Origin of the sequence: Candidatus Vicinibacter proximus, from assembly GCA_016713905.1 — a bacterium.
GTDB lineage: Bacteria > Bacteroidota > Bacteroidia > Chitinophagales > Saprospiraceae > Vicinibacter > Vicinibacter proximus.
Window position 1 is genome coordinate 1,552,400 of the sequence record JADJOE010000001.1, and the last position, 92,707, is coordinate 1,645,106.

Annotated in this window: 89 protein-coding genes and 3 pseudogenes (1 of these 92 only partly in view); 76 read left to right on the top strand and 16 right to left on the bottom strand. The window is 36.2% G+C overall.

Annotated elements, in window-relative coordinates; translation table 11 throughout:
* Positions 1-132, top strand: partial view of an N-acetylmuramoyl-L-alanine amidase gene (locus IPJ83_06025; GenBank protein ID MBK7880102.1) — the final stretch only. 705 nt of this gene lie to the left of the window's left edge; the window shows 132 of its 837 coding nt (coding positions 706-837); its start codon lies beyond the left edge, outside the window; the stop codon is at positions 130-132.
* Positions 133-233: 101 nt separating this feature from the next.
* Complete coding sequence (locus IPJ83_06030; protein MBK7880103.1) at positions 234-1,256, top strand: MCE family protein; 1,023 nt, start codon at positions 234-236, stop codon at positions 1,254-1,256.
* 78 nt (positions 1,257-1,334) lie between these two features.
* Here the strand turns inward: IPJ83_06030 and IPJ83_06035 are convergent, their stop codons facing one another.
* The gene (locus IPJ83_06035) at positions 1,335-2,534 is read right to left on the bottom strand and encodes a homogentisate 1,2-dioxygenase (protein MBK7880104.1); all 1,200 of its coding nucleotides are present in this window, start codon (positions 2,532-2,534) and stop codon (positions 1,335-1,337) included.
* A gap of 149 nt (positions 2,535-2,683) precedes the next feature.
* On the opposite strand from IPJ83_06035, the gene IPJ83_06040 reads away from it, so the two are divergent.
* The 3 genes from IPJ83_06040 (at position 2,684) to IPJ83_06050 (ending at position 5,943) form a co-directional block, all read left to right on the top strand.
* Positions 2,684-4,321 carry a DNA polymerase/3'-5' exonuclease PolX gene (locus IPJ83_06040; protein MBK7880105.1) on the top strand — a complete coding sequence of 546 codons (1,638 nt, stop codon included), beginning with the start codon at positions 2,684-2,686 and terminating at the stop codon, positions 4,319-4,321.
* A gap of 105 nt (positions 4,322-4,426) precedes the next feature.
* Positions 4,427-4,978 carry a DUF1573 domain-containing protein gene (locus IPJ83_06045; GenBank protein MBK7880106.1) on the top strand — a complete coding sequence of 184 codons (552 nt, stop codon included), beginning with the start codon at positions 4,427-4,429 and terminating at the stop codon, positions 4,976-4,978.
* 101 nt (positions 4,979-5,079) lie between these two features.
* Positions 5,080-5,943, top strand: a complete 864-nt coding sequence (locus IPJ83_06050) for a UbiA family prenyltransferase (GenBank protein MBK7880107.1) — start codon at positions 5,080-5,082, stop codon at positions 5,941-5,943.
* Here IPJ83_06050 and rdgB read toward each other — a convergent pair.
* Both rdgB and IPJ83_06060 read right to left on the bottom strand, forming a co-directional pair.
* Complete coding sequence (gene rdgB / locus IPJ83_06055) at positions 5,937-6,515, bottom strand: RdgB/HAM1 family non-canonical purine NTP pyrophosphatase (GenBank protein ID MBK7880108.1); 579 nt, start codon at positions 6,513-6,515, stop codon at positions 5,937-5,939. The genes IPJ83_06050 and rdgB overlap by 7 nt on opposite strands.
* Positions 6,512-6,949 carry a hypothetical protein gene (locus tag IPJ83_06060; GenBank protein MBK7880109.1) on the bottom strand — a complete coding sequence of 146 codons (438 nt, stop codon included), beginning with the start codon at positions 6,947-6,949 and terminating at the stop codon, positions 6,512-6,514. The genes rdgB and IPJ83_06060 overlap by 4 nt, the downstream gene beginning before the upstream one ends.
* 78 nt (positions 6,950-7,027) lie before the next feature.
* Here IPJ83_06060 and IPJ83_06065 point away from each other — a divergent pair, with 78 nt between their 5' ends.
* From IPJ83_06065 to IPJ83_06075, 3 genes are read left to right on the top strand one after another with little or no spacing between them, the layout of a single operon-like run.
* Positions 7,028-8,104, top strand: coding sequence for a branched-chain amino acid aminotransferase (locus IPJ83_06065; GenBank protein ID MBK7880110.1), 1,077 nt, complete (start codon positions 7,028-7,030; stop codon positions 8,102-8,104).
* A gap of 60 nt (positions 8,105-8,164) precedes the next feature.
* Positions 8,165-9,286: an AI-2E family transporter gene (locus IPJ83_06070; protein MBK7880111.1), complete on the top strand. Its 1,122-nt coding sequence runs from the start codon at positions 8,165-8,167 to the stop codon at positions 9,284-9,286.
* Positions 9,287-9,328: 42 nt separating this feature from the next.
* Positions 9,329-10,018: a hypothetical protein gene (locus IPJ83_06075; protein ID MBK7880112.1), complete on the top strand. Its 690-nt coding sequence runs from the start codon at positions 9,329-9,331 to the stop codon at positions 10,016-10,018.
* A 26-nt stretch (positions 10,019-10,044) separates the two neighbouring features.
* On the opposite strand, the gene IPJ83_06080 is transcribed toward IPJ83_06075, so the two are convergent.
* Complete coding sequence (locus tag IPJ83_06080) at positions 10,045-10,428, bottom strand: DUF2237 domain-containing protein (GenBank protein MBK7880113.1); 384 nt, start codon at positions 10,426-10,428, stop codon at positions 10,045-10,047.
* 92 nt (positions 10,429-10,520) lie between these two features.
* Between IPJ83_06080 and IPJ83_06085 the strand changes: the two genes are divergently transcribed.
* Positions 10,521-11,414, top strand: a complete 894-nt coding sequence (locus tag IPJ83_06085; protein ID MBK7880114.1) for an OmpA family protein — start codon at positions 10,521-10,523, stop codon at positions 11,412-11,414.
* Between the two features lie 34 nt (positions 11,415-11,448).
* Here the strand turns inward: IPJ83_06085 and IPJ83_06090 are convergent, their stop codons facing one another.
* From IPJ83_06090 to IPJ83_06115, 6 genes are all read right to left on the bottom strand, one after another.
* Positions 11,449-12,459 (bottom strand): c-type cytochrome, encoded by a 1,011-nt coding sequence (locus tag IPJ83_06090; protein ID MBK7880115.1) that lies wholly within the window; start codon positions 12,457-12,459, stop codon positions 11,449-11,451.
* Positions 12,460-12,529: 70 nt separating this feature from the next.
* The gene (locus IPJ83_06095; protein MBK7880116.1) at positions 12,530-13,354 is read right to left on the bottom strand and encodes a hypothetical protein; all 825 of its coding nucleotides are present in this window, start codon (positions 13,352-13,354) and stop codon (positions 12,530-12,532) included.
* A gap of 18 nt (positions 13,355-13,372) precedes the next feature.
* Positions 13,373-14,263, bottom strand: a complete 891-nt coding sequence (locus IPJ83_06100; GenBank protein ID MBK7880117.1) for a hypothetical protein — start codon at positions 14,261-14,263, stop codon at positions 13,373-13,375.
* A gap of 126 nt (positions 14,264-14,389) precedes the next feature.
* Complete coding sequence (locus IPJ83_06105) at positions 14,390-14,785, bottom strand: hypothetical protein (GenBank protein ID MBK7880118.1); 396 nt, start codon at positions 14,783-14,785, stop codon at positions 14,390-14,392.
* Between the two features lie 127 nt (positions 14,786-14,912).
* On the bottom strand, positions 14,913-15,362 hold the full coding sequence (locus tag IPJ83_06110; protein ID MBK7880119.1) for a GNAT family N-acetyltransferase: 450 nt from the start codon (positions 15,360-15,362) through the stop codon (positions 14,913-14,915).
* A 231-nt stretch (positions 15,363-15,593) separates the two neighbouring features.
* Entirely contained in the window at positions 15,594-18,875 is a 3,282-nt protein-coding gene (locus IPJ83_06115) for a PD40 domain-containing protein (protein MBK7880120.1), read from the bottom strand.
* Between the two features lie 389 nt (positions 18,876-19,264).
* Between IPJ83_06115 and IPJ83_06120 the strand changes: the two genes are divergently transcribed.
* The 3 genes from IPJ83_06120 to IPJ83_06130 all read left to right on the top strand — a co-directional run bounded on the left by IPJ83_06120 (position 19,265) and on the right by IPJ83_06130 (position 20,262).
* The gene (locus IPJ83_06120; protein MBK7880121.1) at positions 19,265-19,582 is read left to right on the top strand and encodes a hypothetical protein; all 318 of its coding nucleotides are present in this window, start codon (positions 19,265-19,267) and stop codon (positions 19,580-19,582) included.
* A gap of 71 nt (positions 19,583-19,653) precedes the next feature.
* The gene (locus IPJ83_06125; GenBank protein ID MBK7880122.1) at positions 19,654-19,968 is read left to right on the top strand and encodes a hypothetical protein; all 315 of its coding nucleotides are present in this window, start codon (positions 19,654-19,656) and stop codon (positions 19,966-19,968) included.
* A gap of 69 nt (positions 19,969-20,037) precedes the next feature.
* Positions 20,038-20,262: a hypothetical protein gene (locus tag IPJ83_06130; protein MBK7880123.1), complete on the top strand. Its 225-nt coding sequence runs from the start codon at positions 20,038-20,040 to the stop codon at positions 20,260-20,262.
* A 248-nt stretch (positions 20,263-20,510) separates the two neighbouring features.
* Here IPJ83_06130 and IPJ83_06135 read toward each other — a convergent pair whose 3' ends face one another.
* Positions 20,511-22,634, bottom strand: a complete 2,124-nt coding sequence (locus IPJ83_06135) for a M3 family metallopeptidase (protein ID MBK7880124.1) — start codon at positions 22,632-22,634, stop codon at positions 20,511-20,513.
* Between the two features lie 384 nt (positions 22,635-23,018).
* Positions 23,019-24,833, bottom strand: a complete 1,815-nt coding sequence (locus IPJ83_06140; protein MBK7880125.1) for an ABC transporter ATP-binding protein — start codon at positions 24,831-24,833, stop codon at positions 23,019-23,021.
* 772 nt (positions 24,834-25,605) lie between these two features.
* Here IPJ83_06140 and IPJ83_06145 point away from each other — a divergent pair.
* The 7 genes from IPJ83_06145 (at position 25,606) to IPJ83_06175 (ending at position 30,175) form a co-directional block, all read left to right on the top strand.
* Entirely contained in the window at positions 25,606-25,956 is a 351-nt protein-coding gene (locus IPJ83_06145) for a single-stranded DNA-binding protein (protein ID MBK7880126.1), read from the top strand.
* A gap of 45 nt (positions 25,957-26,001) precedes the next feature.
* Complete coding sequence (locus IPJ83_06150) at positions 26,002-26,346, top strand: single-stranded DNA-binding protein (GenBank protein ID MBK7880127.1); 345 nt, start codon at positions 26,002-26,004, stop codon at positions 26,344-26,346.
* Between the two features lie 589 nt (positions 26,347-26,935).
* A complete protein-coding gene (locus IPJ83_06155; GenBank protein MBK7880128.1) occupies positions 26,936-27,709 on the top strand; it encodes a hypothetical protein in 774 nt (257 codons plus the stop codon).
* An 11-nt stretch (positions 27,710-27,720) separates the two neighbouring features.
* Positions 27,721-28,374, top strand: coding sequence for a hypothetical protein (locus tag IPJ83_06160; protein MBK7880129.1), 654 nt, complete (start codon positions 27,721-27,723; stop codon positions 28,372-28,374).
* Positions 28,371-28,931, top strand: coding sequence for a hypothetical protein (locus IPJ83_06165; GenBank protein MBK7880130.1), 561 nt, complete (start codon positions 28,371-28,373; stop codon positions 28,929-28,931). The genes IPJ83_06160 and IPJ83_06165 overlap by 4 nt, the downstream gene beginning before the upstream one ends.
* 503 nt (positions 28,932-29,434) lie before the next feature.
* A complete protein-coding gene (locus tag IPJ83_06170; protein ID MBK7880131.1) occupies positions 29,435-29,785 on the top strand; it encodes a single-stranded DNA-binding protein in 351 nt (116 codons plus the stop codon).
* 45 nt (positions 29,786-29,830) lie between these two features.
* Entirely contained in the window at positions 29,831-30,175 is a 345-nt protein-coding gene (locus tag IPJ83_06175; protein MBK7880132.1) for a single-stranded DNA-binding protein, read from the top strand.
* Positions 30,176-30,245: 70 nt separating this feature from the next.
* Here IPJ83_06175 and IPJ83_06180 read toward each other — a convergent pair whose 3' ends face one another.
* Complete coding sequence (locus tag IPJ83_06180; GenBank protein ID MBK7880133.1) at positions 30,246-31,016, bottom strand: hypothetical protein; 771 nt, start codon at positions 31,014-31,016, stop codon at positions 30,246-30,248.
* Between the two features lie 16 nt (positions 31,017-31,032).
* Between IPJ83_06180 and IPJ83_06185 the strand changes: the two genes are divergently transcribed.
* On the top strand, positions 31,033-33,399 hold the full coding sequence (locus IPJ83_06185; protein ID MBK7880134.1) for a TonB-dependent receptor: 2,367 nt from the start codon (positions 31,033-31,035) through the stop codon (positions 33,397-33,399).
* A 109-nt stretch (positions 33,400-33,508) separates the two neighbouring features.
* Here the strand turns inward: IPJ83_06185 and IPJ83_06190 are convergent, their stop codons facing one another.
* Positions 33,509-36,349 carry a leucine--tRNA ligase gene (locus IPJ83_06190; GenBank protein MBK7880135.1) on the bottom strand — a complete coding sequence of 947 codons (2,841 nt, stop codon included), beginning with the start codon at positions 36,347-36,349 and terminating at the stop codon, positions 33,509-33,511.
* A gap of 839 nt (positions 36,350-37,188) precedes the next feature.
* Between IPJ83_06190 and IPJ83_06195 the strand changes: the two genes are divergently transcribed.
* Positions 37,189-39,570, top strand: a complete 2,382-nt coding sequence (locus IPJ83_06195) for a cbb3-type cytochrome c oxidase subunit I (protein ID MBK7880136.1) — start codon at positions 37,189-37,191, stop codon at positions 39,568-39,570.
* An 81-nt stretch (positions 39,571-39,651) separates the two neighbouring features.
* Here IPJ83_06195 and IPJ83_06200 read toward each other — a convergent pair whose 3' ends face one another.
* Both IPJ83_06200 and IPJ83_06205 read right to left on the bottom strand, forming a co-directional pair.
* Entirely contained in the window at positions 39,652-40,083 is a 432-nt protein-coding gene (locus IPJ83_06200) for an Rrf2 family transcriptional regulator (GenBank protein MBK7880137.1), read from the bottom strand.
* A 2,007-nt stretch (positions 40,084-42,090) separates the two neighbouring features.
* Positions 42,091-43,164, bottom strand: coding sequence for an IS110 family transposase (locus IPJ83_06205; GenBank protein MBK7880138.1), 1,074 nt, complete (start codon positions 43,162-43,164; stop codon positions 42,091-42,093).
* Positions 43,165-43,418: 254 nt separating this feature from the next.
* On the opposite strand from IPJ83_06205, the gene IPJ83_06210 reads away from it, so the two are divergent.
* The 55 genes and pseudogenes from IPJ83_06210 (at position 43,419) to IPJ83_06480 (ending at position 92,114) form a co-directional block, all read left to right on the top strand.
* The gene (locus IPJ83_06210) at positions 43,419-43,910 is read left to right on the top strand and encodes a UpxY family transcription antiterminator (protein ID MBK7880139.1); all 492 of its coding nucleotides are present in this window, start codon (positions 43,419-43,421) and stop codon (positions 43,908-43,910) included.
* Between the two features lie 196 nt (positions 43,911-44,106).
* Entirely contained in the window at positions 44,107-45,204 is a 1,098-nt protein-coding gene (locus tag IPJ83_06215) for a site-specific integrase (GenBank protein MBK7880140.1), read from the top strand.
* Positions 45,205-45,341: 137 nt separating this feature from the next.
* A complete protein-coding gene (locus IPJ83_06220; protein ID MBK7880141.1) occupies positions 45,342-45,896 on the top strand; it encodes a sigma-70 family RNA polymerase sigma factor in 555 nt (184 codons plus the stop codon).
* Positions 45,897-45,934: 38 nt separating this feature from the next.
* Positions 45,935-46,528: a mercuric transport protein MerTP gene (gene merTP, locus IPJ83_06225; GenBank protein ID MBK7880142.1), complete on the top strand. Its 594-nt coding sequence runs from the start codon at positions 45,935-45,937 to the stop codon at positions 46,526-46,528.
* A gap of 4 nt (positions 46,529-46,532) precedes the next feature.
* On the top strand, positions 46,533-46,745 hold the full coding sequence (locus tag IPJ83_06230; GenBank protein ID MBK7880143.1) for a hypothetical protein: 213 nt from the start codon (positions 46,533-46,535) through the stop codon (positions 46,743-46,745).
* A gap of 183 nt (positions 46,746-46,928) precedes the next feature.
* A complete protein-coding gene (locus tag IPJ83_06235; GenBank protein MBK7880144.1) occupies positions 46,929-47,447 on the top strand; it encodes a polyisoprenoid-binding protein in 519 nt (172 codons plus the stop codon).
* Positions 47,447-47,893 carry a thioredoxin family protein gene (locus IPJ83_06240; GenBank protein ID MBK7880145.1) on the top strand — a complete coding sequence of 149 codons (447 nt, stop codon included), beginning with the start codon at positions 47,447-47,449 and terminating at the stop codon, positions 47,891-47,893. Before IPJ83_06235 ends, IPJ83_06240 begins: the two co-directional genes overlap by 1 nt.
* Positions 47,894-47,903: 10 nt before the next feature.
* Entirely contained in the window at positions 47,904-48,353 is a 450-nt protein-coding gene (locus IPJ83_06245) for a hypothetical protein (GenBank protein ID MBK7880146.1), read from the top strand.
* A gap of 331 nt (positions 48,354-48,684) precedes the next feature.
* On the top strand, positions 48,685-49,167 hold the full coding sequence (locus IPJ83_06250; protein ID MBK7880147.1) for an MCE family protein: 483 nt from the start codon (positions 48,685-48,687) through the stop codon (positions 49,165-49,167).
* A 172-nt stretch (positions 49,168-49,339) separates the two neighbouring features.
* Positions 49,340-49,612 carry a hypothetical protein gene (locus tag IPJ83_06255; protein ID MBK7880148.1) on the top strand — a complete coding sequence of 91 codons (273 nt, stop codon included), beginning with the start codon at positions 49,340-49,342 and terminating at the stop codon, positions 49,610-49,612.
* A 3-nt stretch (positions 49,613-49,615) separates the two neighbouring features.
* On the top strand, positions 49,616-52,699 hold the full coding sequence (locus IPJ83_06260; GenBank protein ID MBK7880149.1) for a type I restriction endonuclease subunit R: 3,084 nt from the start codon (positions 49,616-49,618) through the stop codon (positions 52,697-52,699).
* The gene (locus tag IPJ83_06265; GenBank protein ID MBK7880150.1) at positions 52,693-54,318 is read left to right on the top strand and encodes an SAM-dependent DNA methyltransferase; all 1,626 of its coding nucleotides are present in this window, start codon (positions 52,693-52,695) and stop codon (positions 54,316-54,318) included. The genes IPJ83_06260 and IPJ83_06265 overlap by 7 nt, the downstream gene beginning before the upstream one ends.
* 4 nt (positions 54,319-54,322) lie before the next feature.
* Entirely contained in the window at positions 54,323-55,501 is a 1,179-nt protein-coding gene (locus IPJ83_06270; GenBank protein MBK7880151.1) for a restriction endonuclease subunit S, read from the top strand.
* A 1-nt stretch (position 55,502) separates the two neighbouring features.
* Positions 55,503-55,826, top strand: a complete 324-nt coding sequence (locus tag IPJ83_06275; GenBank protein ID MBK7880152.1) for a DUF4357 domain-containing protein — start codon at positions 55,503-55,505, stop codon at positions 55,824-55,826.
* Between the two features lie 87 nt (positions 55,827-55,913).
* Positions 55,914-56,336, top strand: a complete 423-nt coding sequence (locus tag IPJ83_06280; GenBank protein ID MBK7880153.1) for a hypothetical protein — start codon at positions 55,914-55,916, stop codon at positions 56,334-56,336.
* Positions 56,337-56,349: 13 nt separating this feature from the next.
* A complete protein-coding gene (locus IPJ83_06285) occupies positions 56,350-56,829 on the top strand; it encodes a TIR domain-containing protein (protein MBK7880154.1) in 480 nt (159 codons plus the stop codon).
* Between the two features lie 134 nt (positions 56,830-56,963).
* Positions 56,964-57,146, top strand: coding sequence for a hypothetical protein (locus IPJ83_06290; protein MBK7880155.1), 183 nt, complete (start codon positions 56,964-56,966; stop codon positions 57,144-57,146).
* Between the two features lie 10 nt (positions 57,147-57,156).
* Positions 57,157-57,828 (top strand): hypothetical protein, encoded by a 672-nt coding sequence (locus IPJ83_06295; protein ID MBK7880156.1) that lies wholly within the window; start codon positions 57,157-57,159, stop codon positions 57,826-57,828.
* Positions 57,829-57,873: 45 nt separating this feature from the next.
* Complete coding sequence (locus tag IPJ83_06300) at positions 57,874-58,344, top strand: hypothetical protein (GenBank protein MBK7880157.1); 471 nt, start codon at positions 57,874-57,876, stop codon at positions 58,342-58,344.
* 4 nt (positions 58,345-58,348) lie between these two features.
* A complete protein-coding gene (locus tag IPJ83_06305; GenBank protein ID MBK7880158.1) occupies positions 58,349-58,645 on the top strand; it encodes a hypothetical protein in 297 nt (98 codons plus the stop codon).
* Between the two features lie 199 nt (positions 58,646-58,844).
* Entirely contained in the window at positions 58,845-59,117 is a 273-nt protein-coding gene (locus IPJ83_06310) for a hypothetical protein (protein MBK7880159.1), read from the top strand.
* Positions 59,118-59,120: 3 nt separating this feature from the next.
* Positions 59,121-60,122, top strand: coding sequence for a nucleotidyltransferase (locus IPJ83_06315; protein MBK7880160.1), 1,002 nt, complete (start codon positions 59,121-59,123; stop codon positions 60,120-60,122).
* Entirely contained in the window at positions 60,115-61,023 is a 909-nt protein-coding gene (locus IPJ83_06320; GenBank protein ID MBK7880161.1) for a hypothetical protein, read from the top strand. Before IPJ83_06315 ends, IPJ83_06320 begins: the two co-directional genes overlap by 8 nt.
* A gap of 14 nt (positions 61,024-61,037) precedes the next feature.
* A pseudogene (locus tag IPJ83_06325) lies at positions 61,038-63,516 on the top strand (N-6 DNA methylase).
* On the top strand, positions 63,507-64,778 hold the full coding sequence (locus tag IPJ83_06330) for a restriction endonuclease subunit S (protein MBK7880162.1): 1,272 nt from the start codon (positions 63,507-63,509) through the stop codon (positions 64,776-64,778). Before IPJ83_06325 ends, IPJ83_06330 begins: the two are co-directional and overlap by 10 nt.
* A 1,393-nt stretch (positions 64,779-66,171) precedes the next feature.
* Positions 66,172-66,906: an AAA family ATPase gene (locus IPJ83_06335; protein ID MBK7880163.1), complete on the top strand. Its 735-nt coding sequence runs from the start codon at positions 66,172-66,174 to the stop codon at positions 66,904-66,906.
* Between the two features lie 2 nt (positions 66,907-66,908).
* Positions 66,909-68,201, top strand: coding sequence for a hypothetical protein (locus IPJ83_06340; GenBank protein MBK7880164.1), 1,293 nt, complete (start codon positions 66,909-66,911; stop codon positions 68,199-68,201).
* 8 nt (positions 68,202-68,209) lie between these two features.
* Positions 68,210-71,332 carry a type I restriction endonuclease subunit R gene (locus IPJ83_06345; GenBank protein MBK7880165.1) on the top strand — a complete coding sequence of 1,041 codons (3,123 nt, stop codon included), beginning with the start codon at positions 68,210-68,212 and terminating at the stop codon, positions 71,330-71,332.
* A 2-nt stretch (positions 71,333-71,334) separates the two neighbouring features.
* Positions 71,335-72,063 (top strand): M48 family metallopeptidase, encoded by a 729-nt coding sequence (locus IPJ83_06350; GenBank protein MBK7880166.1) that lies wholly within the window; start codon positions 71,335-71,337, stop codon positions 72,061-72,063.
* A gap of 500 nt (positions 72,064-72,563) precedes the next feature.
* Positions 72,564-73,865, top strand: a complete 1,302-nt coding sequence (locus IPJ83_06355) for a T9SS type A sorting domain-containing protein (GenBank protein ID MBK7880167.1) — start codon at positions 72,564-72,566, stop codon at positions 73,863-73,865.
* A gap of 164 nt (positions 73,866-74,029) precedes the next feature.
* A complete protein-coding gene (locus IPJ83_06360; protein MBK7880168.1) occupies positions 74,030-74,233 on the top strand; it encodes a hypothetical protein in 204 nt (67 codons plus the stop codon).
* Positions 74,234-74,262: 29 nt separating this feature from the next.
* Positions 74,263-75,003, top strand: coding sequence for an SRPBCC family protein (locus tag IPJ83_06365; protein MBK7880169.1), 741 nt, complete (start codon positions 74,263-74,265; stop codon positions 75,001-75,003).
* A gap of 166 nt (positions 75,004-75,169) precedes the next feature.
* Positions 75,170-75,400, top strand: coding sequence for a hypothetical protein (locus tag IPJ83_06370; GenBank protein ID MBK7880170.1), 231 nt, complete (start codon positions 75,170-75,172; stop codon positions 75,398-75,400).
* Between the two features lie 2 nt (positions 75,401-75,402).
* A complete protein-coding gene (locus tag IPJ83_06375) occupies positions 75,403-75,945 on the top strand; it encodes an SH3 domain-containing protein (GenBank protein ID MBK7880171.1) in 543 nt (180 codons plus the stop codon).
* 28 nt (positions 75,946-75,973) lie between these two features.
* Positions 75,974-76,351, top strand: coding sequence for a hypothetical protein (locus IPJ83_06380; protein MBK7880172.1), 378 nt, complete (start codon positions 75,974-75,976; stop codon positions 76,349-76,351).
* An 11-nt stretch (positions 76,352-76,362) separates the two neighbouring features.
* Positions 76,363-77,616 carry a hypothetical protein gene (locus IPJ83_06385; GenBank protein MBK7880173.1) on the top strand — a complete coding sequence of 418 codons (1,254 nt, stop codon included), beginning with the start codon at positions 76,363-76,365 and terminating at the stop codon, positions 77,614-77,616.
* Complete coding sequence (locus tag IPJ83_06390; GenBank protein ID MBK7880174.1) at positions 77,616-78,536, top strand: hypothetical protein; 921 nt, start codon at positions 77,616-77,618, stop codon at positions 78,534-78,536. The genes IPJ83_06385 and IPJ83_06390 overlap by 1 nt, the downstream gene beginning before the upstream one ends.
* A 12-nt stretch (positions 78,537-78,548) precedes the next feature.
* Positions 78,549-81,064, top strand: a pseudogene (locus tag IPJ83_06395) (Hsp70 family protein).
* A 3-nt stretch (positions 81,065-81,067) separates the two neighbouring features.
* Positions 81,068-82,846, top strand: a complete 1,779-nt coding sequence (locus IPJ83_06400; protein ID MBK7880175.1) for an AAA family ATPase — start codon at positions 81,068-81,070, stop codon at positions 82,844-82,846.
* A 17-nt stretch (positions 82,847-82,863) separates the two neighbouring features.
* The gene (locus IPJ83_06405; protein MBK7880176.1) at positions 82,864-83,394 is read left to right on the top strand and encodes a TerB family tellurite resistance protein; all 531 of its coding nucleotides are present in this window, start codon (positions 82,864-82,866) and stop codon (positions 83,392-83,394) included.
* Positions 83,387-83,686: a hypothetical protein gene (locus tag IPJ83_06410; GenBank protein MBK7880177.1), complete on the top strand. Its 300-nt coding sequence runs from the start codon at positions 83,387-83,389 to the stop codon at positions 83,684-83,686. Before IPJ83_06405 ends, IPJ83_06410 begins: the two co-directional genes overlap by 8 nt.
* A 12-nt stretch (positions 83,687-83,698) precedes the next feature.
* On the top strand, positions 83,699-84,034 hold the full coding sequence (locus IPJ83_06415; GenBank protein MBK7880178.1) for a hypothetical protein: 336 nt from the start codon (positions 83,699-83,701) through the stop codon (positions 84,032-84,034).
* A 57-nt stretch (positions 84,035-84,091) separates the two neighbouring features.
* Positions 84,092-85,231 carry a beta-lactamase family protein gene (locus IPJ83_06420; protein MBK7880179.1) on the top strand — a complete coding sequence of 380 codons (1,140 nt, stop codon included), beginning with the start codon at positions 84,092-84,094 and terminating at the stop codon, positions 85,229-85,231.
* A gap of 14 nt (positions 85,232-85,245) precedes the next feature.
* Complete coding sequence (locus tag IPJ83_06425; GenBank protein MBK7880180.1) at positions 85,246-85,425, top strand: hypothetical protein; 180 nt, start codon at positions 85,246-85,248, stop codon at positions 85,423-85,425.
* A gap of 49 nt (positions 85,426-85,474) precedes the next feature.
* On the top strand, positions 85,475-86,308 hold the full coding sequence (locus tag IPJ83_06430; protein ID MBK7880181.1) for a restriction endonuclease: 834 nt from the start codon (positions 85,475-85,477) through the stop codon (positions 86,306-86,308).
* A 13-nt stretch (positions 86,309-86,321) separates the two neighbouring features.
* The gene (locus IPJ83_06435; GenBank protein MBK7880182.1) at positions 86,322-87,374 is read left to right on the top strand and encodes an adenine-specific methyltransferase EcoRI family protein; all 1,053 of its coding nucleotides are present in this window, start codon (positions 86,322-86,324) and stop codon (positions 87,372-87,374) included.
* Between the two features lie 203 nt (positions 87,375-87,577).
* A complete protein-coding gene (locus IPJ83_06440; protein ID MBK7880183.1) occupies positions 87,578-87,880 on the top strand; it encodes a hypothetical protein in 303 nt (100 codons plus the stop codon).
* A gap of 163 nt (positions 87,881-88,043) precedes the next feature.
* Entirely contained in the window at positions 88,044-88,727 is a 684-nt protein-coding gene (locus tag IPJ83_06445; GenBank protein MBK7880184.1) for a YafY family transcriptional regulator, read from the top strand.
* 90 nt (positions 88,728-88,817) lie between these two features.
* Positions 88,818-89,147, top strand: a complete 330-nt coding sequence (locus tag IPJ83_06450; protein MBK7880185.1) for a hypothetical protein — start codon at positions 88,818-88,820, stop codon at positions 89,145-89,147.
* Positions 89,148-89,166: 19 nt separating this feature from the next.
* A pseudogene (locus tag IPJ83_06455) lies at positions 89,167-89,652 on the top strand (DUF1905 domain-containing protein).
* A 217-nt stretch (positions 89,653-89,869) separates the two neighbouring features.
* Positions 89,870-90,340, top strand: a complete 471-nt coding sequence (locus tag IPJ83_06460; protein ID MBK7880186.1) for a transposase — start codon at positions 89,870-89,872, stop codon at positions 90,338-90,340.
* Positions 90,341-90,432: 92 nt separating this feature from the next.
* Positions 90,433-90,663 (top strand): hypothetical protein, encoded by a 231-nt coding sequence (locus tag IPJ83_06465; GenBank protein MBK7880187.1) that lies wholly within the window; start codon positions 90,433-90,435, stop codon positions 90,661-90,663.
* 10 nt (positions 90,664-90,673) lie between these two features.
* Positions 90,674-90,982, top strand: a complete 309-nt coding sequence (locus tag IPJ83_06470; protein MBK7880188.1) for a hypothetical protein — start codon at positions 90,674-90,676, stop codon at positions 90,980-90,982.
* Between the two features lie 17 nt (positions 90,983-90,999).
* A complete protein-coding gene (locus tag IPJ83_06475; protein MBK7880189.1) occupies positions 91,000-91,203 on the top strand; it encodes a hypothetical protein in 204 nt (67 codons plus the stop codon).
* Between the two features lie 530 nt (positions 91,204-91,733).
* Complete coding sequence (locus IPJ83_06480) at positions 91,734-92,114, top strand: DUF2199 domain-containing protein (GenBank protein ID MBK7880190.1); 381 nt, start codon at positions 91,734-91,736, stop codon at positions 92,112-92,114.
* Positions 92,115-92,707 lie beyond the last annotated feature (593 nt).

Consider the following 92,707-nt stretch of genomic DNA (forward strand, 5'->3'; position numbering starts at 1 on the left):
GCGTACCTGGTTTCTGAAAGTGGTCAAAATGAATTAGCTGAAATGATTGCGGATGGGATCCTGGCCTATTTCATGCAACTTGATGAACCAAAGTTGTTGACTGCTGAAAGCAATTCCATGCCAAAAAAATAAATTTGCATATTGAATATCAGCAAGGAATTCGTCAAGGTTTACGAAAATTAGGTGTAAGCTTCAAAATTGGATTATTTTTGAGTTTTTAAACTGCTTTAGCTTTGAAAATTTCATCCGAAACTAAGATTGGTCTACTTACCGCAGTGACTTTGGCAATATTGATCATTGGTTACAGATTTTTAAAAGGAAGCAATCTTTTTGATCGGTCCAAAATTTATTATGCTGTATTTAAGGATGTCCAGATGCTGGATGCCTCGGCACCGGTGTTGGCACGAGGAATTAAAGTTGGAACGGTTATAAAAGTTGAATTAAAATCTGAGAATCCTGATTCTGTTGTGGTCACATTGGATGTTAAGTCCAAAATAAAATTGCCTCAAAGTTGTAAAGCAGTTCTGATTTCTACCGGCATCATTGGAGGCAAGGCAATAGAATTAAGATTTGATCATCATTGTTTGGACGACTGTGTACCAAATAAGTCCTATTTAAACACAGAGGTTCAATCCTTGCTGAGCGGAATGTTTCCTAAGAATGAATTTGAAGAATATACCAAGTTGCTGAGTGCTTCATTAGATACCTTATTCAACTCTACCGGAGTTAAAACGGAATTCAATGTTGCGGCACAGGATGTCAAAGCAACATTACATAATCTTGCCAAGATTTCAGCGCAACTTGAAGCAGTCTTGAGTGCGTCTTCCAATCATATCCAAAAATCTTTAAAAAACGTAGATGCATTGACTACCTCATTGGCATCCGATTCCAAAGCCATATCACAGAGTTTGGAGAATATTTCCGTAATCACAAAACAGGTAAAAGAATCTGATCCCGGTAAATTGGTTAAGGATGTCAATACAACGATCAATCATTTGGATCAAACATTAGCCGAGGGTAAGAAATCTATAACACAGTTGAATCAAGTCCTGTCACAAATTGAACAAGGAAAGGGCAGTTTGGGAAAATTGATCAATGATCCAACATTATACAAGAATCTTGAAAAAACCAGCAAAAACCTTGAGTATTTGTTGCAAGACATGAGGTTAAATCCAAACCGGTATATTCATATTTCGGTTTTTGGTTCTAAAAACAAACCTTATGAAAATCCTGTCGCAGATCCAGTAGATAAATAACGACGAAAAGGCATCGTTAAAAATCCTCTAAAAAATTTCCTGAGGTCAAATTTTAAATTCCTGTGGGCTTAAATTAGATCAGGATGTTATGTTATTCAATTTAATGCCACCATTACCTTCCTCATTGGTAAGCCAGCTTAAGTAGTAATCAGGATCTTCAATCCCAACTGCAAATTCAGTCATTAAAAGGGGTTTGAAAGTATCGACCATTACGGCCAATTCTTTTGTTTCTTTAGCACCAATACTTTTTTCTACCGTACCGGGATGTGGACCATGAGGTATGCCGCCCGGATGCAGAGTGATCATTCCGCGTTCAACATGTTTACGGCTCATAAAATCGCCATCCACGTAATAGAGAACTTCATCGCTGTCTATATTGCTGTGGTTGTAAGGTGCAGGAATAGAAAGTGGGTGATAATCATAGAGGCGTGGGACAAAGGAGCAAATGACGAAATTCCGCCCATCAAAAGTCTGATGTACCGGTGGGGGTTGGTGTACCCTCCCAGTAATGGGTTCAAAGTCATGAATGGACAAGGCAAACGGGTAAACAAATCCATCCCAACCTACCACATCAAACGGGTGACCAAGATAGTGGTATGGATATATGTTGTCTTGTTTTTTTATGTATAAAAGAAAATTTCCTTTTTCGTCATGCGTTTCCAGATCGACAGGTTTGCGAATGTCTCTTTCACAAAAAGGAGAATGTTCTAAAAGTTGACCAAAACTGTTCCTGTAACGTGTTGGAAAAGTTATTGGGCCTGCAGATTCTACTATCAATAGACGATTATCAGCATCATCGAAATGAAATTGATAAATGGTGCCTCTGGGGATTACCAGATAATCGCCATAAGAAAAGCGAATTTGGCCATAAATTGATTTCAGTACGCCATTGCCCTGATGAATAAAAACCACTTCATCTGCATCGGCATTTTTAAAAAAATAACTATTCATGCTTTGAGACGGGGCAGCAAGACTAATCTTACAATCCTCATTGACCAAAACGGGTTTTCTGCTTTTTAAATAATCAGCTTCGGGAGTAATGTTAAATCCCTTAAGACATCTGTGTTTAAGTTGTTTGTCGTGAATAGTTTTTGGTGCAAAAGAGAACGGTTCATCCACCTGGACTATTTGTGTTGGGGGATTATGATGATAGAGAATTGAATACAGGTCAGAAAACCCTTCGGTTGAAAAAAGTTGTTCACTGAAGAGGCCGCCATCTTTTTTTCTAAATTGGGTATGTCTTTTGTGCGGAATTTCTCCAAGCGTATGATAATGCATAAAGTTTATTTTACCATGCAAAAGTAGCAATTAATCCTCCAAGTTAGTATCCAAACGAAGGATTGACTTTATGTAGCGAACTGATTTTTTGTTATTGGTGCTGGCTGAGATACAGTATCTTATCTTTGGGAAACAATTAAGAGACAATCATGGAAAATAAGGAATTAGCTTCTCTGTTTAATGAAATGGCCGGACTTATGGAGTTGCATGGTGAAAACGAATTTCGTATCAGGACATATGCCAATGCTTATTTGAATTTAAGAAAGCTGGATGTTGATCTTTCCGAAAAGACATTGGCAGAACTCATGGAAATCCAAGGAATTGGAAAAACCATTGGTGAAAAAATACTCGAAATAAATTCAAAAGGGAGTTTTGACGCACTTGAACAATTGAGGGCTAAAACTCCGGAGGGAGTAAGAGAAATGATGAGCATAAAAGGAATCGGACCCAAGAAGCTCAAGGCAATATGGAGGGAGATGGAAATTGAGAATCCGGGAGAATTGCTATATGCATGTAAAGAGAACAGATTAGTACAATACAAGGGCTTTGGTATAAAGATACAAGAAGACTTAATAAAAAGTCTTGAATACTTTAAGTCAAATCAGAATTCATTCTTGGGATCTTATGCCTTAAGTGAGGCTGATAAAATGGAAAAAATTTTGCGAGCAATGAATCCACAGTTAAAAATCATATTGGTGGGTGAACTTGCAAGAGCTCATGAGATCGTCCAAAAAATTAGTTGGTTGATCGATCAGGAAATACAAATGTGTCCGGAGGAGTTATCCATTATTTCAAAAGACCAGAATGAAATAAATGGATTATGGAATGGAATTTTGCCGGTACAGTTTATCCTATATAAAGAGCCTTTAGACGCCTATGCACTATTGTCTCATACCGGAGGATCGGCAGCATTTTATTCTTACCTTGAGTTAAAGCCCAGCCATTCTACAATTTTTGATGAACGAGAATATTTCAGAAGCATCAATAAATCCTATATACCTGCTGAATGCAGAGATCTTGATGATTTCAGCTTATTTAAAGAGGAGGAACTCATTGAGGAAGGGGACATTAAAGGGGTAATTCATAATCACAGCACATACAGCGATGGATTATACAGCATTGCGGAAATGGCGAAAGAGTGCATTAAGTTAGGTTATTCCTATTTAGTAGTTTCCGATCATTCCAAATCTGCAGGTTATGCGAATGGTTTGTCCATCGAACGGGTGGAGATGCAGTGGCGTGAGATTGACCAATTGAACATTCAGTTGGCACCATTTAAAATTTACAAATCCATAGAATCAGACATACTTTCAGATGGTTCCTTAGATTATGATGCTGATTTATTGGCGGGATTTGATTTGGTAATTGCCTCTATACACAGTAATCTAAAGATGAATGAAGACAAGGCAATGCTAAGACTAATAAGAGCCATTGAGAATCCGTATACAAGAATACTTGGCCATCCAACAGGAAGATTGTTATTGTCCAGACCGGGATATCCTGTTGATTATAAGAAGATGATAGATGCATGTATCTCCAATGATGTGGTGATTGAGTTGAATGCCAATCCCATGAGGCTGGATTTAGACTGGCGCTGGATTCCTTATGCCCAGGATAGGGGAGCCATCATTTCGATCAACCCGGATGCGCACAATTTAAAGGGTATAAGAGACATAAGATTTGGTGTGCAAGCGGCAAGGAAAGGTGGGTTAAAAAAAATAAATTGTTTGAATTTCAAGGATTTAGCCGAATTTGATCGGTGGGTTTTGGCAAAATCACAGAATTAAAAAAACATTAACATACCGTTTGGTAAAGGATAAATTTCATTTGATGGAGTCATGATAATTTTACATCCGAATTATAAAATGATCATAATTAAAATTTAATAGAACATGAAAAATCAGAATTTTTTGAGTTTGGCATTTTTTGCGATACTCCTTTCCGTTGTTGCATGCAAGAATGATGGTGCATCAAACCAAAGTGCGACTACAGATCCTGCTGTTGCCGGAACAGTAGCAAATCCAGGTGATGTTGCCAATCCTGCGGGCGAAGCTACACCAGCTGCTCCAACTGGTCCAACTACCACAGTTGAATATGAGACTATGGTATATGATTTTGGTGAAGTTAAAGAAGGAGAGCATGTAAAATATGCATTCAAATTTAAAAACACAGGTAGCGAGCCATTGGTAATATCCGATGCAAAAGGAAGCTGTGGGTGTACTGTTCCTGATTGGCCAAGAGAGCCTATTGCACCTGGTGCTTCTGCAGAAATTAAAATTGATTTTGATTCTAAAGGAAAAGGTTCTGATGATGGATCAAAGCAAACCAAGAGAGTTACAGTTACAGCTAACACGAATCCTGCTCAAACTTACCTGACTATTTCAGGTGTTGTTAAGAAGGATCCAAACGCTAAACCAGCAACTCCAGGTACATCTGCTAATTAAGAGATTTGAAATAGTTTAATAAAAGAATAAAGCTCCTGAATTATTCAGGAGCTTTATTTTTTTAGATTAAATTCAAAAGATATCATTTTTTTGTTGGGTTTATGAAGTCCTATTTTTCTTTAGTAAAATTCAGCCATACGGTTTTTGCTTTACCATTTGCGTTGATTGGTTTTTTTGTTGCAGTGAATAATCATGAGCTTCAACCAGTCCAATATAAAATACTTGCTTTAATATTGGTCTGTATGGTGACGGCAAGAAATGCAGCCATGGCGTTCAACCGATGGGCAGACAGATTTATAGATCAAAAAAATGAACGTACTGCATTAAGAGAAATTCCCAGTGGTGCAGTTAGTTCGAGGTCCGCCATTATTTTTATAATGATCAATGTTGTTTTATTTATACTCAGTGCATTTTTTATCAATCCACTTTGTTTTTATCTTTCCCCGGTAGCTCTATTTATTGTTTTTGGTTATAGTTACACCAAAAGATTTTCCTGGTTATGCCATGTGTTTTTAGGATTAGGACTTTCGTTGGCTCCGATAGGTGCATACATAGCTGTCACTTCACACATAGCTTTACTGCCTTTGCTTTATGGATTTGCGGTGATTACCTGGGTTGCGGGATTTGATGTTCTTTATGCCTTACAGGATATTGAATTTGACCGGAAAGAAAAATTGTATTCTATTCCAAGTCGATTTGGATTAAAGAAGGCCCTTGCAATTTCTTCTGTACTTCATTTCGTCTGTGCCTTATGTATTTTGTCATGTTCTTTTATTCTCTACCGGGATTACGGGTTGGAATATTGGATGATGACAGGAGCAGCGGGATTTATTTTCCTTTTGATTTATCAGCATGCAATTATATCCAACAACAGGCTGGATCGAATCAACCTTGCATTTTTTACGACCAATGGAATTGCCAGTATATTTCTGGCAACCTTTACTATTCTTGATTTTTATTATTGATTTCTAAGAAACGCCAACATTTTATTCACCGCAATGGTGCGATGACTGATGGAAATTTTAATTTCTTCACCCAGTTCGGCAAAACTCTGGTCAAAGCCATTAGGAATAAAAACAGGGTCGTATCCGAAGCCTTTTGAACCGGAAGTGCTATTTGCAATGGAGCCTTCAATGATTCCTTCAAAATAATATATTTCACTCCGCCAAATCAAAGCTATTACAGTTCTAAATCTGGCTTTCCGATTTGATTCCAGTTGCATTTTATGCAACAACAGATTCATGTTGTCAGAAGAATTTCTTTGAGGTCCGGCATATCTTGCTGAAAAAACTCCAGGTTCATTATTCAAACAATAGACCTCAAGTCCTGTATCTTCGGCAAAGCAATCCAAACCGGTGCGATGGTGGACATATTCTGCTTTAATCTTAGCATTAGCTTGCAGGGTATCTCCGGTCTCAGGTATGTCTTCCAGAATATTAAGGTCCGTTAGATTTATCAGTTCAATATTTTTTGGCAGGATGGATTTGATTTCGCTGCTTTTATGCTGATTTGCACTTGCGAATACAAGTTTTTTCATGACATATTTTTTAAGGACTTAAGCGCAAGCCAGAGCATTTTTTTTTGTACATCCTGACCATTGTACATCGGTACGGCAAGGGCAAAAAGTATTCTTAAATGGTTAATGGTATAAGTTTTATGAAGTTCTTCGAATCCATTTAACATCAATTGAGACGGCTTGATGCCGAAGGCAATAATGTCCAATTTATTTTCTTCTGACAATTCTTTAAGTGGAAAGTAGGTATCCTCATTTAGTTCAATCAATGAAGTATTTTCATTTTGCACAAGTTTTACAGAAGCAAGGATTTTAGATAAGAACTCCATGTGCGTCTGGTCGTCGAGTACATTTTTGGAAATCAAAACAATATTCTGAAATTTTGGTTTATTATTAAGTGAAACCAAATCTAATTCTGGAACGTTATAGTATTTAAGTATGTTGTTAAATTTTTCCAAGGTTAAAATTATTTTATTAAATGGCTAATTGGCCGGTATAAAAGTAAAGTTTTATCTACATTTGTAAAAAACCAATCTATGCATAAGACAATTAAGATTTCCAAAACCAAAGAAAGCAGACTTGCGGAAGTTGATTTCAACAACATTCCATTTGGCAAAGTGTTTGCGGATCATATTTTTGTTGCTGATTTTGATGGAAAAGAGTGGAAAAATTTTGAAATATGTCCTTTGCATAAGATACCATTTCATCCTGCTACGATGGCCTGGCATTATGGTCAAGCGATTTTTGAAGGCATGAAAGCAAGTATTTCAGATGATGGAGTTCCCCTTTTATTCAGGCCGGAGATGCATGCCAGAAGATTAAATGAGTCGGCAAAACGAATGTGCATGCCTGAATTTCCTGAGGATATATTTATAGAAGCTTTAAGCCAATTGTTGATCATCGATAAGGATTGGATTCCGAGAGATGAGGAGAGTGCCTTGTATATAAGACCTGTTATGATGGCAACGGATGAATTTGTTGGGGTTAAATCTTCTGAAACATTTAAACTAATGATCATGACCTTGCCTTCTGGTCCATATTACAGCAAGCCGGTTAGTTTGTTGGTAGAAGAGCATTATGTCAGAGCCTGTGATGGTGGGGTAGGAGAAGCGAAGGCAGCAGGAAACTATGGTGCAAGTCTTTATCCAACCATGTTAGCCAAGGAAAAAGGCTATGATCAGGTTATGTGGATGGATGCGAAAGAGTTCAAGTATGTTCAGGAAGTGGGTACCATGAATATCTTTTTTGTTTTAAAAGATGTAGTATTGACACCGAATCTAAGCGGTACGATTTTGAAGGGTATAACCCGAGACAGCCTTATCACATTAATGAAAGAAAAAGGGATTAAGGTAGAGGAAAGACCTGTCAGTATGGAAGAAATTTATGCTGCATACAAAGAAGGATTGTTGCTTGAGGTATTTGGTGCGGGTACTGCGGCTGTTGTTGCCAATGTTTCCAAAATTGGATATAAAGGTGAGGACATCCTTCTGAATGCGGAACACTGTGATCTTTCAAAATACCTTAAATCTACCATTAATGGTTTAAGGAAAGGTCGATTATCAGATACACATCACTGGATTCATCCAGTGGCGGAGGTTGTAGCTGTTGGTTAAAAATTACATTTAAAAGTTTAGATATCGTTTTCAAACGGAAGGCCTATTATTACCCATACTATGTGGCAAAAGTATTATAAGTATGTTATTGGCTTTCTCTTGTGCTCCTTGGTTATTCTTGTCCTGGGATATTTTAGTGAAGTTGTAAGTTATGTATTAATCAGTTGGGTTATCAGCATGATTGGAGAACCTATCATGAATTTTCTATTGGTCAAGTTTAAATTACTACGTTTTTCTTTTGGAAAATCTGTCTGTGCTTTATTTACCATATTTTTGATATTCTTTATTGTTGGCGGCGTATTGTATCTTTTTATTCCTATCGTCATTCAGCAAGCTGTTGTACTGTCCAAGGTTGATTTTAACAGTATCTCTTCTGCACTGCAAGAGCCCATAGAAAAAGTGAATGCCTGGTTGCGTTCTTTAGGCTTGGAGCCGGGAGCCAGTGCGGCAGATCAGGTGAAAGGGCTGGTAGGTGAATATTTTGATCCTGCGCATATTAGTGCATTTTTTGGAACATTATTGGGGCAGGCAGGGAATATTCTGATCGGTGTTTTTTCGATTATTTTTATTTCATTTTTTTTTCTTAAAGAGCGGGGACTTTTTACCAAGATGGTTTTGGCTTTGGTACCCACAGGTACAGAATCAAAAGTAAGAGATGTCATACAGGACATTAGTGCTTTGCTGACTAAATATTTTGGTGGTATAGTCCTGCAAATGACGATATTAATGGTTCTAATTTCCAGTTTGCTGGGATTGATAGGTATAAAGAATGCCATGTTGATCGCGTTCTTTTATGGTATCATGAACATCATACCTTACTTAGGTCCATTAATTGGCGCTGCATTTGGATGTTTGTTGACTATTTCTTCCAGTCTGGACATGAATTTTTATCAACAGACCATTCCATTGTTGATTAAGGTTTTGTTGGTTTTTAGTATTGTTAAACTATTGGATGATTTCATTGTCCAGCCATATATTTTTTCTAAAAGAGTTCAAGCCCATCCTCTTGAAATTTTTCTTGTTATCATGATTGGTGCAAGGGTTAATGGGATCTTTGGGATGATTTTAGCAATTCCCACTTATACTATTTTCAGGGTTATTGCGAAGGTTTTTCTGAGTGAGATCAAGCTGGTTAGAAAAATAACCGAAGATCTGGAAACTGAATCATCAAAACTTGACTAAATTGCACATCCAATTTCTTTTACTTCCTAATAATTTTCAGCCATGAACCTCCTTGACGATATACAAAATTCATTTTACAATTTGATGCAATCCTTCATCATGTACATTCCGAGCCTGATCAATGCGGTTCTGATCTTATTGGTTGGTTGGGTAATTGCGAAAATTATTCAATGGGTCATTCTGCGGTTGAGTCATGCTATGGGTATAGATAATCTGGCTAAAAAATCCGGAGTGCACAGGTTTCTTGAGAAGCGTGGTGTAAAAAATGGTTTTTCAGGAATACTGTCCAGGATCTGTTTCTGGGCGATTATGTTAATTGTATTGGTGAACTTTTTTAATCATTTGGGACTTGAGCTCGTTTCGGATTTATTGAATCAGTTATTGATGTTCATTCCGAATGTCCTCATCTCCTGTGTGCTGATTATTATAGGGTTTTATCTTGCTGAATTTGTCAGTAGCCTTGTATTTAGTAGTCTTGAAGAAAGTAATTTTGAAAACCCTGATCTAATAGGGAAGTTGGTTTTTTACAGTATTGCATTTTTTACGGTAGCTATTGCACTTACGCAAATGGGCATTGGGGAAACCATAATTACCAATATTGTAAGTATTTTCTTTGGAACCATTGGGCTGGCATTGGCGATATCCTTTGGGCTAGGAGGTAAAACCTGGGCAGAAGACATCATTAAGAGGTACTTTTACGCCGATCCAAAAGACCCGGACCAAGAGTCTTAATTTGGGTTTAGGAGAAGGACGAGGGATTATTCAGCAGCTATTTCGGTATGCTTGAATTCCAATAAAATTTCAAAAGGGATAATCCTAAGTACGTCTTTATTGCAGGATTCTAAAATAACCGAAGGGGCCATACCCGCTTCATAAGCTTCAACCCATCTTAATGCACACAAACACCAACGGTCACCTGGCCTTACCCCACTAAAGGAGAACTCTGGTCTAGGGGTGCTCAGGTCGTTTCCTTTTTGTTTAGAAAAATCAAGAAATTCCTTTGAAGCTACGATACAAACAGTATGCATTCCCAAATCTTCCTCACCCGTTGTGCAACAACCATCACGATAAAACCCTGTCAAAGGTGAAATACTGCAGGTCATTAAAGGATTTCCAAATACATTTTTAGGTTCGAGCTCCATGTCTTGTATAATATTATTAAATTAAATTACAATATATCAATAATTTTGCGTTCTATTTGTTGTGGTTTAATCAATTAAATTGAAATTAACTTATGAAATTATTTTACTATTTAGTTTGTATTTCTTTGTTTACCGGCTCTTGTGTGAGTTCCAAAAAATATAAAAACTTACAAGCAGAGCAGGAAGAATTAAAATCTGCACTTCAAAAATGCAAGGAATCCGTTGCAGAATGTCAGTCGTCCAAGGAAGATATTGTGCTAGAATACAAAACAAGGATTAATGATATAAGTAATGCCAATTCAGCCAAGGATGGTAAAATCAAGGGGCTCGAAGAGCAAATGGAGTATTTGAAGAAAAATAATAACAATCTTTTGGATAGATTATCTGATTTGTCTGTGGTGAGTAAGGCCGGTGCAGAAAGTATCAAAAAATCACTGGATGCAATGAATGAAAAAGACAAATACATCAAAGATCTTACTTCATCTATGTCAAAAAAGGATTCCACCAATTTAGCTTTGGTGATGAATTTGAAAAGGTCACTCAGTGATGTAAATTCCGATGATGTGAATATTGAAGTTAAGAAGGGAGTTGTATATATTTCTTTATCAGATAAAATGCTATTCAGGAGTGGAAGTGCGGTAATCAATGAACAGGCAGGCAGCGTATTAGAGAAAATAGCAAAAGTGGTGAATGACCATAAAGAGCTCGACATTCTCGTAGAGGGGCATACCGATGATGTTCCTATTAATACGGATTGCATTGCAGACAATTGGGACTTGAGTGCTAAAAGGGCTACTTCTGTGGTTCGTCTTTTACAAAAGAAATATAATGTAGATCCTTCCAGGATGACGGCAGGTGGTAGATCTGAATATAGCCCTAAGTCAATTAATGCATCTTTAGAGGGAAAGAAGGCTAATAGGAGAACAGAGATAATTATACTCCCTAAATTGGATCAGTTTTTTAAATTAAATGAACCAATAAAGTAAGAAAGCAATCTTGCAGATTTCCAAAAACTATGAATTATTGCTCAGAAAATTCCTGTTTTCTCAAGAATTTTTCATCGGTTAAAGTATGGAGGAACAGGATGATTTTTTTTTGTTGGTCTAAATTTATTTGGAGTCCCGGTTTGTTATGCACCACTAAATTTGAATCCAGAGTAGGAGATGCACTTATTCCGGTGGTGTAATGATTGAGTACATCTTCCAATGAATTTAGAGAGCCATCGTGCATGTAAGGAGCTGTTTTTGCAATATTTCTTAAACTGGGAACTTTGAATTTTCCTAGATCATTTGGAAGAAGAGATATTTCATATCTGCCTTTATCCTCCTGATGATTAGAAATCATTCCATTGTTTCTAAAACTAAAATCACTAAATAGCTCTCCGCTATGGCAGCTTGCGCAATGTTTATCAAACAATGCCTTTCCTTCCTTTTCTTCCAGGCTGAGTGAAGGTCCTTCAGCTCTCATAGCAAGATCATATTTGCTGTCTGCTGAAATGAGTAGTGCCATAAATTGAGTCATCGCCTGAAGAAATCTGGTTGAGTTTATAGTGGTGTCTCCAAAAGCACTTTCAAACATTATTGGATATTCTTTATGTAATCTCAATTTATTTAAAACATTAGGTAATGTTTCATCCATTTCAACAGGATTTTGAATTGGATTTATTGAAATCAGGTCAATGTGAGCTACTCCGCCATCCCAAAAAAAACTATTCTGCCAAAGTAAATTTTGAACCGGAAGCGCATTCCTTCTGCCAAGCAAATCATTTATTCCGTGGCTAACATCATGTCCGTGATGTGTAAATGCAGAGCCTTGATTATGACAACTTCCGCAAGAAATTGTATTGTCTTTTGATAGTAAAGGGTCATAGAATAATTTTCTGCCAAGTTCAAAACCAGCTTTGGTGATATTTAAGTCTTCAATTTTTTGAACAGGAGCAGGAAAATTGGATGGAATCTTTAATCCTAGCCATTCAGGTTCATTATTTTTTTGGCAAGAGATCAGCAATGAAATAAAAAGAAGGCAGCTCATAAAAAGTCTCATAAAATTCATTTAAAATAAAACAAGGAGGACGATTTAAGTCCTCCTTGCCGGATAGAAATTAATTATGAATATGATCCAAAGTAAACATGTCTGCAAAGTTGTTAGCAATGATTGATGAATATGGGTTCACCATAACCGTTGGATATTGAGCTACACTTACAGTTGTTGGAGTTTTAAACATTTCCATGATATCCACTTTAAGGTGAAAGTTTGGAGATATATTGCTTCTTACGGTTGCAACATCACCATGGTGATCATGGATGGATACGGATTTAATATTGTTTATGGTAGGGGAATTCAGGCCACCAAATAAGCCAATGTGGTATCTGAATCTTCTTGTATTGGAGTTTGTATCCAATGGGGCCTGTGGAGATGTTCCTTCTGCTTTTACAAAAATATATCCACTGTTCCAGGCCCAATACATACCTGCTGCTTCTCCGGCAGGGTCAAGAGCTCCAATGCGTTCTGAAGCAGGGCTAACACTTTTAAGACTATCCACACCAATGATAAATCTAAGTTCTTTGTAGTCTCCGGCAGGAATGTTGTTTAAACTGATTTCGGGGTTAGATCCGCCGTCTTCCTTAATTAAAAAGTAACAGCTGTCTTTAGGTACCACATAAATGCTGCCATCATTTCTCACCAAGGAGAAATTGCTTACGAAATAATTGAAAGTGGAAAAATTCATGGTTTCACCATTTTCATTTATATAATCCTTGTTTAGTAAAAGTGGATTTCCATTTGCGCGGTTGTCGAATTCAACAGTTACAGTCCCGGTTCCAACAATATTATCTTCTGATTTATCACAAGAGGTAATAGTTGAGAAGAGCAAAATTGAAGAAATAAAAAATATGGATTGAAATATTTTTGTTTTATAAGTTTTCATGATTTAATGTTTAAAAAATTAATTGTTAAATAAATAAATAAATTGTGCATTTATCCGGGGATAAGCACGAGTTTGACCTTGATTAAGAGATTGTGTGATTGGGGTTTGCACGTTTAATCCGAATGAATAATTATTATTTAGAAATAAATTTATTCCGGCATTGGCCCAAAGGATATTTCCTCCTGTAAATTCCACATGGATATTTTTCTTTGTATCTACTTCTCCGTTCTCGATATCCACTCCCAATTGTGGAACCAGACTATATCCGGTTTTGTTCCACCAATGCAATATCTTAATGGAAGATGTAAGTCGATTTCCGAATTTATACTGTTTGTTGTTTTCAGTATTTAGACGGCCACTTAGATCAAGTGTAGCGCCCCAGTTATTCTTACGGATAAGATAATTCACATTAGCGACAAAGTCAAAAGTGCCTGTTCCGGGTTGCAATCCCGGAGGTAAGGTATTTTGATTTTTAATTAGATTACTATTGCCCACAGGAAATTTAACTCCTCCACCAATGATAAGATTTTGATTAAGATTAGATTTTTTGGATTTGAGGACAATCCAATGAGTCATTAACATTGCATCACCGATGTTTGACGTATTTATACTTTCTGAGCCTTCTTTTCTTGAAAGAATGTGGAAGGGAAGGATTGCCGTAAACATGATTTTTGATTTAAGAATATACCGCCCCCATATTTCACTTGTAAATAAAATATCAGAGCCAGAAATACTTTCATCCGGATGCGTTGAGTGGTACCTAGAATAGTTTGTCCGCAAACCGATCAAATGGTATCTGTTATCCGGTAAAATGCTTAGGTAATTACCCTGAGAAGTACAGCCACATATATCACAAGCTTTGACTATCTGTATGGTAGATAGCAAAACGATAAAAATCGCAATGCGCATTTTATTAAATTTAAAAATGAAAAATTGAGAACAATAATCGAAATTCCGACTTAGCGAGATGCCATTTCAAACCGGAACAATAATCATTGCCGATGTATCCAAGATAAGAATACCCTGGTCTTTAAATTAAACTTTAAGGATGGAAGGGGGGTGAAAAATATCCATATAGTGACTGGATCGATGTTCTTCCATGTAGCCAAAGTTGCGTACAAGGCCGTATGCATTCCAAAAGACCATCTCATCAAAATGAACCGATTCAATGGTCTCAAAGGGTGATAAATCCGATTCTGACCATTTACCCGAACTTTTGTCTGTCAATGGAACATTTTCCTGATCGTATAACTTCAACAACACGGACAAACGGCATTTGCCGTTACATTTTTTCTCTGTCTTAAATTTATTGATACAATACCTGGCCGTAATCTCTGCTCTGTTCATATCCCAACTGATAAAGGTTCCTAATTTAAATAAACCAGGCAGTAAGAGGGTAAGCAATAAACCGAAAACAACAACAGTCTTCATATGTCAGCGACAAAAGTAAGGAAATCGGTAAAAATCCTAATGATTATTGTCAATACTATATAAGACTTTCATCATTTCTCTAAATAATTTGCTTTGTGATTGTTGTTTAGAATTATAGCGGAATGAATTATTTATTTGTCCATTCATAATAATTATGGTCCTGATCCAAATTAAATCCCGTCTTAATGTATAGATTATTTCCTATAAAATTTGTTTTCGCAGTTTCCAATGTTAAGGCGCATGCCCCAGTGTCCAAACATAGTTTCTTTGCTGCATCGATTAGCATTACCGATACTCCTTTGCCACGATGAATATCCTCCACATAAAGATCATTTAACAACCAAAGTCTTTTCATTCTGGTGGAAGAAAAAAGGGGATATAATTGGGTGAATCCAATTGCGGTTCCGGATGATGTAAGTGCCAAGAATATCTCAGATTCATTTTTGGTCATTCTGTCTTTTAAGAATTTCTGAGCTTCTTCAATATCAGATGGATAATTATAGAAAATTCTATATGCATCAAAAAGTGGGGATATCCTGTCAAGATCAGATAATTCAGCTTTTTTTATATTATACATCTATTATGTTTTTATTAATTATACAGATATGTATTGAGTAGACACCATTTTCAAATAGAATGGTTTGCTTCTAGATTTTTTATTTTAAAGGAGAAATTCAACAATAATTTTTTGATTTGCTATTTGTATTTATACGAATTCCATACACCAGGAATGGTCAGAAAATCTCTCTGGTCTGAATTTCTGGATATTTTGTTAAGCTAATTATGGATCTCAAATTATATTATCCATTTATCTGATCTCTTTGGCCGGTCTGTCCGGTTGTTTAAATGCCTTTGATTTCAGTAATAATTTAATTTCCTCGATACCTTTTTCCAATTGCGGATCAATGCCTTTTGCCATGGCGCCGAGGTCCTCTTCTACGAGAATATCCGGTTCAACGCCATGTCCTTCCTTAAACCACGTACCATCAGGGTTATACATTCTAAAGGTTGGAACGGTAATGCCACCTCCATCGATAAGTGATGGAACTCCGCTTATGCCAATCAAGCCTCCCCAAGTTCTTGCACCGATAAGTGGACCAAGTTTTTTCTTTCTAAAATAATCTGGAAATGCATCACCGCCTGACCCACTCCATCCATTTATCAACATTACTTTAGGGCCAAAATTTGCATAGGGTGGCCATGGCCAGGTATTACCATCTCTGATGGCCCAAAACGCAAGGGGTTCCCGATTTAAAACTTCAATAAAACGGTCAGGAATTTGTCCACCATTGTTAAAACGCTCATCTATGATTAAAGCTTTCTTGTTCCATTGAGCAACAAATTGCCTAATTAATTCGCTTTGTCCATCCGTACCTGTGCTTCTGACATAAATATATCCTACCTCTCCATTAGTAGCTTCATCTACTCTTTTTCTATTGCTTTCGATCCAGGCTAAATGTCTTAATCGTGACTCATCTGACATGGCTTGAACCAGGACAGTCTGAGCTCCATTCCATTCCGGTTTTGAATTGTAAGTGAGTTCAATGGTTTTTCCTGCAAGTCCCTGGAAATAAGCAAAGGGTTCAGTGGCGGTGTTCAATGGATTTCCATTTACGGCGAGGATAAAATCACCTTCTTTTATCGATAAACCCGGGGCATCCAGGGAGGATCTAATTTCTGCATCCTGTGCGCCAGCCTTAATAATTTTTCCAATTTTGTAATAACCCTTATCCTGCGTCCAATTGATTCCTAAGTATCCGACGTCTTTTCTTTTTGGAGATTCTTCCACGCCACCTCCGCGATAGGTATGGGAGGCATTCAATTCCCCAATCATTTCTCCAAGAATGTAATTCACTTCTTCTCGTGACATGGCACTTTCCAAAAGTTTTAAGTATTGTTTTTTTACTTTATCCCAATCTACACCATGCATATTTTCATCATAGAAATAGTCTCTTTCAAATCTCCATGCATCCATAAATAATTGTTGCCATTCTTCTTTAGGATTGATGAAGGTTTCCATTTCATTTACACGGAGTTTTTTGTCTATTTTTTGTCCCTCTTCCACTTTAAGTACAGCCCAACTCCCTTGTTGGGAAACAAGCACTTTTTTACCATCAAAAGAAAGTTTATAAGAATTTATGCCTTCCAGGATTGTCTTCTCTTCTCTGGATTCTATATCAAAATATTTGAGTGAGGATTTTTCAGTTTTTGCAGATCCTGTATTAGGAGATTTAATGTACACTAATTTGCCATTTGCAGCACTCGGGTTTGAGTAGTTTCCTGCAGGAAGTGGCAATAGGAATAATCTTCTTTCGATTTCTTCAAAATCAATTTGCAACACTGCAGATTCCTCAGGTTTAATCTTCTTTTTCTTTTTTTCTTTAGTTGAACTCGCTGTTGAATCCGTTACTTCTTTTTTAGGTTCATCGACTTTGATTAGGACTGTATCATTTTTTGGAAACAAAAAAGAAGGAGTATTCTTAGCCAAAGAAATCGCTGCTAATTGGGTGGAATTTGGATAGACGAAAGTGTTGTCATGATCGCTGTAAATGGGTTCGAAGGATTGATTCGTAAGCAGGTAAAGATATTTACCTTCCGGATCAAAACTTGGATACGAACAATCATAATATCCACTGGTAACCTGATTCGTTTTTTTATTGGGCAGATCATAAATGAAAATCGCATTGTGTGAATTTTCCAAATCTCTGAAGTATGCCAGATATTTACTGTCAGATGACCAGGAAGGGATAAAACTTTCTAATGGCCAATGCGCCCAACTTAGCGCTTTGTCCACTAAAAGCATTGATTTTTTTTCCACATCAAAAATCATGATTTGCATTGCTTTATCTATAAAAGCTAATTTTTTACTATCGGGTGACCAAAAAATTTGATATCGGAATCCCTTGCCAAGGCTGGTCAATTTTATGGGTTCAACAAATTCATCTAAATTTTTAAGATACAATTCATATTCTCCGGTTGCGTCTGACCAATAGGCTATTGATTTACCGTCGGGTGACCAAGCAGGGTATCTTTCGGCAGCAGAGGACGACCTGGTCAAATTTTTAACATATCCATTTTCAGCAGGTAAAGTGAAGATTTCTCCTCTTGCTTCCACAAGTACCCTGTTTCCATCAGGAGAGATGGTAGTATGCGCAATAAATTTTTCCGCTGACTCATAAGAAGGTCTAACTAAATTTTGGTCATTGATCAGATTAACTTTAATATCTCTAATCTTATGGTCTTTCAAACTTAATAAATGAAGTTTTCCTTCAGCCTCAAAAACAATTTCAGAAGGACCAATAGATGGGTGGTGCACGTCATACGATTTATAAAAAGTCAATTGCACTCTTGATTGCGTTTTTAGATCATACTTCCATAAGTTCATTCTTTTTTCTGGTCCATTGTCAGAGAGGAAATAAATTGATTCGTTGTGCCACATTGGAAATTCTTCACCCGCATCGATATTAGATGAAATGTTTTGAGATTTTTTCTCTTTAAAATCATAGATATAGATATCAGCAACGTCACCACCACGGTAGCGTTTCCAGGTACTGAAAATTGTTGAACGAAAGACCAAGGCCATTTTGTCACCGTTCGGGGAATAGGTTCCAAATTCAGCATATGCTAAGGGCAGTTTGGAGGCTGAGCCCCCTGTATGATGAATGGTGTAAAATTGATTAAATCTTTCTTTTTCACTCTCCCTACCAGATGCGAACAGGATTTGCTTTCCATCCGGATGCCAATCCACCACCCGATCAAAATAACTGTGATAAGTAAGCCTTACCGGAGCACCTCCCTGAGTAGGTATAACGTAGACCTCATTATTACCATCGTAATTACCAGAAAAGGCAATCATTTTTCCATCTGATGAAAACTTTGGGAATGATTCAATTCCTTTAGGCGAACTCAGTTTTTGAGCTGTCCCACCTTCTTTTGGCATCAACCAAAGGTCATTGGCATAGGTAAATACTATGTGGTCCGCAGAGACATCCGGAAACCTGAATAATCCGGCATCTATTTGAGCATAAATGGCTGGAGATCCAGCAATTATTAAAAGCCAAATGCATTTTTTTACAAAAGTTGACCACATTGGTTTATTATTTGTCTGATAAAATGAGTTCATGTAATTGGTTTGTAAAACAAAGATATAAATTAAGAACGAAGGTGTTCGTAGATTGTTTAAAAATAGGAAAAATCGTGTTTTGATTTAAGTTTAAAATGACTAGGCGGACACTTGAATTTCAATGATCAGGTGATGGGCAATAAGCTGTATGGTCAGATTTTATTATTTGAATCCTTTAGCAATCTTCAGGAGATTATTTGGTTTACATGAGTAAATTTCATTTTAAAAAGGACTCAAATAATTATCGAGAAGTTAATATGAGTTTATATAAAATAATTACCTTCGAAAGGCAATATATGTTATGATTAGTTGATTATTTAAAATTATTCGTTTACTTTTAATCATCTGCAGAAGTTATGAAAGGAATCCAGTTGTATATATTAATTGGTACTGCGATTGTGTCTATCTATTTTCTTTATTTGGGCGCTGTCAATCTATTTGTATACTTTGCAAACCGGTCTATGGGACATCATGAATCCTTTCTTGCAAGTGGGAGGAATCTTTCAATTGGTGGAATTTTAGCCTTGTTGGTGGTTGGATCTTATTATTTATTAAAGAATCCAAACTATGCCAGACTTGGGGCAATTTTATTGTATTTACCTATTGGCCTGGTTTTGTTATATGCCATTTGGGCATTAATTATTATAGTTTCTGCCGGAGGAAGGTGGAATTGATTTGTAAACCGACTGCGGTCGACATTTTAATATTTATGCATTTGTTTGTTTAAGAAGTACAATTTTACGAAATGGGATTTTTTTCAAAGACTGTTTTCTTTGCCCTATTTGGGGTAGGAGGACTATTAAGTATCTTTTATTTTTTTAATGCTGTTAATCTTATACACAGTATAATTTTTATCGGTAGTGGAAAAAAGTCGGAGGCGATTATTTTTTTATGTGCAACTTTGGTTGAGGTGGTTGGACTGTATTTTGCTTATACCAACATGACCAATTCGGGTGAATATGCAACGGCAATTGGTATTTTAATTGCATCCATAGTCCTGTCCATTGTAGTAGTCTTTATTGGATTATTCTTTTTTAATGGACCTTTACATTGGCAGTAGATGATTTTTTTACAAAAATTATTGTATTACTGTTTGATGCTAATTACGGCATTGTTAAGCTTGTTTTATATGAAGGAGGCATTATTGAATAGACGACCGGATGAAAACTTTTTTCGGATGAAAGAGGCTTTAGGGTTGGGGTCTATTTTTGTTTTCTATTTGTTGTACAAGGCTTATCAGTTTGGAGAACAGCAGGGTAAATTTGGCCATGGGTTATTGTATATATTAGGTTCCTGGTTATGCTGGGCGGTAATCGTTGGAATGATTTTTATCCTCGGCAAGTTTCTGCAATAATTGATATACTTCTAAGGTGTAATCTGTAAAGGGATTAGTTTAATTTTTAAAAACATTCCGTGTTTCGTTTAGAAACAATAAAACACGGATTGCTTTTAAAAGACCATAATTATTCTACAAATATTCAAAGGTTTAAATAAGCAAAACAATCCTCTTCAAGAAAAAATTTAAGCATCCATAATTGGAGAGGAAATATTTTTTCAAAATATAAATCCAGATCTACATTATATATTTATCTATCTTCTGAATTATCCTTTTTTATTTGCTATCACTTTAAATCCACGATTTTTCATCAAAGCATTTGAAGTTGGATCATGACCACGAAATTTTCTATAGGCGGTAGCTTCATCTATTGTGCCGCCAATGCTAAACACATTTTCGTACAATCTTTTTGCCACTTCTTTATCGTATGGACCCTTGCCTTCTACAAATGCCTCGTAGGCATCCGCGCTTATAACATCTGACCATAGGTAACTATAATATCCTGCTGAATAACCATCATCAGCAAAAATGTGACCGAAGTGAGGAGTACGGTGTCTCATCACCATTTCTGCAGGCATATTCATGGCAGTCAAGGTTTCTTTTTCGAAGACATCCGGATCAATTTTAGTGGAACCAGCAAGGTGCAATTTCATATCAATGAGTGCACTGGAAAGATATTCCACAGTTGCAAAACCTTGATTGAAAGTTGCGGCGTTTTTAATTTTGGTTAGCAATTTATCCGGAATAGTTTCTCCTGTTTTATAATGGAGTGCATATTTCTGTAATACCTCAGGTGTAGATAGCCAACGTTCCATAATTTGCGATGGGAATTCGACATAATCTGTAGCCACACTTGTGCCGGACAGAGATGGGTATGTTACATTGGAATTAAGACCATGCAAAGCGTGTCCGAATTCATGGAATAAGGTCTCTGCATCATCCCAGGAAATTAAAATAGGTTCATCCGATTTGCCCTTAATGAAATTACAATTGTTGGATACAATGGTAGTGATGTCCCCATTAAGTTTCTCCTGATCTCTATAGGCCGTCATCCAAGCTCCAGATCTTTTACCTTTTCTCGCATAAGGATCAAAATACCAAAGGCCGATTTGCTGTCCGCTTGTTTTATTGGTTACTTTGAATACCCTTACATCTGGATGGAAAACCGGAACATCATTGACTTGTGTAAATTCTAAATTGAACAATTCTCCAGCAACAAAAAACATTCCTTCGCGAAGTTTTTCCAACTGTAAATATTGTTTTACCTCATCCTGGTCCAGGTCGAATTTTGACTTTCTGACTTTTTCAGCAAAGTAACGATAGTCCCAAGGTTCGATTTTAATTTTTGCACCTTCTTTATCTGCCAGTGCCTGCATGTCCTTCACTTCTTCCTTTACTCTTTGAACTGCAGCCGGCCATACGGATTCTAATAATGCCATGGCTTTTTCAGGAGTCTGTGCCATTTTATCAGCCAATCTCCAATGAGCGTGCGTAGGGTAACCTAAAATTTTAGCTCTTTCTGCTCTGAGTTGTAGAATTTCCGTGATGATTGCATTATTGTCATTTGCATCTCCATTGTCCCCTCTGTTGATAAACATACGCCAGGCTTTTTCCCTTAATTCTCGATTGTTTGCATAGGAAAGGAAAGGTTCAATAGAAGATCTGGTGTTTGCAATGATCCAGGAGCCTTTTTTGTTTTTGGCATTGGCAGCTTCTGCAGCAGCATTTTTTACGCCTTCAGGAAGGCCGTCCAAGTCTTTCTCAGAAGTCAATTCTAAAAATTTGTCTCCTTCGTCAGCCAATTGATGTTGACTGAATTTGGTAAATAATCCAGCAAGTTGCTGGTTGATCTCAGCAACTCTTTTTTTATTGGTAGAATCTAATTTAGCACCAGCTAAAACATAATTTGTGTAATATCTCCAGACCAGTCTCTGCTGTTCAGGACTTAAATTTTGTTTTTCTGGAGAATTATAAACCGATTCGATTCTCAGAAACAAGGGTGTGTTTTGGATGATGGAATCTGAAAAAGCAGCAAGTTTAGGTTCAATGGTCGTTTGGACGGCTTCCATTTCCGGAGTGCTCATATTGGAAGTCCAGACGTAGTATATGGATTGAACTCTTTTGAGGGTGTTGCCGGTTTTTTCAAGTGCTTCGATGGTATTTTGAAAAGTTGGGGCTTCAGGATTACCTGCTATTTTAGCAATTTCATTGCTTTTTTCCATCATACCGATTTCGAATGCCGGTAAGAAATCAGCCACTTGTATTTTATCAAAGGCCGGTACCCCATTATGAGGTCCTTCCCATTTTTGGGTAAGAGGGTTTGCAGTTGGAGCCGGAGCCTGAACTTTTTTTTCATTACTCGAAGTACAATTGTCAAAAATCATAGTCATCAAAATTACGGCAGTTAGAGCCTGGAATGGTTTAAACATATTCGTTTGTTTTTATTAAATAGGCTGTAAAATTACGAATTTCTTTCCTATTTACTTGTCAACTGTTTGGACAGAGGAAATGGATTAGATTTTTTATCCATCTTGATGGTTGATGACAATACCGGATCAAGTTACCATTTACAATATGCTGATTAGAAGGAGATCGAAAATTTATTAATCCAATTATTTCAAAATTCAGAAAGAAAGTGTCAAAAATGTTTGACATGTTTCTACAAGCAAAGTCTAAAAAGCAAAGGCACAGCTATTTTCAATCTTTAAATTCTTGGCATGATCTATTCAATTTACACTCTGAATTTTAAATCAATAAATTTTTGTTCATCTAAATTAACTTACCACAATTTTCTTTCTTTCACCGATTTGTTGACGCCAAAGCGCATAGTATAGTCCTTTTTCATTTAGCAGAGACTGATGTGTTCCTGTTTCGACTACTTCGCCTTTTTCCAAAACAAAAATTCGATCTGCATGCATGATGGTACTCAATCTGTGGGCAATAAGAATGGTAATTTGTGCTTTAAGAGAAGAAATATTTCTAATCGTATCGGTTATTTCTTCTTCAGTGATAGAATCCAGTGAAGATGTTGCTTCATCAAAAATGAGTAGGTGCGGGTTTCTGAGCAGTGCTCTTGCGATGGACAATCTTTGTTTTTCACCGCCACTTAATTTTAATCCACCTTCGCCAATTACGGTGTCAAGACCTTTATCCGCTTTGGATAATAAATACGTGCAAGAGGCTTTGTGAAGCGCATCTGTTATTTCAGAATCTGTTGCATCAGGTTTAACAAAAATTAAATTTTCCTTGATGGTACCGCTGAACAAATTAGTGTCCTGTGTTACAAATCCAATTTGATTCCGAAGATCGTCATAAAGAATTTCAGTTTCGTTCAGACCATTGTAATAAATGTTACCGGTCAACGGGCGATACAAACCAACCAATAACTTCATGAGTGTGGACTTGCCGCTACCACTTGGACCAACGAAGGCAATCGTTTCTCCGGATCGCACACTAAAGCTGATGTTGTCAATGGCCTTGTGCATGGCAGTCTGGTGTTTGAAGGAGACATTATGGAAGGATAATTCCTCGATATTTCCAAGGTGTTTCGGATCGTCCGGAATACTTTCCGGGGCCTTTTTCATCAGTTGGTCAAAATTATTCAGCGAGGCTTCTGCTTCGCGATAAGAGAGTAAGATGTTTCCAATTTCCTGCAAAGGACCGAAGATAAAAAATGAAAATACTTGCATGGTCACCAATTGGCCGGCATCCATTTCATTTCTAAAAATTAACCACATGATGATGTATAAGATAACTTGTCTTAAAGTATTTACCAAAGTGCCCTGGATAAAACTAATGCTTCGAATCCTTTTCACTTTGGATAATTCAAGGCCCAGGATCTTATAGGTGTTTTTATTGAGTCTTTCCACTTCCTGATGTGTGAGCCCAAGACTTTTTACGAGTTCAATATTTCTGAGCGATTCAGTAGTAGAACCGGCAAGTGCAGTTGTTTGGCCAACTATATTTTTTTGGATGAGTTTTATTTTTTTACTGAGGATGTTTGTAATGAAGGTAAGTATGGCAATTCCGATTAAATAAGCAATGGGTATTCGCCAATTTATGAAGACCGCGGCATAAGAAAATACAAAAACAACTCCTATTAAAACCCCAAAGAGCACATTGATAAAACTGATCATGAATTTTTCCACATCCGCCCTGACTTTAGTTAAAATAGAAAGGGTTTCGCCACTACGCTGATCTTCGAATTCCTGATAGGGGAGTTTCATGGCATGTTGTAAACCATCCGTAAAAACTGTAGCGCCAAATTTTTGAATGACCACGTTCAAGGAATAATCCTGAAATGCCTTGGCAATACGGCTGATCATGGCAACAGAAATGGAAAAAATGAGAATGTAAAAAACACCTAGTTGAAGGTAGGGTTTATCTCTACGGGTAATCCATTCAAATTTCCAGAAAAAGTCATAGTAAGTAAATCCGTTACTCGAGGATTGATGATCAGAAGCAAGGGAAACCAGTTTACCTAGCAGGATAGGGTCAATCAAAGAAAAGCCGGTGTTGATGGCGGCCATCAAAAGTGTAAATATGACGAGCCATTTATGGGGCTTTAAATAATGCAAAAGAATTTTCATGGATGATTTTTCTAAAATGGGAAGGAAGCAGGTATAAATTTACGATTGTAGAGTGTTACAACAAATATTTCCTTGGCAGGTTTATGTTGCGTATATTAATTTAACAGAGGGTTATAGAATTTTACCCCAACAGAGCAAAATGCAAGATTTAATTCAGTTTATCATCAACACTATTATTTAGATAATGTAGGCTTGGATACGGGTGGATTAATCTGGATATTTTAGTTTGGGGCTTGGATGCCATTTTTTTTCAAAGATTACGGCATCTGTAGTTTCGAGTCAAAAATTTAAAGAGGAACCAGTTTTGCGTACCCCGTTATTCACTAAAATTGGCCTAAATTCCATTCTATGAGCATTGTTTTTTTTTGTTTGGAAAAAAAAGAACTAAAAAAATCAAGGCTGTTTTCATTTCTTAATGCCAAAATGAAAAGGGCCGATCTGAATTTCTCTTTCGATAAATATATGATGAGGTATTGGAATCTAATTAATATAGTTGCTAAATATGTTTAATTTCCACTTAATCCGCATAAAATTTACCTGACTCCATAATTAATTGTTTCAGTGAATTAATTGCAAAATATTCATTTTGGTGGACAGAATTCCATTTTAATGTTTTTTAGAAAGTCTTTATGCAGTGGGCCTATAGCCGTTATTATACGTTTATTTACGGATACATTCGGATATACCCGTTAGAATTACGAGTCAGGATTTATAAGCATCTCACCTTTGTCCTGTCAATTTTTTTATTAACAATTTGTTTCACGTTTAAATTATTTTTATGAACACACTACGCAATTCAGTCCAATTGATTGGACACCTTGGAAAAACTCCAGAACTGATCACCCTTGAAAAAGGAAGGTTTGTAGCCAAAGCAACTTTAGCTACACATGAGACCTATACCTCAAACAATGGAGAACACATCACCAACACGCACTGGCACAAACTTGTAGCCTGGGGCCCTTTGGCCGAGAACATGAGTAAGATTTTAGAGAAAGGAACAGCTGTTCTTGTTAAGGGTAAGTTGGTTACCCGATCGTATGAGGATAAAAATGGTATTCCAAAAACAATTACTGAAATTCTGGTTTCTGATTTTATGAAAATGAAAAAAGAACAAGTCGCATAAATTAATTATCCATCAAAATTTTGTTTCACGTTTAAATTTTATATTATGAATACACTACGCAATTCAGTTCAATTGGTTGGACATTTAGGAAAAGATCCGGAACTTACAAATCTTGACAAAGGGAAGAAGTTAGCAAGAGTGTCTATTGCAGTAAATGAATTTTACACTACCGCAAAAGGGGAGAAGACCAACAACACCCAATGGTTAAATCTCATTGCCTGGGACAAAAAAGCAGAATACCTGAGCAATTACCTGGCAAAAGGAAATGAAGTCATGATCCAGGGAAAACTTTCGTCACGATCTTACGAAGACAAATCAGGACAAACAAAGTATGTCACAGAAATTGTGGTGAATGAAATTTACAAGATCAATAAGCCAAAAGAAGACTGATCCATTTACTTAAGAGGAAAATAGAATCAGACATTGGAAAAGGCTACTCAGTATTAAATTACTGGGTAGTCTATCCTCTTTGGAGCAATATTTTTTGAGCAAAATGAATTCCCTGCTCTGTCCAACAAATTAAATACATGCCATCGGGAATATTAGTTGGAAAATCAAATTGCTGACCAGAAAAGGATTTGGTATCCCAAACTTTTTGGCCAAAAGAATTTAATAATTAAATTTTTCCGGATTGATGCATTGGATTTAACAGGATGCCGGATGAAATGGCAGGATACCAAAGATTTTTAAATTGAAGGGGATTTCTTGTTGAAACATTGCATTGCTCATCTAATTAAGTCAGAAGAAATATTGCGATTCTTTGATTAACACAACATTGACATTCTATTTGCAAGTGGATGTATTTTTTTTTTTTCTGTAATAGTTTTAAATTTATTTTACTGAATAGTTGATCCAGGCCTGAACACCAAATCAGTGGGTGAATAATTAAATGTCTGCTTAAGAAATTTGAGCAACTGCCACCGAACACATCCTGATGTACAAGGTAGGAGGTATAGTATTTGATTTAAAATTTAAGTTTATGAAATTACATTTGTTTTGTATGTTCGTAAGTATAATTATTCTTAGCTGTTCCAAAGAAGCCCATCAAGGGCAAGGAGAAACGTTAATGTCATTAGAAGAAAGTAATCAAACCATATTATTTGAATATTATGAAGATATGGAGTTGACCGATAGTTTTGGTATAGACACATCTGAGGAATTTAAATATTTGATACTAGCCAGAATACCGACCGATAGCTCTAATATTTTCATCGATAGAATTCACAGATTCAGTTCTGATTCCGGTTATTGGGCTTTTGGGGATTCAATTGAACTTCCATTAAGAAATCAGGATTTAATAGCCAATAGACTATCGTTTCTTGCAGATTCACTCAATATGGATAGTGTGATCAGTGCAAATGCCGATACAATTCCTTCCTGGTGGTTTGATTTGGAAGAAAATGCAAGAGAGCTTTATTCTTTTAATTCAGGTAGAATTACAGCAAGAACTGCATATTCTGTGATCCACAATCATTTTACAAGAACCTATCAAGGTTGTGCAAGTGAGGATCCCAACAGCTCGTGGTTGCTTCAAATGCCCGGTAATCCAAATTTATGGTTTATTGGTTGGTGTAATAAAGTTTCAAGTTTTATACCTATTGGTCTTTATGGATTTGATATTGTTTTTGATAAACCTTTTTACCGAAAAAAATTGGCCACATTTTGGGCTTGGGGTGCAGGGACCATTCAATTTTGTGGCCCTTATCAATTACTCAACAATAAAGCTTGCAGTTGGATAAACGGAGGTATTTAGCGAATTTAAAATTGATTAAAGTTCTAATTTGTCAATTGGTGATTATCACAAATTTGACATTTGTGCATGGTCAAGATCAGTCATCTGAACAAATTATTCAGGATAAACTAATAAAAAGGGCAATTCTGGAATTCGGAATAACGCCAAGGGCAGTAAGTCAAAATGATACGAAAGTATCCCATCTTGACAGTAATCATTATTCATTTAATGAAGGAATCATTAGGTTGCAATTGGGTATTAGATTAGTTGGAAACCACCATTTTCATTTTTGTTATGATTATTTTTTCAGGAGATTGTCTGATAATTTTCCATTTCACGAATATTCAGATTACAATGGGACTGGATTAAGTATTCAATATAATTACAAGTGGATTCAATCATCAGATTTGAAAAAGATCACTTTTTGGGGCAGAAGAATTAATTATGGAATTATTCCTGAATCAGTAATTTCGTTCGGTTTAACTAATTTGCGATCAGGATATGAATATAGCAGTGTGCGATCTTCAAACAAGTGGTTTCCCTATTGGTCTTTAGGTACTGGTATTGGCTTCCGACCCAGCAGATTCTTTGAGTTGATCATGTTGTATCAGATGGAGTATTATCCATCTATCAAATCTTATCCCTTCCGGAATATTCCCCAGATCAAATTTAACTTCAGGATATGATGGTAATTAGAAAAGTAATTTTGTTTTCTTATATTTTTATTGCATGGATTTTCCATGGATCTAAATTATTTGCACAGTGGGACATTGCTTCATTTTACAGTTTTGTACCCACCAGTGATAATTATACTAAAGATTTGCGACCGGTAAGTTTATATGAACACTATATCAATCTTTCAGGCCGAAGGGAATTCTACCGCAGAACCTATGTTGGGATGGACATGTCCTATATGATCATGTCCGGACCAGAAATACCCAATCCTTTTGTGGCATTGGGTGTATGGTTAGAATATAAGCTGATTTTCAGCAAGTATGCGGCTTTGTATCCTCGACTTGGCATCAGTCAGGGGAATCTGAGTTTCGCAGATATCTATTTACCGACGAAGCGTCCGGTCACGAGCCGCGTGTTGGGCTTGAGTGCAGACTTTCGATTGACAAAAGCCTTCTATTTATGGACTGGACTGATCAACCACTTTCCGTTGAATAAGATACCTTACAAGTATAGTTATTCTCAGCCTTTTCTTGGAGTCCGAATATTCCTGAACCCTGATAAGAAGTAGGTATAGGCTTGAAACAAAGTTTGTGTTTTACTATTTGAGACTGAAAGGGTGCATGTTGGAAACTTGCGCCAAAGGGGTAATAATATTTGGATCGATTCTTTAATTGAATTTTCTCTTCTATATATCATTGAATAGTCATGACAAAGTGCGATTTGTGTTATGGGCTTTAATAATATGAAAATTGTATTTTTTTCATATCTGTTGGTTTTAGCTTTGTCATTAAGTAAGTTCAAAGCCAAACATATATTGGCCCTGTCATTGGATTCAATTTTCTAAGAGTTTTATCCAAGGTGAGAAATTCATTATTTCTTGAAATTGTACTGGCTTAAATTCATATTGCATAAGTTTTGAAAGCCCTTGCAAACAGGGCCTCTAGCCGTTATTATACGTTTATTTACGGATACATTCGGATATACCCGTTAGAATTACGAGTTAGGATTTGTAAGCATCTCACCTTTGTCCTGTCAATTTTTTTTATTAACAATTTGTTTCACGTTTAAATTATTTTTATGAACACACTACGCAATTCAGTCCAATTGATTGGACACCTTGGAAAAACTCCAGAACTGATCACCCTTGAAAAAGGAAGGTTTGTAGCCAAAGCAACTTTAGCTACCCATGAGACCTATACCTCCAACAATGGTGAACACATCACCAACACGCACTGGCACAAACTTGTAGCCTGGGGCCCTTTGGCCGAGAACATGAGTAAGATTTTAGAGAAAGGAACAGCTGTTCTTGTTAAGGGTAAGTTGGTTACCCGATCGTATGAGGATAAAAATGGTATTCCAAAAACGATTACTGAAATTCTGGTTTCTGATTTTATGAAAATGAAAAAAGAACAAGTCGCATAAATTAATTATCCATCAAAATTTTGTTTCACGTTTAAATTTTATATTATGAATACACTACGCAATTCAGTTCAATTGGTTGGACATTTAGGAAAAGATCCGGAACTTACAAATCTTGACAAAGGGAAGAAGTTAGCAAGAGTGTCCATTGCAGTAAATGAATTTTACACTACCGCAAAAGGGGAGAAGACCAACAACACCCAATGGTTAAATCTCATTGCCTGGGACAAAAAAGCAGAATACCTGAGCAATTACCTGGCAAAAGGAAATGAAGTCATGATCCAGGGAAAACTTTCGTCACGATCTTACGAAGACAAATCAGGACAAACAAAGTATGTCACAGAAATTGTGGTGAATGAAATTTACAAGATCAATAAGCCAAAAGAAGACTGATCCATTTACTTAAGAGGAAAATAGAATCAGACATTGGAAAAGGCTACTCAGTATTAAATTACTGGGTAGTCTATCCTCTTTGGAGCAATATTTTTTGAGCAAAATGAATTCCCTGCTCTGTCCAACAAATTAAATACATGCCATCGGGAATATTAGTTGGAAAATCAAATTGCTGACCAGAAAAGGATTTGGTATCCCAAACTTTTTGGCCAAAAGAATTTAATAATTCAATTTTTCCGGATTGATGCATTGGATTTAATATCATTCCAGAGGATATGGCAGGATACCAAAGATTTTTAAATTCAAGTGGATTTCTGGTAGATACATTACATTTCTCATCCAATAAAGTCAGGAGATATTCACCGGGAAAAAATTGGCCGGGATATTCCAAATCGAAATTGCCGAATAGGGTAGACAAGGTAATCTTGATCACCGGGCGGTAAATGCCGGGTGTATTATCAGAAGTTGGTGTACCCTTTAAGATTAAACATCCAATGGAGTTTTTCGGAAAAATACAGTCCGGTGGATTACACTCATAACCGATTCCTTTTGGTAAACCGGAGATTGCATCTTTAGTCGGAATTTTAGCAAAATTCAGGTTTACAGGTATAGGCACACCCGGAATGGTAACCGTGTCAGAGATTTTGACTGTCAGGTTAAATTCGAAGGGTTTGTTGATGCAGGCGGGTTTATTGATTCCACCATTAGGGTTTGTGGGCGAAATAGGTTTAGGGTAAACACCTACAGCAGAATCTTTTACGGTGCTGTCAGGCAGACATGCCTGAGAAAATCCGTTTTGCAAAGCAAGGAAAAGTATAAAAAAGCAGTATAATTGTTTCATAATCCAATTTAATTTGATGGGCAAGTTACAGATATTCAATATTAGTCGAAGGGAAATCTTTAGGATTTTTACAATTTTGGGCCTTGTCTTTCATTTTTTTGAGACCTCGTCCATATTGCAAGCACAGGAGAAGATAGAAGGGAAGGTAAAGGACGGTAGGACCAAGCACCCACTTCAGGGCGTAATTGTAAGGGCTGGAACGTCCGGCAGTGTTACCGATGAAAATGGTTATTTTCAAATTACCATGGACCAAAGTGGCACTAAACAATTGAATTTTAGCTATCTGGGTTATAAGAATTTAGAGATTAAATTGGTACAGGCAGATGTTGAACGTGGGCCATTAGATATTTTGATGGAAGAAGAAAATGTGTTGTTGCAAACTGCGGTTATCAGTTCCTCCAGATTTGAAAGACCCATCAGTGAATCGCCAATATCCATGGAGCTGATCAAGCCTGAATACCCTGAGCGTTTAACCTCGACTTCTGTTCAGCAAGTTTTAGATCGAGTACCAGGCGTTCAAATTTTAGATGGGCAAGCTAACATTAGAGGAGGGTCCGGTTATAGCTATGGTGCAGGAAGCCGAGTGATGTTAATAATGGATGACCTTCCTATTCTACAACCCGATGCCGGATTTCCCAATTGGGATGATTTACCATTGGAGAATGTTGGACAAATTGAGATAGTAAAGGGAGCGGCATCCGCATTATATGGTTCTGCTGCCATGAACGGCATCATTCATTTCCGTAACATCAAGCCTTCCACGGAACCATTCACAAGGATCAGTATAATCCCAAGATTATTTCTGACACCAAAACCCGGAAATCAATGGTGGGGAAAAGGTAACAACATACAGCCAGGTGAATTTATCAGCACTTTTGTGCACCGGCAAAAATTCCAATCTACTGATCTGGTCCTTGGAGGGTATTATGGCAATAAAACAGGATTCAATGAGGGTAATAACAGTCAGAATTTCCGTATTAATGGAATCGTGACACAGCATTTTAGTGAAAGATTAATAGCTACTATGGGACTTAATGTGAATACCGGAAGTAGTTCCAGTTTTTTTTACTGGAATGCTGAAGGATCCTATTCCGGAGACACTACCTCATACAGCAATTCTAAAAAGTTGAGATTTTCTCTGGATCCTTCAATTCAATATTTTACAGCAAAAAATTATAAACACAAGCTCATGACCAGGTGGTTGCACGTGGACAATAATGTGGACAATAACCAATCCAATAAAAGTGAGAATTTGTATGCCGAGTATCAGATTCAAAAAACTTTTGAATCGCTTGGTATGAGTTTTAATGCAGGAATTGTGGGGAGTTCATCGTACATCAATGCAAAGCTTTATTCCGATACTGTTTTTAATAGTTTTAATCTGGCATCCTATGTACAATTTGAGCAAAAATTATTCGAAAGACTAAATCTCAGTGCAGGTGTAAGATATGAGTATTTTAGCCTGACAGGGCCTAACTCAATTTCCGGAAAAATAATTAAAAATCCATCCGTAGATCAACGTCCTGTATTTCGTTTGGGTGCCAATTACAGACTTATGGCTGCCACTTATTTAAGAGCCAGTTGGGGGCAAGGATTTCGCTTCCCTACGATAGCAGAGAAATACATCACTACAAACGCCGGAGGTGTCATGGTCACACCAAATCCTGATCTAAAATCAGAGTATGGAGATTCTTATGAGATTGGAGTCAAACAAGGTTTAATCATTGGTAGATTCAAAGGTATGGTAGACTTGTCCGGATTTCTTTCCAGGTATCAGAACATGATGGAATTTTCATTATTGTTTAAAGATTTCAGATTTTTATTTCAATCCCAAAATGTTGGGGACACCCGTATTAAAGGATTTGAAATTGGCACCCAAGGCGTCATTGATTTTGGAGATCAAAAAATTCAAATTGCAGGAGGGTATACCTATATTGATCCAAAGTTTAGAGAATGGGATATCACCGGCAAGGACGTTGCCATAAATGCATTGGATAAGGCAACTCAAGCCCAACGAAATGCTGCAAGTTCTACATCCACCGAAAATGTGCTGAAGTACCGCTCCAAGCATTTATTTAGATGGGATGTTGAATACCAGTTTAAGAAATTTTTTGCAGGACTAAATTTCAACTATGCAAGTCATGTGGCGGCAGTGGATTGGTTGTTTGAAGTGGATGTATTTATTCCGGGCGTAAAAGAATTTAGAAAAAAGCATAATTATGGTTACCGGATATATGATTTCAGAATAGGTTATCAATTTGAAAAATATGAACTCCAGCTTAATCTGAACAATGCCTTCAATGAATCTTATACCTTCAGGCCCGGATTGATGGAAGCACCAAGGAACCTCAGTGCAAGAATGGCCTGGAGAATTAATGGTTAAGTTGGACAAAAACCAAATTACAAAATTCTCCCGGTCAAAAGATCTGATGCAAAAGTTGTTTTAATTTTTTGAGATTACCGCAAATATTTTTGAAGAATGTTATTCCAAATTATAAAACTATATTTATCATTCTGCCAGGTACAATTATGATTTTTTTGATTGACTGACCTTCGACCCACTTTTTTATTTCATCCAGCAATAGAACTTCCTGCATGAGTTCTGATTCTGGTTTCGATTTACTTACAGGCCATTCACATCGTTTTTTACCATTTATACTCACCGGGTAGTTTATTTCATCCGAAGTAAGAAAAGCTTCATTATGTACGGGCATATCCTGTTGGTGAACAGAACCATGGCCACCGGAGGCAAAATAAATTTCTTCTGTTATGAAAGGTGCGAATGGCGCAAGAAGATTATTTAGCGGCAATAGAATATCTTTTTTATTGCAATTTAATTTTCGTAATTCATTCACACAAATCATAAAAGCACTAACAGAAGTATTGAATGAAAGCACCTGAACGTCGTTATTTACTTTCCGGATGCAAGTATGCAGTATTTTCAATTCCTCGGAAGTTGGAGTTTCGTCTGAAAGTTTGAACTGGTTTTTATCCCCATAAAATAACTGGTAATATTTTTTAAGAAAGCCTGCAACTCCACTGATTCCTTTTGTATCCCATGGTTTAGAATCTTCAATCGGACCCAGAAACATTTCATACATTCTAAAACAATCTGCCCCATACTCTTCCACTACATCATCCGGGTTTACCACATTGTGGTATCGTTTGGACATTTTACCAACTTCCGTTTTCGTTTTTATTTTAAAGTCTTTTGGTAAAGCATTAATGTCTCCCACTGAATTTTCATTTTCAAAAATTGCACTGGAATGATCGGATCTCCATTCCAAAAACTTTTGTATGCCATCCAAATTTAAATGTGCCTCACTTGTTCCGTAGTTAATTACAAAATCTTTATGTACCGGAATGTGAGCAATTGCATCAGAAGAATACTTTTGAGATATGTCGTTTGAAATAAAGTGTGGCGGTTGACTTTCCTTGACCAGGCAAATGCTTTCAATCATTCCTTGTATCATACCCTGATTAACTAATTTTTTAAAGGGTTCAGTAGTGGGTACATATCCAAGATCGTTCAAAAATTTATGCCAAAAACGCGCATACATCAGATGGCCTACTGCATGCTCAGTTCCTCCAATATAAAGATCTACATCTTTCCAGTAGGCCATGTTTTCTTTAGAGGCAAATTCAGTGTTATTCTTAGCGTCCATGTATCTGAGGAAATACCAGCTCGAGCCGGCGTAACCGGGCATGGTATCCGTTTCTCTTGTTTTGCCTTCTTCAAAATTGACCCATTCGCCTGCAGCGGCTAAAGGTGATTTGCCACCGGAACTCGCGCTGATTTGGTCAATTTGGGGAAGTGTGAGAGGTAATTCTGATTCTTCCATTGGATGGCATACCCCTTCATGGTCATAGAAGACTGGGAATGGCTCCCCCCAATACCTTTGACGGCTGAAGTTTGCATCGCGCATTCTGTATTGCACCTTTTCTTTGCCTATTTGGCGACTTACTATTTCACCGATGATTTTGTGGATGGCATCTTTTACGGATAGGCCATTGAGTATACCTGAATTTATCATATACCCATTTTTTTCTTCCAGTCCGGCATTTGGAAAAGAAGACTGATCCACTACAGTGACTATAGGAAGGTTAAATTTCAATGCAAATGCCTGGTCTCTTAAATCATGACCCGGTACTGCCATTATTGCTCCCGTGCCGTATTCTATGAGAACATATTCGGATATCCAGATAGGTATATTCTCTCCTGAAATCGGATGGATGGCATAGGATCCGGTGAAAACCCCGGTTACGGTTTTTGTGTCTGCAAGTCTTTCTCGATCTGTTCTTTTATTGACATACTCCAGGTATTCTCCTACCACTTGTTTATGGGGGTCGGTGGTAAGTTCATTTACCATCTCATGTTCAGGAGCAATAACCATAAAACTCACTCCAAAAATTGTGTCGGGTCTGGTGGTGAAAATCTCTAAACTTTGATTGCTGTCTTTTATTCTAAAATTTATCTGAGCTCCGGTAGATCTTCCAATCCAATTTTTTTGCATGGTTTTTAAGGCTTCAGACCATTCCAGATTGTCCAGATCATTCAACAATCTTTCGGCGTAAGCAGAGATACGTAATGCCCATTGCATCATTGGTTTTTTCTCTACAGGAAATCCACCTCTTTCTGAAACACCGTCTTTTATTTCGTCATTGGCTAGTACGGTACCCAAGCCTTCACACCAATTTACAAAACTTTCTTTTCTATATGCCAGACGATAGTTCATCAGGATATTGGATTTTTTAATCGATGACATGGTATGCCATTCATCTGCAGTAAAATTTATATCTTCTAATCCAAATGCCTGCGCGTCAACAGATCCGTTGGTTTCGAAATGACTAATTAATTCGTCAATCGGTCTTGCACTTTTAAGGGTTATGTTGAAGTAATGATTAAATAGCTTTAAGAATATCCATTGCGTCCAACGATAGTAGGTAGGATCACAGGTTATGACCTCACGGCTCCAGTCGTAGTTCAGACCTATATTTGAAAGTTGGTCGCGATATCTTTGGATGTTATCCATGGTGGATTTAGAAGGATGCACTCCTGTCTGAATGGCATATTGCTCGGCGGGCAAACCAAATGCATCAAATCCCATTGGATGTAATACATTGTAACCACTCATCTTTTTATGTCTTGCTACAATATCGGAGGCAATATATCCCAATGGATGGCCAACATGTAGACCGGCCCCTGAAGGATAGGGAAACATATCCAGTACGTAATACTTAGGTTTTGAAAAATTATCTTCTACTTTGTAAACTTGATTGTTCTGCCAGTATTGTTTCCATTTTTTTTCTATTTCCCTATGATTGTAGTCCATTTGCCTGATTTTAAAGCAAAAATATGGAAATTGAGTAAGAAATCATGGATTACTTAATTTATATTTGGCAATTAGCGAGTATTCTAGCGGATATGAAGGGGGTAAGGATGATATGCATAAGGAAAACACAATTTAGGTTCGGGTTTCTCTACCATTATTGCTGGCAAAGATTTAAAATATTTTTATTCAAAAGTTACCATCTGGAATCTTAACATGTTAAAAATGAATTACGTCAGGTTAAGTGTAAAATTAAATATTTGACCAAGCTGGTTTATTAGAAAGTGCAAGTTTTCTAATCTTGGTTTATCTTATGATGTTGAGAAAATTTATGGATAATTTCATTAAATTGATACAATTGAATATTCATCTTGACAACTTAAGGTTGGTTTGAATGCCATTTTAAAGCCTTTTTTGTTCTAATATTAATTTTTCTTTTCGTGAATTCACATCAAAATATATTGGGTGATTTATTGAATAATTAGGGAGCTGATAAATATTCGATAATTATTCTGGGATCCGACATTAATTAAAAAGTAATTAAAATTTTGAAAAAAAAACATAAAATATTTGGACTTCAACATAATAACGGATATATTTGTCCGAAATACAATTAATAGTTAGTCTAAGTATATAAATAGAAAATATCAGATTATTTGAGGGTGTAATTATTTATTACATCGGGAGGTGTTTGGTATGCCGAAATGAACTTTTCGGAGGAGCGTTTAAAAGTTAAAGTGAGGCTTTTAATTTTCATTTTACTTGGATGGGTCTGCATGTTCCATTCGAGCAGATATGGTTATGGATCAAAGTTTATTGATTATAAAATTTAATTAGTTGATATGGAAAATCAAAATACTTCTTCGAAGAGCATCAGTTATATAATGAATACAAAAAACTGGTGGGGACCTTTAACTTTTATTTTAATCATCAGCATATTGGGTGTTGGTATGATTGGGTATCAGACCTATATTGATGCTCCGCCAATGTCTGGTTTTACTGACGATAAGGGGAATGTTGTGATAGATAAGAAAACTCTTGAGCATGGACAAGAGGTGTTTCACAAGTATGCACTAATGGAGTATGGAAGTTTTTTTGGTGATGGAGCACAGCGAGGTCCGGATTTTACGGCAGAGGCACTCCACAAAATGTCGGTTTTTATGGCAGACTTTTATGCTAAAGAATTTACTGCTGAAAAGGGAAGTGCTCCTGATGAATTTATGGTGAAGCAAATCGAAGAGCGCATCAAGCAGGAACTAAAGGAGAATCGATATGATAAAGTACGTGATATGGTTGCGCTTACCCCGGCACAGAATTACGCTCATGCACAATTGCAAAATTATTATTTGGGTATTTACAAGGGAGGAAAAACGGAGAAAGGTTTTCCGCCTTCAAATTATATTACAGACGATAAAGAACTAAAGGATTTAAGTTCTTTCTTTTTTTGGGGCGCCTGGGTATGTGTTACGGAACGCCCAGGAACCACTTATAGTTACACACACAATTGGCCCTATGATCCGGGGTCAGGGAACACCCCTACTTCTCCTGTAATACTTTGGAGTGTGTTAGGATTATTGGCTTTTGTATTAATGTGCGGAATAGTGCTTTATTTCATAGGACAATACAATCAGTTACCTAATAAATTTTTTAAACCATCCACAAAAGATTTATTTTCAATGGAGCGAGTCGCCAGATTTTCTCCAACTCCAACACAAAGGGCGAGTTTTAAATTTTTCTTTGTAGCCATACTGCTATTTTTTCTGCAGGTTTCCAGCGGGCTCATCACGATTAATGATTTTATCAACTGGTTAAGTTACATAGGCATAAATATTTCTGATGATGTCCCTGTAACCATATCCAGAAGTTGGCATTTAATGCTTTCCCTATATTGGATTTCTACCTGTTGGATTGCCTCCTCCATTTTTATATTGCCGATACTTTCTAAAAAGGAAGTAAAAGGTCAATTGGTTTTGGTAAATACCTTATTTGTTTTGTTGTTTCTTCTTGTTGGAGGTTCGTTAACCGGCATGGTAATGGGTCCCTTGGGATTAATGGGTAAGTGGTGGTATTGGTTAGGTCATCAGGGATGGGAGTTTGTAGACTTTGGGAAAGTTTACCAGGTATTGCTGATGGGAATATTTATTTTATGGGGCACTGTTGTATATCGTGGCATTAAGCCTGCGCTTATTAAAGGACAGGCATGGAATCTACCAAACTGGATTTTGTATTCTGTTATTGGCATTCCATTGTTGTTTCTGTCCGGATTTGTTGCGAAACCGGAGACTAATTTCGTGATTGCCGATTTTTGGCGATGGATGGTGATTCATATGTGGGTGGAGGCTTTTTTTGAAGTTTTCATTACGGTTATCGTTTCCTATCTGATGGTATTGATGGGTTTAGTAAGCAGACAGGCGGCCATCCGAGTTGTTTATTTTGCAACTGTATTATTTTTAGGTACTGGGCTACTTGGCATCTCCCATAATTTTTATTGGAATGCTAAACCTGTTGCGACCATGGCATTGGGTAGTGTGTTCTCTACTTTACAATTTGTGCCACTGATATTACTGACCGTAGAGGCATGGCGCTTTAAGAACATGCCAAAATTTGCTGTTGGTGATGTAGAACATAAACAGTTAGGCAATTTTGGATTTCCTGAAGTGTTCTTATTTTTAATTGCGGTCAACTTTTGGAATTTTTTTGGTGCCGGAGTTTTGGGCATTATCATCAATTTGCCCATCATGAATTATTTCGAGCATGGAACATATCTGACCGTTAATCACGCCCATGCCGCATTAATGGGCGTTTATGGAAATATTTCTATTGCAGCGCTGCTTTTTGCTTCGAGGTTGTTGATCAAGGATAAAAATTGGAACACAAAAGTAGTTACGTTCTCTTTCTGGTCAATCAATGTTGGACTGATGTTAATGGTTGTATTGGATTTATTTCCGGCAGGATCTATACAGTTTAAAGCAGTTGTAGAAAGAGGATTGTGGTTTGGACGGTCTTCAGAATTTGTAGATTATGGAGTTTTCAATTCTTTAACCTGGTTGCGTGGAATTGGGGCAACTGTTTTTTTTGCCGGTGGTGTCATTCCTTTGACATGGTTCATAGTTTCCCGGGTAAAATCATTAAAGTCTAAGGCCAGATCCATTGAGGAAATGGATCCTCAACCAGTATCCATAAATAAACATGAAGTCGTTTCGGAAGAAGAAATGGTATTTTAATTTTTATAAGATGCAGGAATAAGTTTTTTGAAATAGAAACGTCTTAATAGTGTCATCTGCTTAGGCAGGTGGCACTTTTTCTTATAGTTTTAGATAGGTTTCACCATTCTTTAACCCTTTAATCAGATCATGAAGACTGGTTTTTCCGAATACATCCAGTAGCCTGTTTTTTATTGGCTTATACTTGTGGTGAAAAGGGCAGGGTTGATGATCAGAACATTCGTCTAATCCAAGACTGCATCGGTTGAGTACATCACCATCGATAGCCTGAACAATCCGGATCAGTTTTATTTTAGCCATCTGATTTATCTCTACTTCGAAACCTCCGCCGGGACCCTTTACAGATTTAATGATTTTATACTTAACTAATTTTTGCAAAATTTTGGAAGTAAAGGCCTCCGGCGATTCAATTTTTTTAGCAACCTCTTGCAGATTTACACGATGTCCCAGTATAGATTGCGATGCAATGTATATGGAAGAACGAATGGCATATTCACAGGCTTTTGAAAACATTAGTCTATTTTATTATGATCCGAGGCAAATATCGACATTGTTTATTATTAAATTTTCAGTATGACTTATTTAATCCAATTTTATTAATAGAATTTTTATTTCAAGGTAAAATAACTGAAAATACATAATATATTGCCCTGGTGTTTGATCTTGAGTAGTAGGAGGGGTAATTTCATTTCTTAACGTTTTTTAAATCCATTTTAGTTAAAATGAAAAAGACCAATCTGAATTTCTCATTCAATAATTAAATGATGAGGTATTAAAATCTATTTTGGGTCAGGTTAAAAAAAATGGGGTGAAGCCAGTTTTGCGGTCTTATTGGCATTGTTCTTTTTTGTCTTAATACAAAAAAGAACCAAAAAAAATCAAGGCTGTTTTCATTTTTTAACGCTAAAACTGATCTAAAAAGCTAAACAAAATAAACTCGCCTTGAGCAGCATTCATAGCGACAGGCCTTAATCTTATAAATTCATTAGCTTATCCGCAAGCGAGCTCAAACAGTATTTTGTTTTTAACGCTTTGTAAATCCGTTTTAGCTAAAATGAAAAAGGCCGATCTGAATGTCTCCTTCGAAAACTATGTGATGAGGTATTAAAATCTATTTTGGGTCAGGTTAAAAAAAATGGGGTGAAGCCAGTTTTGCGGTCTTATTGGCATTGTTCTTTTTTGTCTTAATACAAAAAAGAACCAAAAAAAATCAAGGCTGTTTTCATTTTTTAACGCTAAAACTGATCTAAAAAGCTAAACAAAATAAACTCGCCTTGAGCAGCATTCATAGCGACAGGCCTTAATCTTATAAATTCATTAGCTTATCCGCAAGCGAGCTCAAACAGTATTTTGTTTTTAACGCTTTGTAAATCCATTTTAGTTAAAATGAAAAAGACCAATCTGAATTTCTCATTCAATAATTAAATGATGAGGTATTAAAATCTATTTTGGGTCAGGTTAAAAAAAAATGGGGTGAAGCCAGTTTTGCGGTCTTATTGGCATTGTTCTTTTTGTCTTAATACAAAAAGAACCAAAAAAAAATCAAGGCTGTTTTCATTTTTTAACGCTAAAACTGATCTAAAAAGCTAAACAAAATAAACTCGCCTTGAGCAGCATTCATAGCGACAGGCCTTAATCTTATAAATTCATTAGCTTATCCGCAAGCGAGCTCAAACAGTATTTTGTTTTTAACGCTTTGTAAATCCGTTTTAGCTAAAATGAAAAAGGCCGATCTGAATGTCTCCTTCGAAAACTATGTGATGAGGTATTAGAATCTATTTTGGGTCAGGTTAAAAAAAAATGGGGTGAAGCCAGTTTTGCGGTCCTATTGGCATTGTTCTTTTTTGTCTTAATACAAAAAAGAACCAAAAAAAATCAAGGCTGTTTTCATTTTTTAACGCCAAAACGGATGTAACCCATTTTATGCATTAGAATTTCTATTCCAAGTCAAAAAATTTCAGCTTTCGTTCTTCCGCCAGTGGTCGGACAAGTCCCTCACATATTGCACTGTTGCAGAGATCATTCAGTCAATCCATCAACTAATTTTCAAATTTTCAAATTCTCTAATTTTCTCGTTAGCCGCTTTCGCGCCTGCCTGCCGACGCAGTCAGGCAGGGTTCCTTCACGTGAAGCACTGTCATGCTTCATTCCGCTTTGCGGAAATCGTTCAGTCATCTCTAATTCCCCTACTAGCCGCTTTCGCGGTTCCTTCCTATGAATTGAATTTCTGCCGAACTAAGTCATGAGGCCCTTAAACCAATTTCTTTTGAAAGCAGAGTGGAATTAACCACCCTACCTTCGCAAGATTTTTTGCTCTTTCAAATATACAACTTTTCTTTACTTATATATCCTCCTATCGGTGGTCAATTTTTAGTTGCCACAAGTATTTATCAATATAGCAAAGTATAATTGATAGCCACACACTCACTTATAGTATTTTGGATACAAGGAACGCGGAAGTGGTCTATTCAACTTTTGCTCGTTTTTAATTTATATAGTAAGAAAAGAGTATAATTTTATTTATTTCAATATTCCGATTTCATAATCTATTTTATTTAACCAAATTGACCTTATACGATTTAATAGTTTTCGTGAAACTTTAATGATAGCTCTTTTACCTCCTACTTTTAGTTTTGTATTATTATAATATTGGGTCATAGCAGGATCACGTCTTATTCCTATCCAGGCGGCTTCTAGGATTAAGCTACGCAATCGCTTATGATGTCTACTTATTATATGTCCTGTACGAATATGTTCCCCACTGGAAAACTCCGAGGGATAAAAACCAACGAATGCATTTAGTTTTTCGAAACTCTTGAAGCGATTCATGTCTTCTATTTCCGTTATTAAAGTAATGGCAGTTATTGTGCCCACACCAGGTACCGTTTTTAATCTAGAAGCAATGGGGGCATACTTTTCACTAACTGCTAGTTTGCGAATATCTTTAAGTACCAGGTTTTTTTCTACCCTTATATTTTCCATCATTTTTATTTGATGGTTTAAAGCAGTTCGTAATGTTCCAAATGAGATAGGTAGGTCTTTTAACCAGTTTATGAATATATTGCTCCAATTTCCGCTTCCAAACCGTTCGGGAATCTCTATACCTACTTGATATAGCATTCCTTTGATTCTATTTTTTGATCTGGTCAGGTCTCGTGTTAATTTTTCATTGGTCCGAACTAGTTGACGATCAGCTTCTGTCTCTTGCGATGGGATGTAGATCGGACACAACATTCCTGCTTGAAGTGAAGATCCAATACGTTTAGAATCGTTTCTATCTGTTTTTGATTTATTTCCTTTGTCGGTCTGGGGTATGTCTGCTGGATTAACAACAATGCAGCTTACACCTTGTCTATCAAATGCTCTCTTTATCCAATAACCGCTAAAACCAGCTTCATAGGCACAACTGAAATTTGCTCCAGGAAATTCACGCTGTAAAAATGAAACTAAAATATCTGGATGAGGTGATTGATGAAAACTTCGCAGGTATTGGCTCCCATAATAAAGTGAAACATTCCAACTCTTCAAATGGACATCTATGCCAACGTAAATGGTTTCTCCTACAAATCCAGCCTTTTGTAATACTTTTGTCATAAGGTTTAGTTTTTAGTTATTTAATTTAAATTGTGGCCTTTGGACCACTTAACTAAAGCTAAACCTTTTTTCAATTACATGGATACTCACTTATCGTGCTGTCGCACGATACTCTGCTGTCGCAGAGATCGTTCAGTCATCCATTAGCTAATTTTCAAATTTTCTAATTCTCTAATTTCTCCCTTATTCCCTTAAAATTTACCTGACCTATTCTAAATTATTTCTAATTTAGCACGGCAACTAACCCTAGACGGATGCCAAGCTGGAAGGTCCTATATATTCAAGGCAGATATGAATTTAAAGTAGAGCAGCAACTTGCCCGACTGGGGATAGAACACTATTTACCCAAGGTCCAAGTCATGCGCCAATGGTCGGATCGGATGAAGAAATTGACTGTGCCTGCATTTCCTTCTTATTTATTTGTGTGCAATGAAGACAAGAACCGGCAGGCCGTTTTTCAGGCCAAAGGTGTATTGCATTATGTGCGCCATGAAAACCAGGATGCCATTATAAGGGAAGAAGAGCTTGATATGATCCGGAAGGGAGGGTCCATGATTATTCAGAATTCCTTGCAGGCCATCCGAGGGTTAAAAGGAAAGCAGGTCAAAATAAAAGCCGGTTTATTGGCCGGGAATACCGGAACACTGGTGGATCTCATCGGCAAAAAATTCGTTCAGTTAAAACTCGAAAATCTATCCATGTTTTTTTTGGTAGAAATACCTACTGATCAATTACAGTTGAACTGAACGAACGCAATATAAGAATCAACTTCCATGCCTTGCTTGCGGATATGTGAGTGAGGACGGCGAAGCCGTAAAATAAAGTTAGCTTCTAATGGATGGAATATTAGGGCGAAACAGGAATTAGTAAGCACTGCAAATATCTTATTGAGCAAAATAGTACGAATGAATATTTTTAAGAACACTATAAAACACCTACCAAATGGAAACCATTTTATTAGACTTAGCGGAGCAAGAGGGAGTGGAGCTGCTCACCATCCGTGTTCCGTATGATCCAATTTTGATTGCAGCAGTTAAGAAAATCCAAGGTGTACGATGGGATCCTGATCATCGTGTATGGAAAGTTCCTCCCAGAAAAGGCTTGCTTATGGAACTCAGAAATAGTTTTGGAAAAAACGCCAGGCTGGACGAAAGTGAACTTAGAAGAAAATTAAATCAAGTTAAGGAGCAACAGAGGTTTCGACATGCGTATGACCTTCCTTTGGAAAGATTTTCGGCATGGCTTAAGAGCAAAAGGTACAGTAAAAATACTCAGAAGACTTATCTCGACGCAATAGGTGTTTTTCTAAAATTCATGAAAGGAAAACCTATCAATGAGATCGTCCTGGAGGACATCATAAGGTTTAATAACGATTACATTCTTTACAAGGCTTATTCTTCTTCCTATCAGAATCAAGTAGTCAACGCATTAAAATTGTTTTTTCGGGTGGAAGAAAACAAGTTAATAGATCTGGAGGAAATACATCGTCCCAGACGTTCCTTTAAATTACCTAACGTACTCAGCAAAGAAGAAGTCAGGCAGATTCTCGACAGTTTAAAAAACCTTAAACACAGAGTAATGCTGAGTCTCATTTACGCATGTGGATTAAGACGGAGTGAGTTACTGGAACTTAGATTAACGGATATAATGTTCGAACGTAAGTTGTTGCTTATTCGGCAATCCAAAGGAAATAAAGACAGGGTGGTACCATTAAGCCAGAAATTGCAGGGTCAGCTGGAGGAATATATAAAATCCTATAGGCCACAGCATTACCTTTTTGAAGGACAAAATGGAGGAAAATACAGCGAGACCAGTCTTGCCAAGGTACTAAAGAATGCTCTTATGGAAACCGGAAATCAAAAGGCAGTAAGTCTCCACTGGCTTAGGCACAGCTACGCGACACATCTTCTAGAAAGTGGAACAGACCTTCGTTATATACAAGAATTGCTAGGTCATAAAAGTAGCAGAACCACAGAGATCTATACCCATGTCAGCCAGAAAAAAATACAAGGCATTCGAAGTCCATTTGACGATTTGTAAAAAAAATATACCATACTAAAAGTGTACATAGCTTACAAAAACAGTTGACTTTGTTTACTTTTGGTGTACATATAAGAAGTTGTAGGCAATTTTACCGAGACAGCGTACCAATAACAAACAGACAGTAAAATGACTAAATGACAACAGAAATAATAGACGACCTAAAAGGAGAAAATAACAACGCTTTCGGACAACTTTACAAAGAGTATTTCGGAATGGTAAACCGTTTTATAACAAACAACAACGGACGGACAGACGATGCTGAAGATATTTTTCAAGACACGATGTTGGTGCTTTTAGAAAAACTTCGCCAAGACGATTTTCAACTTACTGCTTCTATCAAAACCTATATTATGGCAATTTCCAAAAATCTTTGGCTCAAAAGATTAAGAACTGCTTACCGAGAAACAGAATTTACAGACATTCACGACAACAAATTTTACGAAGAAATAAATCTTGCTATAGAACAAGAGAAAAACTATTGGGATAAGTTGCAAAACTATATGCACAAAATAACTGACCATTGCAAAGGACTTATCCACGACATATTTTTTAAAGAAAAAGCCATTGAGCAAATCCAACAAGAATATGGCTATTCAACCAAGCATAATGCTCAAAATCAGAAACATAAATGCATTGAACAAATCCGAAAAGTGAAAGAAGAAGATGAAAAAGATAACAAGCCTAGGTGATTTACTAACTTTTTTGGTATTAAAAAGCAAAACGCTTTATGGAAATAAATAAAAAATTAATTGGTGCAGGTATTTTAACAGCAATTTCGGCTTCGCTTTGTTGTATTACACCTGTTTTAGCTGTTATTGCAGGAACAAGTGGACTTGCCTTAACTTTTTCTTGGTTTGAACCTTTCCGACCATATTTTATTGGTTTGACAATTTTGGTTCTTGGTTTTGCGTGGTATCAAAAGTTGAAACCTAAAAAGCAAATTGACTGCAATTGTGAAACAGAAGAAAAACCAAAATTCATTCAGTCAAAAATGTTTTTAGGAATAGTAACAGTATTTGCAATCGTAATGCTTGCCTTTCCCTACTATTCAAGCGTTTTCTACCCAAAGACAGAAAAGCAAATCATAGTGGTGGACAAATCTAATATTCAAAAAGTAGAATTTACAATTAGCGGAATGACTTGTGCAAGTTGTGGCGAACACGTAAATCACGAAGTAAATAAATTAACAGGAATAATAAGTTCAAAATCTTCTTACGAAAACGGAAACGCAATCGTAGAATTTGATAACTCAAAAACTAATATTCCTGAAATTGAAAAGGCAATAAACTCAACAGGATATTCTGTAACAAACAAAAAATAAAAAAATGGAAATTGTATTAAAATCAATCCTCACTTGTCCAAAATGTGGGCATAAAAAAGAAGAAGAAATGCCAACTGATGCTTGTCAGTTTTTTTATCAATGCGAAAATTGTAAAGAAGTTTTACGCCCAAATGCAGGCGACTGCTGTGTTTATTGTAGTTTTGGAAGTGTTGCTTGTCCTTCCATTCAAGAAAAAAACGTCTGTTGTAAAAAATAATTTAAAACTTTTTTCATTTCACGGGTGATTAATTCAAATCATTGGTATAAAGGTATAGTTCGTCAATAATGGCAACTATAATTTAAAAATTTATATACAATGGTTTCAACAATCAAAAAATTCGGATTTGCAGTTTTATTAACTGTAATGGTTGCGTTCACAGCAAACGCACAAAACGCTACAATGTGGAAATTAGACAAGTCGCATACTTCTGTCAATTTCTCGGTCAATCACTTCTTTTCAGCCGTAACAGGCAAGTTCTCAACTTTTGACGGCAACTTCAACTTTGACCCAGCCAATTTAAAAGGAAGTAAAGCAGACTTTACTATTGCTGTAAAAAGTGTAAATACAAACGATGGCAAAAGAGACAAGCATTTGCAATCAGCAGACTTTTTCAACGCAAAAGCATTTCCAAATATGACATTTAAATCAACCAAAATTGAAAAGAAATCAGAAAAAGAATATTTGGTTTATGGTAAACTCACAATCAAAGACAAAACCAAAGACATTGTTTTGCCTTTTAAAGTTACAGGCGAAATGGAACACCCAATGATGAAAGGAACAGTTATTTTAGGACTAACAACAAACCTTAAAATCAATAGAAATGATTATGGTGTAGGAACAGGCGACTGGGCTGCTACAATGGTTGTAGGCGATGAAGTGGACATTAACATTCATATGGAATTAAACAGAATGAAATAATGAAAAACATACTATTCATAGCATTTTCAGCCATTGTATTGGTGGCTGTTTATGCCTTTACAAATCCAAAAGTGGATTTCAAAGCCGACACAAAAGAAGGTATTCAGTTTCATAACGGAACTTGGGAAGAAGCCTTGCAAATTGCAAAAAAAGAAAATAAATTAATTTTCTTGGACATTTACGCCACTTGGTGCGGACCTTGTAAACAACTGAAAAAGAATACTTTTTCAAGTTCAGAAGTTGGAACATTTTACAATCAAAATTTTGTAAATGTTGCCTTTGACGGAGAAAAAGGAGATGGAGCAATGTTAATGCAAAAATATGGTTTACGCAGTTTTCCATCATTGCTTTTCATAGACGGAAACGGAAAAGTGGTAGGACAAACAGGTGGTTTTCATAAGCCAAACCAACTCATAGAATTAGGACAAAAATTTACTAAAAACTAAACTCAAAATTATGAACGATAAAATTCAAAAATCAATTTTAGCGGGAATTATTGGCACAGCCATAATGACCGTAGTGATGATGGTTACCCCGATGATGGGAATGCCAAAAATGTCGCCACCAGAAATGCTTTCAGGTATGTTAGGAATGCCAGTTTTTGTAGGTTGGATAATGCACTTTATGATAGGAATAATGTTTGCATTTGTTTACACTTACTTATGTATTTTCAAATGGAAAATCAGCAATGTCTATCTTAAAGGTGCAGTTTTTGGAATAATTGCTTTTGTAGTTGCTCAAATAATGATGGGTATTATGGGAGCAATGATGCCAATGCCAAAAATGGAAGGTTCTATGATGCTGACAATGATAGGAAGTTTAATGGGACACATTATTTTTGGAATGGCTGTTTCAAAAACAGTCGGAAACGCATATTGTGCCGACAAATCCTGTGCAACAAAATAATAAAATTATGGACTGCAAAACAGAAACCTGCAAACGAGTAACACCAAAATTTAAACTGACTTGGTGCAACATTAAGACTATTTTAATGCTTGGTCTTGCAATCTACTTTTGGCTGACGAACAAATAAAAACTGCCTACAACATCGGTTTGGCAATATGGCGGCTGAAGTGCTTCTATCAAACATTTGTGCAAGGTTCAACATTAGGAATTCTATTGAACTTTTGTGCTAAAAATCCGCCACATCGCCAAGCCGAAAAACGTTACCGGCAACCGTGTTTGACGAAAACGGACATGACTAAAAAATATGCTTTTTATCTATAAATCAACCTCAATGACAAATAAGATATACTTGACAATTACGCTACTTTTTTTTGTGTTGACTTATTCTTGCAACAATAATAAAACATATGACATTCATGTAAAATTTGACAAAGTTGACGGACTCTATTTAAATGACGAAGTAAGAGTAAATGGTTATAAAATTGGTAGTGTAAGTAAAGTTGATCTATCCGACAACACTATTCATGCGACACTGACAATCAACAAAGAACAATCCATTTCTGACGCTGCTACGTTTACAATTAGAAACACTGACATGATTGGAACTAAACACATCGACATTGATAATTTTAATGGTTCTCAGACGAAACTATCAGACGGAGATACAGCTACAGGTAACTTCGATGACAAAAACGTCCTCACTTCTATTAATATCGATACAATCGTTCAAAAGTATGCTAAACCAATTCTTGACAGTTTAGGATACGAACTGACACCTAAAAAGAAAGACAACAACAACACGGACAAAAAATAACGGCAGCCGGTAACAGCGGTTTTGCGCTATGCGGGCAGTTTGCTTCATTGGAAAATTTGAGTTACTTTTAAATTGTAACTAAAATGAAAATTATTCACCCAATTCCCGCACAGCGCAAGGAGCCGCAAAACGTTACCACCAATGCTAAAAAGACAGACGACACGACAAGAAAATGACTAAAAATGGACTCGACATACAGACCATATCGACCAAGCGGACAGACTTTCAAACTGACCGTGTTTTGCTTTTGGGACAAGTGACAGAAAAGCAAGTAAAAGCCGACCCTTCGCATTTTTTAAAATTTCTTTTTACCAGCCGCACAAATGGCACATTTGGTTTTGCCCGACACACAAGCCAACGCTTCGCAAAACCAAAAGAGCCATTTTTTTGCCACCGCACCGACAATAATGACGATATTAACAGCCTTGAAAATATGAGAAATTAAATAATGGCCTTTAACGAAAATACAAGAGTAAAAATCCCTGCTATTCTGCATCTGTGCAGACTGGGTTACAAATATGTTTCGCTATCAAAGGCTAAATGGAATATTGACACCAATATTTTCACAGACATTTTTGAGGAAAGCATTCAACGCATCAATCCTGAAATGGAACAAAGCGACATTAAAAGATTGCTTGAAGATGTTTCTTTAGTTTTAGACAATGAAGATTTGGGCGAAGCATTTTACAACATGCTTGTTTCCACTTCGGGGGCAAGACTGATTGACTTAAAGGATTTCAACAACAATTCCTTTCATGTAGTAACTGAACTCACCTACAAAAACGGTGACGATGAATTCAGACCTGATATTACATTGCTGATAAACGGAATGCCATTGGCATTTGTGGAAGTAAAGAAACCCAATAACCAAGAAGGTGTTTTGCAGGAAAGAGACCGCATCAATGTTCGATTCAAGAATAAGAAATTTCGCAAGTTTATCAATATCTCTCAGGTACTTGTGTTTTCCAATAACATGGAATACGACATTGAATCTATTGAACCGATACAAGGTGCATTTTACGCTTCTACTTCCTATGCTTCTGCAAACTTCAATTGTTTTAGAGAGGAAGAAAAATTCGATTTAACGACTTTATTAAAACTCGAAGATGACAATTTAGAGAATTTGGTTTTGAAAGACAATAATCTTTCAGCCATTAAACATTCGCCTGAATTTATTACCAACAAAGAACCCAATTCACCAACAAATCGAATTCTTACTTCGCTATTCAGCAAAGACAGATTTGCAATGATTTTGAAATACAGCATTGCGTATGTGAACGAAGAAAAAGGTTTGGAAAAACACATCATGCGTTATCCGCAGTTGTTTGCAACCAAAGCCATTGAACGCAAACTAAATGATGGAATTAAGAAAGGAATTATTTGGCATACGCAAGGCAGCGGCAAAACGGCACTTGCTTATTACAATGTAAAATACCTGACAGACTATTTTCAGCAAAAAGGAATTGTTCCTAAGTTTTATTTTATTGTTGACCGTATTGATTTAATGAATCAGGCGAAACGAGAATTTACAAGCCGTGGTTTGATTGTACATACTGTAAATTCTAAAGATGAATTGCTTCGCAATTTCAGAACCCGACAAGCCATTCACAACCTTTCGGGCAAAAGAGAAATAACGGTTGTAAACATTCAGAAATTCAAAGACGATACCGATGTACTGAAAGCGAATGATTACGACATCAGTAGCCAACGAATTTATTTTTTGGACGAAGTACACCGCAGTTACAACCCTACTGGTAGTTTCTTAGCCAACCTTTTCAATTCGGACAGAAACGCCATTATTATTGGCTTAACTGGAACTCCATTAATTGGAAACGACAGAACATCCCGCCAAACTTTTGGTGACTACATTCACAAGTATTATTACAATGCTTCTATTGCAGATGGATATACGTTAAAACTCATTCGGGAGGATATTGAAACCACTTACAAGTTTCAATTGAAAGAAGCATTAAAGGAAGTTGAAATACTAAAAGGCGATGCCGATAAACGAATCATTTATGCTCATGCAAAATTTGCAGAGCCAATGCTTGATTATATTGTTCAGGATTTTATCAAAAGCAGAATTCGTTTTGGTGACCACTCTGTTGGTGCTATGGTAGTTTGCGACAGTGCCGAGCAAGCCCGTAAATTATTTGAAATATTTATCAGCAAATACAATCCAACGCAAAAAACAGTTGAAATGGTTGAGCCTTATATGATGGCTGCCGAACCTGCTGTGGAATATGGAATGTATAAAGTTGACCAAAGTAAAAACTTGGTTGCTTCTTTAATTCTGCATGACATTGGCTCAAAAGATGACCGTAAAGATGAAGTAGATGATTTTAAAGACGGCAAAATTGATATTCTGTTTGTGTACAATATGTTGCTGACTGGTTTTGATGCCAAGCGATTAAAAAAACTATACATTGGCAGGGTAATTAAAAACCATAACCTCCTGCAAACACTCACAAGGGTAAACCGACCATATAAGAAATTCCGTTACGGTTATGTGGTAGATTTTGCCGACATCACCAAAGAGTTTGATGCTACCAACAAAGCCTACTTTGACGAATTGCAAGCAGAGCTGGGTGATGAAATGCAAAACTATTCTAACCTCTTTAAATCGAAGGAAGAGATTGAAGAAGAAATAAAAATAATTAAGGAAAGGTTGTTTCATTATGATTTGAAAAACGCAGAAGTATTTTCCCAACAAATCAGCCAGATTGAAGACCGCAAGCAAGTATTAGAAATTAAGAAAGCTTTAGAAATTGCCAAAAACATTTACAACCTCATTCGCTTAGAAGGTCATTTTGATTTATTGGAGAAAGTCGATTTCAAAAAACTGAATCAACTTTATAATGAGGCTTCACGCCATTTGGATTTACTTAACCTGAAAGCCAACATTGAAAACAATGTAGACACGACCAATTTGCTGAATGTAGCTTTGGAAAATGTACTGTTCATGTTCCGCAAAATTTCGGAAGAAGAAATGGTAATTGCCGACCAGTTAAAAGATATGCTTCGTAAAACTCGTGAAGCATTGGGCGGAAACTTTGACCAGAACGACCCACAGTTTGTGAATTTATATGACGAGTTGAAACGCTTGTTTGACAAAAAGAATTTGGACGAAATAACGCAGGAAGATATGCGAAACAACATTGGTTCGCTGCAACAGATTTACGACCAAGTAACCGAACTCAACCGCAAGAACAATTTGCTAAAAGCAAAATATGAGAACGATGCCAAGTATGCCCGAATGCACAAACGCATTTTGGAAAAAGGCAACATCTCAAAACGAGAAAGCGAAATTTGCGAAACGCTGATGGACATTAAAAAACAGGTAGATGAAAAAGTATTGATTAATACGCAAATGTTAAACAACGAAAGCTATTTTGACAAACTGATGATTCAAATGGTGATTGGCAGTTTTGGTAAAAACAAAATTGAACTTGACCCCGAATCAGCTAAATACATCAATACTTGTTTGGTAAAAGAATATATGAACGAATATCAAGGAAATAGAGCATGGTAACACAAGATTTTACGGCACAAACAAAAGAGCTGATTGACAACCTGAAAGGTGTTTGTACCTCTTACGGATTAGGAAACGATGGCAATGAATTTAAAATCATTACCCAAGTGTTTCTGTATAAATTCATGAACGATAAATTCGGCTATGAAGTAAAACAATTAGAACCCAAACTGGCAACAGCCGAAAGTTGGGAAAAAGAAATTGCACAATACAGCGATAAGCAATACGAAATGCTATTGCTACGCATGAACCCTGACAGTGCCAAACTGAAAAGAGAACATTTCCTTTCTAACCTTTACAACAAACAAGACAAAGAAGAATTTGCGAAGTTCTTTGATGATACGTTGCGTGACATTGCCATTTTCAACAACGATATTTTCTCAGTTAAAACAGGCACAGGTGCCAAAATTGTATTGTTCGATGAAATAAGCAATTACATTACCGACAGTAGCCAACGTGATAATTTCTGCAAAGCCATCATTAACCAATTGGTGAATTTTAGTTTTGAAAAAATATTCAATCAGAAATTCGATTTCTTCTCTACCATATTTGAATACCTTATAAAAGATTACAACAAAGACGGTGGTGGAAAATATGCCGAGTATTACACGCCTCATGCAGTTTCAAAAATCATGGCTTCTATTTTGGTAGATAAGCCCGTGAGCAATGTAACCTGTTACGACCCATCGGCAGGTTCGGGTACTTTGTTAATGAATTTGGCACATGCCATTGGCGAAGACCGCTGTACCATTTACTCGCAGGATATTTCGCAAAAATCGAGTAGTATGTTGCGATTGAATTTGATACTGAACAACCTCGTACATTCTATTCAAAATATTATACAGGGCAATACTATCAAAACGCCTTTCCACAAAGTAGGCGACAAGTTGATGAGCTTTGATTACATCGTTTCTAACCCACCATTTAAATTGGACTTTAGCGATTATGTAGCCGATTTGGACACCAAGCAAAACAACGAACGTTTTTTTGCAGGTTTTCCGAATATCCCGAAAAAGGACAAAGACAAAATGGCGATTTACCCTTTGTTTATTCAGCACATCATGTTTTCACTATCAACTAAAGGCAAAGCGGCTATTGTAGTGCCTACTGGTTTTATAACAGCACAAAGCGGCATTGAAAAGAAAATACGAGAACGATTAGTAGAACAAAAAATGTTGCGAGGTGTGGTGAGTATGCCGAGTAATATTTTTGCTACCACAGGCACTAACGTATCAATTTTGTTTTTGGACAAAGCAAATACCAAAGGCGATATTGTATTGATGGATGCATCTAAATTAGGCACAACCGTAAAAGAAGGCAAGAATCAAAAAACCTTGCTTTCTGAAGATGAAGAGCAAACCATTATCAACACGTTTAATAAACACGAAGCCGCTGAAGATTTTACGGTTGTGGTTTCTTACGAGCAGATAAAAGAAAAAAACTACAGCTTTAGTGCGGGGCAATATTTTGAAGTGAAGATTGAATACACCGACATTACACCAAAAGAATTTGAAACCAAGATGAATGGGTTTAAAACCAATTTAGACAGCCTTTTTGCCGAATCAAAGACCTTGGAAAAGGAAATTCAAAAACAATTAAATGGATTGAAGTATGAATAAAGAAATGGTGCCAATTAAGCTTGAAGGCCTAATTGATTTTAAAAATGGTAAAATCGCATCTAAAAAATTAGGTACAATTCCAATTTATGGTGGTAATGGTATTTTAGGGTATACCGATGAATCAAATTACGAAAACGTTTTAATAATTGGTCGTGTCGGGGCATATTGTGGCAGTGTCCATATTGAAAAAGGCAAATGTTGGGTCTCGGATAATGCAATTGCTGGAGTTCATAAACAAATTGAAAGCAATGAGTATAATTACTACTTACTCAAATGTATTTCATTAAATAAAAAACAAATTGGTTCAAGTCAACCTCTACTTACTCAGGGTATTTTAAATAGAATTGATGTTAATATTTATTCTGATGTTAGTACAAGAGCAAAAATTGCCTCTGTCCTCTCCACCATAGATTCCAAAATCGAACTCAACAACCGCATTAATGCCGAGTTAGAAACAATGGCAAAAACGCTGTACGATTATTGGTTTGTACAGTTTGATTTTCCTGATAAAAACGGTAAACCCTACAAAACCAGTGGCGGTAAAATGGTTTGGAATGAAGAGTTGAAGAAAGAGATTCCGGAGGGGTGGGAAGTGAAATTTTTACGAACTGAAATTGAAATTCAAAGAGGTATTTCATATACAAGTAAAGAAATCAACGGAGACGGAATACCAATGATAAATTTGAATTCATTTAATCTAGATGGCACCTATAAATCAGAAGGCGTTAAAACATATTCAGGCAAATTCACGGAAAAGAATATTGTAAAATCTGGAGACCTTTTAATTGCTGCTACTGATGTAACAAGAAACGCAGATATTATTGGTAGAGCAATTTTAGTTCCCGACTACTACAAGGAAGAATTAGTCTTTTCAATGGACATTGCAAAAATTATTTCTAAAAACATTCCTTCTTCTTTTCTGATGATGCTTTTCAATTCTAATCATTATCATAATTACATAAAATGGTATGCAAGTGGAACGATAGTATTACATCTCAATCTAGATGGAGTTAACAGGTACCAAACGGAATTGCCTCCAACAATTTTAATGAAGCAGTTCGATGATTTTTACTTGCCAATTGCGAATAGAATTTATATGACAGCAAAAGAAAACGAAAAACTCTCCGGACTACGGGATTGGCTTCTGCCAATGCTAATGAATGGACAGGTTAAAATTAATTAAAATGCAAATATTTTATTTCAAAACATCAAAATTTTCTGCTGAGGCATTCTATCAAGATGGTCGTATGACTATAACCAAGAACTCAACGGCTAATACAAATATCTTATCTTCTTGTCCATTTGCTATTAAAAATATTCGACAGCAATTGATTGAATCTGGTATTTTGAAAGAAATAGCAGGTAAGTTAATTTTTACAGATAATTATAGTTGTTCTTCACCGTCACAGGCTAGTGCAATAATTAACGGCTCTTCTTCAAATGGAATGCTAAGTTGGAAGGATATAAACGGCAAAACTTTGAAATGGCATTTGAAGCAAAATGAATAAATATGTAATAATAAATTTAATGACATAATTCAATAAAACCAATGTTGTTGAATTGGCAGGTGAAAGTGAATTATAAAAAAAAAGAATATGGATAAAGACATTTTACATAAAGAAATAGATTTAATACAAGGCGTAATTAATCGCATGGCTAATAATTCCTTTATGCTCAAAGGTTGGCTCATTAGTTTGATTGCGGTTGTGTTGGCTCTTTCTAAAGACAGTTTGCTTTCATGTGATTTGAAATTGATTTTATTAATTCTTTGCTTTCCGATAATCATATTTTGGTATTTGGATGCCTTTTTTCTGCACAGAGAAAAATGTTACCGTGAGCTATATGATTGGGTAATTAAAAATAGAATGAAATCAAACGAAAATCTTTACTCACTTGACTTTAGACCTCACCAAAAGAAAGTGAAAAGTGTTTTCAGAATAATGTTTTCTCAAACGTTATTTCCATTTTACGGTTTAGCTTTCTTGCTACTAATAATCTTAATGATAATTTTAAAATAACAACATTATGGCAATCAAAAGACAAATATTTTACAGCTTTCATTTTGCAAATGATGTAATGAGAGTGCAACAAATCAGAAACATTGGAGCAATAGAAGATAACAAGCCAGTTTCAGTGAACGATTGGGAAGAAGTTAAAAAGAAAGGTGATGCAGGTATCGAAAAATGGATTGATGATAATATGAATTACCGAAGTTGTGTTGTTGTTCTTATTGGTGAAGAAACAGCAAACCGCAAGTGGGTAAAGCATGAAATTCAAAAAGCATGGAAGGACAAGAAAGGATTAGTTGGAATTCATATTCACAATCTAAAAGACCCTAAAACAGGAAAGTGCAACAAAGGAGGAAACCCATTTGACCAATTTACTTTCAAAGACGGGACTAAACTATCTAGCAAAGTAAAATGCTACAACCCAGACCCAAATGATGCTTACAAGAGTATTGCAGACAATATTGAAGGTTGGATTGAACAAGCAATTAAGGACAGACAATAATCCAACGCATTTTGCAAGCACATTTAAAAGCCGCACAAGCCAACGCTGAACCAAAGCTTTTAAAAGAGCTTGCAAAGCCGACCCAAGAAAAAAAGAAATTTTAAAAAATGCCCAACCGCACGACTGAAAGACAAATGAGAGTAAGCAAAACAGAACATACCAACCTCGACAGACAAGAAAGCACTGGTGGTAACAGCACCTACCCAAAAGGCGGGGTTTCGTGTTCCAAAGACAGTTTTGTGGTTAATCAAACATTAGTTTTTCAAATGAAGGTTTGTAGTAAAAGTCCCGCCCTTCGGGTAGCTGCAAAACGTTAGCCACAATTTTATGACAGACCAAGAACTTGGCATATTGTTGACAGAAAGAGTTAAAACGTTTGACTTGAAAAAGACTGCGTTTGACACTCTCGACAAAATACTGTCTGACAACTCAGACGACAAGGACTTTTTGTGTGGATTTGAGCAGAATGAAATTAAACTAGTATTCGACAGATTTGAATATCACATTGACAGACGACACGTTGGCTCTATAATTCGAACAAGAATTGGACTTTATGTTGAAAACCAAAACTGGATCGACAATTTAGAGCCAATAGGATATTACGAACTCGAAACAAAACTCAATGGCGAATTAGTGGATGACTGGTTTGTTATTGAAAAAGAAAAATACTTAAAAGACATCGGAATAATTTCGCACTTTCAAAGTATGAATCAAAAACTACCAATTGAATATTTGAAAAGGAATCATATTCAATATGAGTTTATAACATACGTATCTTTAATCGGAACACTTTTTATGAGTAAACAATTTGAAGGTGCAGGACGATTTATTCAAAGAGCTTATACATATATAGAAACAACGGACAATGCTAAACTTGACAAAGACTATTTGAAGGAATCGAAGAAATTTTTAAAAATGATCAGCAGTTATTTAGTGACAAACAATTTGGTGACAACAACATTGAAACAAGAACTAACCGAAAATAAAAACTGTGGCTAACAGCACCTACAAGAAATTGGCGATTCAGTGGCTAAATGAAGCTTTTTGCTTCGTATCAAGTTCGGTGCTGGCAGACAATTTGCGTCTCCGAAATCGCCAACTTCTTGTAGCTGCAAAACGTTAGCAGCAACCCAAACAGACGTATACCGACAATTACAAACAGACAATAAAATGGAATATACAGAATTTGACCATTTAAAAGACAAAGAGCAAATCGTAACTGACATTTACGAGAAATTAATCACTGAACTACACAAATTCGGACAAATAAAAGTTGAACCGAAAAAGACAAGCATTCATCTTGGAAACAGATTTGGATTTGCAGGCGTATACACTCGTAAAGACTATATTAACCTTGAAGTTCATTTAAACTACAAACTGACCAGCGACAGAGTATCAAAAATAGAACAAGGTTCTACAAATCGTTTTCACCATACAATCAAGTTGACAAAAACCAAAGACATAGACAAGGAATTATTAACTTGGCTCAGAGAAGCCTACGAACTAAAAAAATAGACAGATGAATAATATTATCAAAGGACTTATTGCAGGAACAATTTTTGGAATAGTTTCAATAATTCCAATGTTCTTTATGACATTTGAAGACAAAACAAGAGCAATGACTGCTTCATTTATAAGCAGATTTGCAATTGGCTTTATTATTTTTAATATGGAACTTCCAATTCCTAATTGGCTTAAAGGTGGTCTTGTTGGACTTGTTTTGAGTTTGTCAGACGCTATTGTAACCAAACAATATGCACCAATACTTGGACTTGGACTAATTGGTGGAATTGTATGTGGACTATTAGCAAAATAAAATCGGAAAACAATAGACAGAAAATGGGCAGCTGCTAACAGGGGTTTGAACGCAATGGGGGCAGAAGTAGTAAATTCAGCATTTGTACTTCTATTAAACTTTTGTGGTTTATTGAACATTTGCACTTCTAATTCCCCCACTGCGTCAAGCCCCAAACCGTTACCACCAATGCTAAAAAGACAGACGACACAGCAAGACAATGACTAATAATGGACTCGACATACAGACCATATCGACCAAGCGGACAGACAAACAAGCTGACCGTGTTTTGCTATTGGGACAGGTGACAGAAAAGAAAGAAAAAGCCCACCCTTCGCATTTTTTAAAATTTCTTTTAGCCAGCCGCACAAACGGCACATTTGGTTTTGCCCGTCACACAAGCCAACGCTTCACAAAACCAAAAGAGCCGTTTTTTGCCATCGCACATAAAGCGAGTAAATCTGACCTTTGTATTATTGATTTTAACAATTAAAGTATGGCAAAAACAGTAAACGAAGCATTTAATAAATTCCTTGCCGACACGGTTAACCTTGACCCTGATAGAACTAAAAAAGCTCGTGGGAGCCGTGACTGGTTAGTTGGACAAATTGAAACATTTTCTGATAGTGACTCAAAATTTCCTAACATCTATTCAGAAAGAAATATTTTTTATGGCTCTTTTTCAAGGCGGACAAAAAAGCGGCCACTTGACGACATTGATATTATGATTTGTATGAAAGCAGACGGTTGCACATACAACGAACTGGTTGACAAAATCGAAATAACTGCTCCTGATGCCGCTACCCGCTTTAAAGACTATGTGAACGAAGGCACAAGCATTCTTAATTCCAGAAAGGTTATTAACGCCTTTATTGCAAAACTTGTAGGAATACCGCAATATAAAAAAGCGGAAATTAAAAGAAATTTAGAAGCTGCAACTCTTAATCTTGAATCTTATGATTGGGTCTTTGACATTGTTCCTTGCTTTTTTACAAAAGAAGATGCGTACAATCGGACTTACTACATAATTCCTGACGGTAGCGGAAATTGGAAGAAAACCGACCCGAGAGTTGATAGCGAAAGAATTACAAAAATTAATCAGGCTCACGAAGGAAATATTCTAAACGTAATTCGTGCAATTAAATATTGGAACAGCAGAGCAACAATGCCGACAATGGGTTCTTACCTGCTCGAAAATATGATACTTGATTATTATGCAGAGCAAACAATTGCTGCATCGCAGTATGTGGATATTGAAATTGAAAAGGTTCTGTTAGCAATTCATAGAAGGGTTTCTAACCCTGTATATGACCCAAAAGGAATTCAAGGAGATATAAACAATCTTAGCTTAGAAGATAGAAGGAAGATAATGGACAGAGCTTACCAAGATTACGTAAAAGCTTTTGACGCAAGAAATTTGGAAGCTCAAAACAACCATAAAGATGCAATTAGCAAATGGATAGAAATTTTTGGAGACAAATTCCCAAAGTATGAGTGAAATTGGTAAACATATAATTCAGGAGCAGGACTCTGAAACAAGTATTAAATACTTGGCAGCACAGAAGCAGCTTTATATAAATGGTAAGACAACATTTGCTTTTCAGGTATTAATTGCTGTGCCTATTCCAATTCTTATTTCAATTGTAACGCCACTTTTGGGAAAGGAAGAACAAAGCATAGTTTGGATTTTTGTGCTTTATAGCATCATTGCCACGTTTCTTGAATTTTTCTGTGAAGACAGAGCAATGAAATTAAAAAAGCTCGCTGCTTCTATTCAGGAAAAGTTTGACACTTCGGTTTTATTGATTGACTGGAATAAAACGCTTATTACTTCAAAGCCAGATGATGGAATCACTTTAAGATTTTACAATAAGTACATAAAAAAAAATAACCTGGATAAACTATACGGTTGGTATTCAAATGAAGTTTTACCTGTCAATACAAATATTGCAACTCTACTTTGCCAACGGACTAATTGCAGTTACGATTTTACATTGAGACAACGCTATACAAACACCATTCTATTATTGGCTGCTGCTACATTTTTAATTCTATTGATTATTGCTGGACAAAATGGTTTGACAGTTCCAAATTTTATTTCAACTGTTTTATTTCCATCACTGCCAGTATTTGTGTTGGCATACAAACAAATCAGCACAAATAAAGAGGCAATCGAAAATTTGAAAGAGCTGAAAGACTTAATTGAAGGCAGATTAGAAACGCTTCGTATCAATGACCAAGTTGAACCACATTTGATTCGGCAAATTCAAGATAAAATTTATCTTAAACGCATTAACAGTCCGCTATTGCCTGAGTGGGCTTACAATTTTTTAAGGCAAAATCTGGAAGATGAAATGCATTTTTCAGTGAAGGAGAAAGTAAAAGAACTAACGAAATAAAAGACAAAGCTTAAATGGCAATTAAAAAATCTGAATTATATAGCTCACTATGGGCAAGTTGTGACGAACTGAGAGGCGGAATGGACCCGAGTCAATACAAGGATTATATTCTTGTGTTGTTGTTTGTGAAATATGTGAGCGACAAATACGCCAATGACCCTGATGCGATTATCGAAATACCCGAAGGTGGTAGTTTTAAGGATATGCAAGCCCTGAAAGGCAACAAGGACATTGGCAATCAAATCAACATCATTATTGGTGAACTGGCTGGTGCTAATGACTTGAAAGGAGTGATTGATGTAGCCGATTTTGCTGATGATGATAAACTGGGCAAGGGCAAAGAAATGGTGGACAAGCTCACCAACCTGATTGCCATTTTTGAAAATCCTGCACTCGATTTTTCTAAAAACCGTGCCGGTGGTGATGATATTTTGGGTGATGCCTTTGAATACCTGATGAAAAACTTTGCCACCGAAAGCGGCAAAAGCAAAGGACAATTCTACACACCCAGCGAAGTGAGCCGTGTGATGGCGAAGGTGCTAAACATTCACAACGCCACCAACAAAACCACATTTTATGACCCCACCTGCGGTTCGGGTTCTTTGTTGTTGAAAGCATTGGACGAAGCCGATGGCAAAGGGACTATTTATGGTCAAGAGAAAGATGTGGCAACCGCTGCTTTGGCTCGTATGAATATGATTTTACACGGACAGGAAGCTATTGAGATTCACCGTGGGCAAAGCACTTTATCCGACCCATTTTTCAAAGACAGCAACGGACATCTGAAGACCTTTGACTTTGTAGTAGCCAATCCGCCTTTTTCTTCCAAGAACTGGGCAACAGGTTTTAATCCGCAAGACGACCTTTACGGGCGTTTTGAAAAAGACGAAATCGAAAGTGCAAAAACAGGCAAAGCATCATACAAAACGCCACCCGATAAAAATGGCGATTATGCTTTTCTTTTACATATTCTCAAATCCTTAAAAAGCACAGGCAAAGGGGCTTGTATTTTACCGCACGGTGTTTTGTTCCGTGGCAATGCCGAAGCTGAAATCCGCAAGAGTTTAATTGAACGGGGTTATATCAAAGGCATTATTGGCTTGCCTGCCAACTTGTTTTATGGTACGGGTATTCCTGCCTGCATCATTGTAATGGACAAAGAAGGTGCAGACGAACGCAACCACATTTTTATGGTGGATGCCAGCAAAGGCTTCATCAAAGACGGCAACAAAAACCGTTTGCGTGAGCAGGACATTCACAAGATTGTGGATATTTTCAACAAACAGATAGAACTGCCCAAGTTTAGCCGTTTGGTGAGTGTGGAAGAAATCAGCGACCCGAAAAATGATTTTAACCTAAACATTCCACGATATATTGACAGCCAGGAAGCGGAAGACATACAAGACATTGAAGCACATTTATTGGGCGACATTCCCAATGCAGATATTGAAGCCTTAGAAAACTATTGGACTGTTTATCCTTCCCTGAAAAATCATTTGTTTAAGGCAGGTCGCAAGGGTTATTCGCAATTGAACATTGACCATTCTCAACTGAAAAATGAAATCTTTTCGCATCCCGAATTTGTGGCGTTTAGCAAGGAAATGGACGATTTGTTTAGCGATTGGAAAACACGAAATACCAAATTTTTAAAATCACTCACCATTGGTATTAAACCCAAACAAACCATTTTCAGAATTTCGGAAGATGTACTGACTACCTACACAGGCAAAGCCCTGATGGACAAATACGATGTGTATCAGCATTTGATGAATTACTGGAATGAGGTAATGCAAGACGATTGCTATTTGATAGCCGTTGATGGTTGGAAAGCCGAATTGAGCATTATCAAACAAACCAAATCGGCTACCGTTTGGGATTGCGATCTGCTGCCAAAAACCTTGCTGATAGACCGCTACTTCCAAACTGAGAAAAAGGCAATTGAAAAACTGGAAGCTGATAAAGAAGCCATTGCCACCCAACTCACTGAACTAGAAGAAGAACACAATGCCGAAGATGGCTATTTTGCCGATTTGGATAAAGTGAACAAAGCCAATGTGCAAAAGCGATTGAAAGAACTATTGGCTACAAAACCAAAATCTAAAAAACAAAATTTGGCAATCGCAGCCGAACCCGAAACAGCTTATGGCGAACAAGCGGTGTTAGAATTGTACCTAAAACTATTGGACGACCAAACCGAACTGAACAAAAAAATAAAAGAAGCCATTGCTGACTTGGACATAAAAGTAATTGAACGCTACAAAACACTCACCGAAACCGAAATAAAACAATTGGTGGTTGACGATAAATGGATGGCAAGCATAGAACGCAGCGTAAAAACCGAAATGGAACGCATTAGCCAACGACTTACCCAACGCATAAAAGAACTGGCAGAACGCTACGAAACACCATTACCCAAGCAAACTACCGATGTAGCCGAATTGGAAAATAAAGTAAATGCTTCACCTTCAAAAAATGGGATTTGTATGGAGTTAGTAGCAGAGAAATATAAACAAACCGAAATGGGCTTAATTCCGAGTGATTGGGAGGTATTTACTTTTGGTGATATTGTTGACTATACTAAAGGTTTTGCATTTAAATCCAAGGATTATAGGAAAGATGGAATTAGAATTATCCGTGTTAGTGATACAACGTTTGATAGCATCAAAAAAGAGAATGGAATTTATGTTGATGAAAATGCTGCAACTGATTATAAAAACTGGCGACTAGACGAAAATGATTTAATTTTTACAACCGTTGGTTCTAAGCCTCCGATGTATGACTCAATGGTTGGTAAAGTGATAATGGTTTCCAAAGAGTTTGAAGGTAGTTTTCTAAATCAAAATGCCGTTCTAATACGAGCAAAAAAAAGAACAAAGGAAATGCAGGCTCTCTTATTAAGTAATTTCCGAATGAAAAGGTATTTGCAACATATTGAACTTATTTATCGAGGAAATGCAAATCAGGCGAGTATAACATTAAAGGAGCTTTTTGAATTTAAAATTCCACTTCCAAAAATTGAAGAAGAACAAACCGCCATAGCCACCGCCCTATCAGATGCCGATGCCTTGATAAGCAGTTTAGAGAAACTCATTGCCAAAAAACGCAACATTAAGCAAGGGGCAATGCAACAACTTCTGCAACCGAAAGAGGGTTGTGAAGTGAAGAAGCTGGGCAGTATTGGTAAACCTTATGGAGGACTTTCCGGAAAGTCAAAAATAGATTTTGCTGATGGTAAATATCCATACATTCCTTTTATGAATATTATGAGCAATCCAATTATTGATACTTCATACTTCGATTACGTCAACATTGATAGTAATGAAATACAAAATCAAGCATTAAAAGGAGATTTGTTTTTTAATGGTTCTTCTGAAACTCCTGAAGAAGTTGGTATGTGTTCCGTTCTTTTAGAAGATGTTCCAAATTTATATCTCAACAGTTTTTGTTTCGGTTTCCGTCTAAATAAGGAAAGTAAAATCAATGGGCTTTACCTTTCTTACTTTTTCAGAAGTAGTGAAGGTCGAAAATTATTTTATTCGATGGCACAAGGTGCAACTCGTTACAATTTATCAAAGAGAAATTTTAATAAATTGGAGTTATCTCTTCCAACACCCGAAGAGCAAAATGAAATTGCAAAGATCATTTCCGATATGGATGCAGAGATAAGTGCATTAGAAACCAAATTGGAGAAATACAAGAAGGTAAAATTAGGGATGATGCAGAATTTATTAACGGGGAAAATAAGGTTGGTGTAATATGGAGAAGAAGGAACTACTTGAATGTATTGATTTTTTCAAAGAACTCAAAGTCTTTGAAACCGATGTTACTTCTGACGAAGAAAGAGTCAACCACAGCAAAGTTGTAGTGGTAACGTATTCTTTCAAGGGGCAATCGTTTACAACCAACAAGTTGTATTACAAAAATATTCTTCATCAAGATAATGTAAAGAATCCGCAGAATATAATCAAGTATTTTGGTGGTGATGTTTATTGGCTAGATAAGGATATAAATGATTGGGCTAAAGGCGCTGGTGAAGCCGAATTGGAAAAGACCATTATAGATGAAATGGTTGCCGATAATGACAAAGATTTTAAAGCATTATTAAAAACAATTGCAAACAATCATAAAACTGGCTATATCCAACGGATAACTGCGGAGGGCAAGCCAGGTCAATATCACCACAATTTTGAAAACAATAACCACTGGCACGACATCATACTGCTCATTCAGGAAATCATCAATAAAAAAGGGGCAAAAGTAGAGAAGCGTTTTTTCTCAAGACTGGTTTTCAAATGGGATGGTGACAAAAACACAGAAAGGGAACGTTCATCTTTGGCTAAAGAAGTTGAGTGGAAATCAAGAGCATTTATTGATAGTCTATATCAAAACATCAAATCAATTCAAAACATCATTGCGGATATGGAAATAGAAAATATACTTAAATACAAAAAGCAAGTCATTTTACAAGGCCCACCGGGCACTGGTAAAACAAGAGAAGCTAAAATACTTGGCAGAGGGCTTGTTATGCCTTTGTCTATTACAATCGAAGATATTCAAAAGACGGTTCACATTGGCGACAAACTAAAAAGTGCTACAGATTATACCGAGTATGAAGTTTCAAAGATTGATGCTACCAAAATAACACTAAAACTAAAGACTGGCAGCGAATATTCGCCTTCAATGAACGAAATCATTAAAGCCTATGAAACTAAACTATGGGTAGGTGGTCAATCAAAAGGCAACGACCCATATAGTGCAGCTATAGCCAAGTATATTTTTGAGAATTTAGATTGTAGCCCATACTTAAAGCTAATTCAGTTTCATCCAGCATTCTCCTACGAAGATTTTGTAAGAGGCATAGTTGCTGAAAGTAAAGGTGAGGCAATTGAGTATAAAACTAAAAATAAATTGCTTGCTGAATTTGCAAAAAAAGCAAATACCAACTACAACAACAGTAAAAAAGCCCCAACAGTTTATTCAAAAGAAAAATGGATTGAAAATCAATTCTCACTTTTTGTTGAAGATATCGAAGAAAAACTAGAATCTGATGACAAGATTGAGTTAACCAAAAAAGTGTCCATTTTTGATACTGATGAAGATGCATTCCGCTACAAGGGTCAAGAAGGATGGGTAAAAAATGGAAACCGTATGTTGTTTTCAGATATTAAAAAAGCCTATTTTGATGGGAATGAAAAAAGGCAAGACATAAAGAAGAACACGAACCTTTCAGGGTTGGCACATCATCACGCCAGCTATTACATAAGAGTTTTAGACCTGTTTAAAACATTTTTAAAAGACAAAAACCTTGTCTACTCAGAAACTCAAAGCCAAAATGAAGAACTAAAGTCATTTGTATTGATAATAGACGAAATTAATCGTGCTAATCTTCCAGCAGTATTAGGTGAATTAATTTACGCCTTAGAACACAGAGGCGCAACAGTGGACAGTCTGTATGCCACTGATGAAGATGGAAATATTATAGTTATACCACCAAATTTATACATCATTGGTACAATGAACACTTCCGACCGAAGTGTAGGGCATATAGATTATGCCATTCGCAGACGATTTGCTTTTATTGATGTCTTGCCAAAAGTATTAGAAGGCGAAACCTTTGAATTGGAATTATTCAAACAAGTTTCAACGCTCTTTATTCAAAACCTTGACGAGTATGTTCAAGATAATACTGTTGAACTTAAACTTTCCGAACATTTATCAGAAGAATTCAGACCCGAAGATGTGTGGTTAGGGCATAGCTATTTTATAAAAGGTGAAGGTGCTTTTTCGTTGAGAAAGAAATATGAAATCGTTCCTATTCTTAAAGAGTATGTAAAAGACGGCATTCTCAAACAAAGTGCAGAACCTATCATCAACGCATTATAAAAATGATTGTACTAAGCGAACAATATGGCTATAAAAACCCAAAGTCAATAGATGATATTGAACGCTTTGCTGCTGCATTAAAAAATCAGCATTACAGCAAATCCATACAGCGTGGCGAGAAAAAAGCTAATTGTTATGATATAATTTATAAAGAGGGAGATGCTAACCCCTACCGCTTTGAAACTTCCTACTTTGTAGGAGTTGACTGGATTGTAGAAAGTGAATTGCCGATTTATGTAAAACCAAAGCTGGACGATGATACTTCGGAAGTGAATTATGTCAAGATGCTTTTTGATGTTTTAAAGGAGCCTGAAAACTACAATCACTTAGACCAACTTTGTGAAATCAATTTTGAGAAACCCAGTATTTCCATTGAGCAAAAACAAGACTTGTTAACGCCTTTGCTTCTTATTCAATACATCAACATCTTAAAAAAGATTGTGCAGAAGGGCTTGAAGAAATCATATTACACGGTTACAAAAAATCTGAATGCAAAAGTGAAAGGGAAAATATTGATCAATGAAACCATCAAGAAAAATCATTTCAATAGTAAAATGCTTTACAGCTATTGCCAATATTCCGAGTTTGGTATCAATAGCATCGAAAACAAAGTTTTGAAAAAAGCACTGGCGTTTTCTATTGCAGCAATGCAGAATTTAAAAGGCATTGACATTTCATCCTTAAATGGATTAGTAAATTACATACAACCTGCATTTATTAATGTAGATAGCGAAGTAAACATTGATCAGCTGAAAGGCATCAAGCCTAATAAATTGTATAAAGAATATGAGCAAGCATTGAAATTTGCTAAGCACATTTTAAAAAGATATGGCTACAATATTTCAACAGCCAATTCAACTACAATCAATACACCACCTTTTTGGATTGATATGAGTAAACTCTTTGAGTTATATGTCTATTCAAAATTAAAAGAACGTTTTACGCATCATAAAGAAGTTACGTATCATCAAAAATTCAATTATCTGGAGCCCGATTTTATTGTAAACACCAATGATGGTTTAACCAAAATGGTGGTGGATGCTAAATACAAACCACAATATCAAGACGGAAATGTAAGTACAGAAGACATTAGACAAATAAGTGGCTACGCAAGACTTAAAAAGATTTACAAGTTTTTGGAATTTGAAGAAGATAAGATAATTGATTGTTTGGTTATTTACTCCAATCAAAATGCAAACAGAAAAGATTTTAAAGACGAAAATTTCAATATTGAAGAAGAAAAAGAATACAACAGGTTTTTCAAAATCGGCATTGAATTGCCTGTTAAAATATAATTAGAACTATGAGCAAAGTAGGACAAATAGAACGTGCCACGCAAAACCGAATCGTGAAGCTTTTTCAGGAAGTTTTACAGTATCGGTATTTGGGCAATTGGGAACAGGAAGAAGAAAACAGCAATGTGGATGAAGTGCTGCTCACGGCTCACCTTTCCAAACAAGGCTACAGTCCTTCACTCATCAACAAAGCATTATTTGAGTTCAAAAAATTGGTAACCATCAATACCAGCGATGATTTGTATCAAGCCAACAAAAATGTGTATGCGGCACTTCGCTATGGTATTAATGTAAAAGAAGAAGCAGGACAAAATAAAACAACGGTACATTTAATTGATTGGAAAAATCCACTAAACAATGACTTTGCCATTGCCGAAGAAGTAACCATCAGAGGGCAGCACAACAAACGCCCTGATATTGTAATTTACATCAACGGAATTGCTTTGGGTGTATTGGAATTGAAACGAAGCACCGTTTCGGTTTCAGAGGGAATTCGCCAAAACAACGACAACCAAAAACATCTTTTCATCAAACCGTTTTATACCACCATTCAGTTAGTAATGGCAGGGCAAGATGTGGAAGGTTTGCGATATGCAGCCATTGATACATCAGAAAAATATTATTTAAAATGGAAAGAAGTCAGTGAAGAATTTAATCCAAACGATACCTATCTTTTAGAACTTACAAAACCCATCAGAGAGCAAGCCGACAAAGCCGACAATCAATTAGACAAGCATATTGTTGAAATGCTTGGCAAAGAACGCTTGCTTGAAATACTCCACGATTTTGTGGTATACGACCGAGGGCAGAAGAAATTTTGCAGACCTAATCAATACTTTGGGTTAAAAGCGGCACAAGAACATATTCGCCAAAAAGAAGGTGGTATTATTTGGCACACACAGGGCAGCGGCAAAAGTTTAACAATGGTTTGGCTTACCAAATGGATTAGAGAATATAATCCAAATGCAAGGGTGCTTATCATTACCGACCGTGATGAGTTAGATAAACAAATTGAAAAAGTATTCAAAGGCGTTGACGAACACATTTACAGAACCAAAAGCGGAGCCGATTTAGTAGAGAAGTTGAACGATACAAAGCCCTGGCTGCTGTGTTCACTCATTCACAAATTTGGCAACAAAGAAGAAGGTGCCGATAAAACCAAAGACTACGACAATTATTTGGAAGAACTGAAAAACAGTTTGCCCAAAGACTTTAAACCCAAAGGCGATTTTTATGTATTTGTAGATGAATGTCACCGCACCCAAAGCGGAGATTTGAACAAAGCAATGCGTCAACTTTTAGGCGAAAAAGCTTTGTTTATTGGTTTTACAGGAACACCCATTATGCAAGCCGATAAAAAGCGAAGCATTGAGATTTTCGGGAAATACATTCACACCTACAAATTTGATGAAGCCGTAAAAGATGGCGTTGTATTGGATTTACGCTATGAAGCCAGAGACATAGAACAAAAAATTACATCCTTAGATAAAATTGATGCTTGGTTTGACAGCAAAACCAAAGGCTTAACCGACTTTGCCAAAATTGAACTGAAACAGAAATGGGGTACAATGAAAAAAGTGTTCAGTTCTGTGGGTCGATTGCAAAAAATTGTTGCCGATATTCTGTTGGATATGGAAACCCGTGAGCGTTTACAAAACGGCAGAGGGAACGCTATTTTGGTTTCGGATAGTATTTACAATGCTTGTCGTTTTTATCAATTGTTTCAGGATTCGGGATTTACCCGTTGTGCCATTGTTACATCTTTTGCTCCATCGCATAGCGATATCAAAGGTGAAGGCGAAGGCTACACCGAAAAGTTGATGCAGTATGATATTTATCAAAAAATGCTCAACGGCAAAACCACCGAAGACTTTGAAGACGAAGTAAAAAAGCGTTTTATTGATGAGCCTGCTCAAATGAAATTGTTGATTGTGGTAGACAAGCTACTCACAGGTTTTGATGCACCAAGTGCCACTTACTTGTACATCGACAAGAGTATGCGAGACCACGGTTTATTTCAAGCAATTTGCCGTGTAAACCGTTTGGACGGAGACGATAAAGATTACGGTTACATCATCGACTATAAAGATTTATTCGGCAGTTTAGAAAATGCCTACAAAGATTTTACTTCCAAAGCCTTTGAAGATTATGACAAAAAAGATGTAGAAGGTTTATTAAGCGACCGTTTAGCCAAAGGCAAAGAACGATTAGACGATGCACTAGAAACCATCAAAGCCTTGTGTGAACCGGTAGTTCCACCTAAAGGCACCAAAGAATACATTGCATACTTCTGCGGCAACCCACAACTCAAAGAAGATTTAAAAGATACAGAGCCGAAAAGAGTTGCTTTATACAAGGCTGTGATTTCGCTTATTCGTGCTTATGCCAACATTGCCGATGAAATGGAAGAAGCGGGCTACAAACCAAGTGAAATCGAAGCCATTAAAAACGACTTAAAGCATTTTGAAGCCGTTCGTAAGGAAATTCAATTAGCCAGTGGCGATTGGGTGGATTTGAAACAATACGAACCTGCAATGCGGCATTTGATTGACAGCTACATTGCAGCTGAAGAAAGCGAAAAAGTGTCGGCTTTTGATGATTTTAGTTTGGTGGAATTATTGGTAAAAGACGGCAAAGGTGCATTGGATAAATTGCCCAACAATATCAAGAAAAACAAAGAAGCAATGGCAGAAACCATTGAAAACAACTTGCGAAAAGTAATCATTGAAGAAAGTCCAACCAACCCGATTTACTACGAAAAAATGAGTGTGTTGCTTGATGAATTAATCAAGTTGCGGAATGAAGAAGCCGCAGAATATGAGAAGTATCTTGAAGAGATTGTGAAATTGGCAGTAAAAATTAAAAAGCCTGAGACAAGCAACGAATATCCTTCAAGCATCAACACACAAGCCAAAAGAGCTTTGTATGATAATTTGGATAAAGATGAGCCTTTAACCATCGCAATGGACAGTGCCGTTATTTATGGTAAACACGATGATTGGGAAGGAACACTTTCAAAAGAAAAGCATTTGAAAAACAAAGTGGTAAAACCTGTTTTGGAAGAGTATGACAAAGTGGAAAAATTAGACCCAATTTTTGAAGTCATTAAACAGCAAAAGGAATACAAGTAGCAATGGAAGAAGTAAAGGTTTTACATATCACTTCTCAACTTTCTATTGATGTTGTTCGCAAAGACATCAAGAATATGCACTTGGCTGTTTATCCGCCAACGGGCAGGGTTCGTATTGCAGCACCTTTGAGAATAGATGATGAAGCCGTGAGACTTTTTGCTATTTCAAAAATCAGTTGGATAAGAAAGCACCAACGGAATTTTTTAGCACAAGACCGACAACCACCAAGACAATTTAAAGAACGAGAAAGCCACTACTTTCAAGGCAAACGCTATCTGTTAAGAATTATTGAACACGAAACACCTGCCAAAGTAGTGTTCAAAACAAAGACATATATTGACTTACACGTAAGACCAAACAGCACAACAGAACAACGACAAATCATCATTAACGAATGGTATCGGACAGAGTTAAAAAAACTCATTCAGCCTATCATTGACAAATGGGAAAAACAAATTGGCGTTACCGTTGACGACTGGCAAGTAAAACAAATGAAAACCAAGTGGGGAACGTGTAACATTGAAAAAAAGAGAATTTGGATTAACCTTCAACTGGCTAAAAAACCAATCCATTGTCTAGAATACATCATCGTTCACGAAATGATACATTTATTAGAACGACACCACAATGACAGATTCCTGAGCTTGATGGAAAAGTATATGCCACAATGGAAGTTTTATAAAGAAGAATTAAATCGTTTACCAGTAAGTCACGGAGAATGGACATACTAACAAATAGCCCACGCATTTTGCAAGCACATTGCCAAAGCCGCACCAGCCAACGCTGCAACCAAAGCTTTGTCAAAGAGCTTGCAAAGCCAACGCAGAAGAAAAAGAAATTTTAAAAAATGCCCCACCGCACGACAAAAGACAATGAAAAACGCAACAACAAATAGACCGACAAACCACGACAGACAAGGAAGCACAGGTGGTAACAGGCGTTTGGCTCAATGGCGGGTGACGTGGTTAATTGAACATTCTACCTCGCATCAACTTTTGTGGTGTATTGACAGTTTTGTGCTCCGAAATCCGCCACTGCGCCAAGCGCCAAAACGTTATGGGCAAGTTTAAACGACACGGAGGACAGACCAGAGAGTCAAAAAAATATTATATAATTGTTTTTTGAATCAATGACAAATCCTTAATTTTGCAATTCAATAATGGAGACCAGCGACCATTAAAAAACGGGGCGAAACCGAAAAGCCAAACGAGTAGGAAGATAAACAAATGAAATGAGAAAATTAATACTCTTAACGACAACTTTGGTTTCAATTTTATCGGCCAATGCTCAAACATGGTCTAAGCTATCCACTAATTTTGACTCTTTATGGACAAGTTCTGTAAAATATTTCAACAAAGGTGACACTTTAATCTATTACGGTAGTACAACTGGAACTGGTTCTTTTAATGCAAAAAGATTTTACGTCTCAACAAACGGAGGGCAGACTTTCACAAGAGACTTCACAGCTTTAGATGCCATAGGTTATACACCAATTTTTGGGCTACCAATTAATAATATGATTATTGGATTCCAAAATATACCTAATGATGGTTCTTACTCTTTTCAAGGACTAAATAACTGGACTAGTATTTTACCACAAGGAGTAGGGATTTATGGTGAAGTGAATGCGGGTACTTTATTATGGAATGCAGGAAGCGGAAGCACCACACTTCGAACAATGACAACTACAGGAGGTAATTTAACTGTTGTTGCAAGCGGAAGTAGTGGCATTGATTTAGTTTGTTCATACAATAAAGGCAACCGATTATTTTTAGGTGGTGGCAGTAATAACGTAATTAAGTATGTTGACAATGGAAATTTTGCAAATATTCAAACAAGTACAATAGCTTCACAAGGTAGCGGCAGTGATGTTGTGCGTTTCTTTGAGGCAGGAGCAAATCTTTTTGCTGTTGTAGATGCTGGCACTAATAAATTATTTAAAAGCACAGACAATGGTGTAACTTGGACAATAGTTAACACAACTTACAACAGCTCACCGCTGACAAGTTCATTTATTATTGGAACACCAAACGGAAATATTTTTTTCTTGGAAACAAGTACTGGGACATCCGACAATGTTTTTTTAAGCACAGATGGTGGAGCAACTGCTGTTAAAATTCCAAATGGACTGCCTACAAATGGAATTCATATTGGCCCTACAATTGGTAAAATACTTACGAATGGTAATAAAGTTTGGTATCAAGTATGTGCAGCAAATACAGTTGATTTTGTAAGAACTGACACTTCCATTGCAGGACTTTATGTTTTCAATAGTAGTTCAACTGGTATTGACCAATTAGTAAAAGATGACATGTTTTCTGTTTATCCAAACCCTACTGCTAATTCTATCTTAATTAAAAGTCATTTGTCAATTTTAACTTATCAAATCACAAACACACTTGGACAATTGATAAAATCCGACAAATTTACTAACGAACCAATAGACATAAGTAATTTGAAGAATGGAATTTATTTTATAACGATAACTACTTCAGACAGAAAAATAGTTTCAAAGAAAATACTGAAAGAGTAATAAAACCAGCCCATAACAGCACCTACAAGAAATTGGCGGTTCAGTGGTTAAATGAAGCTTTGTGCTTCGTATCAAGTTCAGTGGTGGCAGAAAGTTTACGGCTTCGAAATCGCCAACTTCTTGTAGCTGCAAAACGTTATATGCCACTTTAGGACGACACGACAATGAAAGAACAAATAGAAAATATATTGCCAACTGACGACAAAAAACGAAAATGGATTTCGGTCGGACTGACTGTTATCATTTCAGGACTTTTGACAATTTGGGGCATTTACGGAATTGGACAATATGGAATTGCCTTGTTTATTTTAACACCTCTATTGATTGGTGCGGGTTCGACAATTTTATACGGACTGAAAAAGAGATAACAAAAAAGGAAGCGTGGCAAATTGGCTTTTTGACACTTGGAATTTTTACGGCAGGACTTTTAGTGTTTGCAATTGAAGGTGTAATCTGCATTGCAATGGCTGCACCAATTGGACTTTTGTTGACTTGGGTTGGGAGTTTAATTGGCTATGCAATAGTCAACAAGACACCAAACAACGCACCAACGACAATGCTAATTTTAATCGGTATCATTCCGACAATGGCGTTTATAGAAAAAGACAACGAACCGACTTTGACTTCGGTTGTAACTTCAATAGAGATTAACGCAGACCCTCAGACAGTTTGGAAAAACGTTGTTGAGTTTCCGCAACTTGACGAGCCGACCGAATTTATTTTTAAGACTGGAATTGCATATCCAATAAACGCAAAAATTGAAGGAACAGGAGTTGGAGCGGTTAGACATTGCAACTTCACGACAGGAAGTTTTGTAGAACCAATAACCGTTTGGGACGAACCACGACTTTTAAAATTTGACGTAGTAGAACAACCCGAACCAATGAAAGAATTAAGTTTTTGGGACATTGACGCTCCTCACTTACACGACTATTTTGTTTCTAAACAAGGACAATTCAAACTGACAGAATTGCCAAACGGAAACACGCTTTTAGAAGGCACAACTTGGTATTATCACAACATAAGACCGACATTTTATTGGCAAATTTGGAGTGACCATATCATTCACAACATACACGAACGAGTTTTGACACACATAAAGAGAAACGCTGAAAATGAAAAGAAAAGCGGCATATAACACGGGTTTTGCGTCAGGCGGGCTGACGTGTGAATTTGGAGCTTTGTACTTCTAATAAACTTTGGTAATAAATTTAAAATTTGTGCTTCGAAACCCGCCCTAACGCAAAGCCCGAAACCGTTACCTGCAAGCCTAAAGAACGAACCGAGTAAAAATGAACAAGAGAATGAAACAGAAAATAAGGACAGAAAAAGTAAATATTCAGACAGCCGACTCTAAAGCCAACGCTTCTGTATTTTTATTTTTTCCCACCGCACATTTTTTAAAAACAATTTTAGCCAGCCGCACAAATGGCACATTTGGTTTTGCCCGACACACAAGCCGACCCTTCGCAAAACCAAAAGAGCCATTTTTTGCCAACGCACCGACAGTACAAATAAATTCAATAAACTTGTAGCTATGAAAAAACTAATCTTCTTAACTTTATTTTTACTGACAGCATCAATTGGTTTCAGCCAATCATACTTAGGCTGGGTCACTAAACAAGTCAATTTCCGTGAAGGACCGGGTAAAGATTACGGTGTAATATCATCGCTTAAACAGGGTACACAAATTTTCATCGTATCACTTGAGACTGAAAATGATTTTTATAATATCATTGACATTGCAACCGACAAAGAAGGTTATATACATAAGTCCTTTGTAAAACTTGGTGAGATTGTAGAGAAAAATGAAAGAGGTATGTTTACTCCAAGTGGTAAGACTTCCACTTACAATCCCGAAATTGAAATATTCAATAATACCTCAATGACACTTACTTTAAAATTAAATAGCGAAACTTATTCGTTCTCACCAAAACAAAAAAGAACAATTACACTAAGTCCAGGAACATATAATTATCGTGCTTCTGCACCAGGTGTAATACCTAACATAGGCACAGAATATATGGAGAGCAATATGGGCTACACTTGGCAATTTTACATAGTAACCGAAAGAAGATAATATGAACACAATCATAAATAAAATGTAAATGAAACTGATTCAAGACAATCCATATAGAATTGCGGGCATTCTTGCTAACTCTTCTGAAAAAGAACTTCAAAAACAGAAAAGTAAAATTACCAAGTACGCTAGTATTGGGAAACAAGTCGATTCTGAACTTGATTTCCCATTTTTTGGCAATGTTGATCGCTCAGAAAACTCAATCACAAAGGCATTTTCAGGTATTGAGCAGAATCAAGACAAGGTAAGTCATTCATTGTTCTGGTTTCTTAAATCGAATAATTTTGATGAAACGGCTTTTAACTATCTAATTAATGGTGATAAAGAAAAAGCGGTTGAAATTTGGGACAAAGTGACTAACGGAAAAGAAGTAACATCAAAAACTTCTCGTGTTTCAATAATATAGGTACGCTTAAATTGCTTAGTGAATCTCAACAAGAAATTCAAGAAGGTATTGAAGCCAAAATCAAGCTAATTGATTCACCAAGTTTTACCGAATTTGTTCATACTGTTGCAGACCAAACTTACACTATAGACAACCAAAAGCAAACTGAAAAATTTATAGATGATATCCTCAAACAATTTAAAGGAAAGTATTCTAGTTCGGACACTTTAAAGCTTTTCAGCAATTGTAATGGTATTACAAAGAAGTATTTATCGCAAAAATTCACTGAAGAACCTCTACACAAAATTGAAAGCCAAATAGAAACTTGCAAAAAGAAACGTAAGGAAAACAAAAGCAATGCATATGAATTTGGCTTAAAATTATATACTAACACAAAAGACGAATTAGCGTTACTAAAATCTATACTTGGCATAAGCGATTTAAAATATAAAGCACTTGCAGACCAGTTAGCAAATGAAATAATGCAATGTGGAATTGATTATTTCAATGAAAGTCAAGAAAACAATTCTCGTGATAATTATCTTGAATCCTCCCAAAAACTAACAAAATTAGCCGACTCAATAGCTGTTGGGAAAATGGCTAAAGACCGTGCAAAAGATAGCCTTGCATCTCTTGAAGATATGAAAGACCGAGAGATAAATAAGGCTATTGCTATACTAAACTCTATTAAATTAGCTTACGATAAGGCAATAAGTGAAATTGATGCCCAAGTCCTAAAAATGACAATGCAAATGTCATATAATCAAACAATCAACTATTCTAAGGTTGATAAAATGAAGGAAGATTGTTTAAATTGGAATAAAGTCGTTGAAGTTGTTAGCGAAGGCATAACTATTAATGACGTTGAAATGATACAACGCTGCTCAAACCAATCAAAAGTTTCGGAATATAAAAACCTAGTAGACTTTTTGATTAGCAAACTTGGACCAATTCAAATAAACCAAATAAAGCACATATGCTATTGGAAAGATGTAAGAGCAGCCCAAGCAAAATCTACAGCAAAGCAAGTTGGTAAAACTATCAGCACAGCTACAGATGGTTGTTATATTGCTACTATGGCTTATGGAAATTATAATCTTCCCCAAGTAATTGAGTTAAGGAATTTCAGAGACCAATTTCTTAGCAAATCTGTGTTAGGGCGTAGCTTTATAAGAATTTACTATAAATACTCTCCTATTTTAGTTGAAAAACTTAGAGATAACCCTAAAACAAACAAGATAATTCGCAAACTTTTAGACCAGCTAATCAAAACAATCAGGAAATAATGAAAAAAATAATACTAATAGTTGCCTTGTTCAGCACAACAACACTTTTTGCTCAAACGCAGAATGATAACTCGCTTGTTATTGATATAACAGCTATACAAAAAACTATTGAAAAGCAAAAACAGGAAATAGATGGATTAACCTCGAAAGTAAAAAGTCAGCAATCGACAATAACACAACAACAAAACATTGTCATCGACTTATCAAGTAAAGTCGACAGTTTAAGCAGCCTTATTGAAACAAACCGAAGCAACATCAATACAATAGCAGATAATTTAGGAACGAAAATCCAAGAAACAGGTCAACAAGCCGAAACCAGAATTTCGGAACTTGGTGGTGATGTAGAGAAAAACAGACTTTATTGGATTATTGCTTCTTTAGTAACTCTACTTCTTGGTGCAATGATGTATTTGTTCTTGGGTAAGCGAATAAAGTCAAGCCAAACAGATGTTGAAACTCAAATCAGAAACACCAAGAAATCTTTAGAAGAAGAAAGTTTGAAGCTTGATAACAAACTCATTGAAGTCCTAGAAACTCAATTAAAGGTTCAACAGGAAGAGTCCAAAAATCAACCAACAACAACTTCTGATAAAACAGACCATTCACTTGCCCTTAAAGTTGCTGATGAAATAGTGAGAATGCATAAAAATATTTCAAAAATGGACTCAAATATAAAAGGACTTAAACCTGTAGAAAAAGGAATTGAAAGGATTCAAGCCAATTTTGCAGCAAACGGGTACGAAATGATTAATCTGCTTAATCAAGAATATGATGAAAGAATTAATTGTGATGTTATTAATTTTACTACTGACGAGACTCTTCCAAAAGGAACAAGAATTATAAACGCAATTATCAAACCGCAAGTAAACTACAACGGAGTCCTAATTCAAAGGGCACAAGTTGATGTTTCACAAAATTAAATATTTAACAAAATGGCAAGAACAAAAATTGATTACGGCATTGACCTCGGCACAACAAATTCTGCAATTTCCAGAATGGAAAATGGCGAACCTTTAATAAAAAAAACAAATAAAGGCAAAGATACAATGGCATCTTGTGTTGCTTATAATAAGAAAGGAATCCTAGTAGGAGACCCAGCACACGCTGCTTATAGAAGTGAAAAAGAAAGGGCACTTTCTGAAGACTTTGAGAGCAACGCTTTTATTGAATTTAAAAGGACTATGGGTACTGATAAAAAGTATCCGAGCTCCTTTGCTGAAAAGGAATTAAGTTCTGAAGAGCTGTCGGCAGAAGTTTTAAAAACACTAAAGTCATTTATTACAGACGAAAATTTCTCATCTGTAGTAATTACTGTGCCCGCTGCTTTCAAAAACAATCAAATAGATGCGACTAGAAGGGCAGGTAAATTGGCGGGTTTTAGTCACATTGAAGTACTTCAAGAACCAGTCGCTGCATCAATGGCTTACGGCCTAGAGAGTAAAAGTAAAAACGGGTTTTGGTTAGTATTTGATTTTGGTGGTGGAACTTTTGACGCAGCTTTATTAAAAGTTGAAGATGGCATAATGAAAGTAATCGACACAGAAGGAGACAACTATTTAGGTGGAAAAAATTTAGATTTAGCAATTGTTGATGAATTGCTAATACCTCACATTCAAGAAAAGTTTGACATATCTAAACTTTTGTCAAATGAGAAGAAGAAGCAAAATTATAGAGAAGCCTTAAAATCTTATGCAGAAGAGTTAAAAAATGAATTGTCATTTCAACCAGAATACAATCTTTATAAAGAAGATAGATGTGGAATCGATGACGAAGGTGAAGAAATTGAAATTGATCTTACTGTAACACAAGAGCAACTTAAAAAAGTTCTAGCACCAATTTTTCAAAAAGCAATTGATTCTAGTCTGACTCTTTTGAAAAGAAAAAATCTCAAAGGCAGTTCTTTAGATTCTCTAATTTTAGTTGGTGGTCCTACATTGTCTCCAACATTGAGAGAAATGTTAGAAAAACAAATTTGCAAACCAGATACAAGTGTTGACCCAATGACTGTGGTTTCAAAAGGTGCTGCCCTTTATGCTTCAACGGTTGAATTGTCTGAACAAATAAAGGAGCAAACACGAGACAGAACAAAAATTCAGCTTGAAATTGGACACGAATCTTCGACAGTAGAAACCGAAGAATTTGTAACACTTAAAATTTTAGAAGATAAAACAGAAGGAGAAATTCCAGAAAAGGTTTTTGCCGAAATCAAAAGGAGCGATAATGCTTGGTCAAGCGGAAAAGTTGAAATCAACGCAATCGGTGAAGTAATAGATGTGCAATTGAACGAAGGGAAAACCAATGTTTTTGAAGTGACCCTTTATGATAACAAAGGTAACTTATTGGAAAGCGAGCCTAATACCTTTAATGTAATTCAAGGTTCAAAATTGGTAACGCAACTCTTCCATATAATTGGGGAATTGAAATCAAACTTAAGTCAACAGGTAAAATTGTGTTTAAAGAAGTTCCAGGACTAGAAAAGAATAAATCTTTACCAGCGATTGGTACGAAAAACGGATTAAAAACTCAAAAGCAGATTCGCCCAGGAATGGATTCCGATTTTATCAAAATTCCTATTTACCAAGGCGAACACGGAGCGGACGGAACTAGATCTTTGTACAATGAACACGTTTATGATATTATTATCAGTGGCTCTGATTTACCGGCTTTATTACCAGAAAATTCTGACGTTGACTTAACTATAAGCATTGATAAATCACAACTTGTTTCTGTTCAGGCATACTTTCCATATTTAGACCATACTTCCGAAATTGAAGTTCCGACTGACACCGTTCAGTCAGTTGACACTAAATGGTTATCGAATGAAATAAAAAAGGCAAAAGGGGCGGTTTCGGAACTGAAAAGTGATGGCGACCATTCTGATGATGCGAAGCTGAAAAAAGCAGAGACAGAGTTAGAGAAAATTGAAAAGTCATTTGAAAACAACAAGAATGATGTTGACGGTAAGCAAGAAGTATTAACCAATCTGCGAAAGACACTTAAAACCATTGATGAACTTAATGAAACTACAGAATGGCCCAAGTTAGAAGCCGAATTGAAAGAAGAATATTATAGACTCGAAAAGGCTAACAAAGAACTTGGCAATGATAAGACTGCACAAGTGGTTAATCAAATTAAACACCAATTGGAAGAAGTAATCAAGGTTAAGGATGTGAAACTTGGAAATGTTTTATTAGATGAAATTAATAGCTTTTTCATCCAATTAACATTCATTTACCAATTGATTGGTTTTATAAGACAACATAATCAAAACTTTGGATCTTACAGATGGAGAGACCCAAATAAAGCGAGAACACTTTTAAATCAAGGGTTGCAAAAAATCGGTGAAAGTCCTGATGTTGATGAATTGCATCCGATTGTGATTGCAATAATAGATTGTTTATATCCTGAAGACAGACCAAGTGGTGATGATTCAGTATTAGTAGGATAAATTATGAATATCACAAATCACATATTATCTAATGGTCAAGTAATTGAAGACAAGTACACCGTAACTTTCTTTTTGAAAAAAGGAAGTTACGCAGAAACTTATCGAGTTAAAGACAAACAAAAGACAACCAAGCTTTTGAAACTCTTCTCATATTCTAAATTGCATAGAACTCAATTTGACCAAAGTGGTGATGTGCTAGAAATAGAAATTCTGAAAAAGTTGAAACACCCGAATATTGTCAAACTAAGTGACAGTGGTGAACTTCTTATAGAAAACCAAAAATACGCTTACGCCATTTTAGACTTTATAAGTGGTGAAACCCTTGCTGACAAAATGAAAAGGGAACAAACCTTTAATGCATATGAAGCAAAGGACATAATTCTTGGGGTGCTTAACGGTCTAAATTACTTACACAATCAACAAAACCCAATTATCCATAACGATGTAACCAATTTGAACGTGATGATGGATTTATCGGGACAGGTATCAGTTCCCAAAATAATAGATTTTGGCTATGCAAGATTTTTGGTCCAATCAAATAAAGATTTTCAAAAAGATGCTCTTAATCCTTTCTATTCTGCCAACGAAACATTTAACAAAGTCTTTTCTGTTCAAAGTGATATATTCTCGGTAGGTGCTTTGTATTATCATTTATTAGTTGGACTACCGCCTTGGTTTGTGGAATTGTCCAAATTCAAATCTGATACAGTAAGATTAGAAGATGCAATTTTGAAGGAGCGAGAAAAACCCTTACAAGTTGTTAGTTCAAAATCCAAGATTGAAGCCAATACTTTCAACATCATTGCAAAAGCCTTACAACCTAATGCAGAGAATAGATTCAAGAACTTGAAAGAATTCATACAGGCTGTTAATGGTGAAATCGTAGTTGAAAATTCTGTTCTTGAAAAATCTGCACAATCAACTCAAACCTTGAAGACTGTAAAAAAAGGCGAAGGCTTCAAATCAATTGCTGGAATGCAAGCACTCAAAGACACCATCAAATTAGATGTTATTGACGCTTTGAATGAGAAAGAAAAGTATGCTGAATATGGATTAACAATTCCAAACGGAATGCTTTTATATGGCCCTCCAGGTTGCGGAAAAACATTCTTTGCAGAAAAGATGGCAGAAGAGATAGGGTTCAATTTTTATCAAATTAAACCTTCCGACATTCAAAGCAAATGGGTAAATGCTTCACAAGAGAATATTAAAAACCTTTTTGATGAAGCAAGAAAAAACGCCCCAAGTATCATTTTTATTGACGAATTAGATGCTTTAGTTCCGAACAGAGACAATTCAAGTGTCAACCATATGAATACAAGTGCTGTGAATGAATTTTTAGCACAAATGAATAATAGCGGTGATGACGGAGTTTTTATTGTAGGTGCGACAAATCGGCCAAACTCAATAGACCCAGCAATTTTACGAGCAGGGAGATTAGACAAACACGTTTATTTGCCACCACCAGACTTTGAAGCAAGGGAATTAATGTTCAAGCTCTATTTAGAGAAAAGACCAACCGATATAGGTTTAGACTATGCTGAACTAGCAAAGGCTACTGAAAACTATGTTTCAAGCGACATCAAATTTTTATGTGATGAAGCTTCAAGAATGGCATTGCGTTCTAAGTCAAGAATAACAAAAGAAATATTGATAGAAACTATAAAATCGAACAAACCTTCAATCTCTTTATCAGAACTAAACAGTTACATAGAAATCAGAGCAAAAATGGAAGGTCAACAATCAAATAATAACGAACGACCAAGAATTGGTTTTAAATAAAATAAACAGAAAAATTTATGGACACAATAACTTTTGACAAACTTTTGCTTAAAACAGCATTTTGCTGTATGGCATCAGACGGAAATATTGATGATAGGGAAATTTCCCTTATAAAATCAATGTGCGAAAAATCTCCATTATTTGCCAATTTCAACTTTCAAGAAGAAATCAATTTGCTTGTTGGTAAAATAAACGGTGGTGGAAAAACCTTTTTTCAATATTATTTTGACTTGTTAAAGCAAACTCAACTTAATGAACAAGAAGAACTGACTCTGATTGATTTTGCAATACAAACAATTAATGCAGACGAACAAATCGAGTATTCAGAAATCAAGTTTTTCAAAAACATTCGACACCGTCTAAATGTAAGTGATGAAAAAATATTAGCTCTTATCCCAGACATTGAGCAATATTTGGAAGACGACATAATTACTGATACTTTCCTTGACAAAATCACAAGTCAGTATTTTGAAATTTCTGAACTACCGCAGTTTGACTTAATTGGTATTGCTGACAATTCACAAGACAATAATAAACGTGATGAATAATGCTATAAAAATAGTATTAGCGATTTTGTTTTTTCTGTGTTTGGCGGATATGCCTTACGGTTTTTATCAGTTTGTAAGGTTCGCAGGACTAATTGGATTTGCAATTTTAGCTTATCAAGCACACGAACAAGGAAGCCAGACAGAAATGATTATTTACGGTGGACTTGCGTTGTTATTCCAACCGTTTTTCAAAATCGCACTTGGCAGACAAATGTGGAACATAGTTGACGTGGTAGTTGGAATAGGACTTCTAATATCAATATTTATGAAACCAAAGGAAAGCCCACGCTAAAAGCAAGCACATTTGCAATTCGCACAAGCCCACGCACAGACCAAAAATTGCAAAAGAGCTTGCTTTGCCAACGCAGACAAAATTGTTTTTAAAAAATTTCCCAACGCTTCAAAAAAAATAAAAATACACCGACACACAGCCCAACAAACACAGCAGACAATGACACGAAAACTCAATATTGACAAGGCTTGCAACGGCACGGTGGACAGAAGGCCAGCAGGTAACAGCGGTTTTGCAAAAAAGCGGGTTCAGTGGTTAATTGAGCATTCTACCTCGCATCAACTTTTGTGGTATGTTGACAGTTTTGTGCTCCGAAATCCGCTTCTTCGCAAAGCCGCAAAACGTTAGCGGCAACTCTTTAGCGTGACAGTGCAAACATCAACCGACAGACAAGAAATGAACAAAATGACAAAATCTATACTGACAATTTTAGCACCATCACTTTTCTTCCTTTCCTCAATCGGACAAATTACACAGACAATTGCTATAAACAAAATTGACAGTATCGTGACCGCTTACATGACTACTAATAAAATGGTTGGTGTTTCTATTGGCATTGTTAAGGACGGCAAAATTTATCTGACAAAAGGTTACGGCACAGCCGAAATCAACAAAGTAAAGGCAATAGACAGCTTGACAAATTTCCTCACCTGCTCTGTTACAAAACTCTTTACGGCAACTGCAATTATGCAACTGTCCGAGCAGGGTAAAATAGATATAAGTAAAAAACTAATTTTCTATTTACCGGACTTTAAAATGAAAGACAAACGATACAAAGACATTACAATAGAACACTTGCTTACCCATACTTCTGGGTTACATTGGGATATGGAGTTAAACCATTCACCAAACGATAGTAGTTCCCTCCGAAAATTGGTTTACAGTTTAGACAACAAAATTCTTGACTTTGCTCCGGGGACAAAATTTAATGCAACAGAAACTTATAGCAATTCTGCTTATGACATCTTAGGTTATTTGGTTCAAAAAATTTCTGGCATACAATACCAAGATTATATAACGGACAGTATTTTAGAAAAGGCTAATATGCCATCTAGTTTTTTTGACTACACTGTAATTCCAATTGACAGAAGAAGTTCCCCTCATATTCTAAAAGGAAAGGTTGTTAAAGTTGGGGGTATGTATTCCGAAAATGTCGAGCATTCTCCAAGTGCTAATTTAAATTCATGCTCCATTGACTTGTGTAACTGGATAATGCACAATTTGAACATTTACAATAATCCCATCACATCCAATGGTGTTCTGCAGAACAGCACTTTGCAAAATATGTGGACTCCAAGAAATGTTGCTCCTCAAAACAAAAATGTATCAATTGGACTTGGTTGGTGGATTACTAATTCTGAAGACTTAGGAAAATATTATTGGCACGTTGGAGGTAATCCTGGTTTTTCAACGACACTAATGGTTTTTCCAGAACACAACTTTGGAATAACTGTTTTAAGTAATGGAATGTATGCAGAGCAAATAGTTTGGAATAAAATTCCGTTTGACATTATCAGTTTATTTAGAGGCGAGTGGAAAAATTAAAGAAAGTGCAAAACATGAAACAACCGACTTTCATACAGAGAAGTAGAGCAGCCGCTAACAGCACATTTGCAATAGGCGGGGTTTCGTGCTCCGCAGACAGTTTTGTGATAGCCGAAAGTTTTGTGCCCCGCATAAACATTAGTGGTAAAAGTCCCGCCCATCGCAAATCTGCAAAACGTTGGGTGCAAGCTTAAAAGACGACCGTAATAACTAACTTTGCAAGAATATAAAAAGAATTAAAAAATGGCTAAAAAGAACCAATCAACAAGACTGACAAAGCAACATAAAAAATCGCAAGGAGTAGTAGGAATCTTTGGTGATGGGGCAAAATCACACGACTTAAAAGTTGGACAAATATCAAAACTTGTAATTGAACAACTCAAAACAGAATATCCCCAATTGACTTTTCGATATAAGAAAAGCATACGGAAAGAAGAAATAAACGAAGCGTTAAAGAAAGTAGATCCTGAATTAGGGCAAACTCTTTTTGTTCCCAATTCAAGTATAATACCCGATGGCGGAATAATTGAAGTAAAAGATGATAGCGGTGAATGGAGAATAGTTTTAGTGTCAGAAGCTAAACATCAAGGAAAAGATATTGTAAACATCAGAAAAGGGAAACAAGTAGGCAAGAAAAACAATCAAGACTTAATGGCAGCAGGAAATGCTATAGAAAGGTCTCATAAAAACATATCAGAAATTGCTAACTTTATGCTTTCTGAATCTCATTTTCCTTACATTCTATTTTTAGAAGGTTCTAACTTTTTGACAGAAACAATTTCGATTGAACGACCTGATGGAAGGATTGTAACACTTGAATATAAATCAGGGATGTTAAATAGATTAGATAGACTAACTTCGGCAAATTTTGGAATGCCAATTAACACCAATTTGTGCGCGAATAAATTTGTTAAACATAAAGATAAAACGATTATGCTCCAAGCTACCTCTATCTACTCACAAGGAAAAGGAGAAAAGTGGGATAACAAGGAAATGTTTGATATAATGATTGAAATTTCTAAAACTTCACTTAAAGTTTTAGGAAGTGATTTGTTCAATCAGATAACAAAAAAATAAATAAAGAATAATCATGGCGAGAAACGCAACAAATAAATTACTGCAAAAGGCTAAGAAATCGAAAAGTGATGAGTTCTATACACAGCTTTCCGATATAGAAAGTGAATTGCAACATTATAAAAATCACTTTAAAGATAAGGTGGTTTTTTGTAACTGTGATGATGCTCGCATTAGTAATTTTTTTAAATATTTCGCTGACAATTTCAAGGAATTAGGACTAAAAAAACTGATTGCGGCTTGCTATCAAGAGCAAAAGAATGATTTATTTAATACTGAAGAAACTGAAAATGGTTTTTTCTTTGAGTATACAGGTAAAGAAGGAGAAACGTCTTCACCAAATTCTAACGACATTATTCATTTTAAAAGTGATGGTGATTTTCGTAGTCCTGAAAGCATTGAACTATTAAAGCAATCAGATATAGTTGTTACAAACCCTCCATTTTCGTTATTCAGAGAATATGTAGCTCAATTAGTAAAGTATGACAAGAAATTTTTGATAATAGGCAACATTAACGCAATTACATACAAGGAAATTTTTAAACTTATAAAAGAGAATAGAGCTTGGTTGGGAATAAATCTTGGAAGGGGCGTTTCAGGATTTATTGTCCCAGAACATTACGAACTTTATGGCACAGAAGCACGAATAGATAGTTTTGGAAATAGAATAATATCACCAAACAATTGCTTATGGCTGACAAACTTGGACAACTTCAAAAGACACGAAGACATTGAGCTAACAAAAAAATATTTTGGAAACGAGAATGAATATCCAAAATATGACAATTATGAAGGTATTAACGTTGACAAAACAGAAGACATACCATTGGACTATGACGGACACATAGGAGTACCAATAACATTTCTACATAAATTTAATCCTGACCAATTTGAACTAATTAAATTCAGGAAAGGGAACGATGACAAAGACTTATCAATAGATGGAAAATGCCCATATTTTAGAATACTAATAAAAAATAAACGAGTACGAAACATATCAAAAGACGACAGAAAGAAAGCCAGCACCCAACAGGCGTTTGGCTCAATGGCGGGTTCAGTGGTTAATTGAACATTCTACCTCGCATCAACTTTTGTGGTGTATTGACAGTTTTGTGCTCCGAAATCCGCCACTGCGCCAAGCGCCAAAACGTTATCGGCTATTTTAGAACCATCTAAAGAAATGAAGAATTTAAGCAAAGTAAATTTACTACTAGTAATAGTTATACATTTTTTAATTTTGGGTGTGAAAAGGAAAAAATTACTAATCACAGTGTGTTAGGGAATTGGAACTGGGTAAAGACATATTATGGATTTACAAATTTCTATGATACGCCAAAAACGACTGGACTTAAACGCGAACTATCTTTTGATGATTACTATTTTAGTGAATTTATCAACAATATTTTAGTTAAGAGAGAACAATATGATTTAATTATTAAAAAGGATACTATAATAACTAACATGTATCTTAAATTTGAAAGTGGGTTTGAACAAAACATCTCTTTTAGTGGTGATACATTATTGTTGTTTAATTGGTTGGGAGAAGGCTCCTTGGAATACTACATAAGAAAATAAACAGCCGATAACATGAGATTGATGCAAGCAGAGCAATCAATTTTCATTCAAGACTTGGTTGTAGTTTTGCCTACAGCTTTTCACTTTAGTCCACTATCGAAAATGCTCTGCCTGCATCAATCTCAGAAACGTTAGTGGCAAGGCTAAACAGACACCGTAACAAATGACAAGACTAACAAGACTAACAAATATTTTGCTTCACTTGCAGTCAAGACGAGTAGTAACGGCACAGGAACTTTCCGACAAGTTTGAGATTACCCAACGGACAGTTTACCGTGACATCAGAGCATTAGAAGAAGCTGGAGTTCCCATAATCGGGGAAGTAGGAAAAGGCTATTCTTTGACTGACGGTTACCAAATACCGCCTGTAATGTTTACCCAACAGGAAATAAACGCTTTGCTGACTGCACAACAATACTTTCAAAAGAACGCTGACAAGTCTGCATATAGCGACCTTACAAGCGTTGTAACCAAGATAAAAGCCATCATTCGCTATTCAGAAAAAGAGAAAGCAGAAAAGTTGGAAGAACGGCTTCATATTTTTTCAAACAAACTGACAAACGAAACCAATTGGCTTTCAACTATTCAATTAGCCATTACAAATTGCTTGTTGCTTAAAATAAAATATCACACTTTTTATTCAGACACCGTTTCAAATAGGCTTGTTGAGCCATTAGGTGTTTACCTGACCAAAGGAAATTGGGTTATGGTTGCCTTTTGCCGTTTAAGAAATGAAATACGAGAATTTCGCATAGACAGAATTTTGAACCTTGCTACCACTACAGACACTTTTCCCGACCGCCTTTTCTCACTTGAAGATTATTTTAGTTCGCATTGCGAAAAATAGTTTTTCCCTACTGACATACCTTTGTCATAACACGGTTTTAGTTTTGCAGCATAACAAAAAATTAATTAAAAAATGGAATCAAAAGCAAATATTAAAACAAGGAACAAATTACGCAATGCTACAATTATAGGGTTAGTCCCAGCATTTTTAGAGGGGCTACTCATTTATTTTGCAGACCCTAAAACCGACCATTGGGTCTTAATACAATCCGTTACGTTTTGGTTTAGCTGTGGGTTTGTAGTATATCTTGTTGAGATTGGAACAAAGAAAATTCCAACTTCCATTTTATTCACACTTATTTTGAATATACCTTGGTATATTGCTTTGACCGTTGTTGCGAACAAACCTGATCACTTAGTTCCTTTGATAGTCTCAAGTATCGTAATGGGAGCAGTCATTGGATTTTTTCAGTATGGATAAACAAGAAATTCGAAAAGTAATGTCAACCAATCCTTTGATTGATAAAGAATATCTGCTTGAAAAATATCCTGGCAAAGGCGGTTGGACTTATGCGACAATCCCCGAAGTTTGGCCCGACAAAAAATCCCCTTTTGGTTGGGTAAAAGTAAAGGGCAGTATTGACGGCTTTGAAATCAGCAAATACCATTTAATGCCGACAGGTAAGGGAAAGTTGTTTCTACCTGTAAAATCTGGAAATCAGAAAGAAAATCAAAAAGCAGGCAGGCGATTACGTTCACATCATTTTATATCCCGACAATGAACCGTTAGAAGTTCCTGAAGAGCTATTGTTGTGCCTACAAGAAGAACCAGAAGCATTACAATTTTTCAACTCACTTAGTGAAAGTGAACAACTCAACTATGTGAAGTGGATATATTCTGCCAAGACTGACCAAACGAAAGTGGACAGAATAGCCAAGACACTTGACAGACTCACAAAAATCAAAAGTATTACGACAAAGGCTGACCAAAGCCCAGCCACTAACAGCGGTTTTGCGTCACGCGGGCTGACGTGGTAAATTGAATATTTGTGCTTTTATTAACTTTGGTGCAAGGCTGAAAGTTTGTGCTTCTAATCCCGCCCGAACGCAAAGCCGCAAAACGTCAGGTTGTGAAAAAACTAATTTAAAAATAAATACTAAATTTCTTTGCTGTATAAATACTGATTTGTATTTTTATATATTATGAATCATGTAACCGGAATACCAAGATTGCAATTGCAAATGAGTTCATTGGAAGATTCCATCGATAAAGATAATTCTGTACGATTTATTGATGCATTTGTAGAACAATTAGACCTTTTGAAACTTGGTTTTGAAGTCAAAACATTAAAAACCGAAGGTCGTCCAAGTTTTGAATCTTCTACACTCTTAAAAATATACCTATACGGCTACCTCAATGGATTGCGTAGCAGTCGCAGACTTGAAAATGAATGCATCAGGAATATTGAACTCAAATGGTTAACACTAGGTTTGTCCCCAAACTATCACACTATCTCCGATTTTAGAAAAGACAATCCATTGGCTTTAAAGAATGTATTCAAATTGTTCGTTGCTTTTCTTAAAGATATCGACCTTGTGTGTGGACAAACAATTGCTATAGATGGGACTAAATCCAGGGCTCACAATAGTAAAAAAATAATTTTAATCAATTAAAAATTGATAGACAGCTTGCCTTTATTGAAGAAAAAAGCAATGAATATCTAAAGCAGCTTGAGCAAAATGACACTATAGAAGATGCAATTAAAGTGGCGAATATCCAAGATAAAATTGAGCGACTAAAGAAGAATAAAATTAAATACGAAGTATTACAAGATCAGTTAAAATCTTCAGGAGAACCTCAAGTCAGTACAACAGATCCTGATTCCAGGGCCCTTTTAGTTCAAGGTCAGGTGGTTGAAGTTTGCTACAATATACAGACAGCGGTTGATGAAAAGCATAAATTGATTGGTAGCAACTCATACCTTAAACCGAAATGACAGAAATGCAATGTCAGACATAGCTCTTGAAGCCAAAGAAAATTTGCAGCTTGAAAGTTTTGTGGCTTTATTAGACAAGGGATATCATAATGGTAAGGAAATTAAACAATGTGAAGATGCTAATATTGTAACCATTGTAGCACCTTTGGCCATAGTCAACAGCAATATACACGGAACCACTCCAGATTATGTGGTGACTAATTTTATCTATCATGAAAAAACACTGACACTTATACTTGTCCTGAAGGAAGAAACATTGAGTACCACCGGAACATGGCATAAAAAATCCGGAAGAGGAAATACGAGTCATCAATTTTAAAAATATAGAACACCAGATTGCAAAACCTGTCCGGTAAAGCATTTAGTACTGGAAGAGCAAGCGGTGGTAGAGAAATAGAGAGAAGTGAATATGCTGCTGCAGTGGAAGCCAATAATAAACGATATAAAGAAAATGCATCATTGTATCGCAAGCGTCAAGAGATTAATGAACATGTGTTCGGCACAATAAGAGAAAGTGGGGATATTATTATACCAATCTGAAAGGCCTGAAGAAAGTCAATGGAGAACACAGTCTCATTATGCTCGTTTACAACATCAAGCGATGTTTCAAAATACTTGGCGTCCCAGAGCTGATTGAAAATTAAAAAATTGGGTATCTCCTTACAAGAAAGACCCTATTTTGTTTTAAATCGGTCTATTTTAAGAACATTAGAGCAATTATTATTTACAAGATTTCAATTTGCAGCTAAGAATTAGTACTCTCAAAAGTCATCGAAATGAACTAAACAGCTTTTATGAAGCACATTTATAATATTATGAATAATAAAAAGAGTTTTTTCACAGTCTGACGTTAGCAGTAACTCTGAAAGACGAAACCACGACCAAGACAATTAGAAAATGAAACTATTCTCATTTTTAAAGAAAGACAACACCAAGCCGACATACACGTGTTCTTGTTGCGGACAGGTTTGAGACGAGATACCTCTTTGCTTTGGGTCTGACTATCCAGATTATTACTTTTCTGTTCCACCAAACGAACGAGAAAAACGAATTGAGCTTAAAGAGAGTTTGTGTGTGGTGGATTCGAACAACATTTCTTTCATCGTGGTAGGCTGACAATTCCAATAACTGACCATACAGAGAATTTAATTTTTAACGTGTGGACATCAATCAGCGCGGACAACTTTGGAAAACGAATGGACTTGTGGGAAGACCCAAACAGGACGAAAGAAGAACCATATTTTGGTTGGTTACAAACAACCGTTCCGACCTATGGCGACACTTTAAATATCAAGACAATTGCGATAGAACAAGAAGTTGGAGTAATTCCAGAAATTAAATCAATTGAAGAAGGACATCGTTTAACAATTGACCAAAAAACGGAATTACATACAAAGAGAGCGGTAGAAATAGTGGACGAAATAATTAGACGACAGCACAATGCAAATTAACACTTCGACAGACAGAAGAGCTAATGCTAACAGCACATTTGCAATAGGCGGGGTTTCGTGCTCCTTGACAGTTTTGTGGTAGCCGAAAGTTTTGTGCTCTGCATGAACATTTGTGGTGAAAAGCCCGCCCATCGCAAATCAAAACGTTAATTCCAATTTCAAGAACTAAATCAATTAACAAAACGTTAAGTTTAAGATATAAACAGTCAAAAAGACAATAAAAAGCCCACGACCACCCATCGAAATGGGGACGCAGGCCCTTCTAACTAGAAAATTAGGCCCGCAAAAGTAAGGTTTTTAAAATTGCTTTTACCTGTTTCGTTAACAATTTTTTTATCATTAAAATTATTTAAAAATGAAACATTTTTCTTCTTTCAAAACAAACACTGGCTTGACACTCAAAAAACCGAATTTAATTAATGGATGCTTATTAAGAATAGGTCTATGACCGCATTAACCTATTTAACAGTTTCTTTTATTGTTTTTTCATTAATTGGATTGTCTTCCTGCACAAAGTCCGAAAGTACATCTGGGACTAATGTTACAGTTATGAACTTTGGCTCAGCAATGGAAAAAGTTAATAAGCTGATTGA

Excerpts from the sequence above, each read along its gene's own strand:
- IPJ83_06390 (MBK7880174.1), top strand. The coding sequence starts at position 77,616 with ATGAAAAAAATAATACTAATAGTTGCCTTGTTCAGCACAACAACACTT.
- IPJ83_06155 (MBK7880128.1), top strand. The coding sequence starts at position 26,936 with ATGAAATTACATTTGTTTTGTATGTTCGTAAGTATAATTATTCTTAGC.
- IPJ83_06380 (MBK7880172.1), top strand. The coding sequence starts at position 75,974 with ATGAAACTGATTCAAGACAATCCATATAGAATTGCGGGCATTCTTGCT.
- IPJ83_06305 (MBK7880158.1), top strand. The coding sequence starts at position 58,349 with ATGAATAATATTATCAAAGGACTTATTGCAGGAACAATTTTTGGAATA.
- IPJ83_06105 (MBK7880118.1), bottom strand. The coding sequence starts at position 14,785 with ATGAAGACTGTTGTTGTTTTCGGTTTATTGCTTACCCTCTTACTGCCT.
- IPJ83_06235 (MBK7880144.1), top strand. The coding sequence starts at position 46,929 with ATGTGGAAATTAGACAAGTCGCATACTTCTGTCAATTTCTCGGTCAAT.
- IPJ83_06195 (MBK7880136.1), top strand. The coding sequence starts at position 37,189 with ATGGAAAATCAAAATACTTCTTCGAAGAGCATCAGTTATATAATGAAT.
- IPJ83_06090 (MBK7880115.1), bottom strand. The coding sequence starts at position 12,459 with ATGAGCTGCCTTCTTTTTATTTCATTGCTGATCTCTTGCCAAAAAAAT.
- IPJ83_06280 (MBK7880153.1), top strand. The coding sequence starts at position 55,914 with ATGGATAAAGACATTTTACATAAAGAAATAGATTTAATACAAGGCGTA.
- IPJ83_06100 (MBK7880117.1), bottom strand. The coding sequence starts at position 14,263 with ATGCGCATTGCGATTTTTATCGTTTTGCTATCTACCATACAGATAGTC.
- IPJ83_06315 (MBK7880160.1), top strand. The coding sequence starts at position 59,121 with ATGGCAAAAACAGTAAACGAAGCATTTAATAAATTCCTTGCCGACACG.
- IPJ83_06040 (MBK7880105.1), top strand. The coding sequence starts at position 2,684 with ATGGAAAATAAGGAATTAGCTTCTCTGTTTAATGAAATGGCCGGACTT.
- IPJ83_06075 (MBK7880112.1), top strand. The coding sequence starts at position 9,329 with ATGAACCTCCTTGACGATATACAAAATTCATTTTACAATTTGATGCAA.
- IPJ83_06175 (MBK7880132.1), top strand. The coding sequence starts at position 29,831 with ATGAATACACTACGCAATTCAGTTCAATTGGTTGGACATTTAGGAAAA.
- IPJ83_06180 (MBK7880133.1), bottom strand. The coding sequence starts at position 31,016 with ATGAAACAATTATACTGCTTTTTTATACTTTTCCTTGCTTTGCAAAAC.
- IPJ83_06110 (MBK7880119.1), bottom strand. The coding sequence starts at position 15,362 with ATGTATAATATAAAAAAAGCTGAATTATCTGATCTTGACAGGATATCC.
- IPJ83_06130 (MBK7880123.1), top strand. The coding sequence starts at position 20,038 with ATGAAGGAGGCATTATTGAATAGACGACCGGATGAAAACTTTTTTCGG.
- IPJ83_06430 (MBK7880181.1), top strand. The coding sequence starts at position 85,475 with ATGGCTAAAAAGAACCAATCAACAAGACTGACAAAGCAACATAAAAAA.
- IPJ83_06230 (MBK7880143.1), top strand. The coding sequence starts at position 46,533 with ATGGAAATTGTATTAAAATCAATCCTCACTTGTCCAAAATGTGGGCAT.
- IPJ83_06470 (MBK7880188.1), top strand. The coding sequence starts at position 90,674 with ATGTCAGACATAGCTCTTGAAGCCAAAGAAAATTTGCAGCTTGAAAGT.
- IPJ83_06120 (MBK7880121.1), top strand. The coding sequence starts at position 19,265 with ATGAAAGGAATCCAGTTGTATATATTAATTGGTACTGCGATTGTGTCT.
- IPJ83_06420 (MBK7880179.1), top strand. The coding sequence starts at position 84,092 with ATGACAAAATCTATACTGACAATTTTAGCACCATCACTTTTCTTCCTT.
- IPJ83_06355 (MBK7880167.1), top strand. The coding sequence starts at position 72,564 with ATGAGAAAATTAATACTCTTAACGACAACTTTGGTTTCAATTTTATCG.
- IPJ83_06295 (MBK7880156.1), top strand. The coding sequence starts at position 57,157 with ATGACAGACCAAGAACTTGGCATATTGTTGACAGAAAGAGTTAAAACG.
- IPJ83_06460 (MBK7880186.1), top strand. The coding sequence starts at position 89,870 with ATGAATCATGTAACCGGAATACCAAGATTGCAATTGCAAATGAGTTCA.
- rdgB (MBK7880108.1), bottom strand. The coding sequence starts at position 6,515 with ATGAAAAAACTTGTATTCGCAAGTGCAAATCAGCATAAAAGCAGCGAA.
- IPJ83_06245 (MBK7880146.1), top strand. The coding sequence starts at position 47,904 with ATGAACGATAAAATTCAAAAATCAATTTTAGCGGGAATTATTGGCACA.
- IPJ83_06290 (MBK7880155.1), top strand. The coding sequence starts at position 56,964 with ATGAGAGTAAGCAAAACAGAACATACCAACCTCGACAGACAAGAAAGC.
- IPJ83_06255 (MBK7880148.1), top strand. The coding sequence starts at position 49,340 with ATGACTAAAAATGGACTCGACATACAGACCATATCGACCAAGCGGACA.
- IPJ83_06240 (MBK7880145.1), top strand. The coding sequence starts at position 47,447 with ATGAAAAACATACTATTCATAGCATTTTCAGCCATTGTATTGGTGGCT.
- IPJ83_06405 (MBK7880176.1), top strand. The coding sequence starts at position 82,864 with ATGGACACAATAACTTTTGACAAACTTTTGCTTAAAACAGCATTTTGC.
- IPJ83_06250 (MBK7880147.1), top strand. The coding sequence starts at position 48,685 with ATGACAAATAAGATATACTTGACAATTACGCTACTTTTTTTTGTGTTG.
- IPJ83_06435 (MBK7880182.1), top strand. The coding sequence starts at position 86,322 with ATGGCGAGAAACGCAACAAATAAATTACTGCAAAAGGCTAAGAAATCG.
- IPJ83_06350 (MBK7880166.1), top strand. The coding sequence starts at position 71,335 with ATGGAAGAAGTAAAGGTTTTACATATCACTTCTCAACTTTCTATTGAT.
- IPJ83_06190 (MBK7880135.1), bottom strand. The coding sequence starts at position 36,349 with ATGGACTACAATCATAGGGAAATAGAAAAAAAATGGAAACAATACTGG.
- IPJ83_06425 (MBK7880180.1), top strand. The coding sequence starts at position 85,246 with ATGAAACAACCGACTTTCATACAGAGAAGTAGAGCAGCCGCTAACAGC.
- IPJ83_06360 (MBK7880168.1), top strand. The coding sequence starts at position 74,030 with ATGAAAGAACAAATAGAAAATATATTGCCAACTGACGACAAAAAACGA.
- IPJ83_06275 (MBK7880152.1), top strand. The coding sequence starts at position 55,503 with ATGCAAATATTTTATTTCAAAACATCAAAATTTTCTGCTGAGGCATTC.
- IPJ83_06070 (MBK7880111.1), top strand. The coding sequence starts at position 8,165 with ATGTGGCAAAAGTATTATAAGTATGTTATTGGCTTTCTCTTGTGCTCC.
- IPJ83_06215 (MBK7880140.1), top strand. The coding sequence starts at position 44,107 with ATGGAAACCATTTTATTAGACTTAGCGGAGCAAGAGGGAGTGGAGCTG.
- IPJ83_06410 (MBK7880177.1), top strand. The coding sequence starts at position 83,387 with ATGAATAATGCTATAAAAATAGTATTAGCGATTTTGTTTTTTCTGTGT.
- IPJ83_06085 (MBK7880114.1), top strand. The coding sequence starts at position 10,521 with ATGAAATTATTTTACTATTTAGTTTGTATTTCTTTGTTTACCGGCTCT.
- IPJ83_06310 (MBK7880159.1), top strand. The coding sequence starts at position 58,845 with ATGACTAATAATGGACTCGACATACAGACCATATCGACCAAGCGGACA.
- IPJ83_06375 (MBK7880171.1), top strand. The coding sequence starts at position 75,403 with ATGAAAAAACTAATCTTCTTAACTTTATTTTTACTGACAGCATCAATT.
- IPJ83_06200 (MBK7880137.1), bottom strand. The coding sequence starts at position 40,083 with ATGTTTTCAAAAGCCTGTGAATATGCCATTCGTTCTTCCATATACATT.
- merTP (MBK7880142.1), top strand. The coding sequence starts at position 45,935 with ATGGAAATAAATAAAAAATTAATTGGTGCAGGTATTTTAACAGCAATT.
- IPJ83_06210 (MBK7880139.1), top strand. The coding sequence starts at position 43,419 with ATGCCAAGCTGGAAGGTCCTATATATTCAAGGCAGATATGAATTTAAA.
- IPJ83_06335 (MBK7880163.1), top strand. The coding sequence starts at position 66,172 with ATGTTGTTTTCAGATATTAAAAAAGCCTATTTTGATGGGAATGAAAAA.
- IPJ83_06445 (MBK7880184.1), top strand. The coding sequence starts at position 88,044 with ATGACAAGACTAACAAGACTAACAAATATTTTGCTTCACTTGCAGTCA.
- IPJ83_06095 (MBK7880116.1), bottom strand. The coding sequence starts at position 13,354 with ATGAAAACTTATAAAACAAAAATATTTCAATCCATATTTTTTATTTCT.
- IPJ83_06320 (MBK7880161.1), top strand. The coding sequence starts at position 60,115 with ATGAGTGAAATTGGTAAACATATAATTCAGGAGCAGGACTCTGAAACA.
- IPJ83_06370 (MBK7880170.1), top strand. The coding sequence starts at position 75,170 with ATGAAACAGAAAATAAGGACAGAAAAAGTAAATATTCAGACAGCCGAC.
- IPJ83_06150 (MBK7880127.1), top strand. The coding sequence starts at position 26,002 with ATGAATACACTACGCAATTCAGTTCAATTGGTTGGACATTTAGGAAAA.
- IPJ83_06205 (MBK7880138.1), bottom strand. The coding sequence starts at position 43,164 with ATGACAAAAGTATTACAAAAGGCTGGATTTGTAGGAGAAACCATTTAC.
- IPJ83_06270 (MBK7880151.1), top strand. The coding sequence starts at position 54,323 with ATGGTGCCAATTAAGCTTGAAGGCCTAATTGATTTTAAAAATGGTAAA.
- IPJ83_06080 (MBK7880113.1), bottom strand. The coding sequence starts at position 10,428 with ATGGAGCTCGAACCTAAAAATGTATTTGGAAATCCTTTAATGACCTGC.
- IPJ83_06125 (MBK7880122.1), top strand. The coding sequence starts at position 19,654 with ATGGGATTTTTTTCAAAGACTGTTTTCTTTGCCCTATTTGGGGTAGGA.
- IPJ83_06135 (MBK7880124.1), bottom strand. The coding sequence starts at position 22,634 with ATGACTATGATTTTTGACAATTGTACTTCGAGTAATGAAAAAAAAGTT.
- IPJ83_06115 (MBK7880120.1), bottom strand. The coding sequence starts at position 18,875 with ATGTGGTCAACTTTTGTAAAAAAATGCATTTGGCTTTTAATAATTGCT.
- IPJ83_06265 (MBK7880150.1), top strand. The coding sequence starts at position 52,693 with ATGGTAACACAAGATTTTACGGCACAAACAAAAGAGCTGATTGACAAC.
- IPJ83_06035 (MBK7880104.1), bottom strand. The coding sequence starts at position 2,534 with ATGCATTATCATACGCTTGGAGAAATTCCGCACAAAAGACATACCCAA.
- IPJ83_06185 (MBK7880134.1), top strand. The coding sequence starts at position 31,033 with ATGGGCAAGTTACAGATATTCAATATTAGTCGAAGGGAAATCTTTAGG.
- IPJ83_06165 (MBK7880130.1), top strand. The coding sequence starts at position 28,371 with ATGATGGTAATTAGAAAAGTAATTTTGTTTTCTTATATTTTTATTGCA.
- IPJ83_06140 (MBK7880125.1), bottom strand. The coding sequence starts at position 24,833 with ATGAAAATTCTTTTGCATTATTTAAAGCCCCATAAATGGCTCGTCATA.
- IPJ83_06330 (MBK7880162.1), top strand. The coding sequence starts at position 63,507 with ATGGAGTTAGTAGCAGAGAAATATAAACAAACCGAAATGGGCTTAATT.
- IPJ83_06220 (MBK7880141.1), top strand. The coding sequence starts at position 45,342 with ATGACAACAGAAATAATAGACGACCTAAAAGGAGAAAATAACAACGCT.
- IPJ83_06050 (MBK7880107.1), top strand. The coding sequence starts at position 5,080 with ATGAAGTCCTATTTTTCTTTAGTAAAATTCAGCCATACGGTTTTTGCT.
- IPJ83_06045 (MBK7880106.1), top strand. The coding sequence starts at position 4,427 with ATGAAAAATCAGAATTTTTTGAGTTTGGCATTTTTTGCGATACTCCTT.
- IPJ83_06340 (MBK7880164.1), top strand. The coding sequence starts at position 66,909 with ATGATTGTACTAAGCGAACAATATGGCTATAAAAACCCAAAGTCAATA.
- IPJ83_06065 (MBK7880110.1), top strand. The coding sequence starts at position 7,028 with ATGCATAAGACAATTAAGATTTCCAAAACCAAAGAAAGCAGACTTGCG.
- IPJ83_06260 (MBK7880149.1), top strand. The coding sequence starts at position 49,616 with ATGGCCTTTAACGAAAATACAAGAGTAAAAATCCCTGCTATTCTGCAT.
- IPJ83_06345 (MBK7880165.1), top strand. The coding sequence starts at position 68,210 with ATGAGCAAAGTAGGACAAATAGAACGTGCCACGCAAAACCGAATCGTG.
- IPJ83_06400 (MBK7880175.1), top strand. The coding sequence starts at position 81,068 with ATGAATATCACAAATCACATATTATCTAATGGTCAAGTAATTGAAGAC.